Genomic DNA, 113496 nt, shown 5'->3' with positions numbered 1-113496 from the left:
CACCGTGGTTGAGAGCCTGAAAGACGTGGTGTTCGCCGCCATCGCCCTCCAGGGCGGCTACCTCTTTGGGTCAGGAGCGCGCTTTGGCCTTGCTGCCGCGCGTACCACCCGCGTATTCACCCGCCCGGTCAAAACTGTCCGCTGACGACGCCGGATTGACGCGGCGATGAACCTTTCGCGCGCGCGCGAAAGGTGAAGACCGAGCTGTTGTCCTGACAGAGCTCTGTTTGAAAACCCATCGCCCGCTTGTATGGTGACCTGACCGTTTCAGGATTCCCTTCGAGCGCGCCGTTTGTCCTTCGCTTATTTTGCCCTCATCGTTTCAATCGTCTCAGCTTCCGCTCTCGAAATTGCCGGCGCCAGGGTCGGTGCGCAGCTCGGGACGATGGCCGCAGCGCTGAGCTTGCTGGCGGCCGCTTCGGCCGCGCGGAAGGCCGACTACGACCACTATGTGCGCGCGGCCGCCTGGGGCCGGTGGATCCTGCTCGCCATTCCGCTGTGCATCGCCGCCCAACTCGTCCCTCTTCCGCTGAGCTGGGCGCATCCGATCTGGGCCAGCGCTCACGACGTCCTCGGTGGCCTGTCGCTCGGGCCGATCACGGCCGATACCGGCTTGACGGTGAACGCGCTGCTGCTGGCACTCGCGGCGATCTCGTTGCTCGGCGTCACCATCTTGGTGGTCCGCAACCGCGGCCGTGCCGAGCTGGTTCTTTTCGTGCTCAGCGGAGTGACCGCGGTCTCCGCCTTGACCTTGGACTTGCATCGGCTGTCGCCGGCCGTTGCGGCAGCCGCGCCCGCTGACTTCACCACGACTTTGGCCGGCTTCGGCCTCATGCTCAATTTAGCGGTCATGCAGCTCGCTGCTGAACGGGCCGAAACGCATCACTCGGTCCTTCGCTCGATCGCGATCGGCCTTTGCGGCCTTGTCGGGACCCTGGTCTGCGCGGCCGCGATCTTTGGGTTTTCCGGAACGAACAGCGCGATCGCAGCGGCCTTTGGCGTTGTGCTGATCCTGCTGATCCTCGTCATCCGGAGGCTCGACCTCTCGCCATTGGCCGCGGGCGCATTGTCGGCAGCAGCTCTGATCGGCGCGACCATCGTCCTGACCTTCCTCTTCGAGAAGAGTTCTGGGCCGGTCCTCATGCGGCTCGTCCCGAACTTGGGGACCGAGACCAAGGCCGCCCTCGAGCGGATGTTGGCCGACACACGCTGGTTCGGCGCGGGCGCAGGAAGCTTTTCGGCCGTCGCTAAGATCTATCAGAGCGAGGCTGGCACGACTTTGACCGCGCCCTCGGCGGCCATCGCCGTCTTTGCGGACACGGGATGGATCGGCTTGACCGCCATGATGGCGGTAAGCCTGATCGCTCTGGTGCGCCTGTTCTTCGGCGCGCTCCAGCGCGGACGCGACTCGTTCTTCCCAGCGGCGACCGCGGCCTGCGTTCTCTTTGCACTCGTCCAGAGCTTCGCCGGTCCGGGACTGCTGCGCCCGGCAGCAATCCTGTGTCTTTCGGTGATCGTGGGACTGGGGCTGTCGCAGAGCGTCAGCCAATCCTCATCACGATAGAGCGCCGGTCATCAGACGGCGCGATCGCCGAGTGACGCCCAGTAGTTCGGGTTCTTGGGTGATTGGATGCGGACCCAGCGATCGGGACTGCTGCGCCCGGCAGCAATCCTGTGTCTTTCGGTGATCGTGGGACTGGGGCTGTCGCAGAGCGTCAGCCAATCCTCATCACGATAGAGCGCCGGTCATCAGACGGCGCGATCGCCGAGTGACGCCCAGTAGTTCGGGTTCTTGGGTGATTGGATGCGGACCCAGCGATAGGGCTTCTTCGACCACGGCAGGATGTGACCGGAGAGATTGTCCAGCACGAGATCGCCGGAGAAGGTGCGCACCACGACCACGAGATGATGCTCGCCCCAGGTGGTCACGACCTCGCTGAGCAGCACCGAGCGCGCCGGAAAGCCCTTGGCGATCAAATCGTGGCGTTTTGTCACAGCGTAGTCGTTGCAGTCGCCGCTCGCCGGATGCAGCAGCCATTTCTCGCCGCGCAGCCCCTCCAGGTTGGCCTCGGGACGGATCGCGCCGTTGATCCGTTGGTTGATCTCTTGCATCTGCGCCAGCCGCTCCGGCGTGAGCTTCAGACGGCCGCCCCTGAACACGACCTGCTGCGGCCGCGGCCTGCACTCGTCCTTGTACTTCAGGCAAAAGAGCGTGAATGCCATCGGCGCCAGCGTCGGCTGGTCGAACTTGATGTACTGGATAGCACCGCGCAGCCCCAAGGGCGCGCCGACGAAGGCGGCTTCCGCTCTCTGCTGCAACCCCGCAGCAACGACGATTGCGGCCACGGCCGCCAGGAACTTTACAACTTTGCGCATGTCGCGCTCCCCTTCTTGTAGGAAAGGACGCTACGCGAGACCTCTTGAAATACGGCTCAAAGGCCACGCGATCCTTTAATCAAAATGCGGGCGCGTTGGTTGCAAACAATTAAGAATATCGATGTGTGACTGGTTCTGCTAAGAGCGGTCACGATGATCCGCTCGTGACGCTAGAAGCGATTCGACCGACCTGATGGGCCTTTCCTCACGCTTTCGAAAGAAGACCAAGCCTCGGCTTCCCGACGGCGTTCGCGTCTATGCGATCGGCGACGTGCATGGCCGCGCCGATTTGCTTCAATCGCTGTTAACCGTGATCGACGCCGATCTTGCCCGCTCGGCTCCCCAACGAGCCATTCAGGTCTTTCTCGGCGACTATGTCGACCGCGGCCCGGACTCGCGCGCCGTTCTTGATCTCTTGATCGCGCGCTCGAAATCACACGAGACGGTCTGCCTCAAGGGCAACCACGAAGTCTTCCTGCTCGAGGTCCTCAAGGACCCCACCCGCTTGCAGGAGTGGCGCCACTATGGCGGCCTCCTGACCCTGGTCTCCTATGGCATCAGGCCGACCATGAATCCGTCCGCAGAGCAGCAGGTCGAGCTGATCGATGAATTGAAGCGCGCGCTCCCGCCCGAGCATCTCGCCTTCCTCCAGCAATTGCCCTCCTCCTTCACCTGCGGCGATTTCTTTTTCGTCCACGCCGGCGTCAAGCCGGGCATCGCGCTCGATCGCCAAAAGGATGAGGATCTGCTCTGGATCCGCGAGGAATTTCTGGCCTCCGAGGAGCGCTTCGGCAAATATATCGTTCACGGTCACACGCCGGTCAGCGCGCCCGATATTCGACCAAACCGCATCAATATCGACACCGGCGCCTACGCGACCGGCAACTTGACGCTGTTGACGATCCAAGGCGATAGTCTGCTCGCAATTTAAGAGTTGAATGTCGGACCCGTCGTCGGCTCGCGCTCAAGGCCTCGTCAATTCCACCATGAATCGCATGATCCTGCTTCGCGTCATCGGCATCTTGACCGCAATCGTGCTGGCGCTTCACGCCGGCATGACGTTCTACGGCGATCTCATACGACCGAACTTTCGCGCCAGCGACTTGTTCTCGGGCGAGATTCCGCCCGACAAGGCCAAGCTGGCGGCCGCCGGCGGCCTTGCATCCTTTTCATGGGATGGCGAGATGCTTGCGAATTACGCGGCGGCGATGGCCGCTGACTTTCTTCATCGCCCCTCCACCGACGCGGGCAGCAGGGCCAGCGAGAACAAGGCAGCTCAAGGTGCCGTCGTGGCTGCCTTGAAACTATCACCGATCAGGCCCGCGCTATGGCTCACGCTCGGCACGCTACAGGCCCAGGCCGGCGAGGCGGTAACGCCTGCGGTGAAGATGTCTTACTTGACCGGGTCGGTGCCGATCGACGTTGCCTTCTCTCGCGTCCAAATCGTGACGTCGGGCGCGGCCGCGACCGATGAAGAGATCAAGCTCCTGGCGCAGTCCGACATCCGGTCGGCGCTGGCCAATCGCTCTCGTTACGAGCCACTGCTGATCGCGGCCTACGTGCAGGCGACTCCGCAAGGCAAGTCGCTGCTGCTGGAGACCACGAAAGTGGCCGACCCCAAATTCAACGAGATTATGCGGCGATACTGAACCCGGACGAGCTTCGTTGCCATCGCTCCTGGGGCTGCAGCGAATTCGTCAGCGCACCGATTTCGGGTTGACCGGCACAAAGTCGTGATCGCGGCGCGGTTGCTCGGATCGCCCCTGGTAGACGAACATGCCTTTCTTGGTCGCGACGATGTCGCCTCGTTGCAGACTGTCGTCGTTGAGGAGACGTTCGGTCGCGACAAGGTCCGGATCTTCCGGAATCGGCTTGTAGAGCTCTGGATGCTCGCGCCGCTCACGCGAGACCTCCTTGGCTCGGCGCCGCGCGTCCTCGATCCGCTGCCGCCATTCGTCGCGCGTAACTTCCGGCTCGCTTGGCGGAAGATAGTCGTTGATCGAGGGCTCCGGTTCGGTCTGAGCGAGACACAAGGACGGACAGGCAAGACCAAGGCCGAGCACGCCGGCAACAATGATGACCGCCTGAGGCAGCTTCCCAAACCGCTTTTCACAGTGGCCACGTCGACCCGTTCGCACGCTGATGACTCCAGGCAGAGCGACAAGGACGACCATTGGCCAATTTCCTCATCTCCAGCTTTTCAATCTATACCTTTGCCGATTGCAAGAAAGCCCATTCGCCGGGCACCCTTTCCATTTTAGCTCCCGGGGATTTCAGCACCTGGGGGCGTTCGGGGACCATCCCATCAAAAAATTGAAAAACAACCCCATGCACAGTAGCCGACACCAGTCGGATCAATTGGTTACGCCTTTTCCGAAATTCGGGTTGACTCGTCGGGCAAAACAGGGGCAGGATGGCATGGTCCGGAGAGAGGCCGACCGGATGATTGATGTACCCGAGATCCGCGGCATTTGATCGGCTTAAGGGCCAACGGCTCTGTTCTAAGACCTCGTTAGGTCATTGATGTTTAACTTTGGCATGCACTCGTGGAGTTGCCCGAGAATGCGTGCAAGACCGTTATTGCTGCTAAGTACTGCCGTCGCGGCTTCCTTCATGTCTGGCCTGACGGCGCACGCCAGTCCCGTCTGCATCAAGGAGCGGACGCCTTTTGCCTTTTCGGAAGATTCAGTGAGATGGACGATATCGATCGCGCCTGGGGCGGACTGCATCCAGGGCCTGCGTTTGTCGTATATGCAGATCTTCAACGTCTCAGTCGTGAGCGGACCATCATGGGGACAATTGGCAGTGGTCGGGTCCGGCTTCCGCTATTCGGCAGGAACCGAAACGCCTGGCACCGACAAGTTCACGCTGCTGATCTCGGGCAGCAATCGCCATCATCGCGGGACATCGACCCTGGAGGTCGAGGTAAATCCGCAATAGCTTGTCTCACGACGCCACCGAAAGATGGCCGGCGCGGCTAATAACGACTCGACCCACTGCCCCGGGTTCTGTTCCCGTGATAGGGGCGGGCGTGTCCGCCCCTCGTCAACGGGGGCTCGATTCGGCTCGGAATATTTGGCGTCGCCGTGGAGGGCGACGGCTGCGACGGATTGACGATGATCACGTTGCGATTGGGCGTCGACGGATCGCTGACGCCCTGGGCCGAGGCGCCGGCAGGCACGACAAGCGCGAATGTGATCAAGACTAATCGTTTCATGAGCGACATCTCCCGATCAAGAACGTCAGGGAGGCGAACACCGTTCCTTCACGGCTGCTTGCGTTGCCTTCACCGAGGCACGGCAATCAGCTTGCCATCCCGCCAGACGCCTTGGGCCGCCCTTCCGGCAGGAAGGCTCCCCGTCACATTTCGGACAGCGGTAGGCCGCGATGCGGCCTGGCTGGTCTGCGCCTTTTTCGTAGGCGTTGTGATGATGCTGGAGCTGGTGGTGTTGGCCTGATCCTTGACCCCTTGCGCCGAAGCGGGCTGAACCAGGAAGGCCAAAAACGTAATTGCTGTCAAAATGCCGCGCATCATCAAACACCGGAAAGAGGAGCTGGGCGAAATGTCACAGGTTTTTGCCCAAAAGCAAGCTCTTCGAGACGATCGCGGCGGACCTTTGAAGGATCCACCAGAGCGATCCACCGCGGCCAAGGGATCCGGGGTGAAAAAGCCTAGCGAAACAGCTGTATCCGGGGTAGTTGATCGGCCTTGATGACCGAGCCCGGCGACACTGCAGCCAACGCGGACGAGATCAAGGCTGGACTTGTCCGCCTGTTATCAGGGCGGATCCGCGAAATCTCCGACGACCCCCGGCAGATGCGGGACGTCGTTTACGAACTGGCCCGCATCAAGCTGCTGGAACAATTCAACCACGCCGATGCGCGGGAGGCGCGAGCGCTCCAGCAAGTGCTCGAACGCGCCATCCAGGAGGTCGAACGGTCCTTTGAGCGAAGCGAGCCGTCCTCACCGGCAAAGGCTGCCGGCACTGTCGTGGCGAATTCTCGGCCGGACAACGCCCCTGCTCCGCCGCCCATTCCGACGCCGCCGGCTCTGGCTTCACCAGCCCCTTCGACGGCCGCGGAAACGCCACGCGGACCAGCGGCACCGTCAAGATCGCTGGACCAGCTCAAACGGAGCGGCGCCTTCAAATCTCTCGTTCGATTGACCGCCATGCTCCTGCTCATTGCGGGCGCCGGGGCCGCGGCTGCCTATTGGCTACATCTGAGGACACAAGTGACCGCATTGCCACAGGTGGCGCTGCCGTCCGCGCGCTCACCGGAAACCTCGGGCCCTCAGCCGACCGCCATCCCGACTCCCTCGGTGGGTGAACCCGCTGAACGGACGCCGGATAGCGCAAAGGAGCCGGCGCAAGCTGCACAACCGTCGATGCCTTTGCCGACGACGTTCGGCGTCTACGCCTTGAGCGAGGGCCAGCTCCATGAGCTCAAGCCGGTGCCCGGAAAGATTCCGGACCGGCGCGTCGCGATCTCGGCAGCCATCAACACGCCGAGCGCAACCACATTGATGGGCGGCGACGTCAGATTCATCGTGTTCAGGCCCGACGGGGGTGTCGATGCAAGCGGGACCGAAGTTCGGGTGGTCGCGAAAGTCTCCCGGGCGATGGGCGTCGACGCCACCGGGAAAGCCGCCATGGTCAGCGCCGGCGATTCCTGGGTCATCCGCAGCATGTCGTACCCCTACAAGGTAGGTCCGGTCGAAGACCAGTCGAGAATGCTGTTGCTCCAACCAGAGCAAGACGGCTTTACGCTCGCCCCCGGCCGCTACGTCGTGGTGGTCAAGGGCATGGGCTACGACTTCACGGTCGCCGGAACGGTCACTGATCCCAATCAATGCGTCGAACGCATCAATGCGGCGAACGGCGCGTTCTACTCGCCCTGTCCGCCGCCCCGACGCTAAAGCGCGATGAGATTAGGATGTATCGTCATCGCGCTTTAGGTTGTTGTTTGAGCATGATCTTTTCGGAAAACCGCTGCGCACTTTTCCGGATCATGCTTTAGAGCATGATCGGTTCTGATTGTATCAGAACCGAAGCTCTAGATTCTTGTTTTGACGCGTTTTCTTCACGCGAACCGGTATCCACTTCGCTCGAAAACGCTCCGGCCGTAGCCACCCTGTCCTTATTTCGCCGGCTTGTTGTCCTTTGGCGCGTCCGCCGGCATGTCGTCGACCTTGCCATTGTTGGCAACGCATTTTTGGAAGTATTCGCGCTTATCCTTGGCCGTTCCCTTAGTGCTCCCGGCCGCGGGGTTGCCGATCTGTCTGGGCGGAAAGGCCTTAGCCATCGCCGCATCGCATGCGCGGGCCACTTCCGCCGTGATGGCCGAAGCCGTCGCCGGCGCGGCCAGCGTCAAAGCGCATGCCAATCCAACCAACGTCCTCAAATTCTTGACTGGCACCTCTTCGCTCCTTCAATCCATGAATGGCCGCCGAACCATATCAAAAAGGGTCGAAGCGCCCAACGGCAAAGCAGCGCCGAATTGTCACGCGGCCGACCTTGCTCGGCGCAGGGCTACTGCATTTGTGAGTGTTTCCCTGCGGCCATCCTTCGAGACGCCCGCTTTACGCGGGCTCCTCAGGATGAGGACGGAGTGCGCGGCAGCAGTTTCAACGGGCACCGACGCCGATTAGCCTCATCCTGAGGAGACCGCTGGGAGCGGTCGTCTCGAAGGACGAGGCGCGCGCTCAGGCCGCCGCCAAGATCATATCCGATTGCCCTGCTACTCGGCGGGACATTGCGCGTGACAAAGCCGTGAAATCCGCGCGTCGCGGCGCATCGCGATGCGGAGCATCGTCCAGTGCAATCCGGGTGAGGGGCCGCGGCAGACAATGAAACTGTAACCCCTCGCCCGGATCGCATCTTTGATGCAATCCGACCTCTCCCTACGGGAGAGGGTGCCCTCCTCGGCTCGCACCGATTCAACCAAAGCTCAACTCGCTTTAGCTGTCGAGCTGCGGCGGCTTGAAATCCGGAAAGCGCGTGAGCATTGCGGTCTTGACGAACTTCAAGTGCGCGATGGCGCTTGCCAATTCCTTGAGCCGTCGCTGGCCATTCGAGATGTCGGCCGCAAAGAGATCCTGATGATAATTGTCGAGCGGCTCACGCTCGAGATATTCATCGGTGCCGTTTCCGAAGGTGACGGATGCACGTGCGAGGGCATCGTCAACACGCCGGTTGAGGCCGGCCTGCTCCCTCTCCGCCTCCTGCAATGCTGTTTCGATCGCCGCCAGGACGGCACCGATCCGCGCGCGGTCGGTCTCTGCATCACGCTCGACGGAGCGGGCTTTAAAACCTTTGTCCTCACGGCGGGAGCCGAGAAGATTGTGTGCGCGCGCTCTCAGGAACAGCTGAAACATTTGGGCCATCCCACATTCGAGATTTAGGCGGCTACCATCGGTCAGACATAGTTAACAAAGCTTAAATCCTGCGCCCGCTCCGCCTGGCTTTGTGCGATCCACGCCCGCCAAGCCCCTTCGTGCTTGGAATAGAGCTCAAGCCAGCGAACTTCGTCCGCCGCAACGGCTCCGTCGTTCACGCAAATCTCGGACGCGAATTGCGCTGTCTCGTTCGATGAAAGATCCAGCGCTTCGAACTCCACCGTCTCTTCCAAAGAAAGGCCGATCAGGACGCGATGCCCTTGGGCGTCGACGAAATACCTGCGGGGCGCGTTGTGCCTTTGATCAATCATTCGAATGGCCCTCATTCATGATCCAAGGCCGCGGAAGATCTTTCAACCGCCGATCAAAGGTACGAACAAAAGCGATCAAAATAAGGACGCACGTCGCGCCCAGCAACGCAATCAAATACGCCATCTACGCCCACCCATGCGGGCCCCGAAAAAATCGAGGCGGCTAAACTCTCGCAATGAACCGATACGTTTTAGGTTGCCTTTCCGAAGCTCTCAAGGACCGCACCACGTTAACCTAACCGCACATGGTTATCCGACCTTGCCGCGAGGCAAGATCAACTTCCGCCTGAAACATCGCGCCCATGGTTCTGCATTACGATGGATGCTCGCTTTGTTTCACTCCCATCGATGCCGGCGTGTAGGGCGCATAGAGGCGATATCGTGCTGATCGCTTGCGCGAGCGCCACGCCCGCACACCATAGCCACAGCCAAAGCCAGCTGCAAAAATCGAAATCAAAACCAGAATCGCAAGCATTTGGAATGTTCCCAATTTTTCGGAACGCTCCTCCCGGTACATTTCAAACGTGATGTTGCGACGACTTCAAGGTCATCGGCGCTGAAACTTTTGTCAGACGATCATGAAGTTTGTGCAACGTGGTGCTCGAAGTTTGGTCGTCGCGCGAAACCCTGGCGGCAGGAGAGGATGACGAAATCTCTCATTGTTCGAGAGCGATATCCAGCCGACGATGTTAACCCCTGTTCACCTCGGCAAGCAGCCTGAAGCCACGAGCGCGCTGGTGGTCGAGCGCGTCTGTCCTCTGCGTGATGAAGTCGCTTCCGACACATTTTTCGCACGCGGCTGCTGGCGATTGCAGACAACACCGACGAAACCTCCGTGGTTATACGGAGCGGCATACACCAACTTCATCGCGGTAAGGTTGAGCGGTTAGCTTAATCCGCGGTGTTTGTTGCGAAGTCTCGCGTTTCGCTTATCCATCTTCGCACCGGGCTCCCCCAAGTCCGGCCCCACCCAAGCAAAGCCGTCGAGCGAACATGGGTCGCTTGGCGGCTTTGTCCCTTGTGTCGACGAGAGGATCATTTCGGTTATGGCGCGCAAGCCCTGGTCGTTCAAGGAAGACCGCCGGCTCATGGAGCTGGCCAAGTCTTCGGCTTCGCTGGAAGAGGCGGCGAAAGTTCTCGGGCGCTCGCCTGATGCGATCAAGCGCATGGCGTTGCGGCTTGGTCTTTCGTTGAAGTCGAAGACGAACAAGAAAGGCTAGCCTCGGGAAAGGCTAGCCTCGGAAAGAGAGAGTCGAGGACGGCAGCGCCATCATCGCGGCAACGCTCCTCTTCGACCCAGCCGCAGCTTTTCGCCTTGGCAGGACGGAACCAAAGCAACCATTGGGTGTTTGATTCCAGACTTTCAGCGAGGTCTGGCAGTGCTCCACTTTGCCATTTCCGCGATATTGGTTTGGCTGGCGATCAACGTCGCTTTCGTGGTGCTTCGGCTGCGAGCCACTCGCCATCCCGTCACGCCCCACAGCGATCGGCCCAGCCGACCCTATCCAGAGGTCATTTCCGTCCGCCATCGCGGCGGGCGGTGAGCGTCGATTGAGCCGCCTGCCTGCGGCGGTCCGTCCGGCCCGTTCACCGGCCAGTTGTACGTCTTCTGGGGCCCCCTCTAAGGCTGGCTCCGCAGCGGGGCATCTCCGTTCCTTCGTCCCGTTAAACGCTATCTTAGTCCCCGCAGGCTAGGATCAATTTTCCAGGCCTCCCTGAATTTCGCCCGGACCGGATGAGATTACAGCGACCCAACCTCCTGTTTGCGGCGCTCGTGCTTGCGAGCACGATGGCGTTCGCCCTGGCGGGCCATTTCGCGGCGGAGGCCGTCATTCGCCACCAGCAGGCGCATCAGCTGAGCGAGTTGACCGAGGTCGTTCTGCGCCGCTCCGAATTTGCGGTCGATTTTGCCGCGGCCAGCCTGGACGAGCTCGCAAAACGCAATCTCGCCAGCTGCGAGCCCGGGGCGCTGCAAGCCATCCGCCTCCACGTCTACCAGCGCTCGGCGATCAAGGACGTCCGCCTCGTCAAACCGGATGGCTCGGTGATCTGCTCGGCCTATTCCGAGACGCTCGAATTCGACAAGGGATGGGTGAATCGCCGCGACATGCTGCCCTCGCGCGACAAGGCACTTTCGCTGTTCCGCGTGGAGCAGTTCGGCGGCGACGCCTTGGGCGTGCTCAGGGACATCAACGACAGCTCCGCCCTCGTCGCCATTGTCGGAATCAATGCCAGCCTGTTCGACATCATGCCCGCCGAACTGCGGGCGCACAGCGAGGTGATCCTCGCCTTGAGCAGTGGCGAGAAGCTCGGCGAATTCCAAACCGACGCCGGCAAGTCCCTGCCGGAGCCGGTCAGTTTCGACAGGACTTCCGCGCGCTTCCCGCTTCATGCCACGATCGGGCTCGAGCACGCGGTGCTTTCGAGCTGGAACCACGAGGCTTATTGGCCCGTCCTCGCAGTAGCCCTTGGACTTGGCGCAATCTTTGGCATCCTGCTGGCACGCAGCCGCCGAATGGAGGGGCCCGTCGCCGATCTCGATCGGGCGCTGGCGGCCGGCGAATTCAAGCCGTACTACCAACCCATCTTCGATCTCGGGACAGGTCAGATCAAGGGCTGCGAGATTCTGGTTCGCTGGCTGCGCCGAGATGGCTCGGTCGTCCCGCCGATGAACTTCATTCCGCTCGCCGAATCCAGTGGACGCATCCAGGCGATGACCTGGCAGATCCTGGGATCGGCGCTCGCCGAGCTGAAGCCATTGCTGAGGGCAAACAAGAATTTCAAGATGTCCTTGAACGTCGTGCCCGGGCATCTCCTGAGTGCAGGCTTCGTTGAAACGCTGCGTCGCAAGGTTCTGACCGCAAGGGTCTCCGCGCGCCAGATCGTGGTCGAGATAACCGAGCGCGACGAGCTCGACGATCTCGCGCGCGCCGCGGCGGTTGTCGCCGAGCTGCGGGACCATGGCTTCCGCGTTGCCATTGACGACGTCGGCGTCGGCCATAGCGGACTGTCTCGACTGAAGGGCCTCGGCGCCGACATGATCAAGATCGACAAGTTCTTCGTGGACACGATCACCGTGGACGCGTCGACGACGACGATCGTGGAGATGCTGGTTGCGCTCGCGAGAGACCTCCATATGAGCGTGGTCGCGGAAGGCATCGAGACCGAGGAGCAACTCCGCGCACTGCTCGCGTCCGGCGTAGCGGAGGGCCAAGGTTATCTCGTTGCGCCGCCCCTGCCCTTCGCCAGGTTTAGTGAGCTCGTCGAGTCGCGCCGGGTGGCGCAGTCAGGCGCGGCGGTCTCGAACGATGCGGCTTTGGTGGCCTGACGGTCGAGGAAGAACTTCCATTTCCCTAACGGGGGGTGAGCCGCCAAACGGTGTCACCGTGCTTGTGCCAGCGGAGCCTTTGGCGGCGGCCAACGCCTTTAACGATATTTTCGTCTTTCGAACCAGGCGGGCGCCCAACCTTGTATGTTGGCGCCATGCGCAGGAGCCACCTCATCGCAGCCGCGAGCATCTGTCTAGCGCTGATCGTCTATGCCACCCTGGCGAAGCTGGCGGGAAGACCCGCGCTCATGGGACATCACGAGGCCTATTGGATCGTCGTGATCGAGCGCTTCAGTGCCTATGGTCTGCTCGGCTTCCTGCTTTCCTTTCTGTTGCCAGGACAGCTTGGTTTGGCTTGCTCGCTCGTCGTGGCGGTCGCTATGGGGCTGGAGCTGATGCAGGTGTTCATACCCGACCGGGATCCGGGCTTTCTCGACGTGCTCCAGAAGGCGGCAGGAGGCACCGTCGGCGTCATGCTCGCCCAGATGATCCTGGCGTTCTTGCCGAGACCGCCGTCCTAAGCAGCCAGCATCCCCTCAGCGAGATGACCGGTGGACGTACACCCCGGTCTCTACTTCACTTCATCATCTGGCCGCGCAACTCGCCGCCCGGGTTCGCGGCCGTATGGATGTTCGCGTACCATTTTCCGGTCAGCAGATCTGCCGCCTGCGCGTCGGTGAGCGTGGCACTGCCCTGGATCGGGCTTTGCACCGTCTTGAACGGGAGGACGATGCCGGCGTTCTTGCCAGCTTCGCCGGGGCCATGGAAATGCGCCCCCATTGCGGGTCCCGTCAGCCCGGCATAGGTGACGGTGTAAGTCAGAACTTTCGTTACAGTGTCGTAGGCGGCTTCTGCCTTGCCCGATCCGGACGAGCTGTTCGGGGGCACTTCATTGCTTCCCTTGAGCTCGGCTTGCAGCTTCACGGCTTCCGCGTTTGCCATTCCGCTCGTCGCAACGACGCTTCCAACCAGCGCGAGCGTCCCCAACAGTGCCACCGACGGCCGACGCACAGCTTTGCTCATGCACTCCTCCTGCAGACTTCGCTCCCCATCGCGATTTGAACACCGACGACAGCCGGAAATTCCGCCGCAGAGCTTATGCTGATTCGGGACAACGAGCGCGGGAATTAGCCTTCGGCATGGACCGGAACACGCGGAGGCTCAGGCCGCTCCACGCCTGTTGTGGAGCTGGGTGGGAGCCAGGAGTTCGGCCATTTGCCGGTGGGTGTTGTGCAGCGCCTCAATGGCGCAATCGAGATCGAAATCCGCCTCACGCACGGATGCAAAGAACTTGGCCGTCAGTGCCAGATCGAGTTTGACCCGCGTCGTCCCGTCGCGACTTTTGCGGCGATCGAGCGACAAATGGATGGCGCGGTCCCTGGCCTCCATTGCGCCGCAGCCGCAAAGCGCGCCGAGTTCGTCGTATGTCATCCAGATTTGAGGCATGTTCTTCCACCACGCTTGATCGGCCGCGAGGCTAGCTCCCGCTTCTAAAGGCAGAGTTGCTGCAGCGCGGCTGCGGCGTGATTTCGAGACAACAGCGTCAATGCAACGCTAATCACGGCGGCAGGGCAGGCCCGTGGAGCTGCGCGATTTCACTTGGACGGACCCGCCGTGAACGGATGCCGCGGCCGGTAACGGCTGTCGGGCCCCTTGGGCAGCTTATCTGCATTCAGCCTCACGACTGCGCTGCGGACGTCGGCAGCCGGCGCATCTTCCTGGCTGTAGATCAGCGTCGCCTCGAACTTCACCTCAGGCGCTTGCTTGGCCGTCCCCGAGCAGGTCGCCATCGCACCGCTGAAGACGCCGGAGAGATAGACTTCGACCTCGTCACGCCCGAACACGGTTGGCGGGCCCTCGGCATGCCGGCGCGTGGTCAGAACGGCCGTGAACCGCTGGTCGTCATCGAATTGATAGGAACCGCCATAGGTGAAGAAGCTGTCGCTGCCCGAAATCCGGCCCTGGGACAGATGCACAATGCCGGTGCCTTGCGCTTGCGCGGTTCTAAACCACGCCGCGTATTTGCCCTCTTTCAGCATGGAAACATCCGTCGTGAATTCCATGCGTATTTGCAACGAACCGTGGGGCGCGACAATGACCGACGTGGCGCGCATTCCACCACGGTTAATGCCTCGCAAAGTCAACCTGTCAAATTGCTGCCGACGCGCGAAGCCGGCAGCAACGTCAAAACAGTTCTATGCCGTCATCGGCGGTCTCGACCGCCTCGACCCGGCGCGTGGTGGCAAGCGACGCCAGCCCGAGCGCTTGCAGGAATTCGCGGTGGACGTCCCGCTCGCGCTCCATCGTGTAGCGCGCGAAGAGTTCGTCGAGCGCGGCCTCGTCCTGCGGACGCGGTTTCTGTGCGCCGGCACTGGCCGTCTCGAGGCGCGCAGCGACCGCGGGCAAAGCCGCGGAGCCTTCGCCGAGCGTGCTCATCAGGCCTTGCGCCGAATTCATCAGCCCCTCGAACTCCGCGCCTTCAACGATGAGCCGGCTCATCAGCTTGCTGAGCCGTTCATTGCCGGCCTCGACCTCGCGCAGCGCCTGAAGGATCTGCGGCTCGAGCTTGGCGAGCTGCGTGGGATCGCCCCGCACGCGCAGCTCCTTCAACTCCTTGGCCGAGCGCTCGATACCGTCGAGCACCGGCCGCAAGCGCCCTGCCCCCGCCGAGACCTGGTCGGCGGTCGCCTTGAGCTCGTTGGCGATGACGACGAAGGCGCTGCCGCGGCTGCCGAGATGGCTTGCCTTGAGACCGGCATTCATTCCGATCAGCGTGATGTCGACGGTCGCCTCGGCAAGCCCGGCGATCGCCTGACGAAACTTCGTCAGCGTGTCCTCGACGATCGCAAGCGCCTCATCCACCGAGCGGCCAGCGCCCTCGCAGGTGGCAATCAGGGTCGAGGCATGCGCCAGCGTCTGCTTGATGCGCGCCAGGAACGATGACGACCCGCCGTCCTCGCCGCCGAACAGCGTGCGGCCGTGGCCGACGACACTGCTCGCATCGTGCAGGATGGCGGACAGCGCGCGAACGATCTGACCGATGTCGCCGCCGAACTCGCGCTGGGCATCCCTGAGCTGGGCCGCCTGCAACTGGCAAATCGCGCGCGCACCGTCATTGCTCGCGACCGGTTCGGGAACGAGGCTCGGGGTCGATCCCGAGGCGAGGCCGAGGCCGTGCGCGACATGCTCGAGACGCTGGCGCGTGCTGTCGCCGGCCTGCAAGGAGATGATCGCGCTCCCCACCGCCTCGGCGATCTTCCTGGTGCTGGAACTCGCGAGATCGGCGAGATGGCTGCTGTTGCGGCGCTGATCGTGCAATCCGGAATAGGCCGCACCGAGCTCGACGCTCTCGGCCGCCAGTTGATTCCGGTAGCGGCTCTCGAACTCCTTCTGCCGGCTGAGTGCGGTGGCGACCGCCTCGGACAGGCGCTGCTGATCCCGCGCGCAGCCCTCGATCGAGCCCTGCACGGCCCTGCCGAGATCGTAGGCCTCCTGCGTGAAGGCGAGAAAGCCCTCGCGGTCACCATCGAGCGAGGCTGCCTCGATCCGCGCGCTGCGGGCAATGATGGTGATCATCTGGATGTGCTTGAACACCGGCTTGAGCAGCGAGGACGCCTCCGCCGTGCTCCTGCCGATCGTCTCCAGCAGGGCGGTCTCGGCCGGAAGCGCCTGCGCCAGCTCGCTGAGCTGTGCGGCGATCTCCTGCAACGCGGTCGCGGCGCCCTCGATCTCGGCACCGGAGAGTTCCGAGGACAGCGTCGCGAGACCCTGGTTCAGATCCTTGAAGATGAGGTGGCCGCGCCCGAGCTCGTGACCGACGCGCGCGAACACGTCCTCGATCCGCGACGAAACGTCCTCGATCGCGGCGATTGCCTCATTGAGCGTGTTGGCCGGAATGGCGGACATTGCGATCAACCTGCCGCCGCGGCGTGGCCGGCCTGGTACCAGTGCATGATCTCGCGCGGGATATGGTGCAGCGATACGACCTTCTCGACGCCGCCATGGGCGATGGCTTCCTTGGGCATGCCGAATACCACGCAGCTCTCTTCGTCCTGCGCCCGCGTCGAGGCGCCGAGCTTGCGCATCTCCAGCATTCCGCGCGCGCCGTCGTCGCCCATGCCGGTCATGATCACCGCGAGCGCGTTGGCGCCGGCATGCTGGGCCGCCGAGCGGAACAGCACGTCGACGGACGGACGATGCCGCGACACCGGCGGGCCGTCCTTGATCGCGATCTGGTAGCGCAGGCCGATGCGCTGGAGCAGCATGTGACGGGCACCCGGCGCGATATAGGCGCAACCCGGCAGCACCGGCTCGCCATCCTCGGCCTCCTTGACCCGGATCTGGCAGACGCCGTCGAGACGTTTGGCAAAGGCCGCGGTGAAACCCGGCGGCATGTGCTGGACGATCAGAAGCGGAGGACAGTGCGGCGGCAGCATCTCGAGGACGTCGTTGAGCGCTTCGGTGCCACCCGTCGAGGAGCCGATACACACGATGCGCTCCGTGGTCGGCCGGACTTTGCCTTGCACCGGCGGCGGGATGATCGCATCAGCCGTCAGCTTCTTCTCGATCTCCCGACGCTCCGCGCGCGGGCGCACCCGGGCGCGGGCGGCCGACTTCACGGCCTCGCGCAGCCGCGTGGAGCATTCGAGCAGCGCCTGCCGCGTGTCGATCTTCGGCTTCGGCACGATGTCGACCGCACCCGCCTCGAACGCCTCGAACATCACGTTCGAGCCCTCCTCGGTCAGCGAGGAGCAGATGATCACCGGAATTGGACGTTGCGCCATGATCTTGCGCAGGAACGTCATGCCGTCCATGCGCGGCATCTCGATGTCGAGGATGATGACGTCGGGAATTTCGTTCTGGAGACGGCGCGCCGCCGCGAACGGATCCGAAGCCGTTGCCATCACCTCGATGTCGGGATCGTCGTTGAGGATCGTCTGCAGGATTTGGCGCACCGACGCCGAATCGTCCACGATCAGCACGCGAACTTTTTCCTTCGGCATTCTTGGCGGCGCTCCGATCAAACCTGGAAGATGGTGGGCTGGACCTGCTTCAGACCCGGCACGGCGCTGTGGATCATCGATTCCGAGTGCCCGACCAGCAGATAACCACCGGGCCGCAAATGGCTGCACAGCTGCTCGATCACCTTGCGCTGGGTCTCGCGCTCGAAATAGATCAGGACGTTGCGGCAGAAGATGATATCGACGTCGCGGTCGACGGGATAGGACGCGTCCATGAGATTCATCCGCATGAAATGCGTCATGCGCCGCAATTCTGGCACCACCCGCACCTCGCCGCGCGACCTGTCCCGCGACGACAGGAAATATCGGTTCACGAAGTTTTCCGGCACAGGCGCAAGCACATCGCGCGTGTAGATGGCGGTCTTGGCAAGGCGCAGCACCGCAGTCGAGATGTCGGTCCCGAGGATGCGGTATTGAAACCGCGAACCGTTCCGCGTCATGTCGTCCAGCACCATCGCGGTCGTATAGGCTTCCATGCCGGTGGAGCTCGCCGAGCTCCAGATCTTCAGGTTCGCATTCTTGCGTCCATGCGATTTGAGCAGGGCGGGGATCGCGACATCCCGCAAGAAGGTGAAGTGCTGCGGCTCCCGGAAGAAGTCGGTCTTGTTGGTCGTCACCACATCGATGAGATGAGTGAGCTCGGTGTCGAAATGATCGGCCTCGAACAGGTTTTCGACGTACTCGTTCAGATCCGAATAGTTCAGCGCGCGCACGCGCTTGTGCAGCCGCCCTTCCAGCATCAGCCGCTTGCCCGGCGGCAGCTTGATGCCGACCTGGCCCTCGATCAATTGCGCGATGGTCCGGAAGTGGCGGTCCGACAGATGCACGGCCGTGTCCTGCAGGGCGAGCATCATGGCCGCCTGCCCCGGTCCGGGATGGCCGCCTGCACTGAATGTCGGGCCGTCCTGGCCATCTTGAATCCTACGCGTTCACGTCACCGCTGAAAGCGGACCGGTCCACCGTCATCGAGCGGGCCGGCCCGCAGGAGCCCTCGCGGGCCTAGCGTTGGAAATCGGCGTCCCGGTCGTCCCCGCCGTCGTTCATGTCGAAGGCGAAGCCGCCGCCATTGGCAGCCTTCAGGGCGCGCACCGGCTTGCCTTGCGGCTTCTTGGCCGGACGCTCGGCGGCCGCCATCGTCGCCGCCTTGGCCCGCAACTGATTGACCGCCCGGTCGATCGGCGCAGCCGCCGGGCTCTTTCCGCCGTGCTCGATGCGGAAATAGGCGATCGTCGACTGCAGCTGTTCGGCCTGCGAGGCGAGTTCCTCAGAGGTCGAGGACACCTGCTCGGAGGCGCTGGCGTTCTGCTGGCCAACCTTGTCGAGCTGCTGGATCGCCTGGTTGATCTGCGCCGAGCCGACGTCCTGCTCGCGGCAGGCCGCGGTGATCTCCTCGACGAGCTCGGCTGTTCTCTTGATGTCCGGAACGAGCTTGGAAAGCATGGCGCCGGCCTCCTGCGCCACCTTGACGGTGTCGGCCGAGAGCGTGCCGATCTCGGCGGCGGCGGCCTGGCTCCGCTCGGCGAGCTTGCGCACTTCGGACGCCACCACCGCAAAGCCCTTGCCGTGCTCGCCGGCGCGGGCGGCCTCGACCGCCGCGTTGAGCGCGAGCAGGTCGGTCTGGCGCGCGATCTCCTGCACGATCGTGATCTTCTCGGCGATGGTCTGCATCGCCTCGACGGCGCGGCCGACGGCGGCACCGCTGGCCTCCGCGTCCTTGGCGGACTGCGCCGCGATCTTCTCGGTCTGGTTGGCGTTGTCGGCGTTCTGCTTCACGTTGGAGGCCATTTCCTCCATCGAGGAGGAGGCTTCCTCCGCGGACGAGGCCTGCTCGGTCGCGCCCTGCGAGAGCTGCTCGGCGCTGGCCGACAGCTCCTGGCTGCCGGCCGAGACGTTCTGCGCCGCCGTGAGCGCCTCCGATACGATCTGCCGAAGCTTCTCCACCATGCGTTGGAGCGCGAGACCGAGCGTGTCCTTGTCCGACAGCGGCTTGGCTTCGACCATCAGATTGCCTTGCGAGATCTCATTGGCGACGGCCGCGGTCTGGTTGAGGTTGACCGTCATCGCGTTCAGGGATTTGACGAGATCGCCGATCTCGTCGTTGCTAGAAGCATCGATCTTCTGGCTGAGATCACCGATCGCCACGGCGTCCGCCAGCCCGACGGCCTTGGCGAGAGACCGGCTGATATTGATCGAAATCCAGACTGCGCTGACCGCGGCAACGATGAGCGAGACGACGACGAGGACGATGAGAATCAACTGGGCGCGACGGCTCTCTTCATTGGACTGCACAGCCTGTTCGGCCATCTGCCTCTTCGTGTTCGTGACATAGGCTCCCATCGCCTCCGACGCGTCCGCGACCACCTTGCGCCCGTCACCCATCGAGCGCTCCGTTGCCTTGGTCTTGTCCGTCTTTGCCAGCCTGATCGTCTCTTCCTGGTAGACGTTCATCCTGGCGTAGACACTCGCAAAGTTGTCGAGCAGCTTCTTGCCGCCTTCGCTGGCCAGCGCATAGACCTCGTCCTTGATCTTCGTTGCCTCCTCACGGAGCTTGGCCGCGTTCATCGCGAATTCATCGGCTTCGCTAGGCGTTCCCAGAATTGCGTTCTTTTCCGCCCTGAGTTGCTGCCAGATGATCTTTTCGACTTCGGCCGCTTTTTCCATCCGCTTGGCGCGAAGCACCATGGAGTCCGCGGTCGCGGCCATGTCGGCCAACTTCATGTAGCTCACAGCGCCTGCCACAATGAACAGAAGGATGACGACGCCGAAGGCGCTGGCAAGCTTAGCTTTGACGGTGAATCTCATGATCGATCTCATTGGTTCAAATTGGGATTTCTACTCGGCAACGCTTTACGCTTCGCAATTCATGCGGCGCGAGATGCATCGGCATCGCGCCCCTCCGGGATCTCGTCATGCGCCATCAGCCTGGCGAGATCGAAGATGATGACAAACTTCTCGCCCTTGCGCCCGATGCCGGCCGCATAATCGGACTGCCATTTGCCGCCCACCTCGGGCACTGGCTCGATCGCCTGCTCGTCGATATCGGTGACCTCGAAGACGCAGTCGGCAACGAAGCCGACGCCAACCAGGCGATCCTTCATCGGCACGTCGAGGATGATGATGCGGGTCGCCTCGGTCGCCGCCACACTCGGCAGGCCGAGCTTGGTCCGGAGATCCACGATCGGATAGCCGCTGCCGCGGACGTCGATCATGCCGAGCAGGAAATCCGGCGCATGCGGCAGCCGCGAGATCGGCCGCATGTCGAGAATTTCGCGGACGTTGCGGATGCTGATGCCGAACGTCTCCCCGGCGAGCCCGAGCGTCAGATATTGCGAGGTTGCGGCCATGATGCTGTCCAGGGGTCGATGGGTTGCGATAGATGTGGTCCGGCGCGCGGCCGGACCGCTTGGTCAGCGTTGAAACTCGGCGTCGCGATCGTCCTCGCCGTCATGCATATCGAAAGCGAAGCCGCCGCCGCTGGCGACTTTCAACGCACGTGCCGGCTGGCGCGCAGGCGCAGGCTTCTTCTTGCCGCGATCGGCGGCCGTCATCTGCGCGGCCTTGGCACGGAGCTGGGTGACGGCGTGGTCGATCGGCGCAGCCGCCGCGTTCTCCTTGCGCTTGTCGTTCTCGATCCGGAAGAACGAGATCGTCGACTGCAGCTGCTCGGCCTGCGAAGCCAGCTCTTCCGAGGTCGAGGACACCTGCTCGGACGCGCTGGCGTTCTGCTGGCCGACCTTGTCGAGCTGCTGGATCGCCTGGTTGATTTGGGAGGAGCCGACGTCCTGTTCGCGGCAGGCGGCCGTGATTTCCTGCACCAGCTCCGCCGTCTTCTTGATGTCAGGGACGAGATTGGAGAGCATGCTTCCCGCCTCCTGAGCGACTTTCACGGTCTCGCTCGAGAGCGTGCCGATCTCTGCAGCGGCGGCCTGGCTGCGCTCGGCGAGCTTGCGCACCTCGGAGGCGACCACCGCAAAGCCCTTGCCGTGCTCGCCGGCGCGGGCGGCCTCAACTGCGGCGTTGAGGGCGAGAAGGTCGGTCTGCCGCGCGATCTCCTGCACGATCGTGATCTTCTCCGCGATGGTCTGCATCGCCTCGACGGCGCGACCGACGGCGGCGCCGCTGGCTTCGGCATCCTTGGCCGACTGAGCCGCGATCTTCTCGGTCTGGCTGGCGTTGTCGGCGTTCTGCTTCACGTTGGAGGCCATCTCCTCCATCGAGGAGGAGGCTTCTTCGGCGGACGATGCCTGCTCGGTCGCACCCTGCGAGAGCTGCTCGGCGCTCGCCGAGAGCTCCTGGCTGCCGGCCGAGACATTATTCGCTGCGGTCAGAGCTTCCGACACGATCTGCCGGAGCCTTTCAACCATCGCGTTCAGAGATTTTACCAGATCACCAATCTCGTCATTGCTGGACATGTTGATGGTCTGGGTGAGGTCGCCATTGGAAACCGCGGCGGCGAGGCCTACCGCCCGGCCAAGGGCGCGGCTAATTCCAAGCGCAATCCACGTTGCCGCGCCAGCGGCGACTATGAGCGATATAATGATGATGCTGAGCAGGATCGTCTGGGCGCGAGCTCCGTCTTCGTGAGCCTGTTCGGATCGATCAGCCACCAGCTTATTCACATACGCAATGTACTCGTCGCCAGCCGCAAGTGCCTCGCCTCCAGCCTTACGCACCTCCGTGGAAGAATGCGCGGCCGCTTTCGCCCGATCAATCTTGGCTAACTTGAGGCCCTCATCCTGGGCGGCCATCATCTTGACCTGAGCTGCAGAAAGCTTATCAATCAGCTTTCTGCCGTTCTCCGTAGCGATGGCATAGAGCTCGTCTCTCTTCCTTGTAAATGTGCTCCGAAGATTGCCGATCTCGCCTACGATGCGGTCGGTCTCCGCGTCGGATGATGCCAGGATCGCATTCTTTTCGGCACGAATCTGCAGCAAGATCTCCTTTTGCAAATCCGCCGCTTTCTGGATGCGCCCGGCCGCAGAGACCAGCGCGTCGCTCGCTCCGATCAGTTCGCTGAGCTTCACGTAGGCGACGCCACCAGCGATCATGGAAAGCACAATGACGACGCCGAATGCGCAGGCGAGTTTTGCTTTGACTGTAAATCTCATAAAATAGAGCCCCTACGATTAGAGCCTCGACTGGAGACCCGATCAATTCAGAATGCGTTCCATGTTCGGAACGATGACGAACTCTTCACGCCACTTGGTGATGAAACGGATGTACTCCGGCTTCCAGTGCATTCCGACGCGCGGCGTCTGCTGCACGTCAAACCCCTAACGCGGCGGTCCGTACAACTACGGGTCACATTCCGTCACGGTTCGCGCAGTGCATGCAATCGTGCATAGCGTTCAAAAATCTCATGCGACATGCGCATATCGCGACAATTTGGCTCAACCGGTGCATTTGCCTCGCGTTAAAGTTGATCGGGTTATGCCTTGGGTTCGTGCCTCCGCCAGCGAAGAGAGCTCCGGCCGCCGGTGCTGACCCAAGCGCTTCTGGTTGATGACAGCCGCTCCGTCCTCAACTTCCTGAAACGTCATATCGAGGCTGAAGGTCTGGTCGAGGCCACCACCTTCCTCGATCCCGTCGAAGCGCTGGCCTGCGCGCAAGAACGCGTCTTCGATCTCGCACTGGTCGACTACGAGATGCCGCATATGGACGGCATCAGCTTCATCCGCGTTTTCCGCAGCCTGCCCGGCTGCGCCGACATCCCGATCGCGATGATCACCTCGCGACAGACCGACGACGTCAAGATGGAAGCGCTAAAGGCCGGTGCGACCGATTTCCTGCCCAAGCAGCCGCAGAGTGTCGAGATGACGGTGCGCCTGCGGAATTTGATTCAGCTTGGTGCAGCCGTGCGCAAGCTCAGCGATCGTGCCGCGCATCTGGCCAGCGACGTCGCGGCAGCAACACGAAAGCTCGGCGAACGCGAGGAGGAGATCATCCTGCGGCTCGCGCTCGCGGTCGAATACCGCGACAACGACACCGGCGAGCACACCCTGAGAGTCGCCCGCTATAGCCGCATCATCGCCGAACAGCTCGACCTGCCGGCCCGGCTCTGCCGCGACATTTATCTGGCCGCGCCCCTGCACGACGTCGGCAAAGTCGCCATTCCCGACAATATCCTGCTCAAGCCCGGCAAGCTCACCGAGGAGGAGATGGCGGTGATCAGGACGCATGCAACGATCGGCGAGCGGATCGTGGCGGACTCCAGCTGCGAGCTGATCCGGCTCGGAGCACAAATTGCCGCAGGCCATCACGAGCGCTGGGACGGCGCGGGCTATCCGAACGGCCTCAGGGCCGACGCGATTCCGGTCGCCGCGCGCGTGGTCGCGGTCGCCGATGTCTTCGACGCCCTGACGACCCGTCGGCCCTATAAGGAGCCGATGCCGCTCGAGGTGGCGCGCAATTACCTGGTCGAGAACAAAGGTCGGCAGTTCGATCCGGCCTGCGTCGAGGCCTTCCTGTCGCGCTGGGACGAGGTGGTCGAGATCGCTGCCGGTCGGCTTGATACCCGATCGCCGATTTGAACCTGTTCCTGATAAGGTGCACCAATATCAAAGAGTGATTCTGGTCACACTTGCCTGGGCGCGCCGCTGCTAAGCATCGGACCGGGACGGGGACCGGCAAAGCATCGGTCGAACTGAATGAGAATACGCATGAGAAGCCTGATCGGCGCCCTTGTCGGCGCGTTCTGTGTTGCGGGCCCCGCCTTGGCGGAGACCCCGGCCGCAATCGTCGAAGATGTGCAAGGCAAGATCGACGGCGTCGAGTTCATGGACTATGTGGCGCCGGGCAAAATCATCAAGCTCGGGCCCAAGACCAGCATTACGCTCAGCTATCTCAAATCCTGCTTGCGCGAAACGATCAGTGAAGGCGTCGTCCTGGTCGGCAACGAGCAGAGCACCGTGCAGCTCGGCGACGTGCAGCGCGCCAAGGTGCCCTGTGATACCAAGGCGGCGCAGCTCTCCGAACGCGAGGCGAACCAGAGCGCCGCGACCACGTTCCGGACCATGCGATCCGATGCCAAGGGCGCTCCGTCCAAGCTGCCGACGATCTATGGCGTCGCGCCGCTGGTCCAGGCCAAGAGCGGCAGCACGCTGGTGATCGAGCGCACCGACGGCAAGGAGCCCACGATCAGCGTGCCGCTCAAGAACGACGTCATGATCCGCGGCAAGTTCTATGACTTTGCCAAGGCCGGAAAGTCACTGACCCCGGGCGGCAGCTATCTCGCCATTCTCGGCGCCAAGCGTTACGCCTTCCAGGTCGACGCCAGCGCCACCGCGTCGCCCACCCCGGTGATCGGCCGCTTGCTGCGGCTCGAATAGACGGCGTCGACAACACGATGCGGCGGATCGGCAGGCGGGACATCGTTGCGGCGATCCTGATTGCGCTCCTCGCGGGCGCGATCGTCACGTCCCCGCCGCTCATGCTGCAAGGTCTCTCGCTCGACATCCTCACGGCGATGCGCGGCAAGCTGGTCGGCGAGCGCCGCGAACCTGCGACGTCGCCAGTCGTCGTGGTGGCGATCGATGGAGAGACCTACGACACACCACCCTTCAAGGGATCGCCGACCCAGACCTGGACGCGCGAAATCGGCCGGGTGCTCGGCAGCATCACCGAGGGCGGCGCCAAGGTCATCGGCTTCGACGTGATCTTTCCGAGCTCGATCGAGCAGTCGGAGATTCCTTTCGGCGACATGTCGGTCGGCAGCCGCATGAAGGGATTTGACCGGGATTACCTGATCGCCCTGCGGCAAATCTCCGACAACGGCAAACTGGTGCTCGGCGAAATCCTGAGCATCGATCATCCGGAAGTGCCCTATCGCGCACAGCAAGTGGCAGTGCGCAACACCATCCGCGCGCTCAATGTCTACACCGATCCCGACGACGTGATCCGCCGAATGCCGTTGAGCTTTGCCATCGAAGGCAGGTCGGTCCCCGCGATGGCGGTCGAGCTCGCTGCGCGTGCGCTTGGCGCAAAGCCTGAAATTGCGTCGTCCGGCGCGACCGAATTGTCCGGCTATGCGATCCCGAGCGCGATGCCGAATACAATGACGCTCAACTTTCGCGGGCTGGGTCGCGACGTTCCGACCTTCTCCTTCGCCGACCTGCGCGCCTGCGTCGAGAAGGGCGATCGCGATTTCTTTCGCCGCGCCTTCGACGGCAAGGTCGTGCTGCTTGGCACGGTCCTGAATTTCGAGGACCGTAAGCTCACCTCGATGCGCCTGTCTGGCGGATATGACGGTACGCCGGCCGCGCGATGCGCCCTGCCCGCGCCGGAGCGTGGCGCGCAACGCCCGCGCAGCGATGTCGCCGGCGTGTTCGTGCACGCCACCGTCGTTCGCAACCTGATCGAACGCGATGCCGTGACCGAACTCGGCTTTCCCGCGCGAAGCATTCTCACGATCGCGTTCGCCCTCGTCATCGCTTGCGCCGCCGGCATGCTTGCGCCGAGCGGCGCGCTGATTGCATGGCTCGGCCTCACCGCCGTTTACGCCGCCGTGGCCGTCGGTGCGTTCGTTCACGCATTGGCACTGCCGCTGACCGAGCCTGCGCTCGCAAGCCTTGCGGCGCTCGCGATGATGATCGGCTACCGTTTCGTGCTGGCCGATCGCGACGAGCGCTTCCTGCGCAAGAGCTTTGCCCTCTATCTCGCCCCTGAAGTGATCAACACCATGGTTGCGTCCGGCAAGATGCCGGCGCTCGGCGGCGAGATGCGCAATGTCACCATGTTCTTCTCCGACCTCAGCGGCTTCTCCTCGATCGCGGAGAGGATGACACCTGGCGAGCTTGTGACCTTGATGAACGAGTATCTGTCCGCCATGACCGACATCATCGAGGGCCATGGCGGCTATGTCGACAAATATATCGGCGATTCCATCGTCGCCATGTTCGGCGCTCCGGCCGACGATCCCGCACATGCGCGCAATGCCGTCCATGCCGCGCTGGAGTGCCACCAGAAGCTGGCGGAGCTCAATGCCGACAATCCCGCCTTCGCCGGCCACGGCCTGTCGCACCGTATCGGCCTCAACAGCGGCGAAGCCGTGGTCGGCAATATCGGCTCGCGCCGCCGCTTCAATTACACCGTGATGAGCGACACCGTGAACGTCGCCTCGCGGCTCGAGGGCGCCAACAAATATTACGGCACCGCGATCATGGCCTCCGAAACCACGATGGCGCAGACCGGCGGCACCTTCGCCTGGCGCGAGCTCGATGCGATCAGGGTGATGGGACGCGGCGAAGCGATCAGGGTGTTCGAGCCGCTGGCGGAGAGGGGCGCGGAGAGCGCGGAGCAGACGAAGGTGGCCGCGGCGTATGCAGAAGGGCTGGCCTGCTGGCGGGCAAAGGATTTCGCCAAGGCGGCTGATGCGTTCGACGGCGTAGCGAAGATCGATCCGCCGTCATCCATGTTCGCGGAGCGCGCCAGAACTCTTATCGCAAATACCCCGCCGCCGGATTGGACTCCGGTCAATACGCTGGAAGGGAAGTAGCAGTTGTTCACCCTCCCCTGGAGGGTCCCTGGAGGGGGAGGGTGAGAAGAGGGCGTCTAAAACGGCAGCCCCACATAATTCTCCGCGAGCAGGCGCTGCGCGGTCTCCGACGAGAGCAGATAGTCCAGCTCAGTCTGCTGAAGCCGATCCTCGTATTCGAGCCGGTCGGGGAAGCGGTGCAGCAGCATCGTCATCCACCAGGAGAAGCATTGCGCCTTCCAGATTCGCGCCAGCGCCTTGGCGGAATAGCCCTCGAGGCCGGAATCGTCGCCGTGCTGATAGTGCGCGAGCATGGCGTGGTAGAGATAGTAGATGTCCGACGCAGCACTGTTCAGCCCGCGCGCGCCGGTCGGCGGCACGATGTGAGCGGCGTCGCCGGCGAGGAACAGGCGGCCATAGCTCATCGGCTCGGCGACGAAACTGCGCAAGGGCGCGATGCTCTTCTCGATCGACGGACCGGTGATCAGGCGGCCGGCGACCTCTTCCGGCAGGCGGCGCTTCAGCTCGGCCCAGAACGCATCGTCGCTCCAGTCTTCCACCTTGTCGGTCAAGGGCACCTGGACGTAGTAGCGGCTCAGCACCTGCGAGCGCAGCGAACAGAGCGCGAAGCCCCGCTCGTGTTTCACATAGATCAGCTCCGGCGACACCGGTTTCGTGCGCGACAGCACTCCTAACCAGCCGAACGGATAGACCTTCTCGTATTCGCGCAGCATGTCTTTCGGGATCGACTTGCGGCTGACGCCGTGAAAGCCGTCGGCGCCGACGATGTAGTCGCAATCGATACGAACGGTCTCGCCGTTCGAACGATAGGTCACGTAGGGACGGTCCGACGTCAGGTCATGTGGCGTCACGTCCTCGGCATTGTGCACGACCTTGCCGCCGAGCCGGTCGCGCGCTTCGTAGAGGTCGCGCGTCAGCTCGGTCTGGCCGTAGACCAGCACCGAATTGCCGCCGGAATGCTTGTGCAGGTCGATCTGGGACAGCATGCCGTCATGGGCGATCTCGAATCCCCGATGGATCTCGCCCTCGCGGTCCATCCGCTCGCCGCATTGAGCCTCGCGCATCAGTTTTGCAAAACCGTGCTCGAGCACGCCGGCGCGGATTCGGGCCAGCACGTGGTCGCGGCTGTATTTCTCCAGCACGACGGTCTCGATGCCCTTCAGATGCAGCAGCTGGGACAACAGCAGCCCGGACGGCCCGCCGCCGATGATACAGACCTGAACTTTCATTTTTGCGTCCTCCCGTCGGCGCTATTTTGCAGATTCAGAGCCGTAAACCGATGGAGGGTTTCGTCTTTATCTTGTACTATTCGAACATGAGAAGCACAGCCCCTGCCCCGGCGATCCGGGTCTACAATCTCTTTGGCGAATCCGGTGACCTACCCGACGTCGTGCATTGCGAGACCATCGCGTCCCGCTCGGTGCTGCACGACTGGACACTGGCCGTGCACCGCCACGCCCGGTTGCACCAGGTGCTCCTGATCGAGCGCGGTGGCGGCGAGGCAACGCTGGACGGCCGCGTGGTACCCTTGAGGCCGATGCAGATCGTCAACGTTCCGGTCGGACACGTCCACGGCTTCCGCTTCGAGCCCGATACCCAAGGATGGGTGCTGACCATCGCCGCGGAGATCCTGGACGAGGCGCTGCTTGCGGCCGAAGGTCTGCGCGGAGCCCTGTCGCAATCGGGCGTGGTGCGCGGCACGCCGCAGATCCGCGCCACCATGAAGCAGATCTTCGCCGAACACGCCGCCCGCGATTTCGGCCGCGCGCATGTGCTGCGCGCATTGTCGTCGGCCATGATCGGGCTCGTGGCGCGGGCGCTGACGAGCGAGAGCGGCGGTAACGGTTCTGCGGAAAGCGGATTGTTCCGCCGCTTCGAGGCGCTGCTGGAGCGGCATCATCTGGAGCGCTGGAGCGTCGCCGACTATGCCAATGCGCTGTCGGTGACGCCGACGCATCTCAACCGGATCACGCGGGCGGCGACCGGCGACACCGCCTCGCATCTGATCCTCAACCGGCTGATCCGCGAGGCGAGGCGCAACCTCGTCTACACCAACCTGCCGGTCTCGACGATTGCGTACGCGCTCGGCTTCGAGGATCCCGCCTATTTCAGCCGGGTTTATGCCGCTGCCACTGGGCTGTCGCCGCGCGCCTTCCGCGCGCAGCTCCATGGCAGCGAAAGCTGAGGCCCCGGATGCCAAACTTCCAAGCGTCGCATTCTACTCGCGCGCGCTTTCCTGCCTGCCATGGATCGGCTCTTCCTCGGGATGCCTCTTGTCGTAATGGAGGAAGAGATCGAGCAGCGCCAGAAGCACAATGACGATACCGAAGCCGATGCTGAGGTGCATCGCGCGTGTGTGCGGGAAGCCAAGCAACCAGGGCGACACGATGAGCCAAATGCCCATCAGAACGTTGAGCCACTCCTCCCAATCCCGATAGGCGATGATGGCAGCCAGCGACAGGATGCCGATGATCGCGCTCGTTACCCAGAGGTCGATCTTGCCTTGGCTGATCGTCAGCTTGAACAGCCACGGGGATATGAAGAGTACAGCGGCGAGAAACAGATTGTAGACGTCAGGGACAGTTTCGCGCTCTTGCAACCTGCTCATGACACACCTCTCAACGAGGATATGTTGGAGGAAGCATTCGCCAGCGCTTTGGTTCCCGATCAACGCGCTTTGCATGATAGACTTTGGTCGCAGGCCGTGGTTTGAGCCGACCTCCTCAATCCGGCGTCTTCGCAGCCACTTACCTTCGTATATAGGCCCTTTACCTCAGTACAATTGAGTGGGGCATGCGCGCGCTTTAGCGTGGCTGCATTCGGCGCCCTGGCGCTGGTGGCATGGAACCTCCCTGACCTTGGCGCAAGACGGCCACCCCTGTCTGGTCGTCTGCGCCGCCTTTTTCAGCAAGCCATCGGCGCCTTCAGTGTTTTTCCGGCTTTTTTGCGGAACTGGAGATTTGTGCACAATGTCTTCTCTCGAGAAGATCGCACTCTTTATCGATGGCTCCAATCTCTATGCCACCTCCAAGGCGCTCGGCTTCGACATCGATTTCAGGCGGTTGCTCGGCGAATTTCAAAGCCGAGGCGCATTGTTGCGCGCCTTTTACTACACGACCGTCATCGAGGATCAGGAATTTTCGTCAATCCGCCCGTTGATCGATTGGCTCGACTATAACGGATACACCGTCGTCACCAAGCTCACCAAGGAGTACGTCGACGCCACCACCGGCCGCCGCAAGGTGAAGGGCAGCATGGATGTCGACCTCGCCGTAACAGCGATGGAGCTCGCCGAGCACGTCGATCAGATCGTGTTGTTCTCGGGCGACGGGGATTTTCGTTCGCTGGTGGAAGCCCTGCAGCGCCGCGGTGTCCGCGTGACGGTCGTCTCCACGCTCTCCACTCAGCCGCCCATGATCGCGGACGACCTGCGCCGACAGACGGACGTATTCATTGATTTGGCGGAGCTGAAGCCAAAAGTGGGGCGCGATCCCGCCGACCGGCCGCGCGAGCTGCGGCAGCCACCGCAATTCCTCACGCGCGGATCGATCAATCGGGGCGACCGGGTGGAATGATCCCGGGACGGCCGCCGCCCGTCACACGTCGAAGAACACCGTCTCCTCCGGCCCCTGCAAATTGATCGTGAAGGAATACACGACCTTGCCGGCGCGTTCGCTGCGCGTGGCAACCAGCGTCTTGCGGCGCACCGGCGGCTCGACCAGGTTGAGCACGGGGTCGGCGCCATTGGCGGCCTCTTCATCCGAGAAATAGAGCCGCGTGTTCAAGCCGATGTTGATGCCGCGCGCGACGATCCAAACATTGACATGCGGCGCGCATTTGCGGCCGGTCTTGTCGATGATGGCACCGGGCTTGATGGTTTCGAAGGTGACGAGGCCGCTGTCGAAGTCGGAGCCGGCGCGGCCCCAACCGCGAAACTCCTGCTCCAGCGCACCCGCCGAACGGTCGGCTGGATGGTTGTAGCGGCCGGCGGCATTGGCCTGCCAGATCTCCAGCAGCACGTCGCGCAGCGGCGTGCCGGTACCATCGAGGACCCTGCCTTCCAGCGTGATGCGTTCGCCCTTGGTGTTCGGCGTCACCAGGACATTCGAAAAGTTCTTCTCGAAGATGTCGAAGCCGGCCATTGCCGGGATCAGACCGATATGAACGTAGGGACCGGCGGTTTGCGAGGCCGTTTCCTTGAGGTAGTTGAGCGGCTGTGGCATTGCTCAGTTTCCTTCGGAGCGATTTTCGAAATAGGTGGAGCGCTGGCCGCGCAGCACGATGTCGAAGCGGTAGGCGAGCGAGTCGAAGGGCGTGGAGGCGTTGAGATCGAGCGGCGCGATGAGGCGGTCGAGCGCGTCCTTGTCCGGGATCGTCGTCAGGATCGGGCAGACCGGGATCAAGGGATCACCCTCGAAATACATCTGCGTGATCAGCCGCTGCGCAAAGCCGGAGCCGAACACCGAGAAGTGGATGTGGGCGGGGCGCCAACTATTGACGTAGTTGCGCCAGGGATAGGGGCCCGGCTTCACGGTGCGGAAGTAGTAGTAGCCGGTGTCGTCGGTCAGCGCGCGGCCGCAGCCGCCGAAATTGGGATCGATCGGCGCCAGATAGGTGTCCTTCTTGTGCCGGTAGCGGCCTCCGGCATTGGCCTGCCAGAACTCGACCAGCGTGTTCGGCACGCCGTGGCCGGTCTCGTCCAGCACACGGCCGTGGACGATGATGCGTTCGCCGACGGGATCGCCGTCCTTGGCGTAGTTGCGGATCAAATCATTGTCGAGCGGGCCGAGATCGTTGTGGCCGAACACCGGCCCCGTGATCTCCGAGACCGAGTTCTCCAGCGACAGCAGCGCCTGGCGCGGCGAACGCAGCACCGAGGATTTGTAGCCGGGCGCATGCGCCGGCGGATGGATCGAACGGTCGCGCTGGAAGAAGCCGCCGTCGCGGGGCGTGAACGGCTCGGGGCGGTTGAGGCGGGGATCCTGCAAGGCTGCGAATGGAGCCTGGGCATTCATCGGCGTTGTCTCTCCCTTGGCGCCCCGGGGTCCGGGGGCGCGGCTTATCGGGAGATCATGAGCCGGTCTATTCCACAGATAAATAGATCGATTATAATATATTGCATGAAAGAAATCGATCATTTGGCCCTCGATGGCCACGCCCTCGAGCTGTTCCTGGCCGTGCTGGAGGAAGGCTCGGTGACGGCGGCCGCTACGCGGCTCGGCCTGACGCAATCCGCCGTCAGCCACGCCCTGAACAAGCTGCGGCGGATCGCGGGCGATCCGCTGTTCGCCAAATCCGGCCGCGGCATCGTCGCCACGGCGCACGCCCAGGCCCTCGCGGCGAAGGCGCGCGCGCTGATCGACGAGATGCGCAGCTTCGCCGGCGGCGTCGCTTTCGCGCCGGCGCAGGCCCAGCTATCGCTAACGATCGCCGCCAATGACTTCCAGCGCGACCTGCTGCTGCCACGGTTCTTCGATCATGTCGCCGCGCAAGTGAAGAGCTTGAACCTGCGCGTGATCCCCTCGCAGTCGCCCTCGCCTGCGATGCTGCGCGAAAACCGCTGCGATCTGCTGATCACGCCGTTGCCGCCCGCCGGCGTCGACATCGTGCAGAAGCGGCTACTGAGAGATCATTACGTCTGCTATTACGACGCCAAAGCGCGTGCCGCGCCAAGCGGCCGCAGCGCCTATCTTGCCGCGCGCCACATCACGGTCGTCTACACCGACAACGAGCGGCTCGACTTCGACCGTCGCCTGGCAGCCAATGGCTTCCACCGCGATATCGCCATCTCCGTCCCGAGCTTTTCGGGCGTGCCATCGTTCCTGCGCGGCTCGCAGATGCTCGCGAGCATGCCGAGCCTGCTGGCGCCTGGCGTCATGCTGGGCTTCGCCCACGTGCGAATTCCGCTGGCCTCGCGCACGCAGACACTGGCCGAGCTGCCGATGTTCATGGTCTGGCACCAGCGCTACCAGAAGGATCCGGCCCATCGCTGGATCAGGAATCAACTCGAGACTGTCGCGTCGACGGCCGCCGCCTGACCGACGGGCCGCAGCCTGCGAAAACCTGATTCCCGCCAAACCCACTGGTTGCGCAAGGGGAGCCACGCTAAAATCCCCTCATGACCGTGACCGACATTGCGAGCCGAACCTACAATCACAGCTGGCGGCTGGATCCCATCATCCGCAGCCTGCTTGATACTGATTTCTACAAGCTGTTGATGTTACAGTTGATTCGGGACGATTACCCGGATCAGCAGGTGACTTTCTCGGTCATCAACCGCTCGCGCCATGTGCGCCTCGCCGAGATCATCGACGAGGGCGAGCTGCGCGCCCAGCTCGACCATGCCCGCACCATCCGTTTCTCCAAGAAGGAGCTGATCTGGCTTGCCGGTAACACCTTCTACGGCAAGACCCACATGTTCTCGGCGGACTTCATCCGCTGGCTAGCCGAATTCCGCCTGCCCGAATACGAGCTGCGCAAGGTCGAAGGCCAGTACGAGCTGCATTTCCACGGCCCCTGGACCCACACCACCATGTGGGAGATTCCGGCACTTGCGATCCTCAACGAGCTGCGCTCGCGCGCAGCAATGAAGGACCGCGGCCGCTTCGAGCTCGACGTGCTCTACGCCCGCGCCAAGGCCAAGCTGTGGACCAAGGTGGAGCGGCTGCGCAAGCTGGAGAATTTGCGGCTGTCCGACTTCGGCACCCGCCGCCGCCACGGCTTCCTCTGGCAGCGCTGGTGCGTGGAGGCGGTGAAGGAAGGCCTCGGCTCGTCCTTCATCGGTACCTCCAACGTTCTGCTCGCGATGGACAACGATCTCGAAGCCATCGGCACCAACGCGCATGAGCTGCCGATGGTCGCGGCCGCGCTTGCCAGGGACGACGAGGAATTGCGCTGGGCGCCGTATCGCATCCTCGACCAGTGGCGCCAGACTTATGGCGGCAATCTCCTGATCGCACTGCCCGACGCCTTCGGCACGAAAGCCTTTCTGCGCGATGCGCCGGAATGGGTCGCCGACTGGACCGGCTTCCGCCCCGACAGCGCACCGCCGATCCAGGCCGGCGAGGAGATCGTCGCCTGGTGGAAGAAGAAGGGCCGCAATCCCAAGGACAAGCTGCTCGTCTTCTCCGACGCGATGGACGTCGGCTCGATCGAGGAGACCTATCACCACTTCGCCGGCCGTGTGCGGCTCTCGTTCGGCTGGGGCACCAATCTCACCAACGACTTCGTCGGCTGCGCGCCGGACGGCTCGTTCAATCTCGATCCCATCTCGCTGGTCTGCAAGGTGTCGTCGGTCGACGGCCAGCCGGCCGTCAAGCTCTCCGACAATCCGGAGAAAGCGACCGGCCTGCCCTCGGAGATCGAGCGTTACCTGCGCGTGTTCGGCGACGCCGGCCGCGTGCGCAAGCCGGTGCTGGTCTAAAGCGCGATAAGATCAGGATGAATCGTCATCGCGCTTTAGGTTATTGTTTGAGCATGATCTTTTCGCAAAACCGCTGCACACTTTTCCGGATCAATGCTCTAGCAGCGGACTGGACTCCTCTCGATCGGGTAAACGGCGCACGATGAATGCGAAGCATTGGTTCGCCGATGCCGCACCAGTTCCGATTGACCGGTATTTGACGCGATCTGCGCGCATCCACTTCACAGCGCCTTCACCGTGCGGCGCAGTCGCTCGCGTTTTCAGGTCGAGTTAAGCAACATTCTGCTCTACTTCGCGTTGTAGGCCGACGCTCCGCTGGGATCGTTGATCGGTTTGGGGAACGCAGGGTGTTTCGCAGAACAGCGACGTCGACGAAGGGACACAGTTTCCTTCACGTCATCAAGCTCGTCTCGCCTTTCGTGATGGTCGTCCTGCTCCAGGCGGCGATCGCGGGATTCAGCCTCGAGGTGATGTCATCGGTCCGCGCCTATGTTGCAGGGGAAGCGTTGTGGTCGCGCTCGCAGAAGAACGCCGTCTATTTCCTTCATCGCTACCTGCATTCGGGCGACGTCAGCCAGTTCGCGCAATACCGGGCCGCGCTCGCCGTTCCCATTGGCGACGAGTTCGCGCGCCGGGCGCTCGAGCGCGATCCGGTCGACGTCGAGGTCGCCCGCATCGGCTTCCTGCAAGGCGGCAACCATCCCGATGACGTTCCGGGACTGATCTGGCTGTTTCGCTACTTCAATCGCGTCAGTTTCCTCCAGGAAGCGATCCGCGAATGGGCTGCCACCGATCCGATGCTGCTGGAGCTCAGCGTGTTCGGCGAGGTGATCCGGTCCGAACTGGAGAACGGCCCCATTCAAGACGACGACCGCCTGCAATTCCTGTCGTCGCGCCTCTCGGATCTCAACACTCAATTCACGGTGCACGCCAAGCGGTTCTCCACTGTCCTCGGTGAAGGCTCCCGTGCCATCAAGCTGACGCTGACTTGCATCAACATCGTCACCGCCGCGACTCTGATCCTGCTCCTGATCTGGCATACGCGGCGATTGGTGTTGCAGCGACAGGCATTCGAGGATGCCTTGCACGCCGAGAAGGAGCGCCTGGCCTGGCAGGCGTCGCACGACTGGCTGACCGGCCTGTCCAACCGCCGCGCCTTCGAGGCGCGTCTGCAGAACGATTTGGAGAATACCGCGGCGGGTCCGCTGGGACTGATCCTGATCGACCTCGACCAGTTCAAGAGTGTCAACGATAGCTGCGGCCACCTCGCCGGCGACCGCCTGCTGTGCCAGGTGGCGCGCCTCCTGCAACAGGACCGGCATGCGCATGATCAGGTGGCCCGGCTCGGCGGTGACGAATTCGGCCTGATCCTGCCGCGGTGCCCGCCCTCGAAAGCCGTCGATATCGCCGAACGGCTGCGCCGATCGTTCGAACTGTTCAATTTCGCCTGGGACGACCGTTGCTTTGCGGTGACCGCCAGCATCGGCGTTGCCTGCATCGCCGACCGCAACACCACGCTCGAGGACGCGATGCGGCGTGCGGATGCAGCCTGCTATCGCGCCAAGGAAAAGGGACGTAACCGGGTTCAGGTCGACGGCGGGAGACCGGATGTCGTCGTCGTGACAGCCCGGCCACGCGAAGCTGCACGCGCTTGACGCTGCCCGCCCCCATCAACGCCGAGGCAAAATGCCGAGGCCGGCGAGATGGGCGTCAACAAATTGTTCGATCTGCTGGCGCAGCATCTGCGGTGGCACGGCCACCATGCGCTCCTCGAGGCCGAGCGAGATGATTCCATGAACCGCGGAAAACAGCGTGCGCGACAACAGCGCGATCTTCACGTCATCTGCATCCGGCAATAGCCGCACCAGGGGTGAATGCATCAGCGCGAAGGCATCCATGACCATCTGAAGGATGTCGTCGGGATAGGGACGATCGTCCTCCATCCGATGCTCGAACAGCGAGCGTAACAGGTTGGCGTGCTCGGCAAAGAAGTCGAGATAGGTCGCGGCGAGCCCATAGAGCTGGCGAACGGGATCCTCGGTGGGAACTCCGCGCAGCCGCGCCGTGAGCGCCTGAACCGTCTCCCGGTTGACGGTCAGGATCACCCCATCGAAGTCGCCGAACTCGTTATAGACGCTGCCAACCGAGCAGCCGGCAGCCTCCGCGACATCCCGAACCTTCAATGATATCAGCCCCTTAGCTGAAATGATGCCACGGGCGATCTCCACGATCTGAAGCCGTCGCCGATTTTTTTTCTGCCCGCGCAGCGATTCTTCTTGAACATTGTTCATTTTCAAGCTACTCATGTGAACATTGTTCAAATTAACCCGGAGACCTGCAAAATGCAAACCCTCGCTGTTGATATCGCCGCCACTTTCCTCGATGACGCCGCAGCTCTCGTGACCGGCTTTGGCCGGGCCCTGCTGCGGTTCGCCATGGCCCCGATCGATCGCATTGCAAATGCCTGCGACATCGCCGGCGTGCTCACCCAGCGGCGCGCGACCTTCCGGATGTGGCGGAAGAGCCGTGCCCGTGCGCGTCACGAGGGCCGCCGGTTCAGCCTGCTCGGCCGCCTCTCGCCCTTTCGCCACCTCGCCCATCTCACCTGAGACGGGCGCAGCCGGCACGTTCCGATCGGTTCGAATGCAATATCCGGTTGCAACAAAGGACTCACCATGTCCCGACATTCGCAACCGACACCGCGGCGCTAGACAATGCGGTTCAGCTTTTCCTCACCGCTGGGCCGATATCCCGACAAGGCGTCTCCGGCCGAACCTGGCCGCGATCAGATATTTGCGAACCTAACAAGACCACTTGGAGACCAACAGGATCGGAGGGATCGAGGGCACAAAGCAGGCCGGTAACCGTCGTCACCCTGCAATCGTTCGTCCCACACCCTTCCGGTCGTGATGCTTCACAGACAACGTAACGAACCTCAGGCTGCCTTTTTCAAAACAGGACTAGTCATGATCAGGGAATTGATGTCGTCACGCCGCTTCGCGCCACTTTTCTGGGCGCAATTCTTCTCGGCGCTCAATGACAACGTGCTCAAGAACGCACTCGTCATCATCCTGCTTTACAGTGCCGCGACCGGCCACGGCGATGCCCTGGTGACGGTGGCAGGCGCCGTCTTCATCTTCCCTTATTTCATCCTGTCCGGGCTCGGCGGCCAGCTTGCCGACAAATACGTCAAGTCCGTCGTCGCAAGGCGGCTCAAATTCGCCGAGATCTTCGCCGCTTGTTTTGCTGCCGCCGGCTTCTTCCTGCATTCGGTGCCGCTGCTGTTCGCAGCGCTCGCGCTGTTCGGCATCATCGCCGCCCTGTTCGGCCCGGTGAAATATTCCATGCTGCCGGACCAGCTCGAGCTCGGCGAGCTCGCGACCGGCAACGCGCTGGTCGAAGGCGCGACCTTCATGGCTATCCTGCTCGGCACCGTCGCCGGCGGCCAGTTCGTGGCCGGCTCCGCGCATATGGGCTGGGTCGCATCGGCCGTGGTCGTGCTGGCCCTGTTGTCCTGGGCCTTCGCCTCCCGCATTCCCGCGACCACGCCGTCTGCGCCCGAACTGCCCGTCACCGCCAATCCCTGGACCTCGACGCTCAGCCTCCTCAAAACGTTGCATGCCGACCACCGGCTGTGGGATGGCACCGTGATCGTCTCCTGGTTCTGGCTGGTCGGCGCCATTGTGCTGTCGCTGCTGCCGGCGCTGGTGAAGGACGTCGTGGGTGGCACCGAGGGCGTGGTGACGCTGTGTCTTGCGATCTTCGCGATCGGCATCGCCATCGGCTCGCTGTTCGCCGCCAGCCTGAGCCACGTTCGCCCGAACCTCGCACTGGTGCCGATCGGCGCCATCATCATGGGATGTTCGGGCCTCGATCTCGCCTGGGCCATCGCCGTGACCACCAAGGGTCAGGACATCACCGCGGCCGGTTTCGCGACCTCGTTCGCGGGCCTGCGCATGATGATCGACTTCGTCGCCTTTGCATTCGGCGGTGGCTTGTTTGTCGTTCCCTCATTTGCGGCTGTTCAAGCCTGGTCGGCTCCATCCGAGCGCGCCCGCATCATCGCCGCCGGCAATGTACTGCAGGCCGCCTTCATGGTGGTCGGCTCGCTGTTCGTCGCGCTGTTGCAGGCGGGCGGATTGCATGTCGGCTGGATCTTCTTCGGCCTCGGCGTCGCGAGCTTCGGCGCGGTGTGGTTCGTGCTGACCAAGTGGGGCAAGGAAGGCGTGCGCGACTTCGGCGGACTGCTGTTCCGTGCACTGTTCCGCACCGAGGTGCGCGGGCTCGAGAACCTGCCTCCATCAGGCACCCGCATGTTGATCGCGCCCAACCATGTCAGCCTGATCGACGGCCCGCTGCTGCATGCCGTGCTGCCGATCGACGCCAGCTTCGCGGTTGATACCGGCATCTCCAAGGCCTGGTGGGCCAAGCCGTTCCTGCGCGTGGTCAAGCACTACACCATGGATCCGACCAAGCCGCTGGCTGCGCGCGACCTGATCAAGCTCGTCGCTGCCGGCGAGCCGGTGGTCATTTTTCCGGAAGGACGCATCACCGTCTCCGGCTCGCTGATGAAGGTTTATGACGGCACCGCGATGATCGCGGACAAGGCCGACGCCGTGGTCGTGCCGGTCCGCATCGAAGGCGCGCAGCGCTCCCATCTCAGCTATCTCAACAGCAGCCAGATCAAGCGCTCCTGGTTCCCGCGGGTGACGGTCACCATCCTGCCGCCCGTCAAGCTTCCGGTCGATCCGGCTCTGAAGGGCAAGGCGCGCCGCAACGCCGCCGGCAGCGCGCTCCAGGACGTGATGATCGACGCCCTCGTCAAGAATGCCATGCTCGATCACACGCTGTTCGAAGCGCTCGGGCATGCCTATCGCGATCGCGACACCGGCAAGGTCATCATCGAAGACGCGCTCGGCACCAAGCTGACTTACCGCAAGCTGATCCTCGGCGCGCAGGTCCTGAGCCGCAAGCTCGAAGCCGGCACCACGGCCGGCGAGAATGTCGGCGTGCTGCTGCCGAACTCGGCGGGCGTCGCCGTCGTCTTCATGGCGCTGCAAAACATCGGCCGGGTGCCGGCGATGCTCAATTTCTCCGCCGGTCCGGTCAACGTCCTCGCCGCCATGAAGGCCGCGCAGGTCAAGACCGTTCTGACCTCGAAGGCGTTCATCGAAAAAGGCAAGCTTGACAAGCTGATGGCCGCGATCTCCACGGAGGCTCGAATCGTCTATCTCGAGGACGTTCGCGCCTCGATCAGTGCCGCCGACAAGATCAAGGGCCTGCTCGCCGGCACCGCGCCGCGCGTCACCCGCCAGGCGAATGATCCGGCCGTCGTGCTGTTCACGTCGGGCTCGGAAGGCACGCCCAAGGGCGTGGTGCTGTCCCATCGCAACATCCTCGCCAACGCGGCGCAGGCGCTGGCGCGGGTCGATGCCAATGCCAATGACAAGGTGTTCAACGTGCTGCCGGTGTTCCACTCCTTCGGCCTGACCGGCGGAATGATGATGCCGCTGCTGGCGGGCATTCCGATCTACATGTACCCCTCGCCGCTGCATTACCGGATCGTGCCTGAGCTGATCTATCAGACCGGCGCCACGATTCTGTTCGGCACCGACACGTTCCTCACCGGCTATGCGCGCTCGGCACATGCCTACGACTTCCGCACCCTGCGCCTCGTCATCGCCGGTGCCGAAGCGGTCAAGGATCGGACGCGTCAGGTGTTCATGGAGCGCTACGGCATCCGCATCCTCGAAGGCTATGGCGTCACCGAGACGGCGCCGGTGCTGGCGATGAACACGCCGATGGCCAATCGTCCCGGCACCGTCGGCCGCCTGTCGCCGCTGATGGAAGGCAGGCTCGATCCGGTGCCCGGCATCGAGGACGGCGGTCGCCTCTCGGTGCGCGGACCGAACGTGATGCTCGGATATTTGCGGGCCGAAAATCCCGGCGTGCTTGAGCCGCTCGCCGAGGGCTGGCACGACACCGGCGACATCGTGTCGATCGACGCGGCCGGCTTCATCACCATCAAGGGCCGCGCCAAGCGCTTTGCCAAGATCGCGGGCGAAATGGTCTCGCTGTCGGCGGTCGAGAGCATCGCGACGACGCTGTGGCCGCAGGCCGCATCGGTCGCCGTGTCGATCCCCGACCAGCGCAAGGGCGAGCGCATCGTACTGCTGACAACGGAGAAGAACGCCGAGCGCAGCGCGATGCAGGGCCAGGCCAAGGCGATCGGCGCGTCCGAGCTGACCGTTCCAGCGGCGATCATGGTGGTCGACAAGGTGCCGCTGCTCGGCACCGGCAAGACCGACTACGTCACGGCAACGACGATGGCCCGCGAGCAAGCGTCGGCACCGGAGCGCGAGGTGGCTTAACGAGAGATGCACGGGGCGCCCCAAACAGGCGAGGCGCGCTGCCCGGGAGTGGTTTTGCTTCATGGCATCGCGCGGACCTCTGCTTCCCTGAGGAAGCTGGAACGGGCGCTCCAGGCAAGCAGGTTCGCGACGCTCAACATCGACTATGCCAGCCGCAAGAAGCCAATCGCAGCGCTTGCGGACGATATCCACCCGGCAATCGCGCGCTTCACTGAACGAAGCGCGCCGCTGCACTTCGTCGCGCATTCAATGGGCGGTCTCGTCGCGCGAGCCTACATCGCAAGATACCGGCCGCCCCGCCTTGGCGGCATCGTGATGCTGGGCACGCCGAATGGCGGCAGCGAGGTCGCCGATCTCTTGAGCGGATCTCGGCTCTACCGCGCATTCTATGGGCCCGCCGGGCTGGAGCTCACCACGCCGGCGACCCAGCCGGGCGTGCTGCCGCCCGTGGACTATCCCGTCGGCGTCATCGCGGGAAACCGCTTCATTGATCCCGTCGCCGGCCTCTTCGTCCTGCCGAAGCCGAATGACGGGCGGGTGTCGGTGCAAAGCGCAATGCTCGCCGGCATGGCGGACCACATCGTCGTGAAGGCGTCCCATACCGGGCTTCCGCGCCACGCCGTTGCAATCGAACAGACGATCGCCTTCCTGCGCGACAGCCGCTTTCAGCCGGGGTAACGGTCACGCCGCCATCCGCCGCTCCTGCGCATAACGCACCAGCGCCGCAAAGCGATAGATGCCGTGCACGAACTTGCCATAGGGCATAGTGATGAACAGCGCGAACACCGCGCCGAGATGCAGCGCCAGCAGTGGCCCCATCGCAGAGGTCTCGCGCAGGAGCAGAAGTGCCATGCCTGTGATGCCGGTCAGAAACAGCATGGCGATGAAGCCGACATCCATGCCGTAGCGACTCTCGTCGAGCAACGCCGGATCGCGTCGCATCCTGGCCCAGAACAGGCCGATCGGCCCGATGATCAGGCCGATGCCGCCGAGCGTGCCCAGCACGACCGGCAGGTCCCACCACGGATATGGCGCCTCGCGCCCGAGCAGATAGTGATACAGCGTGGCGACCGAGGTCGCGGCAAAGCACAGCAGGAAGCCGTAGAAGGTCAGGTGGTGATAGAGCTTGCGCCGATCGGTTGGCTTGTCGTCTTCGTTGTAGCAGCCGACGCCGCCGCCATGGAGATAGCGCAGCTCGCCGGCATCGCGGATCGCCTGAAAGATCGAGCCGCCGTCGGCGCGGCCGCCAATCGGTGGACCGATGTCACGCCAGAAGGCGCGCACGCTCAGGACGAGAGCAAAGATCGCATAAAGGAAGGCGGCGCTGAACAGCGCGGCCATCGCATTGTGCGGCATCAGCCTGTAGAACGCGCCGGAGCCGGTGTGCACGCCGAACAGTACGCTGCGGTCGTTCAAGGCGGCGAAGCCGAGGATGAAGACGGCCATGCTGAGCGCGGCGATGATGCTGATGACGAGGCCGTTCCGGGCAAATGTGCCGGATAGCGCCCGCGGCCAGGCATAGGCCGCGTAGGACTCGGCGCGCGCAATTGCCAGCGTCTTCGGAACGTTGACGTTGAATTCATGCGGCGGCGAGAACTGGCAGTCGACATAGCAGGCGCCACAGGCATGGCAGAGATTGGCGAGATAGTTGAGATCACCGTCGGAGAAGGCGCGGCGCATCTCCATGGCCGGAAACACCGCGCACAGGCCCTCGCAGTAGCGGCAGGAATTGCAGACTGTCATCAGACGGTCGGCTTCGTCCAAAATTCTGGTTCCGTGCATGGCTTTACTTCGTCAGGCCCTTTGCTTCGAGCCATTTCTGGATCAGGCCTGCGACCTCGAGGTTGTTCTTGTCCATCATCACCATATGCGAATTGCCCTTGATGCCCGCCTGCGGGAGATCGACGACGTCGACGCTGCCGCCGGCCGCCTTGATGGCGTCTGCAAAGGCGATGCCGTTGGCACGGATCTTGGGCCAGCGCGAATCGCGCTCGATATAGTCGCCATAGATGATGAGGGTTGGAATGTTCTTCAGCACATCCGCCTTGGCGAGATCGCCGATGCCGGCCGGCTCGATCGCAATCAACGCTTTGACCTTGTCGGGCCGGGCTTGCGCGACCTTGAAGCCGAAGCTGCCGGCCTGGCTGTGGAATAGGATCACCGAGGGACCGACGCGATCGATCTCGGCGATATAGGCGGCGATGGCCGCATCGTCAGTCGTGGTCCAGCGCGGGACGTTCTGCTTGACGAAATTGTCGTAGCCCTCGACCGGAAACTGGTTGCCCGGCAACAGCTTTCGCTTGGCGGGATCGGGGTCGTAGGAGTTCGGACCATCGCCGATGCGGAAACGCTCGAACGGATTGGCCGTGGTGAGGAAGACCGGCTCGCCCTTGAAGATGTCGGGGTATTGCGCCCAGCCTGCGCGCCCGCGCTCCACCGCGTCGGAATTATAGACCGCCCACCCCTTGCGCAGAAAATAATTCAGCCAGCCTTCGCGTCCGTCAGGCGTGGTCTCGTAGGTGACGCCGGTCAGCCCGCCGCCGTGCCACATCAGCAGCGGATAGGCCCCCTTCTCGTTTGCCGGCAGGAAGTATTGCACATACATCTGTTCGACCTGATAGGTGCCGTTCGGATCGACCTTGGCCGGCACGCCGCCGGGCGTGAACACGACCTCCTTCACCGGCTTGCCGGAGATTTCGACGAGACGCCCACCGACATGGAACGAACCCATGTCGCGCAGGGTGATAGGCTCCGCTGCGCGGGCGTGGCCCAGGATCAGCAGAGCCGTGATCGAAGCGATGGCAATGCGTGACATGGTGTCTCCTTAAGTCTTTTCTTCATTCTAGTTCTTGGCCTGGCGTGCCGCTTCCCGTCCAGCGATCCGCCCGAACACGCTGCCGATGGTCATGCCCATGCCGGCGGCATAACCCTTGCCGAGCACGTTGCCGGCCATGATCTCGCCGGCCGCGAACATGTTGCCCGATGGCTTGCCGTCGGCCATCAGCATGCGCGCCTCCTTGTTCACGCGCGTGCCGAGATAGGTAAAGGTAATGCCGGGCCGCACCGGATAGGCGAGATAAGGCGGCGTCTCGATCCGCCGCGCCCAATGGGTCTTCTGCGGCGTGATGCCCTCGGTGCGGCAATCGTCCAGGATGGTGTGATCGAAGGTGCCGGGCCGCACCGCGGCATTGAACTCGGTGATGGTCTTCTCCAGCGCCGCCGGATCGAGCTCCAGCTTGCCGGCGAGCTCCGCCACGGTCTGCCCGGCGATCGGCGGAAACAGCGTCGGCATGAAACTCGTGACCACGGTCGAGTCGAAGATGATGTAGGCGATCTGGTCGGGCTGCGCCGCGACCAGCCGGCCCCAGATCGCGTAGCGCTTCGGCCAGATGTCCTCGCCCTCGTCATAGAAGCGCTGCGCATGCTTGTTGACGACGATCCCGAACACGACGGAGTCGTGGCGAGTGATGATGCCGCCGTCGAATTTTGGCGCGCGGGCGTCGATCGCAACCGCATGGCACTGGGTGGGATCGCCGACCTCCTGCACGCCTTTGTCGAGCAGCATCTTCAGGATCGAGCCGCGGTTGTAGGGCGTGCCCCGGATCAGGAAATTGTCGGCGGCCTCGCCCCAATATTGCTTCAGCCATTCGATGTTGGCCTCGAACCCGCCGGCCGCCGCGACCAGCGAGGTGGCGCGGATCTCGGTCTTGCCGTTGATCGGCCGCTTGAGGCGCGCGGCGAGGAACATGCCGTCCTCGATCACGAGGTCGATGACTTCGGCATCGTATTCGACCTCGACGCCCAGCTGCTCGGCCGTGAGATACAGCGCATTCAGCATCGCCCGGCCGCCGCCGAGAAAGAACGAGTTGGTGCGGCCGAGGCTCAGCGTGCCGCCGAGCGACGGCTGCCAGCGCACGCCCTGCTCCACGATCCAGTTCAAAATGTCCTTGGACTCCCGGATCATGTGACGGGCGAGCACCTCGTCGGTCTGCCCGCCGGTAACGCGCAGCAGATCCTCCCAGAACTCCTCCTCGGTGTAGGGGCCGGTCAGGATTTCGGTGGCCGCATCATGCGCGCAGCGCATGTTGCGGGTGTGGCGCGTGTTACCGCCGCGATAGAACTTTGGCGCACCCTCAAGCACCAGCACCGACGCTCCACCGCGCCGCGCGGCGATCGCTGCGCACAGAGCGGCGTTGCCGCCGCCGATCACCAGCACATCGTACTTGCTGCCCATACCGTCTGCCCGCTGGCACGCGAGATTAGAGACATTCTGTCCGTCAGCGACCATGCCCAACCAGGGCGCTGTTGCGTACCTTTGTATACAAAGATATACATAGACGACGCAAGCGGCGTCTTCGCATGGGCCGGATGCGCATTGGGGAACAATGGCCAGACGTCCGGCAAAGACAGGCGGAACGATCGCGCGCGGCGGCGGTGTCGCGCTCGGCGAAGCCGTGTTCCGCTCGCTCTGCGAGGCGCTTCAGGCCGGCAGCTACCGCGCCGGCGACCGCCTGCGCGAGGAAGAGGTTGCGCAGCGGTTGAAGGTCAGCCGCACCCCGGTTCGCGAAGCCCTCGGCCGGCTCGCGGCACGCGGCTTCGTCGAGCCGGCCGGCGGCCGCGGGCTGATCGTGCGCAGCCTCAACATATCAGAGGTGCTCGAGCTCTACGCCATGCGTGAGATCATGGAAGGCGCGGCTGCGCGCCTCGCCGCCGCACACGCCTCCGCCACGGAGATCGACGCACTCCGCGATATCGAGCAAGCCTTTGTCGAGGTGCCGGAGAGCGACGCGGCGGAGATGGCGAGGCTCAATCGCGCCTTCCACGAAGCCATCTGCCGCGCCGCGCGCAACCGCTATCTCGACAACGCTTCGCGGGAATTGCAGGACTGGATCGCCCTGCTCGGCCCGACCACCTTTACGGTGACCGGCCGTCCTTCAACCAGCCACGGCGAACATCGGGCCATCATCGAGGCCATCGCCGCGCGCGACGGCGACAGGGCCGAGCAGCTTGCGCGTGCACACATCCGTGAAGCGCTACGCTGCCGGCTCAAGCTGCTGCAGAAGCAGTAGCGCGGATCACGCCTCGAAGACGCGCGTCAGCAGCCAGTAGCCGCCGAGCAGGCTGATTGCCGCGGAGACAGCATAGACCAGCCTCGCAGCTCGCACTGGCTTCGTCCGGTCGGCTGCAAACAGCCGATCGACCAGGCCAAGCAGCGGCAGCACGATCGAAACGATCGCGACCTGCCCGATCTCGACGCCAATGTTGAAGGCGGCGAGCGCCGGCACCACCGCGTTCGGCGGCAGCCCGATCTCCTGAAGCGCACCGGCGAAACCAAAGCCGTGGATCAGCCCGAACAGAAAGGTCACGCGCCAGCGCTTGTCGATGTCGCGCGAAAAGAAATTCTCCACGGCAACGAAGACGATCGAGGCGGCGATCGCCGGCTCCACGATCCGGTTCGGAATGACAAGGACGTCGAGCGCGGCCAAGGACAGCGTGAGCGAATGGGCAATGGTGAAGGCGGTGACGATTTTGATGATGGGAATAAGCCGACGCGCCCACAGCACGACGGCAATCAGGAAGGCGACGTGATCGTAGCCGAGAAAGATGTGCTCGATGCCGGTGAGGAGATAGCGCTGCATCGTCGACCACAGCGGCGGCGCGGGGGTGGACAGCGTGACCGTGGTATTGCCAGAATCGAGCAGCGCCTGCGCCTCGGTCCCATTCTGCGCGACCAGCACCACCTGACGCGCGGTGGGATCCCTCTCGGTCAGGACGGTGGAGCGATAGACGATGTCACCGGCCACGGCGGCACAGTCGAAACTGTTGCGATAGATGATGCCGTCGCCGTCCGCCAGGATCGCGGCAGTCCCGGCCGAGCACGCCGTGCCGCCGGCGCCGGTTACCGCGAGATGTGATCGCACATAGGTCAGGATCGATGCCGCGGCCGTTTCGACCGCGGCCGGATCGACCGCATCTTGCTTCGGGTCATAGACCTTCGTACCGACAAGCCGGTCGACGTCGCTACCCTTGAGTGCCACCTCGATGGTCACGGCGCGAGCGGCGGTCAGTGCCACACGTGCGGTCGACAGATTGACCTGGTGTGCCCACGCCGGCATGCCGATGCCGAGCAGAATCATGCCGAGCAGCGCCAGGCGCGCTCGCATCATGATCCCGCTCCGACCGCGCGCAGCAGCTCCGTCAACCGGCGCATCTCGAACTCGGCCACCGTGACCACGGCGCCGTCGGGCGCGAGCCGCGCGTAACGATCGAGACTGTCGGCGGAGGCGCCGAATTCGAGCCTTGCGAGCGGCGCCGCCGCGTCGCGCGCGAAGACCAGAACGATCAGGCTCGGCAGATTGAGGCCGTACCGCGCCAATTGCGACGGATCGGCAGCGCCAATCCGCGTCTCGACCGCAGCGGCATCGAACGCACGCAGCGCTCCATCGATGATGCGGGCCTGCTCGGGATCGGCGACATGGACGACATTACCGGCGGCATGATTGTGCTGACCGAGATGGCGGAACCAATTGCCACCGGCATCGCGCTCGAAACGGGTGAGCTTGCCGGCGAAGACGATCTCGAGCGCCCAGACCTGCGCCATCGATACCGGCAGCAACAGGCTCTTGCCGCGGCTCGCCGCATCGGCGCCGGCCGGACCGCGCAGGCGGCGTATCATGTCGAAGGTGACGCGCCACTCCTCGCCGACATGGCGCGGCATCAGGTATACGGCGGGGCGGCCGCTGACCCGGACATAGTGCGACGTATTCGCCGGATTCAGCACGCCCACATTCACCGACGTCGCCGTACCGTCGACGGCCTCGATGACCGCGACGGTTGCGGGTGGGTCCAGACCGAAGCCCGCGAAGCTTGCCGGGCTGAGCTCGCCGGCGGGGATTTCGCGCGCCGGCTCGCTTACCGCGGCGAGCCGCAGCGCCGTCTCGAGATGCGTCCTGAGCTCAGCCGGCATGGTGCCATCCAGCCCCTCGATCGCCCATGCGCCTTCCCTGCGAAGCAGGACGACGCTGTCACCATCCGAACGGATCTCCACTCTCCGAACGTCGGCCGGCGTGAGAGTCAGGAGGCCCTTGGGTGCGAATGCGACCTTGCTGCGCAGCGCCGGCCATTCTCCGCTGAGGACCAGCAGCCCGAGGAGCGCCACCAGCACCGCAGCCAGGAGCGGCATCAGCCATCGGGCCGTCCCGCCTCCGGCCGCCCCGGCCCTCACCGCCGCCTCCACCACATCGCAACACCGAACAAGGCCGTGCTCAGCGGCAACAGCACTTCCAGCACAATGAAGGTGTCGCGCATCTGGCCGCTGGTCAACACGATCTCCGGCAGCTTGAAGGTCTGCGGCGCGACACTTGGCGAGTGATCATCCTCGGCGAGCCAGCGTAGCGTGGCGAGCGACAGCTCGCCGTTGGAGACATAGGGGAAATATTCGTTGCTCGCGAACTTGCTGGTCCCGGCCACGACCATGCGGAAGCGCTTGTCTGGCGCGCCGCCCGGCCAGGTCCCCTCGAGAGCAATCGCGAGCGGCTGGGCACTGCGGGTCCCTGTTGCCGCCCCATCGCTCGCAGCGGCAACAGTCCTGGGCGAACGCAGGTAGCTGTCCTGACTGCTGGCCGCGAGGACGATCGTGCTTACGCCGCTTGGCGGCTGCGCCACCCCGAGCGGCCGGACTTGCGGAAACACGGTCAACGCCAGGCGCCGGGTGATCGGATGCGGCGGATAATAGGGGACCGCGACCTTGTCCGCGTCGGTGCGGAAATGATTGAGGGGATCGATCACGATCGCCGCCTCGGTCGACAAGCCGACAGGCCTCAGCAGCAGGCGCTCGAAATCGCCGTTGACCTCCGACAGCGGATCAATCAGCAGCAGAAGCCGGCCCCCTCCTCCGACATAGTCGCCAAGCAGCGCCGCCTCGTCAGCGGAAAAGGCGGTGCGTGGGCCGACATCGGCGACGACCGAGCAGTCCGACGGGATCTTGGAGGCAGTCGCCGTGACGAGCTCGCGCATCTCGAAGCCGATCTGGTTCAACGCGAGTTGAAGCCTATCGAGCGCTTCGGGCGCCGCCTCCAGCACGTCGCCGGCGCCGGGCGTCTCGTGCCCCTTCAGCGTCTCGACATGGCTGAAATGGAAATGCGATGGCAGCGGCCGAAACGTCTCGCCGTGACCGGTGACGAAGCACACAGTCTCTACGCGCTTGCGCAGCACCCGTAACGCGGCATAGCCGATGCGGGCGGGATCAATGACGTTCTCGACCAGGACCTTGCGATCCTCGGCCTGGAGCACCGCGGTATTGTAGGCGCGAACGCCGAGATCGCGGGCAAGGCCTGGCTCCTTGTCGAGATCGATGGCGCGGAACGCGAACAGCGGATGATTGCGCGCGGCGGTCTGAACCAATTCCTTGACATTGACTGCATTTGCATCGCCCGCATTGTAGAAATAGGTCAGGGACAGCGGGACGCGCAATTGCGCGATCACATCGGTGAGCTGCTGCGGCGGCGTGTTGCGCCCTTCGCGGCTGACGTCGAAGTGCAAATCATGGCGATAGAGCGCAACGTTGGCGCCGATCACGACGGCGATGGCGGCAAGGACGATCGACGTGTTCGCGAGCCAGGCCGAACCGCCGCTGCGCAACGGCAGCCTGATCGCGACGATGAAGAGTGCGAGCAAGGTGAGACCGCAGGCCATGAACAGCAAGATGTTCGTGGACGTCTCGCCGAGTCCGGCAAAGCCGAGTGCGCCACAGATGATCGCTCCGGCCGCCAGGACGAGCAGCGCGACGTTCGATCTGGCTGGGCCGGTCATTCGGTTGCCTCTCACCGCCGCGCCAGCGCGCGGACCGTCAACAGCAGCGTCAGCAGCGTGACGCTGAGGAAGAAGCCCACGTCGGACAGGTAGACCGAGCCGACGGCAAAGGGACGGAAATGGACCGAGAGCGACAGGTTCACCACCAGCGTGTCGAACGGGCTCGGCAGCAGCCAGCCGAAATTGTCGATGATCCAGAGCAGGAGGAACACACTGAGCGAGATCAGCGCTGCGATCACCTGGTTTGCCGTCAACGCCGAGGCCAACAGCCCCGCGCCGATCAGCGCCGAGCCGAACAGCAAGAGGCCGAAATAGCCGCTGTAGATCGGGCCGAAATCCGGATCGCCGAACCAGGCGAGCGCGGCCGCGTAGGCCCCCGACAGCACAAGCATGACCACGATCAGGCTCATCGCGGCGAGAAATTTCGCAAGCACGATGGCGACCTCGGAGACAGGGGCGGTCAGCAGCACCTCCAGCGTCTTGAGCTTCCGCTCCTCCGCGAACAGGCGCATGGTGATCAGCGGCGCGGTCAGCATGAACAGCACGAACATCTGGAAAAAGACGTGCACCATGCTCGGCTGATGGCTGAGGAACAGCGTCAGCGTGAAGCTATAGCCCATGATCAGCAGGAACACGGTCATCAGCACGTAGGCGATCGGCGAAGAGAACAGCGCCGTCGCTTCCTTGCCCAGCAGCACGGCGAAGCTTCTCATGCGGCCGCCTCCGGCTGGCGGGTGAGGTCGAGAAACACCCGCTCGAGGTCGGGCCGCAGCTCGGTCAGCTCACGCACCGCAATTTGCGCACCGACCAGCGCGGACAGGAGGTCGGCGGCAAGTGCAGGACGCCGATCCGCCACAACGAGAAAGCGCCCACCTCCATCGGCAGCGGCGACGATGTCGCGCACGCCGGCGACCGCAGCAGCCGCAGCGCGAATGGATTCGAGCGACGCATCCGCCGACAAGCGAAGCCGGAGATCGGGCGCGGCATCCTTCAATGCATCGGATGCCAGCAGCACGCCATCGAGCAGGATCATCACCCGCGAAGCAATCTTCTCGATCTCGGGCAGGATGTGCGAGGCCATGAGCACGGTGTGCCGTCCGGCCAGCGACTGGATCAGGTCGCGTACGGCGATCACCTGATGAGGATCGAGCCCGCTGGTCGGCTCGTCCAGCACCAGAACGTCTGGATCGCCCAAGAGTGCTTGCGCGATCGAGACACGCTGGCGGAAGCCGCGCGATAATTTGCCGGCCGTCAGCTTCATGACGCGCACAAGGTCGAGCCGCTCGGCCGCCTCGTCGACCGCGGCCCTCGCCTTCGCCCCGTGCAGGCCTTTGAGCCCCGCCATAAAATGCAGGAATTCGCCGACCCGCATGTGGTCGTAGAGCGGCGCATCTTCCGGCACGTAGCTGATGGCGCGGCGCACACCGATGGAATCCTCAACCACGTCGTGGCCGGCGACCGCAATGCGCCCGCTCGTCGGAACCAGATAGCCCGTAAGTATACGGAAGATCGTGCTCTTGCCGGATCCATTCGGCCCGAGCAGTCCGACGATCTCGCCCGGCGCGATGGAAAACGAGACGTCGGCGACAGCGCGCCGCGGCCCGTACCATTTTGTTACGCGCTCGGCGACAACGACCGGAGAGACAGCCGGAAGCATGGAGAGTTTAGACACCCCTCTGGCGGGCACTCCCTCGGAGTACCGAACGGAATCCCGGGCACAGGGACCCGGGATAACGACTTGCACGAGATGACCCGATGTCGCGACCGATCACTCGTAGAATTCGGGCGAGTGCTTGTGCGCCTTGAACACGTCGGGATCGTGGGCGTAGATGATGTCGGCGCCCTCTGTGTCGCGCACCCGCTTCACCCAGGCATAGGCATCGAGCATGCCGACCGGATCATAGACGCTGCCGATGCTCGGCAGGATGTTCTTATCCAGATTCTCCTGGAGATAGATGGCGTCGCTGGTCAGCACCACTGTTCCGGTCTTCGGCAGCCGCACCACCAGGATCTGGCTTCCGGGCGTGTGCGAGACGGTGCGATGGATGAAGACGCTGTTGTCGCCGAACAGATCGAGATCGCCGTCGAGCTCGATTGTCTTGTACTTGGCCGGCATGCCGCCGCCGACGCTGTTGCGCAGCATGGCGAAGTCGTCCGAGATGAAGAAGGTTGCATAGCCCGGCGCCGGCCAGAACGCGTTCCTGATCTCGTCACGCTGGAACACGAAGGTCGAGTCCAGGAATTTTCCAATGTTGCCGGCGTGATCGACGTGGAAATGGCCGAGCACGACATATTTGATATCGGACGGCTTGACGTTGATCTTGGCAAGCTGGGCGTCGATGGCGATGTCGGGCGAACGGCCGGGGTCAAGCGCCTTCACGAACGGGCCCCAATAGTCGGGATCCTTGATGATGCGGTCGTTGTTGCCGCAGTCGAACAGCACGTCGCCCTTTGGATGCCGGATCAGAAAGAAGCCGACCGGGATCTGGACCTTGCCACTACTGCCATTCTGAATGATCGACTTGTCGAGATTGAGCGCCCCCGACGAGAAGACGTAGAGCTTCATCTCCTTCGGCGGCTCCGCGGACATCACGGCACCGGACATAAAAAAAAGTCCTGCGGCCAGCGAGCCAAGGACCTTCGACGCAATCACCCGCATGTCGTCCTCCCTGTTTTCGACGCACTTTTTTTCCGCGGATGTCGTACCCTACCATAGTCTAATGATGCTGTGCAGGCTCAATGCACGCGAGCCCGCAACAAATTCAACCTGCAAGACGCCGCGTTTGTGCACCGCAACTGATGGCGCGTGCGACCGCCTGCGTGGTCAGGCGATCACGTCGGCCACGACTGCCTTGAGGACCTCGCGCGCATCGTCCGGCTTGAGCCGCACCTGTAACCCGCGCTGGCCCCCGTTGAGATACATCTGTTCCTGCGTCATGGCCCGCCGGTCGATCACAGTGCGCACCGGCTTGCGCTGCCCGAACGGGCTGATGCCGCCGACCTTGTAGCCGGTGACGCGCTCGGCCTCGAGCGGCTTCATCATCTGCGCCGACTTGCCGCTCACGACTGCGGCGAGCTTCTTCATGGAGACTTCCTGGTCGGACGGGACGACCACGCAGACCGGCTTGCCGTCCACCAAGGCCATCAGCGTCTTCAACACGCGCGCCGGGTCTTCACCCAGCGCGGCGGCAGCCTGAAGGCCGATGCTCGCAGCGTCGGGATCGTAGTCATAAGTGTGAACGGTGAAGGCAACTCCGGCGGCTTCAAGCGCGCGCGTGGCGGGGGTGACTTTGGACATGAGTCACGTTTACCACCGTCATTGCGAGGAGCGAAGCGACGAAGCAATCCAGAATCCCGCCGGAGAGACGGTCTGGATTGCTTCGCTGCGCTTGCAATGACGATGCGGGCACTCTTGCACGCCACAGCCTCGGTGTCATCGCCCGGCTTGACCGGGCGATCCAGTATCCCAGAGGCCGGCATTGGAGAACTCGCTCTTACCACATCCGCCGCGGCGTACTGGATGCCCCGGTCAAGCCGGGGCATGACAGCGGTTTTTGTGGCAAGCCTCGTGCGCGATGACGACAGCGGAGCGGCGCTACGCCGCCAAACTCCACAGGGAGGAGGTCGCCCCTACTCCGCCGCGTCGCGCATCTCCACGCGCTCCGCCCTAGCCGCGCAGAACTTGAACTCCGGGATCTTGCCGAAGGGATCGAGCGCCGGGTTGGTCAACAGGTTCGCCGCCGCCTCTGCGTAGCAGAACGGCATGAACACCATGTTCTCTGGCACGTCGCGGTCGGAGCGCACCTTGACCTCGACGGCGCCGCGGCGGGTCTCCAGGCGAATGAAGTCGCCTGGCGCGAGCCTCTTCTTGCGCATGTCCTTCGGCGACATGAACGCGACCGCCTCGGGCTCGATCTGGTCGAGCACTTGCGCGCGGCGCGTCATCGAGCCGGTGTGCCAGTGCTCGAGCACGCGGCCGGTCGACAGCACCATCGGATATTCGTCGTCCGGCAATTCGTCCGGCGGGACGACCTTGGCCGGCACGATCTTGCCGCGGCCGCTCGCGGTCGGGAAGCCAGTGGTGAAGATAATCTCGTTGCCGGGCTTATCGGGAGCGTCGGCCGGATAGGTGACCGCGCCTTCGCGCACCAGCCGTTCCCAGCTGATGTTTTTCAGCGACGGCATCAGCTCCGCCATCTCGGTGTAGACGTCGCCGGGGCCGGAATAATTCCACGGCAGGCCCATGCGCTTGCCGATCTCCTGGATGATCCAGAGATCCTGCCGCGCATCGCCGGGCGGCTTGATCACCTGGCGCGCGAGCTGCACGCGGCGATCGGTGTTGGTGAAGGAGCCTTCCTTCTCGGCAAAGGCCGAGGCCGGCAGGATCACGTCGGCGTGGAACGCGGTCTCGGTGACGAAGAGATCCTGCACTACGAGATGATCGAGCATGGCCAGCGCATGGCGTGCATGCTGGAGATCAGGATCGGACATCGCGGGGTTCTCGCCCTCGATGTACATGCCCTTGATCTCGCCGGCATGGATCGCGTTCATGATCTCGACCACGGTCAATCCGCGGACCGGGTCGAGATCCTGCTGCCACAGCTTCTCGAAAGCGCCGCGCATGTCATCGCGGCCGACCGGCTGATAGTCCGGCAGGAACATCGGGATCAGGCCGGCATCGGAGGCGCCCTGCACGTTGTTCTGGCCGCGCAGCGGATGCAGGCCCGTGCCGGGACGGCCGACCTGGCCGGTGATCAGCGCCAGCGCAATCAGGCAGCGCGCATTGTCGGTGCCGTGGACGTGCTGGCTGATGCCCATGCCCCAGAAGATGATGGAGGATTTAGCGCGCGCATAGGTGCGCGCGACCTCGCGCAGGGTCTGCGCCGGGATGCCACAGATCGGCTCCATCTTCTCCGGCGTGAAATCCTTGATCTTCTCCTTGAGCTCCTCGAAGCCTTCGGTGTAGCCGGCAATGTACTGGTCGTCGGTCAGCCCCTCGGTGATGATCGTGTTGATCATCGCGTTCAGCATGGCGACGTCGGAGCCCGGCTTGAACTGCAGATGCTTGGTCGCGTGGCGCGACAGCGACTGCCGGCGCGGGTCCATCACGAACAGCTTGGCGCCGTTCTGCTTGACCGCGTTCTTGATGTAGGTCGCCGCGACCGGGTGGTTCACGGTCGGATTGGCGCCGATCACCCAGATGACCTCGGCATCCATCGCTGCAGCAAACGGCGCCGACACCGCGCCCGAGCTCAGGCCTTCGAAAAGTGCGGCCACCGACGAGGCGTGGCACAGCCGGGTGCAGTGGTCGACATTGTTCGAGCCAAAACCGGTACGCACCAGCTTCTGGAACAGATAGGCCTCTTCGTTCGAACCCTTGGCCGAGCCGAAGCCGGCCAGCGCCTTCACGCCCTTCTCGTCGCGGATCTTGACGAGGCCCTTGGCGGCGATGTCGAGTGCCTCTTCCCAGCTCGCCTCGCGGAAATGCGTGAACGGATTGGCCGGATCGACCTGGTCGTTGGCGTCCTTCCTCGCATTCGGCAGCCGCACCAGCGGTTTTGTCAGGCGATGCGGATGGTGGATGTAGTCGAAGCCGAAGCGGCCCTTCACGCAGAGGCGATTGTGGTTGGCGGGGCCGTCGCGCCCCTCCGCATAGATCACCTTCTCGTCCTTGACCTCGTAGGTCACCTGGCAGCCGACACCGCAGAACGGACAGAGCGAGTCGACCTTCCTGTCGGCATAGGTGACACGGGTCTGCTTCTCGTCGAGCATCACGGCCGGCATCAACGCGCCGGTCGGACAGGCCTGCACGCATTCGCCGCAGGCAACGCAGGTCGACTCGCCCATGGGATCGTCGAAGTCGAACACGATCTTGGCGCCGGCATTGCGGTAGGCCATGCCGATGACGTCGTTGACCTGGACCTCGCGGCAGGCGCGCACGCACAGGCCGCACTGGATGCAGGCATCGAGATTGACCCGCATCGCCGGATGGCTGGCATCTGTCGCCCAGCGCTCGGCGGCGGGGAAGCGGCTCTCGGTGACGCCCGTCGTCTCGGCCCAATGCCAGAACTTCGAATCCGGATCGTGCGAGGTCTCGCGCGCCGGCTGGTCGGCGACGAGCAGCTCCATCACCATTTTTTGGGCGGCAACGGCGCGCGCGCTCTCGGTCTTCACCTTCATGCCGACCGACGGCGTGCGCTTGCAGGACGCCGCCAGCACGCGCTCGCCCTCGATCTCGACCATGCAGGCACGGCAGTTGCCGTCGGGGCGATAATCGGGCGCGGGCGAATAGCAGAGGTGCGGAATCTCGCGGCCCTGGCGCTGGGCCACCTGCCAGATCGTCTCGCCGGGTTTGGCCTCGACCTGCTTGCCGTCGAGCTCGAACGTAATCTTGGTCATTCGGCCGCGTCCTTGAACTCGTCAGGGAAATATTTGATCACGGTGGTCAGCGGATTCGATGCCGCCTGTCCGAGCCCGCAGATCGAGGCATCGCGCATCGCTTGGCTCAATTCTTCCAGCAAGGCCCGGTTCCAGACCGGCTTCTGCATCAGCAGCGCTGCTTTCTGGGTTCCGACGCGGCACGGTGTGCACTGACCGCAGCTCTCGTCCTCGAAGAACTTCATCAGGTTCAGCGCCGCCGCGCGCACGCTGTCCTTTTGCGACAGGATCACGATCGCGGCCGAACCGATGAAGCAGCCATATTTCTCCAGTGTGCCGAAATCGAGCGGGATGTCATCCATCGATGCCGGCAGGATGCCGCCGGACGCGCCGCCCGGCAGGTAGGCATAGAACTGATGGCCGTCGACCATGCCGCCGCAATATTCGTCGATCAACTCGCGCACGGTGATGCCCGCGGGCGCGAGCTTCATGCCGGGATTCTTGACGCGGCCCGAGACCGAGAAGCTGCGCAGGCCATGACGCTCATGGCGGCCATTGCCCTTCCACCAGTCGGCGCCCTTCTCGACGATGTCGCGCACCCACCACAGCGTCTCGATGTTGTTGATCAGCGTCGGCAGCCCGAACAGGCCGACCTGGAACGGGTAAGGCGGCTTGTGCCGGGGCAGGCCGCGCTTGCCCTCGATGCTCTCCAGCAGCGAGGATTCCTCGCCGCAGATATAGGCACCGGCGCCGCGGCGCATATGCAGCGTCGGACCGCCCGGCGGGAGCTTGGCGATCTCGCGTTCGAGGATCTCGCGTGAGGCCGGATATTCGTCGCGCAGATAGATGTAGACGTCGGAGGCCTGCACCACATGCGCGCCGATCAGCATGCCCTCGATGAAGCGATGCGGATCGCTTTCGAGATAGAAACGGTCCTTGAACGTGCCGGGCTCGCCCTCGTCGCCGTTGATCGCCATCAGCCGCGGCCCGGGCTCGCCGAGCACCGCGCGCCATTTGCGTCCCGTCGGGAAGCCTGCGCCGCCGAGACCGCGGAGCGAAGCGTCATCGAGCGCCTTCAGCAGCTCGTCCGTCGGTAATTCGCCGGAGCGGAGGCGATTGAGCAGCTTATAGCCGCCGCCGGCGACGTAGGCCTCGTAATCGATATATTTCGGCAGATGCGCGTGGGTGTCGCCAGCCTTCGCAGCCGCCATCACATTGGCGACGGTCGCATGGTCGACGAAGTTGTGGCCGACCTCGGCGGCAGGCGCGGTATCGCAGCGGCCGACGCAGGGCGCGCGCACGACGCGGATGCCGGGACCTGACGCGCTCTGCAGATCCTCGAGCAGCTTCTCGCCGCCGAGCATCGCGCAGGTCAGCGAATCGCAGACGCGGATCGTCAGCGGCGGAATGTCGGGCTGACCTTCCTTCACCACGTCGAAATGCGCGTAGAAGGTCGCGGTCTCGAACACCTCGGCGAAGGCGAGCTTCATCTCGTCGGCGAGCGCGGCGAGATGCGCGGCCGAAATCTGGTGGTATTTGTCCTGGATCAGGTGCAGATATTCGATCAGCAAATCGCGCCGCCGCGGCCTGTCGCCGAGCAGTTGCTCGATCTCGTGCGCGGCCGTAGGGTCGACCTGGCGCCCCTTGGGCGTCGCCTTGGCTCGCTTCCGTCCCTCGCCCGGATGTTCGAACGAGCGGACCTGTTGCACGTCGTGGCTCATCGCTGCGTCTCGTAGCCCTTCTTTAGAACAAGTCCAACTCTAATCATTGGCATACCAGATGCCAAGAGAATTCGTGCGTTGCAATAAGTATTTAGGGGGCATGCGGCCAAAAAGCCGCATGCCCCGCTCGGATCGATCTGGCGCCGCCCTCATGCACCTTGGAGTGGAGATTCCCGCTGCGAGAGGACCCTGCACGATCAGAAGATCTTCACCGCGCTCTCGAGCGTCTTCAACACGCCCCATGCGATCGGAATAGCCACGAAGGCCCAGAACAGCGCGGCCGAGACATCGAGCCCACCCTTCCCGATACCGAAGGAGCCGTGCTGGACCGCCGCTTCGCTCTTGGCGCTCGCTGCCTGCAACTTGGCGACCTCTTCCGCGCTCATGTTCCACTTCGGATTGACCGGCTTGATCAAATAGTTGCAGATCAGGCCCGCGATCAGCATCGCACAGAGGATGTACATTGTGGTGTCATAAAGTTTGTCCCGCGGCACGCCGGCCGCAAGCTGGAACTCGCGGATATAGTTCACCACCACCGGGCCGATGATGCCCGCGGTCGACCAAGCCGTCAGCAGCCGGCCGTGAATGGCGCCGACGAACTGAGTGCCGAACATGTCGGCGAGATAGGCCGGCACGGTCGCGAAGCCGCCGCCATACATCGACAGGATGATGCAGAAGGCGAGCACGAAGAACAGCTTCGAGCCCATCGCCGCAAAGGTCGGCGCCAGCGCGTAGAGAACGATGCCGAGGATGAAGAACGTGTAGTAGGTGTTCTTGCGACCCATGAGGTCCGACATCGACGCCCAGAAGAACCGGCCGCCGATGTTGAACAACGACAACAGACCGGCGAAGCCGGCGGCGATCGCTGCGATCGCAGCTTTCTGTTCAACCGAAAGCTGGCCGAAGGTCAACTCGGGATGCCCAATCAGCTTGCCGGCGAAGATCTCCTGGAGCATCGGCGAGGCCATGCCGATCACGCCGATACCCGCCGAGACGTTCAAGCAGAGCACCCACCAGATCAGCCAGAATTGCGGCGTCTTGTGCGCGTTGTCGAGGTGCACATGGTGCTCGGTGATCATCGACTTCTTCTCACTCGGCGGGGTCCAGCCTTCGGGTTGCCAGCCGGTCGGAATCACGCGATAGGCGAAGGCGCCGATCATCATGAAGACGAAGTAGATCATCCCCATCAAGAGAAAGGTCTGCCAGACGCCGACGTCGGCAGCCGACTTGAACCCAGGAAAGAAACCGGGTGCGCCCAATTCAAAATGGAAGGAACCGAGATCGAAGCTGAGGAATTTGCCGCCGTTCACCAGAATGTTTGCTAGCGGCGCGCCAATCATGGCACCGCCGCCGAATCCCATGATGGCCATGCCGGTCGCCATGCCGCGACGATCCGGAAACCATTTGATCAAGGTCGACACCGGAGAGATGTAGCCAAGGCCAAGCCCGATGCCGCCGATCACGCCGGCGCCCAGCCACATGATCCAGAGCTGGTGGACGTAGACGCCGAAAGCACCGATCAGAAGACCACCGCCCCAACAGCAGGCGGCGACAACGCCCGCCTTGCGCGGACCGGCGCGCTCGAGCCAGCCGCCCCAAATCGCGGCGGAGACGCCGAGCAAGACAAAGAACAGCGTGTACATCCACCCCAGGCTTGCGACCTTCCAGTCGCAGGTGGTGGTGAAGAGCTCTTGCCACAGCGACATATCCGGACAGGCTTTCGGTGCGGTCAACCCGATCGCGCGCGAGAGCGGCAGCCAGAACACCGAGAAGCCATAGGCCATGCCGATGCACAAATGGATGCACAGCGCTGCCGGCGGCACCAGCCAGCGATTGAAGCCGGCGGTCGCGATCGTGCGTTCACGATCGAGGAAGCCGGAAGCACCAATTGGTGCAAGAACGGTATCGGCAGTCGTCATAAGCATTACCTCCAAAGCGTGGCCTTGCCGGCACATCGGTTTGAGACCGGTCCTGCGCGAGCTTGGCAGCCGCGCATGACAGGTCGGACTTCATGCCGAAGCGGAATCGTCTGGTGCGCATCGCGTCATATGCGCCGAGCAAGCAGCTGATCGCGGGTGATGTCCCTTCGCCTCGCAAGCAGCGTTGCTGTGACGGCTATCGCGCCCTCATCCCCCTCAACACCCTGTCCTGAGATGAGCAACGTACGTGCCAGAAGTCGCATCGTGACAATTCAACGACTTCCCGCAGCGCAATGTGCTGCGCCGGACAGAATGTCCCGAGATCCTCGGACAAAATGTCCAATCAGGTCGCTTCCGGCAGCCACACCGTGAATGTACTCCCGGAACCGACGCGGCTTTCGGCCGTGATCTGTCCGCCCTGGCGCTTGATCAGCGTCTGGCTGATGGAGAGGCCAAGCCCCGTGCCTTGCCGCCGTTTCGTGGTGTAGAAGGGGTCGAATATCTTTTCGATCACCTCAGTGCTCATGCCGATGCCGGTGTCGGCGACCTCGATGGCGACGCCTTGATGGCCATCGCGCTCCGCATCGAAGGAGCGGAGCGTCAGGGTTCCGCCTTCCGGCATGGCATGGATCGCGTTGACGATGAGATTGACCAGGACCTGCTGCAGCTCGTTGCGGTTCATCAGCACGAGCCGGTTAGCGCGGTCGTCCCTGACCACGGCGATCTCGGTCTTGTTCAGAAGATGCTGCACCAGCGGCAGACAGTCGGAGATGACGCTCGCCGGCGCATGGCGCTCGACATAGCCGGCATATTCCTCCGGCCTTGCAAACTGCAACAGCTTGGTCACGATCTGGCTAATGCGGTGAATCTGCTCGTCGAGCAGGCGAAACTCGACCTTCGCCTTGTCGGCATCGGCCCCGAACACGCTGCGGATAACGTCGAGATTGCCCTGCATCACTGCGATCGGATTGTTGATCTCGTGCGCAACGCCGGCGGTGATCTCGCCGATCGCAGCCAGCTTCTCCGACATGATGAGCTGCTTGGTGGTTGCCTCGAGCTTGAGATTGGCGTGCTCGAGGTCCCGGGTGCGCTCCCGCACGCGGACGTTCAGTTCCTCATTCCATTCCCGGAGCTGTCGGTCGCGTTCCTGGATCTGATCGAGCAGGCTATCGAGATGAACCGCGACGCGGCCGATCTCGTCACCCAACACCGGCATCTTGGTGCGGGCGGAGAGGTTCCCGCGCTCCACCTCAGTGATCGTCGCCGTGACGCGCTCCAGCGGCATGAAGATGGAGCTCGCCCAGCGCAGGAAGATTGGTACGGTCGCTGCGGTGATCGCGATGAACGCTACGATGATGATCATCAATGTCTGGTATTTGGCTTCACTGAACGGCTTCTCCAGAAAGCCGACATAGAGCATGCCGACCCGCTTGCCGTAACTGTCGACCAGCGGCTCGTAGGCGGAGATGTACCAGTCATTGACCACGAAAGCGCTGTCGAGCCAGGTTCGCCCCTCGCCCAGCACGGCCGAGCGCACCGCCGCCGACACGCGCGTGCCGAGCGCGCGCCGTCCCTCGAACAGACGGACGTTGGTCGATATCCGCACGTCGTCCAGGAACAGCGTCGCAGTGCCCTGGCTGCCCTCCGGCAGGCTCGCCGCGCGATAGACGAGATCGTTGATCGTGTCGATGAATTCGAGATTCTGGTTGAGCAGCGTGCCGCCGACCACCGCAGCGGCGCCACCGTCAGGTAGCATCGCCCGGCTCGCCGCATGCACGACCATGCCGCGCGTCTCGGTGCTGCGGTCGGTCGGCACCGCGTTCGGGGTCGGCACGAGGTCTAATCGCGCGCGTTCGGCCAGGGCCGGCGAAATTGCGGCGAGCTCGTCATTGCCGAAAATGTCGACGCCCGTCGCAGGGACCTGTCCCGACAGCGCCGACCTGATGATCGGCCAGTCACTTCTCGGTCGATGCTGCAGCGGCGGCGATGAGGCCAGGACGTCGCCGCGATCGTTGGTCAGATACAGGAAATCGAGACCGATTTCCTTGCGGGTCTCGTCGAGCAGATCCTGCAGGGAGCCGCGCGCATCCGGCGCCAGCACCTCATGGAAGCGGGCCGACAGGCTGAGCGCCCGGAGCTGGACGCCGGTCTTTTCCAGGATGCGGGCGAGATATTGGTGGGCGATGGTGAGATCGCCGTTGACCTTGGAGATCAGGGTCGCGTCGAACTTCGCGTTCCAGCGATAGATCGCAACGCCGAGCAGGAGCGGCAGGATGACCAGCATCGGCAGCAGCGCGATGGCGAGCAGCCGGAAGCGGACGGAGCGTCCCCGCACGGGCTCGCCGCTGCGGCCGGCAGCATCAGACATCCCACAACGCGCATTTGCGGTCGATGGTCTTGCGCGAGATACCGAGGCGACGCGCCGCCTCCTCGCGATTGCCATTGACCTCCTTCAGCACGCCAAGAATGTGACGGCGCTCGAGCTCCGCGAGACTGTCGGCAGGCGCCGACTGACCGTTGTTGCGGGGACCGGCGAAATCGTCGGGGAAGGCGCCGAGGATCAGCGTGCGCTCGATCAAATTGCGCAGCTCGCGCACATTGCCCGGCCAGTCATAGCTTGCGAGCGCCGCCCGCACCGAGGCGTCGATCGGCACCGGCGGCATGCCGAGCTGAGCCGACAGCTTGCTCATGAAGATGGCGGCAAGCTCCTGCACGTCATCGCCGCGATCCTTCAGGAGCGGCAGGCGGATCTGCATCACGTTGAGCCGGTAGAACAGATCGGCTCGGAAACGGCCCTTCTCGACCTCCTTCTGAAGCTCGGCATTGGTTGCGAAGATGAAGCGAAGGTCGACCGGAACTTCACGCTCGGAGCCAACCGGACGGACGCGGCGGTCTTCGAGCACGCGGAGCAGCTTGCTCTGCATCGGCAGCGGCAGCTCCCCGATCTCGTCGAGGAACAGCGTGCCGCCATGCGCATACAGGAATAAGCCCTCGCGCCCCGAATCGGCGCCGGTGAAGGCGCCCTTGATGTGTCCGAACAGCTCGGCCTCGATCATCTCGGGCGGGATCGCCGCGCAATTCACGGGCACGAAGGGCTTGTCGGCGCGGTCGGACAGCGAGTGGATCGAGCGCGCTGCCACTTCCTTGCCGGTGCCGGATTCGCCGGTGAGGAGAACCGAGGTCGGCAGGCGCGCGACCCGCGCGATGGTCTCGCGTACGCGCAGCGTCGCTGCCGATTGTCCAATCAGATTGTCGCGCAGAAAGGTGCGGTCGGACGAGGCACGCAGAGCATAGCGCAGGACATAATTCTCACGCTGGAGGCGGACACGGTCGAGGCATCGTGCCACCGCGTTGAGGATCTGGTTGGAGCGGAACGGCTTGAGCACGAAATCGGCCGCACCGGCGCGCAAGGCCTGAATCGCGGTGTCGAGGTCGGCATAGGCGGTGATCAGGATGGCGTCGGCGAAAAAGCCGACGGCGCGCTGCTCGGCGAGCCAATCGACGCCATTCTTGCCTGGCATGATGTTATCGAGAATGACGACGTCGTAGCGGTTGGAATCGAGCTTGCGCGAGGCCTGGTCGGTATCGGCTGCCTCGTCCACCAACTTGCAGCGCGGCGCAAGCGTGCGCACCAGGAAATTGCGCATGCCCGGCTCGTCGTCGACGATCAGGATGGAGGCCTGCGCCAGCGCGCCGAACTCCGGCCCTGCAGCCGTCTTGCCGAGCTTGACGGCAGGCTCGCGGCCCACCGCGGGACTCGCGGCTGCGCTTGCCCTCGGCGTTGAGAAAGTCATGCCCGATGTCTTAGGTTTGAGATCATCCACCGCAATATTCGGCGCCTTTCGCACTGCAGCGAAGCTTCGGCCGTCCCCCGCAGGCGCAGCATAGTCAAACGTCGCCGCCGTGAACATTCGCCTTTCTACGGGGCGTCGCTCTTTTCGACCAGGAATACGATGCGCGCCTCGTTGCGCTCGGTGATCTCGACCTTGTCGCCGGTCTCGCGAATCAGATTCGGAATGTCAATCACCGACAAGGGATCGGTGCAGTGCACTTCGAGTTGATCGCCAGGCTGCAACGGCTTTAGCGCCTTGCGCGTCTTCAGAGCAGGTAACGGGCATTTCAGCCCGGTGAGATCGAGCGTCGTTCGGGTCATGGGCGCAACATGGCGGGATGAGGCGATGGCGTCAACGCAGCCGCATCAGAGCAGATCGGCGTAGGGTAGGAAACCTACGCTGTGCCCCGGCTCGACATTCGTGATGTCCTCGCCGAGTTCGACCAAGCCGTCGGTCTCGATCAGCGACGACAACAGCCCAGCGCCTTCCCGCGGGAACTTGATGACCTCGAGCATGCCATCCTCTCCGCGCCGCAAGGAGACGCGAACATATTCGCGCCGGCCCGCCTTCTTCTTGTAGGTGAACGCGGCGCGCACAGGGATCGGCGTCAGCGGCTCCGGCAGGCTGCCGGCGAGCGCCAGCACCGTCGGCCGCACCACATGGACGAAGGTGACGAAGCTCGCAACGGGATTGCCGGGCAATCCGATCAGTGGCGTGCCGTCGATGATGCCCATTGCGACCGGCCGGCCGGGCTTGATCGCCATCCGCCACAGCACCAGCGAGCCGATGCTCTCGACCGCCGCCTTGACGTGATCCTCTTCGCCGGTCGAAACGCCACCGGTGGTAAGGATAAGGTCGTGGCTACCTGCGACCTGCTTCAGGCCGTTCGCAAGCGACGTCCGTTCGTCGCGCAAGATGCCGAGATCGCTGACCTCGCAGCCGAGCCGGCGCAGCATCGCCATCAGCATGAAGCGGTTGGAATCGAACAGTTGCGAGGCCGCGCGCGGCTCGCCGGGCGAGGCCAGCTCGTCACCGGTCGAGAACACCGCGACGCGGATGCGCCTGACGACGTCGAGGCTGGTCAGGCCGAAGGCGGCGGCGAGGGCAACGTGCTGCGGCCGCAAGCGCTGGCCGGCGCGCAGCGCGACGTACCCTTCGGGAATGTCCTCGCCCGCAGGGCGGACATTGGCACCCGGCTTCAGCCCGGGCGGCAGCACCACTTTGCCGGACTTATCGATGCGGACATCTTCCTGCATGAAGACCGTCTCGGCATCCGGCGGCATCGGCGCGCCCGTGAAGATGCGCGCGGTGTGGCCGGGCTTGATCGGCGCCTGCGCAAGGCCGCCGGCCTGGATGCGGCCGTCGAGCGGCAACGCCTGCTCCGTGCCTTGCGGAAGATCCGCGCTGCGGACGGCGTAACCATCGACGGCGGAGTTGGTGAAGGGCGGCAGCGGCAAAGGTGCCGCGATATCGTGCGCCAGCACGCGCCCATCCGCTTCGACGAGCGCCACGGTTTCGAGATCGGCGATCGCATTGACGCGCGTGGTGATCAGGCCAACGGCCTCGTCCACCGACATCATCGGGCCGCCGAAGGCAAAGCAATCGTCCGATAGTTGCGCCATGGTGCCTCGTCAGCGCATCGCGGCGCTTTTCGCCACCGCTTCCTCAACCGGCATCGCCGCGCGCAGCAACAATGCCGCCGCGGCCGGAATATCGTCGAGATGGACAGTCGGCAGCCGGGTGTCAACCGCGACGTCGGCGACAATACCGGCAATGCCGGGATCGTCTGGAAACAGCAGTGGCTTGCCATTGGCGCCGCGAAACACCTCGATCTTGCGATGTGGCTCGCGCTTGAAGCCCTCGACCACGACCAGATCGACCGCGGACAGCTTGCCCAAGAGTTCCGGCAGCCGCGGCTCCGCCGCGCCGCGCAATTCGTGCATCAAGGCCCAGCGGTTGGACGAAGCAACCAACACCTCGGCCGCGCCGGCCTCGCGATGGCGCCAGGAATCCTTGCCGGGCACGTCGACGTCGAACTGGTGATGCGCGTGCTTGATCACGGAAACGCGCAGGCCCTGCGCGTTGAAATGCGGGATCAGCCGCGTCAACAGCGTGGTCTTGCCCGCCCCACTCCAGCCTGCAAGGCCGATGACTTTCATAACCTTTCGATCTCCGCCAACGGCTCGCCAGCCGATGGAACTTCCGGCCTCTCCCCGCCATGCTTATATCGGCTTGACCCGAATGTCATGCTAACGTCGCAACCATGATGAAGATCGACAAGACCCCGGTGCCCCTGATCGTCCCTGACACGGACGACCCGCGCCTGACCCAAAGCGTGACCGGGACCGACCAGACCGGCGCCAGGGTCGAGATCAAGGTGCCGATGGAGCGGCCGCTGACGCTCTACCTGAATTCGCAGGAGATCGTCACCATGATGACGATCGGCGACTATCCGGAATATCTGGCGCTCGGCTACCTGCTGAACCAGAACATGCTGAAATATAATGATGCGGTCACCGAGGTCGAATACGACGACGACCTCCAGGTGGTCGTGGTGCGCACCTCACACCACACCAATTTCGAGGCCAAGCTGAAGAAGCGCACCCAGACCTCGGGCTGCGCACAGGGCACCGCCTTCGGCGACCTGTTAGAGGCGGTCGAGAGCGTCGCACTCCCCAAGGCGGAGCTGTGCACCTCCTGGCTCTACCAGATGACCCAGACCATCAACACCATGCCCTCGCTGTACCTCGAGGCCGGCGCGATCCATGGCTGCGTGCTGTGCAAGGAGGGCACCCCGCTCTGCTACACCGAGGATGTCGGCCGCCACAACGCGGTCGACAAGATCGCAGGCTGGATGTACCGCCACGGCGTCGAGCCTGGCGACAAGATCCTCTACACCACGGGACGCCTCACCTCGGAGATGGTGATCAAGACTGTGCGCATGGGCATTCCGATCCTGGTGTCGCGCTCCGGCTTCACCGCCTGGGGCGTCGATCTCGCAAGGCAGGTCGGGCTGACGCTGATCGGCCGCACCCGCGGCAAGCGCTTCATCGCACTCGCGGGCGAGGACCGCATCGTCTACGACCAGAACCTCGCTTACGTCGAGGAGGAATCGGCGAAGCACAAGCGCAAGGGTGAAGGTGGTGACGACTAGTTTTCCGGCCACGAGCATTCCGCCGACTCTTGGCGTGCTGCTCGCCGGCGGTCTCGCCCGCCGCATGGGCGGCGGCGACAAGCCAATGCGCAGCATCGGCGGCCGCACCATCCTGGAGCGCGTGATCGCGCGTCTTTCACCTCAGTGTAGCGGGCTCATCCTCAATGCCAACGGCGATCCCGCGCGCTTCGCCGCGTTCGGTTTGCAGGTGGTCGCCGACGACGTGCCCGGCTTTCCCGGTCCGCTCGCCGGCATTCTCGCGGCGCTCGACTGGACCGCGGCAAACCGGCCGGAGATCGAGTGGGTGCTCAGCGCCGCCGGCGACTGCCCGTTCCTGCCACGCGATCTGGTCGCGCGACTGCATGAGGCGCGGGCGCGCGAAAACGCGCAGCTCGCGGTCGCCGCATCGGGCGATCAGTCGCATCCGGTGATCGGCCTTTGGCGCGTGGACCTGCGTGAGGAGCTCCGCCACGCACTCGTCGTCGAAGATCTCCGCAAGATCGACCGCTGGACCGCGCGCTATCCGCTGGCGACGGTGACATGGCCGACCGAGCCGCTCGACCCGTTCTTCAATGCCAATACCGTCAAGGACATCGCCGAGGCCGAGCGGTTGGCGGCGCTGGATGACGCCTCGTAAGGCGGTGTGCTCCGGTTAGGTTGGATCATTGAGAAGCGCCGCTTCGTCAATCTACGCGGGCCGGAACCCCGCCCGCTCCAGCGCAGCGCGTGCCTCATTCGAGCCGAGTGCGTCGAGAAAGGCTTGCACTGCCGGCCGCGCTTTGCGCGCCGTCACCAGCGCGAAGTCATAATGCTCCTCCGCAAGCGGAATGAAACCGAGGCCGACGGCATGGGCGACCGGCGCAATGGTCATGCCCCAGTCGGCGCGGTGCTGCGCCACCGCCGCGGCCACCGCGTTGTGCGAGCGCGGCTGGTTCCAATAACCTTCCGGACGCGCCCCGCCGAGCAGCCGATCGATCAGGATGCGCGTGCCGGCGCCCTGGTTGCGGTTGACCATGATGCAGGCGGGGTCAGCGAGCGCAGCCGCGACGGCGGCCTTTGCACTGAGGCCTTCGAAACGCTTGTCGCCCTTGCGGAAGACGATGCCCTGCATCCGCCGCCAGCCCGGAACGAGCTCAAGCCCGTCGACGAGATAGGGCGTGTTGTAGGTCTCGCTTTTGTCGTCGAACAGATGGATCGGCGCGAGATCGCACTCGCCGCGCTTCGCCGCGGCGAGCCCGCCGAGGCTGCCGACCGCGATCGAGCGCACGGTGAGGCCGGCATGTGCGAGCTGTGCCGTGACGAGATCGAGGCCGGTGCAATGGCTGCCGACGATGACGAGATCGGGCACGCGCACATGCGGCGTGAACAGCGTCACCTCGGCTTCGGTCCCGGCCGGCATCTGATCGGCGAGCGCGTCAATGCGCAGAAAGCCGTCAGCCTGCGCGAATGACGTGATCGCGCCAGACCCCTTGCCGGAGGGATAGGCGATCAGGCCGCCCCGACCTTCAACCAGCGAGACCATGACGAATTCGGTGCGGCCGAGCTCGGAGGCGATGCGCACCGGCACGGTCGCGTTGACCTTGGCCTCGGAGCGCGGCGGCAGCCCGGCCATCCTGCGCAGCACCGGCACGATCAAGTCATGGAAGGTGAACATCGCCGAGGTCGGAAAGCCCGGCAGGATCACCACCGGCTTGCCGTCGCAGACTGCAAGGCACAGCGGCTTGCCGGGCTTCAGCGCAACGCCATGCGCGATGATGCCGGGTTGGCCGAGCCGGCCGATGATACGATGGGATAGGTCGCCCGCGCCTTTCGACGTGCCGCCCGACAGCACCAGCATGTCGGCATCCGCCAGCGCGCGGCGCATGGCGGCTTCGAGCTTGGCTTCATCGTCGGGAATGGCGCCAAGAAAGATCGCCTTGCCGCCATTCTCGTCGATCGCAGCAGCGACGATCGCACCGTTGGTGTCGTAGATCTCGGCGGGCGCGAGCAGCTCTCCGGGCTGCACCAGTTCGTCGCCGGTGGAGACGACGGCCACAATCGGCTTGCGCGCGACATTCACCTCGGCGATGCCGCAAGCGGCCAGCATGCCGATCTCGCGCGAGCCGATGATCGTCCCCGCACGCAGCAGCGCTTCGCCGCGCGCGATGTCGGATCCGGCATAGGAGACGAATTGCCCAGGAGACGTGGCGCGACGAACCTCGATCGCATCCGACCCGGCCGGCTGCGTGTGCTCGACCATGACGACAGCGTCGGCCCCGCGCGGCAGCGGACCGCCGGTGGCGATCGCCGTTGCGGATCCAGGCGCCACTTGCAGCGTCGGGGCTGTGCCGCAGTGGATGGTTTCAGCGTTCAGCGCGAGACGAACGGGTGCACCTTCCCCCGCCGCCACGACATCGGCTGAACGAACCGCAAAGCCGTCGACATTGGAGCGGTCGAACGGCGGAACGTCGATCGGTGCCGTGACGTCTTCGGCGAGCGCCGCACCGAGTGCATCGGCGAGTTTGCACACTGCACTCGGAATCGGACGCGGGAACAGCGCCGCCTCGAAACGTGCCAGCGCTTCCTCCCGCGACAGGATCTTGAGGAACTGCTCCTGTTCGAGCGGGCTGCGCTCTTGCGATCGCGGAATCATCGTCATGCCGGAACCCATATCATTCCCGCATCAGATAAGCACCGACCGGCGTGCCCGCCGCAAATCCCTCGTGGCTGGCGGGGACGAGCAGCCATGCATCGGCACGGGCGATGGCCTGGAGCGACCATTCGCCCACGGCAAGCGGCATCCACGCATGATGTTCCTCGGCCAAGAGGACGATTTCGGCGATGCCGACGCCGGATGCGATCTTGCGTGCGAGCGGCAAGCTCACCTGTCGGCGTGGCCGGCGCGCCGACAGGTGGCCGATGAGCGGCAGCACGAGCGCGAGCCAGGCCGCGAGCGCATGATCGGGCGAGCCGGGCAAGGCGACAACGGGAATCCGCCCGAGCCGGCCGACGGCGGCGGTGCGTCCAGGCTGCAGCGCAAGGCCATGGGCAAGCACCTCGCCCCGCCGGGCCAGCGCCGTGACGGCTGCATCCCGGCGGCCGACGCCACTGCCGCCCATGGTCAGCAGCAGATCGCTGGATGACGCATCGAGCGCCTCGGCAATCGATGCTTCGTCGCGCGCGCTGGCGTCAAACGTCCTCACATCCAGTCCCGCTGCGCGCGCGATCTCGGCGATCATCCGCGCCGTCGTCGTTGCACCCGGCACATTGACGACGCGCAGCCGCGGCCGCCGCACGAAAAGCTTTGCCAAGCCCGCAACGCGCGCGATCAGCAGATCAGCCGGACCGATGGGATATCCCTCGGCGCCGGCGGGCGTGCGCACGGCGACGTCGCTTCCGGCGCGCCGGACGCCCTGCCCCGGCACGGCCTCTGCCAGCACCTGGGCCAGCGGACCTGATACCTCGACCGCGCCGGCATCGAGCACGCAGTCGCATCCCTCTGGCATTACGTCACCGGCATCGACCCACGCAGGAGCCATCGCCAGCGGCAGCGGCGCGTACGCGGACGCACCGACGAGATCATTGGCCGAGAGCGCCCAGCCGTCTGCGGCGGCAATGTCGCGCGGGGGATAGGCGGCAAGCAGCGGAGTGCCCACCGCAATGCAACCGATCGCTTCCGCCAGCGGCAACTCCACCGGCGCAACAGCATCGACGCCTCGCAGCAACGCGGCGAGCGCAGTGTCGAGCGGCGTGAGCGAGGACGGCAGGCGTTGGGTCATGCGCCATGATGGACCATGCATCGCCCGGTTTGGCAACCGCCAGCGCCGCGGACGTCAGCCGCCCGATCTGTCCGAATTGGGGAAGAACAGCTGCTGCCCGTCGACCTTGTAGCCGGCGATCACCGTCTGCCCCTCCGGCGAGGTCAGCCAATCGATGAAGATCTGCGCGAGGTCCTTCTTCACGTTCGGAAACTTCTCGGGGTTCACCAGCATCACGCCGTACTGATTGAGCAGCCGCCTGTCGCCTTCGACGACGATGTCGAGATCGCCGCGATCCCTGAACGAGATCCAGCTGCCGCGGTCCGACAGCACATAGGCGTTCGCCGCGCGCGCGGCGTCGAGGGCTCTCGTCATGCCCGCCCCGGCCTCGCGATACCAGGCGCCCTTGGCGCTCGCGATGTCGATGCCGGCGACGATCCAGAGCGCGAGCTCCGCGGCATGGGTGCCCGAGCGGTCACCGCGCGTCACGAATGGCGCCCCCTTGGCCTCGATCGCCTTCAGCGCGGTCGCGATGTCCTTGCCCTTCACCGCGGCGGGATCGCTCTTCGGCCCGATCAGCACATAGTCGTTGTACATCACGTCGAGGCGCTTCACGCCGAAACCATCGACGACGAATTTCTCTTCCTGCGGTCGCGCATGCATCAGCACGACGTCGACCTCGCCCCTTCGCGCCCCGTCGAGCACTTCATCGGCGCGCCGCGCGATCACCGTCACGTCGATGCCGGTCTTCGCGCGGAAGATCGGCAGCAGATAATCGAGCAGGCCGGACTCCTGGGTCGCTGTCGTCGTGGCGAGGACGATGCCACGCTCCTCCGCGGCTGACGCCGCAACGCCCGCGGCAAGGCCGCAAAGAAGCGCGAATGCAACGGCGAGGCGGCGGACGGCCATGATAAGGGTTCCCATTAGCTGTGACGGGATCATGATGATGATCGATTGCGCCGCACTCGTGACGCCATCTGCTCCTCGCGCTGCCCACTCGGGAAATTTCGGCAAAGCGCGAGCGCTTTCGGATCGTTCACCAAAGCAGAAATCGCGCGCGCGGATGTGTTGCAAAGCAGCGAGATGATCGGGCATGGTTCCCGCCGATACGAATTGAAATGCAGAATTCCACCTGCGTCGAACATCAAAAAGAAGCAAGAATTTGCATAGGAATGCAGGATGGAATTCCTGACGACCAGCGAAGCCGCCGACTATCTTCGGCTCGGCGAACGCAAGCTTTACGAACTCGTCACCACCGGTGCGATCCCCTGCACCAAGGTGACCGGGAAGTGGCTCTTCCCGCGGCACGAGCTCGATCTCTGGGTGCTGTCGGGACTGGCGCGCCCGGCCGGCATGCTGATCGCGGAGCCGCCGCCGGTCGTGGGCGGCGGCCAGGACGAGCTCTTGGCTTGGAGCCTGCGCGAATCCGGCTCTGGGCTGGGATCGATGAGCGAGGGCAGCGCGCGCGGACTCGAGCGCTTGCAGCGCAACGAGGTGATGGCTGCGGCGGTGCACTTCCATGCCTTGGACGCCTCCGACAATCTCGCCAGCGATGCCAGTGTCGAGGCGCTGCGGGCAGCTCCCGATCTGCACGACGCGGTGCTGGTCGCGTTCGTGCGCCGCGAGCAGGGTCTCGTGCTGCCGCACGGCAATCCCAAGCAGCTGCACGGCCTGTCCGACGTGCTCGCACGCGGCGCCAGGATGGCGATGCGACCACAGGGCACGGGCGCGCAGATGCTGCTCGACGGGCTGCTCAAGCGCGCGGGCGCCTCGACGCGGGATTTGCGCCGCATTGAGACGCCAGCTCTGACCGGCCCGGACCTCGTCGAGATCGTCCGCGCCGGCCAGGCCGATTGCGGGATCGCAACGCGCGCGGCGGCGCGCTCGGCCGCCCTCGATTTCGTGCCGCTGGTCTGGGAAAACTTTGACCTCGCGATGCGGCAGCGCAGCTATTTCCGCCCTGCCATGCAGTCCGTGCTCCGGCTGCTCGGCGAAAGGCGGCTGCACCAGCGCGCCGAGGAGCTGACCGGCTACGACCCCTCGCCGGCGGGACAGATCCGCTTCGCGGCCTGACATTGACGCCCGCCCCCAAATAGTTGCAAAAGAAACCAATTCAGCCGGGCATACCCGGGCAACACCGGCCAACGAGCCGGATCAGGGGAGGAGAGGCATGAATCCAAACAGATTTGGACTGCCGGTCGCGGCCGCCTTGGCGGCGCTGCTGCCGGGTGTGGCGTCGGCGCAGGTGTCGGACAACGTCGTCAAGATCGGCGTGCTCACCGACATGAACGGCCCGGCCTCGGCGCCGACCGGCCAGGGCTCGGTGACGGCGGCGCAGATGGCGATCGACGATTTCGGCGGCACCGTGCTCGGCAAGCCGATCAGCGTCGTGATCGGCGACCACCAGCTCAAGGCCGATGTCGGCGGCGCGATCGCGCGGCGGTGGTACGACGTCGACCAGGTCGATCTGATCGTCGACGTGCCGGTCTCCGCGGTCGGGCTCGCGGTGCAGAACATCGCCAACGAGAAGAAGCGGCTGTTCATCACGCACTCCACCGGCACCGCGGATTTCCACGGCAAATTCTGCTCTCCTTACGCGATCCAATGGGTGTTCGACACCCGCGCGCTCGCGGTCGGCACGGCGGATGCGGTGGTCAAGCGCGGCGGCGACAGCTGGTTCTTCATCACCGACGACTACGCCTTCGGCCATTCGCTGGAGCGCGACGCCTCCGCCGTCGTCACCGCCAATGGCGGCAAGGTGCTGGGCTCGGTGCGGCCGCCGCTGGCAACGCCGGATCTCTCCTCCTTCGTGCTGCAGGCGCAGGCCTCCAAGGCCAAGATCATCGGCATTGCAGCCGGCCCCCCCAACAACATGAACGAGATCAAGACCGGCTCGGAGTTCGGCGTGTTCAAGGGCGGCCAGCAGATGGCGGCGCTGCTGGCGCTGATCACCGACATCCACGGCCTCGGCCTGCAGGCAGCCCAAGGCCTGCTCCTGACCACGTCGTTCTATTGGGACATGGACGACAAGACCCGCGAATGGTCGAAGCGCTATTTCGCCAAGATGAACAAGATGCCGTCGATGTGGCAGGCCGGCGTCTATTCCAGCGTGATGCACTATCTCAACGCCATCAAGGAGACCGGCACCGACGATCCGCTTAAAGTGGCCGCCAAGATGCGCGAGAAGCCGATCGAGGATTTCTTCGCCCGCAACGGCAGACTGCGCGAGGACAATCTGATGGTGCACGACCTCTGGCTGGTTCAGGTGAAGACGCCGGAGGAGAGCAAATATCCGTGGGACTATTACAAGATCCTCACGACGATCTCCGGCGACAAGGCGTTCGGGCCGCCGGACCCGGCATGTGCGCTGGTGAAGAAGTGACGGTGGAGCCGTGCTGACGGTGCACCCTCTCCCCTTGTGGGAGAGGGTGGCTGCGCGAAGCGCGGCCGGGTGAGGGGTTTCTCTCCGCTAGAACCAGCTCTCATTGGATGCGCGGAGAGACTCGCTATTTCACCACGCCGATCTCGCGAAAATACTTCATCACGCCCGGATGGATCAGCTCCACCTTTGGCGCTGCCGCGACCGTGTTCGCGGCCGTCGTCTCGCAGGCCTGCGCGAGCTTCTTGCAGAACATCACTTCTGCGCCGTGCAGCGTCTTTGCCAGGCGATAGGCGACGTCAGCCGGCAAATCCTCGCGCGTCAGGACAAAACTCCACGATCCCAGCGAAGCGATCGGCTCCGTCTGCTTCGGATAGCTATTGGCCGGCACGGTGAGCGGCTTCAGGAACGCATGCTTGGCGCGGATGCGCGTGATCTCTTCTGCGCTGGGCGCGATGAAGCGTGCGCCTGACGCACTCGATGCGACTGCGGCAAAGCCGGGCCAGCCGATGCCGGCGCCCCACAGCGCGGCGACGCGACCATCCTCGACCATCGCGGGGCCATCGCCGGCGCGATCGAGATAGACCGCCTTGAAATCCTCGTCCTGCTTGAGGCCGAGTCCATCGAGCACGTAGCGCGCCAGGATCGGCAGGCCCGAGCCTTTGGCGCCGAACGCGACGGGCTGACCGACCAGATCGCGAATGGTTTTGTAGGGGCTGTCCGCCCGCACCACGAACATGCCGGGGTTGGAATAGATCGCGGTGAGAATCTTCAGCCGCACAGGCGCACGGCCGACACCGGCAAAGGCTTCATAGGCCGGCTCGCCTGCGACCAACGCGAGATCGAGCTCGCCTTTCTCCAGTAGCGGGATGTTCTCGTTGCTGCCCTTGGTGTTGCGCGGGATGATGCTGGTTTGCGGATCGGCCGCGTTCATCACCTCCGCGAAGGCGTTGCCGTAGAGCGGAAAGCCGCCGCCGGGCGTCGCAGTGCCGAGGCTGAGTGTCGTGGTCGGAATGGCGTTGCCTCCGGTTTGAGCAGCGGCGGAGCTGGCGAGCAGCGCCGCGGCGAGCAGAATAGTCGCGAATCTCATGGTCATTTCCGCCGAGCCTGCGTCAACACCGACTTGCGACGATGTAGGCAGCAGCCCGATTTTGTGAAAGCATGCCCCCAACGACAATAGAACAATGGGAGGCGTCATGTTGCGAATTTTGCGTCACGGTGTTTTTGGGCTCGCAGTCTTTTTAGGTCTTTTCAACGCCACACTTCCCGCCTCCGCCGCCTATCCCGACCGCCCCGTGCACTGGCTGATCGGCTTTTCCGCCGGCGGCCCGGTCGACATCGTGGCAAGGATCATGGCGCAGTGGCTGTCGGACCGTCTCGGCCAGCAATTCATCGTCGAGAACCGCACCGGCTCCGGCGGCAACATCGCGGCCGCCGCCGCGATCAACTCGCCGCCGGACGGCTACACGCTGCTGTTCGTCGCGCCCAACAACGCGATCTCGACCTCGCTCTACAAGAAGCTGCCGTTCGACTTCCTGCGCGATACCGTGCCGGTCGCGAGCATCATGCAGCTCACCAACATGCTGGTCGTCTCCAACGCGTTCCCGGCCAAGACGGTTCAGGAGTTCATCGACTACTGCAAGGCCAATCCCGGAAAAGTCTCCTTTGCCTCCTCCGGCAACGGCACCTCGGTGCACATGTCGGCCGAGCTGTTCAAGGTGATGACCAAATGCGACATGGTGCACGTGCCCTATCGCGGCTCGGCCATCGCCTTCCCCGACATCATCTCCAACAAGGTGCAGCTGATCTTCGACAACCTGCCCTCCGCCATGGAGCAGGCGAAGGGCGGCAATGTCCGCGCGATTGGGGTGACCTCGCCGCAGCGCTGGCCCAGCGTGCCCGACGTGCCCGCGATCGCCGAGACCGTGCCGGGCTTCGAGTCCGTCGGCTTCTACGGCATCTCCGCGCCGAAGGGCACGCCGCCCGAGGTGATCGAGGTCCTCAACAAGGCCGTCGGCGAAGCCCTGAAGGACCCGAAGCTGGTCGCCCGCCTCGCGGAGACCGGCGGCATCGCCAAGCCGATGACCCCGGCCGAGTTCGGCAAGCTGGTGGCGGACGAGACCGAGAAGTGGCGCAAGGTGGTCGAGTTCGCCGGGGTTTCGGTGGACTAGGCGGCGCCCCGCCGCGGGGGTGCGTCGCGTGCCGGCAAGACGTTTGAGGGGACCGACAGGCCCTCTCAACAAAAAGTGCGAAAACAACCCCATGCACAGTAGAAGACGTGAGCAATCACAGCGGGTTAAGGAAACGCAAGAGCAGGAACCGGCCGGATGACCGCATGGCCATTGACTCGTCGGGCAAAACACTGGCAAAATGCGATTATTCCGAATCCAGCAATCATCCGACGAGCAGTGCTTGCCGCGCAGCCCCGGCTTTCCGTTGACCAGAGCCGGCATTGCACCCCCGCCTCAGGCCCTGTAAACGAACCGCGCACCGTTGCCGGCCGCGCGAAGCGGCCGCCTCGCGGCGGGGCCTGTAGCTCAATGGTTAGAGCCGGCCGCTCATAACGGTCTGGTTGCAGGTTCGAGTCCTGCCGGGCCCACCAGCCTTCGCTCGCTTCGCGAGCTACGGCTCGGCAAGCCAGCTCAGGCGGCTATGGCGCGAAGTGTGCGAAGGCTGCCACGCCGGAGCCCGAAGGGCGAAGGCGGGCGCTGCCATGAAAGACTTCGGAACAGCCCATAACGCGCGGCAGGCTGAGATCGTTTGCAACTAGGGGTTTCGATGGCCAAGCCTACGAAAAGGAAAGCGCCGCGCTCAGCGGCCAAGCTGAGCACGCTCGACGACCTTCTCAAGGAAGACGGCAAGCTCGAAGAATTTCAAGCCGTAGCCATCAACGTCTTCAGTCCCACGCGGCTCGTAGGCTCTTTGGACGATACGTACGCGACGACTTGTGCATAACTGACCTGTTCCGCTTCCGGCGCGGATCATCGCGGGCATAGCCCGCTTGGCTAGCATCGTCGTCCCCTGTCAAATATACTACTTTTTTGCCCAGCACAGTAACGGCCGCATTTGCATTGCATTGTCGAATACGGTGACATGCACTCAAATGACCCTCGTCAATTTCACGGATTCGGAGGCTCACGATTTAAGTGCGTCACCGTAATGCGAGGGGGCGGGGGAAGTTCCGGCGTCGGTCCCTCGGATTTTTCTGCATTTGTCGGTGGCCTCATTAAGGTGCTGCACATTGAGTCCAACTAAGGGGACAGCCTAATGTCGGAGATCGACCCGCATACGCTGGAAGGCCATCTCTCGAAGCTGGTAGAGGACTGCGAATCCTTGACGATTGTGTTCGGCGTGCAGAATGCATGCACCATGTACCCGCCCTACATCGTGGGGAGCGATTTCATCGCTGGGAGCGATCATACGGACCACGCAAAAGCTAGGCCTCTCATGGCGCCGTTCAACAGCATCCAACAGATCATCTGTCACCCGACGAAGAGCTAGATGATCAAGCCCCGCACATGGCAGGGGGTTTTACGTCACTACACGTATTGCCCCGCAGCAGCTCGACGCGCCGTGATGGGCGCCCCGGATTTGAGGATTTGGAAACGCCGCCTGCGGCATGGCGAGAGGAGCGCGATTTGACGGCGCGGAAGCTATTACGCTGACAGTGGATTCAATTGACCCGCCTCGACACGCATCATCGCGGGCATGGCCCGCTTGGCTCGCATCGTCGCCCCCTTTGTCAACCGCACCACTTCGCCTAGCGCGGGACCAGCCGCACTCGTTGCCAATTGAGTGCAGTGTCATCGTAATCTCAGAAACAACCTGGACGAAACGCTGCAGACGCGGTCGAAAGCAAACGAGAACACAGCAAACTCAACGAAGGCGACCGTTATCCCGTCGCTCATAACGGTCTGGTTGCAGGTTCGAGTCCTGCCGGGCCCACCAGCCTTCGCTCGCTTCGCGAGCTTCGGCTAGGCAAGCCAGAGCCAGACATCAGAAGCGAAGCGGGTGAAGACTGCCACGCCGAAGCCCAAAGGGCGAAGGCGGGTTCGTGCTTGCAACTGCAGGGACCTGTTCGATAAATTTGGGACCATGACCTCCTTTGCTCAGGCCCTCGATAAACAGGCTCGTACGCTACGGTGGCTGCCCCTTGTTGCCGCCATTGCCGCGGTCACGACTGCGGCTCCACTCGCGTGGGATGGTAAGAACTTTAGTACGTTTCTGCTTCTCATCTCACTCTACCTGCCAGCGGTAGCATTAGTCTGCATCGGACTCTGCATCTGGGCAATACTCGAGAGGAAATCGCCCCGAGCGCGTTCGATAGTCGTCTCGCTCGTGGTGATGCTCACGTTGATCGTCGGAACATTCTGGGCACTGCCGGCAGCGAAGGATGAACTTCGGTTTCTAGCTTGGTCTTTCACGCACAACGACGCACTGGAAGGGTTCGCAGACAGGGACTCGGTTATGCTGGATTGGGAAAGCTGGGGGTTAGCAGGCATGGAAAACGACGCTTACCTCGTCTCGAACCCGAGTGACAACCTCACGCAAAACGGCGGAGCTTCGGAGTGGCTCCGCCACGTCGGATCAAGTTGCGAAATCGTTGCTTCGAAACGGATGCGTCGTGGAATCTATATCGTCACGACTTACAACTGTCCGCTGCGATAAGGAACGTACGGCCGTAGAGCGGAGAGCATCGGTCGGTCATGGGGATGCTTCTGTTCTTGAGTCAAGCTTGCGCTTCCTCGTCCGCCACAGCATTTATCGTGCAAGTGGTTCAGTCCCCAGGCTCCAACGAGAGATAGGGCCCTTGTCGAACACAGCGACTTTGTCCGAGTTTAAATCCAGCCTTTCGGAGAGCCTATCTTCGTCGTACGATGGCTCCCCCCCGAAAAGTCGGGTGAACGCGAGACGGCGCGAATTCCTCCGGGCGCAACGGCGGCCTGTTCGTCTCCCACTGGTGCTGAGGCGAGGGATGGACCGCAAGTCGGCCAGATGTTCCTCCAGCGCACGCGTCGTCTCTTTAAATTAAAAGTCAGTCATGGTGAACGACCCAATTGCCTAGTCCAGGCGCGGACGATGTCCGATCGACGATCATTAGTGTCCGACATGGATTCATACCGCAGCGTCAGCTACGTCGGCGGTCTGGTCGTGATTGGAGTGATCTATTTCGCCTCGGCAAAGGGTGGCCTTGCCCTCGCCTCCATTCATCCCAGCGCAACGCCGATTTGGCCGCCGACAGGCGTCGCGCTGGCGGCGGTGCTGTTGCGGGGATATCGAACTTGGCCCGCAATTTTTGCGGCGGCGCTGATCGCCAATGCGACGACGGCAGGCTCCGTTGCCACTGCAACTGCGATTGCAACCGGTAACTCTCTTGAAGCGATCGCCGGCGCGTATCTCATTAATCAGTGGTCAGGCGGGTGTGAAACGTTCTCAACGCCAAATTCCGTCGCAAAGTTTACCCTGATCTGCGTCGTGATCGCGACGCCGATCAGCGCCAGCATCGGACTGACCAGCCTGGCACTCTTCGGGTACATCGAGCCGGAGAATTTCGCGGACGCGTGGATCACCTGGTGGCTGGGCGACGTGACCGGCGCACTGGTCATTGCCCCGGTGATCGTGCTGTGGGCATCAAACCACCATCATGCCTTCAACCGGCACGATTTTGCGGAGACGGCAGCGGTCCTCGCAACAGCGGCGGCTGTTGGCCTCATTGCCTTCAGCCCCCTGATCGAACAGACGCCCGGCCGAGATCCACTCGGCTTTCTGGCGATCCTGCCCATGTTATGGGCGGCGCTGCGTCGCGGTCCACGCGATACCGCAACGGTTGCCCTCGTGCTCGCGGGCATCACGATTTGGGGAACGCACACGGGCGGCGGCCCCTTCGCGACGCCAGATCCCAATGCGTCGTTCCTGCTCGTGTTGATGTTCTTGAACAGCATTACCGTTCCAAGCTTGCTGCTGAGCGCGGATGTCGAGGTCCGCAAGAGCGCTGAAGGAAGCCTGCGCCGCGCGCACGTCGAACTCGAGCAGAAGGTCGCAGAGCGTACGCAGGAACTGGAGCTCGCCAACGCAGCGAAATCGCGCTTTCTCGCCATGGCAAGCCATGATTTGCGGCAACCCTTACATGCGTTGGGGTTGTTCGTCGCCCAGCTGCGCACGCCGCTCAACCCGGATGAAAGGACAAAGACGATCGAACGGATCGACGCAACCCGCAAGGAAATGGATGAAATGTTCAATTCGCTCCTGGACATGTCCAGGCTGGATGCCGGGATACTTACGCCCAAAATGACCGAGTTCCCGATCGGGCGCCTGTTGCAAAAAATCGAGACGGCGTTTGACCAGGCGACGCAAAAAAAGGGTCTGCGGCTACGCGTCAGGCCAAGTGATGCCTGGGTGCGAAGCGACGCGATGCTGCTCGAACGCATCATGCTGAATCTTGTATCAAATGCGGTGCGCTATACGTTGCAGGGCGGTATCCTGGTCGGATGTCGTCGTCGCGGTGAAATGTTGCGTATCGAAGTATGCGATACCGGTCCTGGCATTCCCGACGATCAAAAGCACAATATCTTTGGCGAGTTTTTTCAAGTTCCCACCTCAGAACAGAACCGGTCCGGCGGACTGGGGCTCGGCCTCGCCATCGTCGACAAGCTTCGCGTGCTTCTCAACCATCAAATCGACCTGGCTTCGACTGTGGGCCGAGGTTCGCGATTTGCGATTCTGGTTCCGAAAGTCGATCAATGCGTCAGGTCCGCGGCGCCCGCCGACTTACCCCACCCCGGCGCCTTCGCGGTCGACGGCAAGGCAATTCTCGTTATTGCCGATACTCCGATCGTGCAGGAGGGAACGGGCGAATTGCTCAGCAAATGGGGATACTCGGTTCTTGCCGCCGGATCCGACGAAGCTGCACTAGTCCGACTTGCCGAGCGCGAACAGTGCCCAGATCTCATAATCTCGGACTATCATCTCGCAAGCGGGAAGACCGGAATCCGGGCAATTGAACAAATCAATGCGGCGTTTGGCGCGTCAATTCCCGCCATTCTCATCAGCGGCGATACTGGAGCTGAACCTCTGCGGGACGCTAGGGACAGAGGTTACATTTTGCTGCACAAGCCCGTCGACCCGATGCGGCTCCGCGCTGTCATGCATGAGCTCCTTAGGAATCATGATGGTGGAGGCACCGGGGCAGTTTCATGATTCAGATTTCGGCGGCCATTCCCAGCCCATTTTTCCGACCTTTATGACGGCCTCAGTGCGTGTCGCTACGCCGAGCGCCTTGAGAACGACCGTGATGTGATTCTTCACTGTCGGCACTGCCATATTGAGCGTCCTGGCAATGACCTTGTTGCTTTTTCCCTTCATCAGCAGCGCAAGTACGTCGATCTGACGATCGGTCAATCCGCGCCCCTTGAGCGAGTCGCGAGCCAATGGTTTATCTGCAAGCCGCGGACCCGCCGTTTCCTCCAGAATCTCCGAGGGAATGTAAACTCCGCCGGAGAACACCAACTCAATAGCGTTGAGCATCACGTCACGTTCCGTGGTTTTCGGGATGAAACCCAGCGCGCCAAGTTTGAAAGCGCGCCTGACCGTGTCCTGATCATCGGTGGACGAGAGAATGATGATAGCAATCGTCGCATAGCGATGGCGCAGTTCGCAAAGGACAGAGAAGCCGTCGCGGTCAGGCAAATTGATATCGAGCAAAATGAGGCTGATATCGGGATTCTCCTCGACGATGTGCATGGCCTCTCGACTGCTCGACGCTTCGAATATCACGGCCTCTCGCTTCAATTGCTTCAGGACGCCGTGCAACGCCTCGCGGATCAATGTGTGATCGTCAACGACAAGAACCTTCATAAAAATGCTCTCCGTTCTCTGAGCGCCCGGAGATCAATGAAAAATCATACACCCACCTTCGAAACCGTCCACCTTCTATCTCTGGTCCAGTGGTTCCGCCGTCAGGCACTCAGAGTAGGAGCCGAGCGCTGCTGTGTGCAATGGTTGCAATCGGCACTCAAATAGATACCGCGGCCCGGACGGTACCTTGGTCATAGGACCTAGGCACCTCTCTGTACCGACCTGCGGCCGATTTACACACTGCGCCACTTGAACGATGATGTCGACAGTCCGCCTCTCCACCAGCGTTTTACTCGGCGCGGCCATATGATCATTGTCGCAATTGCTGTCGTGGCCTGGTCGATGTGAAGCAACCCTGAACTGCGGCGCTGTCACGACCCGCAGCGCCGTGTTTTTTCAAATTCGATCCGTCTCGATCGTTCCTCTTTAAGCGTGCGCGCACGCTGGACGAGGCAAGCCAATGCATGACCGAACCGCCACCTTGAAGCCATCCGCGGATGCGGCGCCGGAGCTGAAAGCCAACGGCGGCCGCGACCTGCGCATTGACGCCTGCCGCGGCATCGCGCTCTGGTGCATCTTTCTTGATCATGTCCCCAATAACATTGGAAGTTGGCTGACGCTGCGAAACTACGGCTTCAGCGATGCCGCGGAAGTGTTCATGTTCGTATCGGGCGTCACCTGCGCACTGGCCTACGGAAAGGTATGGAGGTGCGAGGGATGGACCAGCGTGATCCGCCGGACGCTGCGGCGAAGCCGGGACATTTATGTCGCATTTCTGCTGCTCACGCTCGCCTGCGCCCTCCTGGTCCACATCGCTGGCGTGGAACGCCTTGCTGACGAGAGCAATACGCGCATTCTGCTGGACCAGCCGGGCGCGACGCTCGCGCATGCGGCGATTCTGCAGTACCGCCCGGTCAATACCGACGTGTTGCCGATCTTCGTGCTTCTCCACCTCCTGTTCGCGCCGTTGCTGTGGTTGCTGCTCCGACTGCCGAACGTGACACTTGGCGCCTCGCTGGCGCTTTATACGCTGGTGCATATGTTCGGCTGGTCCTTGCCGGCGTGGCCGAGCGGCCACTGGGCTTTCAATCCACTGGCCTGGCAGCTGCTGGTGGTGCTTGGCGCGTGGATGATAATCGAGGGCGAAAGAGTGCGCCCCTGGCTAACGTCACGCATCGCGCTTGCGCCTGCCGTTCTCTATCTGGTCTTCAGCCTCGTCATCGCATTGAGCTGGAGAATCAAGCCGCTGGAAGTGTTGATCCCGCAGGGGCTGACGAAGTTGGCTTATCCGATGGATAAATCGAATCTCGATCCGTTACGTCTATTGCATTTCCTGGCTCTTGCAGTTGTAGCGGTATGGTTCGTGCCGCCCAATCGCCAAGCATTGACGACTGCGGTGATGCGCGGCGCCATCCTCTGTGGCAGGCACTCGTTGCCAATCTTCTGCCTCGGCGTTCTGCTTACGCTCGTCAGCCTCCTGGCGCTGCTCGACATATCTGCAGGGCTTGTGATGCAGATCACGCTCAGCGTTGGTGGCGTCCTAACGATGATCGTGGCGGCGACGCTGCTGAACTTGATCAAGATCAAACCCAGGCCGCAGCCGATCATTGCACTGCCGATGGGTGTGCGCGCCCCGCAGGACGCCTGGGGCACCGTTGGCTGGCGCACCCTGGAGGCGTTTCGCCGAGGACTGCGCGAGTTCGGGTGGGCCGGCGGCCAGAAGCGCCTCATCGATGGCCGGTTCGCGGAGCGGCAATCCCACCAGGGGCCTCGCCTCGCAGGCGAATTGGCGCGGCTCAAGGCGGATGCCATCGCGGCCTCGTCATGCCCACCAAGTCAGTCCCCTTCCGTATCCGTCTGACCTGACTTCTATCACTCGAGCGGAATGTCTGTGGCCTCCGCGACGGGCTCGGCGAAAAGGCCAGCATGATCGTCGCGGAGTCGAGGCGGACGCCCGGATCAGATCTTGGGGATCTTCGCACGCTCAACCACGCCCGACCACTTCGCGATTTCGGACTGGATCAGCTTCTGCATCTCGTCGGGAGAGCTGCCACGGACTTCGCCTCCGACAGCCGTTTCCAGCCGCTGCTTGATCTCGGGATTCTTGAGGATGTCGAGTGTCGCTGAGTTGAGTGCGGCGACGACGGCAGGCGGGGTTCCCTTGGGAGCGAGAAGGCCCGCCCAGGTCCGCACGTCATATCCCTTGACGCCGGCTTCTTCGACCGTTGGAACATCCGGCAACAGCGCGGTCCGCGTCGGCGAAGTGACTGCCAAGCCCCGAATGGCCCCACTCTGGATTTGCGGAGCAAGCAGGACGGGCGTGCCGACGATCACGGGCACTTCTCCGCCCAGAAGCGCGGTGACCGATTGGGAATCCCCGCGATAGGGTACATGTACCATGTCGATGCCGGCCATCGCGTCGAGCAGCTCTCCCGCAAGATGATGCGTGCTGCCGAAACCGACCGAGCCGAAGCTGAGCGCGCCGGGCTTCTGCTTTGCCGCCGCGATCAATTCGCCGAGCGATTTGGCCGGGTAGTCGTTACGCACCGCAATGACCAGCGCGTAGTAGACCAGCGTCGAGATCATGTCGAAACTCTCGGCCGGCTGGTAGCTCAGACTCTTGTAGGTCGCGGCCGATATGGCGTGGGCGCCCGTGACGAGTCCGATCGTGTAGCCGTCGGGCTCGGCCTTGGCGATCGCGTCCGCCGCAATGTTGCCGCCGGCGCCGGGCTTGGCCTCGACGACGATCGGCTGCCCGAGCTTCTTGGACAGCCCGTCGGCGATGATGCGTGACAGCGTATCGGCCGCACCGCCGGCGGCAAAGCCGTGAATCAAGCGTATCGGGCGCGACGGATAGTTGTCCGCCGACTGGGCCGGGCCGGCCGCCACAAAGCTGCCAAGCAGAAATCCGGTCGCAGCAAGTCGCTTCATCCATCGCATGGATGCATCCTCCCTTTGACTGTTGATTATGCTCTAGCGGGCGAACTCGACGCATTCCGGTGATGGCGGCAGACCCCAGACGTCGCGCGGCAGTCCGACCCAGACTTTCGGGTGCTGCGGACGATCGCGATGCCAGGGACGCGGATCGAAATAGCCGAGCTCCTCATCGATCATGCGGTCGAGATCGTGGAACAGCTCGACCAGATGACCATCGGGATTGCGGTGATAGACGGCTGTGTTGTGGCCGGGACCGTGACGGACCGGTCCCCAAAGGATGGGGAGCTTGTGGCGGGCGAGATGATCGCAGGCCTGCTGCATGTGGGAAGGGCCGCGCAGTTCGAATGCAAGATGATGCAGGCTGCGCACGGGAGCACGGGCGAAGTTCAGCGTGTGATGTTCGTAGCCGCTGCGCATGAAGACGAAGCGGTCCTCGACCCAGTCGGAGACTCGGAAACCCATGACGTTCGCATAGAACTCCGAGGCCGCAAGCGGATCGGGCGTGCGAAGCGCGACATGGCCGAGCTTGGTGACGGCGAGCGCACCGATCCGCTCCTGCGCCGGCGTCGGCGTCCAGCCCTGGATCAATTCGAACTGCGTTCCCTCGGGATCGATGAACGACAGCAGCCTGGAGACGCCGGGCAGAGGATCACTCCGCAGTTCGGGACGCAAATCCGCGCGTTTCAGGGCGGCGCTCAGCGACTCGATCTCGACATTCGGAGAAATCTCGAAAGCGATGCTCTTCAGCGCCGCCTCGCCGGGCTCGATCACGAGCGAAAGCTGCTCGGAATCGCTGGCGAGAAAAATGCGATGTCCATCGCGACCGACCAGGCCGAGGCCAATCACTTCGCGGTAATAGTCGAGCAGTCGCTCGCAATCCGGCGAGGCGAAAGTGGCGTGTCTCAGCCGTGTGAATCGAGCAATGGGCGCTTGGATCGTCATTGTGTTGGTTCACTCTCTCATGGCGTCATGATGATCTTGCCGAGCGCGGAGCCCTGCTCGAGCAGTGTGTGAGCTTGCCTGACCTGGTCGAGCTTCAGTGTCGCCGAGATCGCCGGCTTGATCGCGTTGCGGCTCAGGGCCTCGATCACATTGCGCATCAGGGCACGACGCCCTTCGCGATCATGGTCATAGATGTGGAAGGAGAAGCAACGCACGGCCGGGCAGATGTCGAGATGATTGCGCATCGCCGCCATTAGATTCTCTTCCGGCAACCCGGCGAAGGCGTTGTATGACAGTAGCGTGCCCCATTTGCCGAGCGCGCCAAGATAGGAGGTGAACTCGGGTCCGCAGACGTGGTCGAGAACGAGGCCGACGCCGTCGCCATTGCTCAGCTCGCGGGCCCGTGCCACGACATCTTCGCTACGGTAGAAGATGACGTGGTCGGCACCGTTGCTTCGCGCAAAGGCGGCCTTCTCCTCGGTGGAGACCGTGCCGATCACGGTCATCTGTGCCAGCTTGGCCAGCTGCACCAGCGCAGTACCGACGCCGCCGGCCGCGCCGATCACCAGCACACTTTTTGGCGCGCGCGGATGCCGGCACTCGTGCAGCAGCGCGTAGGCGACCTGGTAGTTCGACAGGCACACCGCTGCTTGCAGATCGACATTGTCGGGAAGTGCATGAACGGCGTCTGCCGGTGCGACGACGTATTCGGCGTAACAGCCACCGCGCTGCGACAGGTCACGCGCGCTCAGCAGGACCTTCTGGCCGACCTGCAAGCCTTCAACGCCGGACCCGAGCGCGGCAATACGACCAGCAACATCATTGCCGGGATTGGCCGGCAGCGGCGGCATCCATTTGTAGACACCGCGGCGGATCAGCACGTCGGGTTGCCCGACCCCGAACGCCTCGGCACGGATTTGAACCTGTCCGGCACCGGGCGCTGGCACCGGCGCCTCGACCAGTTCGAGTGCATCCGGCCCGCCCGGCTGTCGTACCAGAACCGCTCTCATGAGTGCATTCCCCCTCCTCGGATCTTGATTTTCGAAAATACTAGCGGTTACGAAAATTATTGCAAGATGGTCCTTGGCGCGGCATCTTGGGCCATCCATTCATGGGCAGGACCATGCCTGACAGCGCCATTCGCCCCCGCAAGGAATTCGGCAAGACGATCGCTGCCGATATCACCCATCGGCTGCGCGAGGAGATCGTGACCTGCGGTCTGGCGCCGGGCGCGCCGCTGCGCTTCGACGTGTTGCGCGAGCGCTTCGGCGCGAGCTTCACCACTTTGCGCGAGGCGCTGACCGCCCTTGCCGCCGAGGGCCTGGTCGACGCGCAGGAGCAGCGTGGCTTTCGCGCGGCGCCGGTCAGCCGCCAGGATCTGGTGGAGGTCACCGACGCCCGGGTGCTGATCGAGGTGGAATTGATCCGCCGCGCGATCGAACGAGGCGACGACGACTGGGAAATTGCCGTCATCTCGACACTGCACAGGCTGAAGCGCATCGAGCAGCGCGATCCCGAGCATCCGCTGCGCGATCCCGAATGGAAGATCGCGCACCGGCAATTCCATCAGGCGCTGGTCTCCGCCTGCGGCTCTGCGACCCTGCTGGCGATCCGCGCCGAGCTGTTCGATCGCGCCGAGCGTTACCGGCATCTGTCGGCCAATTTCCGGCCGCGCCCGCGCGACAAGGCCGGCGAGCACCAGGCGATCATGCAGGCGGCCATATCGCGCAATGCCGATCTCGCCGTGCAACTGATCGAGACCCATATCCGCACCACCGCGGACAATGTCGCGAAATACGCCGGGCACCTGCTCGACGCCGAATAGATGGCGCGGCTTTTTCAGGCGCGGTGGGCTTGCGTCTCGCATAATTTTCGAAAATACTAGAGATCATCGAAAAATGCCAACTCGCGGGTCGTAATCATGAAGCTGCTGTCGTTCTTGGATGGAAATCGGGAAAGCTGGGGCGCCGTTGTCGAAAACGGGGTCGTGGATCTGGGCCGCGCCCTGCCTCAGTATCCGACGCTGGCGGACTTCATCGGCAGCGGCGACTACGCGCGACGCGATGCCATCGTCGCCCAGCACAAGCCGACGATGGCGCTGAGCGCCATCAAATATCTGCCCGTCATTCCGCGCCCGGAGAAGATCGTCTGCGCCGTGCGCAACTATCTCGACCACCACAATGAAGCGGTCGCCTTCGGCATGAAGCGCGAGATCACGGAATTCCCGCCGATCTTCCTGCGGGTCTGGCGCTCCCAGGTCGGCCACAACGCACCTGTGATCCGGCCGAAGGTCTCCGACAATTTCGACTGGGAGGGCGAGCTCGCCGTCGTCATCGGCAAGGGCGGCCGTCACATCAGCCAGGCCGACGCCTGGAATCATGTCGCCGGCTACTCGATCTACAACGATGTCAGCGTGCGCGACTGGCAGCGTCATGCGCAGCAGATCGCCTCGGGCAAGAACTTCGTCGGCACGGGTCCGTTCGGACCGTGGCTGGTCACGCCGGACGAGATCGGCGATCCCACCAAGCTGAAGCTCGAGACGCGCGTCAACGGCGCGACGGTGCAGTCCTCGGACACTTCGATGCTGATCTTCTCGATCCCGCGGCTGATCGAATATTGCTCGACCATTTTCGACCTCGTCCCCGGCGACGTGATCGCCACCGGCACGCCGGCCGGCGTCGGCTTCACCCGCAAGCCGCCGATCTTCCTCAAGCCCGGCGACGTGGTCGAGGTCGAGATCGAGAACATCGGCGTGCTCAGTAATCCGGTCGTGGACGAGGCATAGGTTCGCATGCCGTCCTATGACATTCGCAAGACCGCGCTCAGTGTCGAGACGGTCTGGCACGAGCGCGGTCCGCGGCTGGAAAAGCCGCTCCTGGTCGGGACGGCCGTTGCGGTCGTCGCCAATCCCTTCGCGGGCCGCTACGAGCCGAACCTGATGCCGTTTCAAGCGTCGTTGCGTGAGCTCGGACGCGAACTCGCGAGCGCGCTGATCGCGCAACTTGGCGGCGCGCCGCACATCGAAGCCTATGGCAAGGGCATCATCATCGGCGAGGACGGCGAGCTCGAGCACGGCGCCGTCTGGCACGAAGCCGGCGGCCAGGGCATGCGCGAAGTGCTCGGGCAACCCAAGGCGATCGTTCCGGCGGCAAAGACGATCGGCGGTCCCGGCACGCGCCTGATGGTCCCGCTTGGGCACATCCATGCGTGTTATGTGCGCAGTCATTTCGGGACGGCAGAGATGACGCTCTGGGATGCACCGAGACGTGACGAGATTGCTTTCGGCCTGGTGATGGCGACCGGCGGCAGGCCGCATGCGCGGATCGGCGGGCTCGCCGCATCGGATATCTCGGTGCACGATGGGCAGCGCTGAGGATTGACGGCATCGCTGCTCAGCGCTCGCGGCGAAACCTGTACCTAGGCGTGGACCGGTTTACCAACTCAAGCCTTTCTGGATTGTTTGGATTGTGGATGAGCGTTGCCTCGGGATCGCGAACGGCCCGCAGGATGAGCCTTGCTCTTATCAGCAGGCATCAGATGCCCGAGCGGCAATTGGGAAGTTTGCTTCAACCGATTGAGAACGATGGACGAGCGCACGTGCGCAACGCTGTCGTGCGGTAGGAATACGTCATTCAGCAGGCGTGACAGTGCCCTCAGGTCGGTGATCGTGGCCTTGATAAGGTAGTCGGCTTCGCCCGTGAGCGCATACGCCTCCTGCACTTCCTCCAGGCTCTCGATGAGCTTGAGGAAGCGTCTCGAATTGTCCGGCGAGTGCGTTGCGAGCGTCACCTGTACGAAGACGACGATGCCGAGCCCGAGCGATTCGCGATCGAGATGAGCATGGTAGCTTGCGATCGTGCCGGCATTTTCGAGCGCCGCGCGACGGCGCGAACATTGAGATGCCGACAAGCCGACAACATCGGCCAGTTCAAAATTCGACAAGCGTCCATCTGACTGGAGCGCTTGCAGCAATTTCACGTCAAATTGGTCCATGCGCGATCCTTGCACGATAATTGGGATGTGCGCATGTTTCACGCATAATCTGATTTTGTCGAGCATATTATGCGAAGATCGTGCAACGGAGCCGCGGTATTTTGATCTAAATCAAATACCATTCCAGGAGCGCGATATGGGCCCCTTCCCTCACGATGCCCCACCCGCCACGATTTCGACGGCCAATCCGGCCGGCACCGACGGATTCGAGTTTGTCGAGTTCGCCCATCCGGAGCCGCAGAAGCTCGCAAAGCTCTTCGAGCAAATGGGCTACACCGAGGTTGCCCGGCACAAGACCAAGGACATCTCCGTTTGGCGCCAGGGAAAGATCAATTGCGTCCTGAACCGCGAGCCGAACTCCCATGCCGCCCGCTTTGTCGCCGAACATGGACCTTGCGCGCCGGCGATGGCCTGGCGCGTCGTCGATGCCAAACACGCCCTAAAGCGCGTCCTCGAACTCGGCGGAACGGAATACACCGGCAGCGACAAGTCACTCGACGTGCCCGCCGTTGTCGGGATCGGCGGATCCCTGCTGTACCTGGTCGAGACCTATGGCGCCAAGGGCTCCCCTTATTCAGCCGAATATGACTGGACCGGCGAAGTCGATCCAACCCCGAAAGGCGTCGGGTTCTATTATCTCGATCACCTCACGCACAACGTCATGCGCGGCAACATGGACACCTGGTACAAGTTCTACAGCCAGACGTTCAATTTCCGCGAGATCCGCTACTTCGACATTTCCGGCAAGCTGACTGGCCTGACCTCGCGCGCTCTGACGTCCCCCTGCGGCAAGATTCGGATCCCGATCAACGAAAGCGCCGACGACAAGAGCCAGATCGAGGAATATCTGCGCCAGTACAAGGGCGAAGGCATTCAGCACATCGCCGTCGGCACCGACGACATCTATGCGGCGACCGACGCCATCGCCGGTCGCGGGCTCGAATTCATGCCGGGGCCGCCCTCGATCTACTACGACAAGTCGTTTGACCGCGTGAAGGGCCACACCGAGCCGCTCGATCGCATGCGCAAGCACGGAATCCTTATCGACGGCGAAGGTGTCGTCAATGGCGGTCTGACCCGCATCCTGCTTCAGATCTTCTCCAAGACCGTGATCGGCCCGATCTTCTTCGAGTTCATCCAGAGGAAGGGAGATGACGGTTTTGGCGAGGGCAACTTCAAGGCCCTGTTTGAGAGTATCGAGGCCGATCAGATTCAGCGCGGCGTGCTCAAGGCATCCTGATGGAGGCAGCCATACCTGACGCATGGAAGAACTATCGCGGCGCGCCGGCCGAAGGAACCATCCTGTGCGACGCCCATGACGTTGGCGAAGGGAGCCTCAAGTCCATCAAGTTCGGTCCCGCAGATTTTCCGATCCTGATCGTCAGGTCGGCGGGCACTCTCGCAGCCTATGTCAATGCATGTCCGCATCAGTACCTGCCCCTCGATCATCGCGGCGAGAACGTGCTGAGCGCGGACGGCACGGTTCTTCGGTGCACCAACCACAGTGCCGGATTTCGCGTTCAGGATGGCACCGGCGTCGAGGGACTGGGCCTGGATTGCGCCCTCGATGCCATTCCGATCGTCGTGGATGACGACGGTCGGATTCGCGTGCATGCCGCATCAGCGGCTTGAGCAATCCAAAGTCCACTGCCCGACCTTGGCAGTCGACAAGGATCATGCCTCATCTGCGATCGTGTTGCGGAGGATACCGATGCCCTCTGCTTCCACCTCGACGACGTCGCCGGGCTTCAGCCAGATCGGTGGCTCGAAGCGCGCGCCGGCACCCGTCGGCGTACCGGTCACGATGATATCGCCAGGAACCAGCGTCGTGAACGTCGAGATATAGTTGATGATCTTGCGGAAGGAGAAGATCATGCGGCTCGTGCGGTCCTGCTGGCGGACCTCGCCGTTGACCCGGGTTTCCAGCTTGACGTCGGCAAGCTGGCTCTCATCGGTATAGGGGATGAGCCAGGGTCCCATCGAACCGGTGCGATCGAAGTTTTTCCCCTGCGTCACGTTGAATTTGGCGTGCCGCACCCAATCGCGGATCGTGCCTTCGTTGCACAGCGATATTGCGGCGATATGGTCGAGCGCTGCGCTCTGTGGAATCCGGCGACCGCCCTTGCCGATCACGATGACGATTTCGCCTTCATAGTCGAGCTGCGGGCTCTCCGGGGGACGCAGCAGAGCCTGTTCATGGCCCGTGAACGAGCGCGGAAAACGGATGAAGAGCGAGGGATTTGAGGGGGCCGCCTGCCCGTCCTTGTATTCCTCGTTTCGGTCCGGGAAGTTCACGCCGACGCAGATGATTTTTTCCGGTGCCGGAATCGGAATCTCGTAGCGGATATCAGTGACCGGAAAATCCGCCGGCAACCCGGCGCTCTCCTCGGCCAGGGACACCAGCGCGCCGGCTTCGATCACCTCACGCAACGTACGCCAACGCTTGCCATGGCGGCCGGACAGGTCGACGACGCCCTGATCGCCCAGGAGACCATAGCCGGGTGTGCCGTTGCGGGTGAAGCTGACGAACCTCGGACGAGACATGTGGTGCCTTTCCCTCGTTTCAGGCGATATGCGAATGCCCGGTCACGGGGCGATGATCGGCTGGGCGGCCAGATCGGCGTCGCGCGGTTCAGCTCCGGCAAAGAGGCTGCCATGCTCGAACCAGGATTTCGGCGCGGGCGCTCCCCAAAGCGTCTGACGTTGCGGATCCTTCAGGTCCCACTTGATCGGCTCGAGATCGGGATCGACCGTCTGGTAATCCGAGCAGTAGATCTCGATCCGATGACCGTCCGGATCAAGGACATAGAGGAAGAAGGCATTCGAGATGCCATGCCGGCCGGGACCGCGTTCGATGTTGGACACCCATCCGGTGGTGGCCATGAGGTCGAGAAGATCGATGATGTTGAGCGGGGTCGGCACCCAGAATGCGGTGTGGTGCAGGCGCGGGCCGTGGCCATTGGTGAAGGCCAGATCGTGAACGCCGCCCTTGCGGTGAGTCCAGGCAGCCCACAGCCGCCCAGTCTCCTCATCCGCCGTGTACTCCGTCACGCGAAAGCCGATCTCGTTGTAGAAGGCAACGGATTCATCGACGTTCGGCGAGAAGCAATTGAAGTGATCGATGCGGAGCGGCTTCACGCCCTTGTAGAGCGCGTATTTCTGATGAATCGGCGGCAGCCGGTCCATCTTGGAATAGAACTCGAGGGGAATGCCGTGGGGATCGCGGGTGCGGAACGTGCGGGATTGATAGGGACGCTCGACCCACTCAACCGGCAGATCCCTGCTGCTGAAGAAGCTGGCGGCCTTGTCGAGATCTTCCTCGCTGAACACCTTGAAGCCGAGGTCACGGGCTTCGATCTTTTCGGACTTCCGCAGCACGATGCAGTGATGGCCGCGCTCTTCCATCGCGCGAAGATAGATCTCATCGGAGCTCTCGTCCGTCACCTGCAAACCAAGCGTGTCGACATAGAAGGCCCGTGACCTCGCAAGATCGCTCACGCCGAGTTCGACATGACTGAGACGCACGATGTTGAATGGTGGATAAAGGTTGGGCTTGGGCAATGCCATGATTTCCTCCGTTGGTCTGCTGCGGACCGCTTAGCCGCCCAATTTTTGGATATTGTGCGCGGTGGTGGCAAACGCGACGTTCTTTGTCTCCATATAGAAATCGAACGACCAATCTCCTCCGTCGCGTCCGATGCCCGAGCTCTTCACACCGCCAAAAGGCGTCGGCAGGTGACGAACATTCTCCGAATTGACCCAGATCATGCCGGCTTGCAGCCGGTCGGTGAAACGGAAGGCACGGGTGACGTCGGCAGTCCAGAGGTAGCCTGTGAGGCCATACTGGACGTCGTTGGCGAGCGCGAGGGCATCGGCCTCGTCCCTGAACGGGATCGCCGTCAGCACCGGCCCGAAGATCTCTTCCTGCGCGATGCGCATTTGGTTGTTGGCGCCGGTAAAGAGCGTCGGCGCAACGTAGCAACCGCCGCCGGGACCGTCGATCTTGCGGCCGCCGGTCGCAATCTTGGCGCCCTCCGTTCTACCAATCTCGACGTATTCGAGCACCTTCTTCTCGTGAACCGGATGGATCAACGGACCGATGACGGTCTCGGGATCGAGCGGATGCCCCACTTTGATCCGGCTGGCCTTCTCTGCAACCATCGCCGTGAATTTATCATAGATGCTCGCCTCGACGAGAAGACGCGAGGACGAGGTGCAGCGTTCGCCGTTGAGAGAGTAGATCATGAACACCGCCGCATCCGCGGCGCGCTCGAGGTCGGCATCCGCGAATACGATCACCGGATTCTTACCGCCCAGTTCGAAATGAACACGCTTCAGCGTATCGGCGCCCTGTTTCATGATCATCGATCCGGTGCGGCTTTCGCCAACGAAGCCGATCGCCTTGATGAGCGGGTGCTCGGTCAGCGCCTTGCCGGCGTCCTCGCCAAGACCGTTGACGAGATTCCAGACGCCCTTGGGCAGCCCGGCCTCCTCCGCAATCTCGATCAGCAGACGTGCAGTCAACGGCGAGAATTCGGCGGGCTTGTGAACGATGGTGCAGCCCGCCGCGAGCGCCGGCGCGATCTTCCACGTCGACAGCATGAAGGGCGTATTCCAGGGCGTGATGATGCCCACCGGGCCGATCGGCACGCGGGTGGTCATGTTCACCTGACCGGCGGTGCGAAGTGACTTGCCGTCGCGCGCCTCGGGCGCGCGGTCGGCGAAGAAGCGGAAATTCTCGGCTCCCCGCAGCGCGGCCTTGGCCATGAACTTCAGCGACTGTCCCGTATCCATGCACTCGACGAACGCAATCTCTTCAGCGCGGGCGACGATAGCGTCAGCGACCTTGTGCAACAGCTCCTTTCGCGCATCGCCGGATGTTTCGGCCCATTGCGGAAAGGCCGCCTGCGCCGCCCTCGCGGTGCGATCGATGTCCGCGGCCTTGCCATGCGATACCTTGGCGAGCGGCTTCAGGTCGACCGGAGAGATCGTTTCAAAAGTCGCATTGTCTGCAGCCGGGACGTCTTCACCGCCGATACGGTTGAGCACGCCCGTCTCTCTGAAGCGGGCGAGGTGGCGCTCGGCCTTGGCGATATTTTCCTGCAGCTTGGACATGACGGTTCACTCCCTTTTGCAGCGCCGCACGCGGGCAGCGACCCTCCACCTGTTTTCGCGATTCCAGAGACGAATGGCATCGCCCTTCCGACGCATCAATCCTGGGCACCGGTGGATATACTTAACATGTTAAGTATTTCGTCGACTGTCAAGCGTTTTCGCACCCACTTCAGGGCGAAATGCCCCGCCGGCTTGGGTACGAGACGCGAGCCCCTGCCGGGCATATTCTCCTCGGCCAAGGCACGGGTCGTATCCATGGTTCCATAGATCGCGTTGAAGAAGTCGACGGCACCGGCTTCCTTCAGGGATCAGCGCGTGCGCGTGCTCCAATGGCCGCCGTTGCAACCGGAGGCGCGGCGTCGGAACTAAAATACCAGCAACAGGCCCGAAACCAGCAAGATGCTGAGAATAATCCGCCGGAACAGCGCGTCATTGACGCAGCGAAAGACATAAATACCGAGCGCCGTTCCTGCGAGGAGCGCCGGGATGCTGACTGCGAAGTCAACCAGGACCTTTGTCGACAGATCTTTTCGGATCAGCATAAGAACAAGGGCGAATATCTGCATGGCGGCGATGAAGGGTTGAACCATTCCGCGCTGCTCGGTTTTTGGCACCCCGTGGATGTCACACCATATGGTCGGTATTGCACCCGGCATTGCCGTCAACCCGCCGATAAAGCCTCCGCCGAAGCCGATTAATGCATTGCGTCCCGCATTCATCTGCAAGCGATGAGAAAGCACCGGCCGGAATAACGTGTAGGCCGCATAGCAAGCGACCGCGAGACCAAAGCTTTCCCTGAAGATTCGTGCGTCAGCGGCTTGCAGCAACCACACGGCGATCGGAACGCCAAGCAATCCGCCAACGACGAGTACCGAGCTCTGTTTCCAGCGGATGCTCTTTCTCAAGGCCCAAAGACCCGTGGCCTGCACGGTGATGCTGCAGGCCATCATCAGCGGGACCGCCTCCAGTGGCGGGAGAACGTGAAGGAGAATAGCGCCGGCCACCGCCGAAAAAGCAAAGCCCGCGAGGCCCGAGACGAACGCGCCGCAAAACACTGCGATACTGAGCAGGCAAAACGACGCAAGGTCGCCCATGAGCTAATCTTTCATCCTGGAGTGGCGACCTTGCGATTAGTCCTCCGACGACAGTCCGGGCGGCTCGGGCGCTGCTCCGGCATCGCTCTGGCGAGTCGACGTCAACATCGTGGCTGCAAGGACGTGCAAAATGACAAAGCAGATGGCGATCGTTGCAAGCAGCGCATTCTCGCTCGGTGCCGAAATCAGAAGCTTGCGTTCGAACGACTCTTCACTGGCCGACATTGTCACCTCCGCCAATATCTGACCGAGAGGCAAACTGGTGCCACGTATTGTCGATCAGACGATGATAGTGTCGAAGGGTGCGTTCTGCCTGCAGCCGTCGCGAATGGTGGAGCGTCCGAAGGAGACGCCCAAACCGGTCTTCTTTTCGAGAAGAACTCGTAGAGGCGACAAACGAATTCGCTAAAAATGGCGCATCGCTTCTGGTTGAAGCTCTGCTGTTGAATAGTGGTACGGAGGGTGCGCTGATCGACTGACACATCTTGTGAAGCAACGCTCCATAGAACACGCGAGTGAGACGCGGCGCCCTTTTTTCCAAGCGCATGACACGAACACCTTGTGTGAGTGGCTGGATACGGCTGGAAGTATCGAACGGGACGCCGCGCCGCGCTTTAAGGCGAGCTTAATTTGTTCTTATCGTTTCCTTGATTTTGCAGGGTGTGCTTGATTTCGACCCCGTGTACCGGTTGAATATCCGCCTCGCGCGCACCTCCGAAGGCATTGTTTTGCTGTATCTATTTGACGAATTTGTTCTCGACACCGACCAGCGGGAATTGCGCCGCGACGGACGTGCGATTCCGTTGCAGCCTCAGGTTTTCGACCTCCTCGAATATCTGATCCGCCACCGTGCCCGGGTGGTGACCAAGGACGATCTGATCAGTGCAATTTGGGGCGGGCGCATCGTCTCGGACTCAGCGCTTACCACCCGCATCAACGCCGCTCGTACGGGAATAGGCGATTCCGGCGAGGCGCAACGGCTGATCAAGACTTTACCGCGCAAAGGCGTCCGCTTTGTCGGCACGGTGCGCGAAGCACCGAGGGAGGCCGAGAGCGCAGTCGCACCTCTGAAGCTCGAAACCTCCGCCCTGGTGGTCGGCCGGACTGCCCCCCTCGGGATGATCGACCAGATGGCCCGGCACGTATTGTCCGGCAAACGGCAGATGGCTTTTGTCACGGGCGAAGCCGGAATTGGCAAGACGGCGTTCATCGCCAAAGCCATCGAGCGGCTGACGGAACAGGGCTTCGATCTGCTTTATGGGCGCTGTACCGAACGGTTCGGAACAGATGAGGTGTTTCTGCCGCTCATCGATGCCCTGGTGAACAGGTATCGAACGAACGGTCCCGAGCTGATTTCGGCTGTTCGCACCCACGCGCCCACCTGGCTGCTGCAATTGCCAGGCGCGATCGACGCATCGGAACGCGCGGCTTTTCAGAATGAAGTGTTCGGCGCGACGCGTGAGCGGATGCTGCGCGAGTTTTGCGATCTCCTCGAAGCGCTGAGCGCCGGCCGCCCCTGGGTGATTGTTCTCGAAGACTTGCATTGGAGCGACTTCGCGACACTCGACGTGCTGTCTCGTTTCGCGCGCGGGAACGGTGAGGCACACGTGCTGGTCCTCTGCTCTTATCGGCCGGCCGACAGCGTCATCGGCGGGCATCCGATCCGTCGCCTGCACCAGGATCTCCAGATTCATGGGTGCTGCAGCGAATTGCTCCTCGATCGATTGTCGCCCCAGGAGGTCGGACACTATCTCGCATTGCGCTTCCATGACGCCGAATTGGCCTCGACCCTATCAAAGCCGGTATTCGAGCGAACGTTGGGGCACCCGCTGTTCGTTGCGTCACTGCTCAAGCATCTGATCGACCAGGAATGGATCGTCGAGGTGGACGGCAGATGGCGCCTGTCTTCGCAAGACGCGTTTGCTCGAGACGGCATTCCAGACAGCCTCTTGAAGATGATCGGCCATGAACTCGAACGCCTTACTGACAACGAACGGCGCCTGCTCGATGTCGCCAGCGTTGCCGGCGAAGAATTTTCTGCAGCTCTCGTTGCAGCCGGCCTCTCCGATGATGCCATCGATGTTGAACGGGACATCGAAGCGTTGATGCGGAAGGATCATATCCTTGTTCGTTCAGGTGTTGCCGAATGGCCCGATGGAACTTATTCGGGTACTTACGCCTTCCGTCACATTCTCTATCAGAACATCATTTATCAGAATCTACCGCCCGGACATCGCGCGCAGACACACAAGCGCTTGGGCAAAAGGCTGGAGGAGGCCTATGCGGGCCGCACCGGCGAAATAGCGCCAGAGCTTGCCCTTCATTTCGAGCAGGGTCGCGACTTCCCGAGCGCGTTGCGCTATCTCGGAGAAGCGGCACAGAGCTCGATGAAGCGCCTCGGCCATGCCGAGGCCGCGAGCTATCTCACCCGCGCGCTTGGCATACTCGACCGCTTCGATGCTGCCGACAAACTCTCAACCCGCATCGCGCTTCTGCGGCAACGAAGCTTGGCTCTCCGTTCGGGAGGCGACCTCGTCGGCTCGATCCGTGATCTCCAGGATGTGATTGCGTGCGCCGAACAGGTGGGTGAAATCAAGCAGCAGCTCAACGGTCTCATGGCCGTGAGCTCTTTATGGCTGCGGGTCGATCGCCACGCCTGTCTCGAGGCAGCCGATGATGTATTGTCACGGAGCCAGGCGCTTGCGGACGACACATTCAAGGCTCTGGCCCAGGGCAGCAGCGCGAGCATCAACCTGTTCCTCAACGGCTGGCGGGATCAGGACGCCACGCTCTGCGACAGGGCGATCGAATTGAGCGCCAGCGCGACCAATTATGGCATCCTCATCCGGCGTCATGGAATATCGGGGATCGTTGACTGCTGGAGATCGCGGTACCAGCAGTGCCGCCGCGCCGGCACGGAAGGAAAGCGGCTGGCGCGCATGGTTGGCGACGTTTACACGTTCGTCCTGTTCAATGTCCTTGAGTCGATCGCGCTCATTCATCTCGGCGAGTGGCGCGAATTACAGCGCGAAATCACGGCCGGCCTCGAACTGGCTGTCAGGAACGCGAACGATCCCAGCAGCGCATTGTGCCGGCTGACGCTTGCGTGGTTGCATGTCGAAGCGATGGATTTCGAGGGAGCCCGGGAGCTCTGTGAAAGCGTCGACGATAGTCTGCTGGTGGGCGATCAGTCCACATATTTCCACAAGCGGGCCGTGCTTGCGAAGGCGTTTGTCGGTCTGAATGATCCGTTGGGAGCTCGCAAGCAATTCGATGATATTGAGCGCCGCAGGCGTGAAGAAGGCATCGACATCGAATTTACCGCCGCAACGCAGGTGTATCATTGTCTCGGCGAATATTGTCTGCTGATCGGCGACTTTACCCAGGCTCGGAGATGGGCACGCCAGCTGCACGACTATGTCGCATCGGCGCCCGATCTCAATCACCTGGCCAAGGCCCACGAGCTGCTCGCGCGCATCGCATTTGGCCTCGGCGATTCGGGGAACGCTCTACCGCACCTCTCCCGCGCGCTGGAGATCGTTGACGACGCCGATTTCCCGATTGCTTCGTGGCGGGTGTACGGCACGGCCGCCGAGATCTTCGCGAGGTACGGAGATGTCGACAGGGCGGCGACTTATCGCTTGCGATTTGTCGAGACCGTCCGAAGGCTCGCACGAAATTTCGAACCCGAGGATCGGCTGCACAAGAGCTTGCTCGCTGGGTTAGCAACGCGAACAGCGCAACTGGAAGCGATGACGTCGCTGCCTCTGCGGCCCGCTTAGCCGACGGGGCTTGCCGAACCCGTTTGAGAACTCACCCCTCCACCCGCCACAGCCTCCACCGCTCCGGCACGCCCTTCAGCTGATGCACGCCGTGATCCCTGAACCGGATCTCGGGCTGCGAAACCAGCTCCTTGACCGCACTCGACACCAAAACCTCCCCCGCCCGCGCCTTCGCGGCGACGCGGGTGCCGATGTGGAAGGCGAGACCGACCATTTCGCCGCCGCTGATCGTGTATTCGCCGGCGTGCAAGCCCACCCTGATCTCGAGCCCGAGCGTGCGCACGGCCTTCTGGATCGCGGTCGCGCAATTGATGCCGGCGGCGGGCTTCTTGAACGTCGCCAAAACGCCGTCGCCGGTGGTCACGACTTCCTTGCCGCGCGAGCTCTTCAGCTCCTTGCGGACGGCAGCGTAATAATGGCCCATCACCTTGGTCCAGCGCGCATCGCCGAGCTTGGCAGCCTTCGCGGTGGAGCCGACGATATCGACGATCAGGATGGTGGCGAGCGCCTGCTTGAGTTCGGTGCTACGCATCGTGGATCGGCGCCGGAGCGCGATGGGTCCGGTCAGCGGCTCGTAGCGATGGTTGCGCCGCCGCGCGATCGCCGCCGTTGCGTAATCAATGGCACGTTGCGCCGTGCCACAACGAACGGTCTTCTGCTGCGGCGATCGCGACCAGTAGACTTTGCGCCCGTCGCCGGCGCCCTGCACCTCGACGGCGCCCCACTTCAGGAAGACTGCCGAGCCGACGCGCCTGACACACCACGCCTTCGACGTGTATCCGGAAACGTTGGACTGATGGACTCCGATGCGAAGGAATTTTGGCATGAACGAGCGGCCAAAGACCGTTTGGGCGGACCTTCGGCAAAACGTAGCCCTACAATCCAACGTTGGCAACAAGACTCCCGCCACTCCGCCCTCAGGGATCTAAGCCCGCATCCTAGGCTCCTCTGCCGCCGCCCTGCCTGCCGATCGTGCAGCGCCATGCGGCCAGACGTTCGGCCGGATGCTGCGTCATCCATTCGGCGAGCTGCGGCGCGCCCATCAGGCAGGACTGCATCGTCACGTCGGCGAAGTCCGAAGTCGTGACGATCTGTTCATGACAGTCCGTCGGAGAGGAGAGACGACAGAGCACGGCAATGATCCTGATCATGCCAGCTCCTTCGACCAGTCGTATTCGGCTCTGGCGGCCGAGCGCGCCAACGCCCTCGCCGCATCGACGCTCGAAGCCTTTTCGGCGCGCCGCTGATAGTCCTCAGCCAGCATCTTCAACCGCGCCGCAACCACCTCGTCCGTCATGCTCCGCGCCGCGCGCAGCAGGCTCTGCGCGGTTTCGATATATTGCTTGCCTCGTCGTGACATCTGAAGCGTCATAGCGCCCTCGCGCGGTTCCGATGAAGCGGGCGGCATTCGTGGTCTGGGCCGCCAACGAAACCAGCCTACGGGTCTTGCGCGGGAATCTCTTTCAACAAGGCGCTCTCGATTGCCCATCCGCACGACGAGCGGCCCCGCGCATGAGGGCGGCCAAACGTCCCGTTTGCGCAACCGATGCGCCAGGCCAGAACGCGCGAGATCGCGGGGGCCGAATTTTCGTTCGATCTCGGAAACGCAACGACCAGGCAGGCGCAATCGCGATCACGGCCGTTGCGGGCGCGACCATTCAGGCCAGCCCGCCCCCGAAACGACATGGAGATCTATGACGACGACGTCGCCGGTCTTCCGCGCGCCGTTACCCCTGATACGCAAACAGTTCGATGGGGTCGCTGAAGCCGCGCACCTCGTGTTGGCCGACGTGCTCCAGCTCGAACTCCCGCTCCACCAGCTCGGCGAAGGCGCGCGACAGCAGCACCGTTCGTCCCAGCTGCTTGGTCAGAGCCTCCAGGCGGGAAGCCATGTTGACGGCGGGGCCGATGACGGTGAAGTCGAGCCGGCTGGTCGAGCCGATATTGCCGTACATGACGTCGCCGACATGGACGCCGATGCCGTAATTCAGCGGCGCGCGGCCGGTCCCGTTGTTGCGCTCGTTCAGCGCGGCCATGGCCTTGCGGGCTTCGGTCACGGCATGCAGCAGGTTGGCGCAGGCATCGGGCTGACTGAGCGGGAAGATGGCGAGCAGGCCATCGCCGATGAATTTGAGGATCTCGCCGCCATGTCGCGCGATCGGTTCGGACATCGCATCGAAATAGTCGTTGAGCAGATCGATGACGTCATCGCGCGGCCAGTTGTCGGAGATTTTTGTGAAATCCCTGAGATCGCAGATCATGATCGCGGCGCGGACCGTCGTGCCGGTGCCGCGCCTGGTGGCACCGGCCAGGATCAGTTCGCCGGCATGGGAGCCGACATAGGTCTCGAGCAGCGTGCGCGCCAGCCGGTTCTTGACGCGGATCTCGCTGACCAGCGCTAGCACCGGCAGCAGCTTCTTCAGGCCCGCGATGTGCGCATCGTCGAACCCGCCGGGACGATCGGTGGCGAAGGTGACGAGATGGCGCTTCCCGAGTGTGTGGTAGAGCGGCCAGGCCACATAGTCGGTCAGGCCTCGTGCCCGCATCTCGTCATAGAGGGCGTGCTTGCGGCCGAGCGAGGAATCCTGCTCGAGCCGCTCGCGCACCTCGGCGGCGCCGTCATGGATTTCGTTGGCGGCGCTGCCGATATATTCCGACCGCTCGCGCACGTCATAGTCGACCAATGCAATCTCCGCCTCCCGCATCCCGTCGGACCACATCATCCGGGCCCCCAGCCATTGCGGGTGATGGATCAGGATGTGAAGCGTCGACCGCTTGAGCGGGATGCCCGCCTGCTGGAGGCGGATGCACATCTGGGCGAAGATATTGTCGACGAAGCGCTCATCGCGCGTGCCGTTGGTCAGCCAGTCGACGACGCGGTCGGCTTGCGTGGGGGCGTTGTTGTCTGTCGGCGCGTTCATATCCTGCCCCTTTGAGCGGCGGTCTGCATCGAGCACATATCGTGCTCCGACGGGGCGGCGTCAACCTGGCCAGTTGCCCGGTTTGTGCGCAGCGGCTTGGCAGGGCAGTCGCCGTCTAGGCGAGGATCCGGATCGATCCCAGCACCGCCAGACCCGATGTGAGCGCAAGGCGCGATGGCTCGGTGAGTTCGATCTTCAGCGTGCCGCCGCCAGGAATGGCAAAATGCTCGTCGCCAAGACGGATGCTGCAATCGCCCCGAACCGCGTAAACCAGATGCGTGCCGGCAAACAACGATCGATTGCCGGGCTCCCTGAGCGCTTCGAGCTCGATCTCCGCCGCACCCCGCCGCGCCATCAGGTTCACGACCTCGACCGGACCCGCCTCGAGCTCGGTGACGATCGCGAGCTCGCCGGCAAAACGCACGATGGTGAACGGCTCGCGCTCGTCGAATTCCTGCGTGGGCGACTTCAGCACCAGCCCGCGCCCGCCTACGACCATCTGGAGCCGGTCGATGCCGAGCATATGGGAGAACGGACCGGGCGCCACGATCGGTGTGCTGGCAAAGCGCCAGAGCAGGGTGTCCCAGTCCTTCACGGGCGCGCCAGCGCGATGGGCATCCGCGATATCGGTGAAAATGCCGCCGCCATTCTTCCAGGGCGAGCGGGTGTAGTGTTCGGGCTTGAGCAGCGTGGTTTTCATGTCCGCATCATGCCCGTGATGGGTCGACTTTGCCAACTGGTTTGGCAAATGACGCGCGCCGATTCCGCGCGCCTGCCACCAGACCTTCGCGTCGCAGTCCGCCGGTCGGCTCGTTGAGCAATGCTTTTGCTACTTCGTCGTCAACGCTGCGACCGGACGCCAGGAGGCATCGGGTGCAGCGGCGGACAATTTCCGGCAGCGCTCGCGCATCAGCTCGGCTGGACCATCGCGGCCGCGCTCAGACAGCACGGCTTCGAAATCGGCGAGCGCGGCAGTAAACCGGCGTGCGCGGTAATGGGCAAGGCCCCGCGCGTAGTGACCGACCCAGGCGGGGGGTTCGTTGCCGACGCCATCCTCCCCGACGAGCCCGATCAGCTCGTAGACAGAAAATCCCTCCTCGCGTCCGTACACGGCAATGCTGTCGATCTCGCGCGTGATAATGGCGCCGCGGGCCAGACGTTCGGTTGCCTCGCCGATCAGGATTTGCGTGCCGTAGGATTTGTTGGCACCCTCGAGACGGCTGGCAACGTTCACGGCGTCGCCAATCACGGTGTAGTTCAGGCGCAGCTCCGAACCGATATTGCCGACCAGCATACGGCCGGAATTGATGCCGATCCGGATCTGGAGCGGCTGGCCGAGATCGTCGGCGAGGCCAGAGGCGTCGATTGCTCTCCGGCAGCCGAGTGCCGCGCGGCAGCATCGCAGCGCGTGATCGGACTGCGGCTGCGGCGCGCCCCAGAATGCCATCACGGCATCGCCGATGAACTTGTCGATGGTGCCGCCATTGGCGACGATGACCTCGGAGGCGAGGTCGAGGTAGCGCGACAACAGCGGAACCACGCGATCACCGAGCCGCTCCGACAATCCGGTGAAACCGGCGATATCGATGAACATCACGCTGAGCACCTGAATGCTGCCGCCGGGTTTGGCCTCGACGCCTTGACGCAGGAGCGAACGGACGAGATCGGCCGGAATGAACTTGCGGAACGCGGAGAGGCCGGCTGCCATTTCGGCGATCGCGCCCGAGAGGCTCGCGATTTCCTTGAGACGCGACGGATGGCGGCGGACCTGCTCAAGCGCGAAAGCCTCGACGTGGCGGAGCTCGCCCACGACACGCGACAGCGGCGCGGCAATGACGGAGCGAGCCAACATTGCCGATGCCAGCGCCGCGAGCACGGCGCCGATTGCGAGGCCGAGGATCAGGCGCCGCAGCGTCGCCTCGACCGGCCCGAGAAACTCGGCCTCCGGGATCACCGTGGCGAGCGACCAGCCGTGAAAAGGCAGCGGCGCGAGCGCGACTTCATAGGCCGCGCCAGCGGACGTCAGCCGGCTGCGCGAGGCCCGCTTGCGGCCCTCGTCGCCTGCCGCCGCGAGCGCCAGCCGCGCCAATGGGAGCAGCTTGGTATCGCCCTTGGCGGGATGCAGCTCGTCGGCTTCCTTATCCGGTGCGGCGACCAGCTCACCGCTATCATCGATGATGAAGGCCGTTCCCGTCCGCCCGACCTCGAGCTGCGACAGGAAGCGCGCGAGCCGCGTATATTCGATCATGATCGCGAGCACGCCCTGCCGCTCCTGATAGACGTCGATCGGTCCTGCGAAGGCAATCGACGGCCGCTCGCCGGTGGGATGGTCCATCACCCTGAACCATTGCGGCTCCTCGGCGGCGAGCCCGGCCTTGAACCAGGCGCGGTCGGCGACGCGAAACTCGGTCGGCTCGAAACGACGATTGGCGAACTCGATATCGCCGGGCACCACGTCATACTCGTCGACGCGCCGCTGGCCCGCATGGTCGGTCAGCGATATCTCCATCATCTCCAGACGGCGATCGCCGAGCTTATGCGCGGCGAAGAAGGAGCCGTCCGGCCAGCCGAAGGCGACCCAGGAGATCGTCGCCTGCGACTGCAACTGCGAGAGGAACACGAATTCCCGCTTGTCGGCCTCGCGGGTGTCGAGCACGTTCTGGAGGAACAGGGTGCGGATTGCCGTGTGCGCGGCGCGCGCCTCGTCGACGATAGCCGAGACCTCCTTGCGGACCGCCGCGACGATCTGCTCGTTGATAGTCGAGGCAAGCTGCCGACTGGTCGCCTCCGCCGTTCGCCACCACAACAGGCTCGAAAGCGCCGCGGTCAGCAGGATCGCGGCCAGGACCAGGGCCGAGACGGCCAGGCGAATGCTGACCGTCAGCCTGGCGATCGCGCGAAGCTGCCGTCCGGGATCGACGTTCATGGTTGTTTCCGCCTTCGGCCGGGCAAGGCTCCTATCATTGCTCTACGCAGGCTTCCGCCGTTCATTACCTCTGGCAGGCCCAATCGATCGCAGCCAATGCTCTCCCGCTAATGTCTCGATAGCGCCAAGGCATTGGATTTGAACGGCCGCATGCCCGCTAATCCTGACCCAAGCGCACCTGTGGTGCGCCAGATCCAAACGGTCTCACGGATTCGTGAGCAGCTTCGCGGTAACGCGAGCTGCGCGCGGAGCGAAGCAGACCATGCGCCTTCGCCTGCCCGGGCGATGCTATCTCGAACAGGAGAAACTCCGATGTCTGCCAAGCATGTCGTCACGTCGATCGTTCTCGCCGGCGCGGTATCAACCGCCCTCGCCACCCTTGCCGCCGCCGGCCCGCTGACCAAGGCGGAGGGCGATGCGGCCATCGCCGCCAAGAAGGAAAAATGCTTCGGCGTCGCGCTGAAGGGCCAGAACGATTGCGCGGCGGGGCCGGGCACGACTTGCCAGGGCACCTCGACCGTCGACTTCCAGGGCAACGCCTGGAAGTTCGTGCAGGGCGGCACCTGCTCCAGCATCGAGCTGCCGAACGGCAAGAAGGGTTCGCTCAAGCCGGTCTAACGCGCTGCGTCGCACCCACGACAACATGGAAAAGCGGAGGAGACCATGACGACGGCAATCGTGCCCGACGTGTCTGCGGTGCCACTCCGCTACTCCGCTCCCATCGGCGGCGTTGCCGGGACAAGCTTCAAGCCGGAGCACCTCCAGGCCATCCTGAGCGCGGACCGGCAACGCGGCTTCTTCGAGGTGCACGCCGAGAACTACATGGGCGCGGGCGGCCCGCCCCATCGCGCGCTGGAGGCGATCCGCCGCGACCATCCGCTGTCGCTGCACGGCGTGTGCATGTCGATCGGTGCACCCCAGCCGCTCGACAAGGCGCATCTGGCCCGCTTTCGAGGCTTGGTAGCTCGCTACCAGCCGGCGCTGGTCTCCGAGCATCTTGCCTGGTCGACGCATGAGACCAGCTTCTTCAACGATCTTCTGCCACTGCCTTACACCGAAGCGACGCTGGCTTGCGTCTGCGACCACATCGACCAGGTGCAGGACGCGATCCGCCGTCCGCTGCTATTGGAAAACCCGTCGACCTATGTCGCCTTTCGCGAATCGTCGATGAGCGAGACCGATTTCATCCGCGCCATTGCCGAACGCACCGGCTGCGGGCTGCTGCTCGACATCAACAACGTCTTCGTATCCGCGACCAATCACGGATTTTCCGCGCTTGAGTATCTCGCGGAGTTTCCGCTGTCGCGCGTCGGAGAGATCCACCTCGCCGGCCATGCTGAGCAGGCCGACGACGAAGGCGACCTGCTGCTGATCGACAGCCATGACGGCCCGGTCGCGGATGCCGTGTGGAAGCTCTACGAGATCGTCATCCGGCGCCGCGGCGGCGTGCCGACGCTGATCGAATGGGACAGCATGATTCCGGACTGGCCGGTCCTGCAGGCGGAAGCCACCGCAGCACAAGCGATTCTGGATCGTTACGGCCCGGCCGCGCTGGTGGGAGACCGTCATGCCGCCTGAGCAGGATTTATCTTTTGCCGCCGCCTTTGCGCTGGGCCTGCTGGACCCCGCGCGGTCGGCGCCTGCGATCGTGGCGGGTCCCAACGGCAAGGCCGCCGGCAAGCGTTACGCCGTCTACCGCAACAATGTCACGGTGAGCCTGATCGACGCGCTCGCTGCGATCTATCCGGCGGTGCAGCGCATCACCGGTCCTGATTTCTTCCGTGCCATGGCGCGCTTCCACATCCGCAGCAGCCCGCCAACTTCGCCGCTGCTGTTCGAATATGGCCGCGAGTTTGCCGACTTCATCGCACGATATGCGTACGCGCAGACAATGCCCTGGCTTGCTGATGTCGCCCGCATCGAGCGGGCTTGGCTCGATGCCTACCATGCGCGAGACGCCGCACCGCTGTCGCCCGCCGGGCTCGCAGCCGTCGCCTCGGAGCGACTTGCCGATCTCGTCTTCATCCCGCACCCCGCGCTGCGAATCGTGCGCTCGTCATTTTCGGCGGTGACGGTCTTTGCCGCCAACCGCGAGGACGCACCGGCTGGGCGCATCGACGCGTCCACGCCGGAAGACGCGCTGATCACCCGGCCCGAACTCGACGTCATGGTGCGACGCCTTCCGCCCGGCGGCGCCGTGTTTGCCGAACGTCTGGCGTCGGGCGAGTCACTCGGCGGAGCCGCCGCGTCGGCGCTGTATGCATGCCCCGATTTCAATCTCGCTTCCAACATCACCGGCCTGATCGAGGCTGGCGCATTCACTTCGCTTGCTCTCGGAGACGCACGATGATCACCGACCAACGCATGACCGCAGGAAGCGGCCTGCCATCACTCGGGCTGCTGCTCGACAAGGCCAACGATTTGATACGGACGATTGCTGCGCCCTCGCTCGTTCAGCTCGTGCTGCGCGCGGCGCTCGCCGTTCCATTCTGGCGCTCGGGCATTCTCAAGTGGGACGGCTTTCTCAGACTCAACGACACCGCGGTGACGCTGTTCAGCGACGAGTTCATGCTGCATCTGCCCGGCGGGCCCTATCACTTTCCTGCGCCGACGGTGCTGGCCTTTCTGTCGGGATGTGGCGAGATCATGTTTCCGATCCTGCTGGTGCTGGGTCTCGGCACACGATTTGCCGCGCTCGGATTATTGTTCATGACCGTCATCGTCGAGCTCACCGTGCCCGACGGCTGGCCGCTTCACCTCACCTGGGCGGCCATGGCACTCGCCCTGATGGCTTACGGACCCGGGCACATCTCGCTCGACCATCTAATCTGTCGCGCGCGATCGCACGCGCGATAGGACGCTGCCGGGCTTACATCCCACTCAGGCCGCTGTCGACCGCGAGCGTCTGCGCGGTGACGTAGACGCTTTCGTCCGACAGGAAGAACAGCACGGCAAGGCGATGCCGGAGCCGGTCTGGTTCACATCTTTGCTGGCGCGGTGACGTCGCGATCCGTGCTAGCTTGGATCCCGTGTCCAGACCTTCAGCGAGGCAAGCATGTCCGACACCGACAAGGTTTTCGCCGGCTCGGTCCCAAAACTCTACGACGAATATCTCGTCCCGATGATCTTCGCCGAGTATGCCGACGACATCGCAGGTCGCGTCGCCGCACTTTCGCCCTCGGTCCTTCTCGAGACCGCCGCAGGCACCGGCGCCGTCACGCGCGCGGTGACGGCAGCGCTGCCGCCCGGCATCCGCTACGTTGCAACCGATCTCAACGAGCCGATGCTGGCGATCGCAGCGCAGCGCCAGGGTGAGGATCCCCGCGTTTCATGGCGCCGGGCGGATGCAACCGCTCTTCCCTTCGACGACGCCGAGTTCGACGTGGTCTGCTGCCAGTTCGGCGCCATGTTCTTTCCGGACCGCGTCAAGGGCTACTCAGAAGCAAGGCGCGTCTTGAAGCCAAACGGCACGTTCCTCTTCAATGTCTGGGACCGCATCGAGGAGAACGTGTTCGCCCACGATGCAACGATGGCGCTCGGCAAGTTGTTTCGCGATGATCCACCTCGTTTCATGGCGCGGACACCGCACGGCTATTTCGACCAGACGATCATCCGAGCGGATCTCGAACGCGCAGGTTTTGGCAACGTCTCGATCGAAACGCGGGCCACCATCAGCCGCGCGCCAACGGCGGACCACGTGGCGATCGCATACTGTCAGGGAACGCCGCTACGTGGCGAGATCGAAGCCCGGGATGCGAGCAAGCTTCAGGCTGCGACCGACGCCGTCGCTGAGGCGATCCGAATCCGCCACGGGTCAGGGCCGGTCGAAGCCAAGATCCAGGCGCTGGTGATCACGGCGCGCCGCGTCCGTCACGTACGGCCCCGGCGCGTGGTGGCGCGCCCGCTTACCACCAATTCCGCTGCATCGGCTGCGTCGATTGATAGTACTGGTACTGGCCACGCTGCCGGCGCGGATTGACCGGTTGCACATACGGATCGCGCTGCTGGAAGAAGAAGAAGCCGTTGCCGCCATTGTCCCAGCCGTCATCGCTCGCGATCATGGCCGGCGCGGTCGGCTTGCGCGTAATGAAGCCGCCCTGCGGCTGGTTGCTCAGCACCGCGACGAATTCGGTGCGGTAGTTGGTCTCGCTGCTCAGCGGCTCGTCCGAGATGATGATCGACGAGCGCGGCAACGCAGTCGGCGCGATGCGGTCGAGCACCTCCTGCGGGATGGTGATCCGGTCGAGCGCGTTCCTCGCCCCATCGCCGTTTTCAATCGTGACCACGCTCCAGCGCAGACCCGTATCGGTCTTCGCCATCGCCGTGAAGATGTGCGTGCCGAGCGGCAGGTCGGGATTGCGGATCGTGACGGGGACCTCGATGCTGGTGTCGAACACCTCGCCGCCGCCGTCGGGCGCCGGCTTGTGGGTGTTTCGCCGCACATACAGCTTCTGTGTCGCGCGGCTGATGTAGACCGAGACCGGCTCGAGCGCGAGCTTTGCGTCGGTCGCCGCCTTCACGGCGTCCGCCTTCCTAGTCGCCGCCGCCTTGGCGGCCTCCTTGGTGGCGGCGGCGGCATCGCGCTTCGGCTGCGCGGCGGCCTTGGCGGCATCGAGCTGCGTCGCTGCATCCGCAGCCTTGGTGGCGGCCTTCTGCTTCAACTCCTCGGCCTTGGCGCGAGCCTGATCGGTCTTTGCGTTCGCGAGCGACTTGTCGGCGAAGGCGAGCTCGGCGTCAGCGCGGGCCTTCTGCTGTTCCAGCTTGCGTAGCGCCGCCGGGAGCGAAGCAGCTTCTTTTGCGGCTGCCGATGCGGCCTTCTTGGCCTCGTCGGCGGCTCTCGTGGCCTCGTCGGCCTCGACGGAGAGCTTGTCGGCACGGCTCGGCGCCGCCGCCATGGCCTCCCGCTTCGGCATGAATAGCGACGGGTGAGAGAACTCGGTCGGGACCGCATCGTCCGGCGAGATGATCACGCGCATCCCGATATACGTCTTTTCGAACAAATTCTCGGCAAAGCCGAACGGCATCCGCACGCAGCCATGCGAGGCGGCATAGCCGGGCAGCGGCCCGCCATGCAGCGCGATGCCATTCCAGGTGATGCGCTGCATGTTCGGCATCCAGGCATCGTCATACATGGTCGAATGATGGTCCTTGTCCTTCTCGATAACGGCGAAGACGCCGGCCGGCGTCTCGCGTCCCGTGGTGCCGGTCGACACCGGCGCGCGCAGGATCCAGCCGTCGGCGTCGTAGAAGGTGACCTGCTGGCTCTTGATCGACACGATCGCCATGATCGGCTCGCCGGCCACACGCGGCGCCACCGCCTCGGCCGCCTGGCGGGGCTGCTTGGCCGCGGTCGCCGGGGCCACCGCTGCAAACATGGCCACTGCCGCAAGCGCAATGATCCCGGCAGGCCCCCGACGCCGCATCGCCCTGGTGGATTGCGCCGTCGTCGATCGGTTTTTCATGCCATCCTCGGTCGAACTGCCAGTCTGCCGGTGTCGCTCAAATGTCAAATTGCGATCTTTGACTTAAGAATTCGCAGCCGCCTTACGTTCCCTCTGTGGCGAGATTCGGCACGTTCCGGCGACAATCTCTCATATATGACGGTTCGCACAGGTGGAAGGCGGCCTCCGGCCGAAGCTGGCCCGAAGCTGGCCTCGATCGCTGCGGCAGAATGTCCGGATCGGCCGCCGGGGGCCGGCGTCTGGCGGCGACCACGCCCACTGCACAGCTAGACGCCGAGCGCCTTCCGGTTGAACGTTCGCAGGAGGCGCCGTGACAACGTTCGCACGTTCGCGACGTTCATCAGCCACGCCGCGGCGGCGTAAACGAGGCCACCGGCGAGGCTCACGACGATGAGCGACCCGACACCGGTGCCGCCCGTTTGCGATCGCGCCATCAGGATCGCGGCCGCCATCGCCGCAGCGGAAGCGGCAACAGCGGCGAGGCGGTTGAGGTCGAATGGGACCGGGTGAGCGCGATGCATCAGGACGACGGCAACGAGGAAGCCGATCGCCTCGGTCGCGAAGGTCGCCAGCGCCGCACCGTAGAGCCCGTAGCCGGCGACCAGCGCGAACATCAGGACGACGCTGACGGCTAGCGTGAGGACGGACTGCGCCGCCAGCATGAAGGGCCGTTCGGCGAGCTGGAAGCTGATCTGGACATAGAACTGATTGGCAATGCCGAAGAAGCGCGCGAGCACCAGGGTCGGCAGCAGCGCGGACACGCCGGCGCGGAAGTCGACGCCGACCAGTGTGCCGGCGACCTGGTCCGCTGCGAGCGCAAGCCAGACAGCGACCGGCGCAACGACGACGAGCAGCAGCTCGAGGCTCTCGGTCAGCCGCTCCCGCGTCACCGCATCGTTCTTCTCGGACAACGACCGAAACACCAGCGGCACGGTGGCCGCCGCGACGCTGGAAGCGATCATGACCATGAACTGGCGCGGCAGGTCCGCGGCGACGCCAAAAATGCCGGCGGCGTCCTTGCCTAGCAAATAAGCGACGATGAGGCGGTCGCAGGCAGAGTAGACCGCAACGGAAAGCCCGGCCAGCGTCAATGGAAGGCCGTAGCGTGCGAGCTGCATGAACTGACTGCGCTGGAAGCGTGCGATCTTGGTGCGGTCACCGACCAGATTCAGGATGATGCCGGTGAGCGAGCCCAGGCCGAATGCCGCGAGCAGCCCCAATCCACCCCAGCCGAGCCAGATGCCGGCGAGGCCAAAGCCGACGCTCGACACGCTGCGCACGATCGAGATCGCCGCGAAGCGGTAGGGGCGCAGCTTGGCGCGCTCGAACTCCTGGCCGACATCGACTGCATTGGCCATGATCGCGACGAACATGCTGGCGAGCAGCAGCTCGACGCTGACGTCGCTGCGGAATAGGAACACCAGTGGAGTGGTGGCGCACAGAACCGCGGCGGTCAGCGCAAAGGCGACCATGGCCGTACCGCGAAAATCCACCTCCGCCGACATCGCCTGATAGCGCGATACCGACAGCTTGATCCAGGCGAAGAAGATCGCGCCCAAGATTCCAGCAAGGCTGATGCCGACGACATAGACGCCGTACTCCGCCGGCGTCAGCAACCGCGTGTAGGCCGTGACCGCGAAGAACCCCACCGCCGCCGGCAGGATGTAGGCGACGAGATAAATGGAGAAATGGCGATTCAGCATGCGGACTGGGACCGGTTGCGGTCGTGAGGATTAACGAAGCGTTAAAACACTTGGACTTTGCTGGAACAATCGGACTGCGGCGCTGGCATCGGCAAGATAGCCGCATAAGCCTGCAAATCGGACCGCGAATGAAACGTTCGTGCGGTTATCGCGCGTTAGCGTTAAATTTGCCCTGTCCTTGAAGGGGCCGGCGGGATCACAGAAAAGAAGCAATGATAGCGAAACGTCGCCCGACTCCTCCGATGCGCTGATGTGACTGACATGGACGTTGCCGAACGAACACGGGCGAAGCCGACCTCTCGGCCGCATCGCGGCGCTGACGCGCCGCTGGTTCCGGCGACCCCAGGCATGACTGGCGGCGACAGGATGGTCCTCAACCTCTTCTTCGAAGAGCGGGACGACCGCTGGTTTCCGGGCGACCGCCACCTCCGGCCGCTGCTGCGGCGCTTGCTGCTGGGCAAGTCCTACGTCAGCGGCCAGCGGCGCGTGCTGCTCAATCTGTGCGCGGGCCTCGATCGGCTCGGCATCCGCTATCGCGTCAACGACTATCGCTACATCCAGAAGCACCCGGAGGAACTGGCCTGCATCATCGGCCGGCCGTTCGTGCTCGACTGGTTCAAGTGGAAGAACCCGCTTCTGCTCGGCGTCGCCATGTACGACCACCCGATCGATGCGCCGGAGAGTCTGAAGGACCTCGACGTAAAGCGCGTGCTGGTGCCATGCGCCTGGTACGCCGATATGTTCCGTCCGCACTGGCCCCATGTCGGCGCTTGGCCCGTCGGCATCGAGACCGAGTTGTGGACACCGGCGCCAACCGAGCAGAAGAGCGTCGACGTCCTGCTCTATGACAAGGTCCGCTGGGATTACGGACGGTACGATGTGGAGCTGATCGAGCCGATCCGCAGGTATCTCGAAGCGAGCGGCCGCTCCGTCGAGGTGATCCGCTACGGCTACTATAAGGAAGACGACTACAAAGCGGCGTTGGCGCGTTGCCGCAGCATGGTCTTCCTCTGCGAACACGAGAGCCAGGGCATCGCCTGCCAGCAAGCGCTGTCGAGCGGCGTCCCTGTCTTTGCCTGGGATCGCGGCGGGCCGTGGCAGGATCCAAAATATTT

The 113496-nt window shown here is 63.4% G+C and carries 101 protein-coding genes, 1 tRNA gene and 2 pseudogenes (2 of these 104 only partly in view); 43 read left to right on the top strand and 61 right to left on the bottom strand.

From position 1 onward, the window contains the following. Both BLV07_RS11255 and BLV07_RS11250 read left to right on the top strand, forming a co-directional pair. Nucleotides 1-145, top strand: the 3' portion of a protein-coding gene (locus tag BLV07_RS11255) for a hypothetical protein (RefSeq protein ID WP_091884470.1). The gene continues 131 nt to the left of window position 1, outside the view; only the last 145 of its 276 coding nucleotides appear in the window; its start codon lies beyond the left edge, outside the window; its stop codon occupies nt 143-145. 147 nt (nt 146-292) lie between these two features. After that, nucleotides 293-1564 (top strand): hypothetical protein, encoded by a 1272-nt coding sequence (locus BLV07_RS11250; RefSeq protein WP_091884466.1) that lies wholly within the window; start codon nt 293-295, stop codon nt 1562-1564. A 185-nt stretch (nt 1565-1749) separates the two neighbouring features. Here BLV07_RS11250 and BLV07_RS11245 read toward each other — a convergent pair whose 3' ends face one another. Then, nucleotides 1750-2376 (bottom strand): transglutaminase-like cysteine peptidase, encoded by a 627-nt coding sequence (locus BLV07_RS11245; RefSeq protein ID WP_091884461.1) that lies wholly within the window; start codon nt 2374-2376, stop codon nt 1750-1752. 193 nt (nt 2377-2569) lie between these two features. On the opposite strand from BLV07_RS11245, the gene BLV07_RS11240 reads away from it, so the two are divergent. Next, on the top strand, nt 2570-3307 hold the full coding sequence (locus BLV07_RS11240) for a metallophosphoesterase family protein (RefSeq protein WP_091884456.1): 738 nt from the start codon (nt 2570-2572) through the stop codon (nt 3305-3307). A 7-nt stretch (nt 3308-3314) separates the two neighbouring features. Next, on the top strand, nt 3315-4025 hold the full coding sequence (locus BLV07_RS11235; RefSeq protein WP_244551058.1) for a hypothetical protein: 711 nt from the start codon (nt 3315-3317) through the stop codon (nt 4023-4025). A 48-nt stretch (nt 4026-4073) separates the two neighbouring features. Here the strand turns inward: BLV07_RS11235 and BLV07_RS11230 are convergent, their stop codons facing one another. Beyond that, nucleotides 4074-4550, bottom strand: coding sequence for a hypothetical protein (locus BLV07_RS11230; protein WP_244551057.1), 477 nt, complete (start codon nt 4548-4550; stop codon nt 4074-4076). A 514-nt stretch (nt 4551-5064) separates the two neighbouring features. Between BLV07_RS11230 and BLV07_RS11225 the strand changes: the two genes are divergently transcribed. Together BLV07_RS11225 and BLV07_RS11215 are read left to right on the top strand one after the other, a co-directional pair. After that, on the top strand, nt 5065-5316 hold the full coding sequence (locus BLV07_RS11225; protein ID WP_244551056.1) for a hypothetical protein: 252 nt from the start codon (nt 5065-5067) through the stop codon (nt 5314-5316). Between the two features lie 772 nt (nt 5317-6088). Then, nucleotides 6089-7294 carry a hypothetical protein gene (locus BLV07_RS11215; protein ID WP_091884447.1) on the top strand — a complete coding sequence of 402 codons (1206 nt, stop codon included), beginning with the start codon at nt 6089-6091 and terminating at the stop codon, nt 7292-7294. Nucleotides 7295-7515: 221 nt separating this feature from the next. On the opposite strand, the gene BLV07_RS11210 is transcribed toward BLV07_RS11215, so the two are convergent. The 4 genes from BLV07_RS11210 to BLV07_RS47465 all read right to left on the bottom strand — a co-directional run bounded on the left by BLV07_RS11210 (nt 7516) and on the right by BLV07_RS47465 (nt 9559). Then, entirely contained in the window at nt 7516-7794 is a 279-nt protein-coding gene (locus tag BLV07_RS11210) for a hypothetical protein (RefSeq protein WP_244551055.1), read from the bottom strand. Between the two features lie 541 nt (nt 7795-8335). Next, on the bottom strand, nt 8336-8752 hold the full coding sequence (locus BLV07_RS11205; protein ID WP_091884443.1) for a hypothetical protein: 417 nt from the start codon (nt 8750-8752) through the stop codon (nt 8336-8338). A 41-nt stretch (nt 8753-8793) separates the two neighbouring features. After that, on the bottom strand, nt 8794-9084 hold the full coding sequence (locus BLV07_RS11200) for a hypothetical protein (RefSeq protein ID WP_091884711.1): 291 nt from the start codon (nt 9082-9084) through the stop codon (nt 8794-8796). Nucleotides 9085-9397: 313 nt separating this feature from the next. Continuing rightward, the gene (locus BLV07_RS47465; protein WP_176945474.1) at nt 9398-9559 is read right to left on the bottom strand and encodes a hypothetical protein; all 162 of its coding nucleotides are present in this window, start codon (nt 9557-9559) and stop codon (nt 9398-9400) included. A gap of 571 nt (nt 9560-10130) precedes the next feature. Here BLV07_RS47465 and BLV07_RS47460 point away from each other — a divergent pair. From BLV07_RS47460 to BLV07_RS11190, 3 genes are all read left to right on the top strand, one after another. Next, a complete protein-coding gene (locus BLV07_RS47460) occupies nt 10131-10304 on the top strand; it encodes a hypothetical protein (RefSeq protein ID WP_176945473.1) in 174 nt (57 codons plus the stop codon). Between the two features lie 515 nt (nt 10305-10819). After that, entirely contained in the window at nt 10820-12412 is a 1593-nt protein-coding gene (locus BLV07_RS11195) for an EAL domain-containing protein (protein WP_091884439.1), read from the top strand. A 155-nt stretch (nt 12413-12567) separates the two neighbouring features. Beyond that, nucleotides 12568-12933 (top strand): VanZ family protein, encoded by a 366-nt coding sequence (locus BLV07_RS11190; protein WP_091884706.1) that lies wholly within the window; start codon nt 12568-12570, stop codon nt 12931-12933. A gap of 55 nt (nt 12934-12988) precedes the next feature. Here BLV07_RS11190 and BLV07_RS11185 read toward each other — a convergent pair whose 3' ends face one another. The 10 genes and pseudogenes from BLV07_RS11185 to BLV07_RS11140 form a co-directional block, all read right to left on the bottom strand. Further along, nucleotides 12989-13435 carry a CHRD domain-containing protein gene (locus BLV07_RS11185; protein WP_091884436.1) on the bottom strand — a complete coding sequence of 149 codons (447 nt, stop codon included), beginning with the start codon at nt 13433-13435 and terminating at the stop codon, nt 12989-12991. Nucleotides 13436-13573: 138 nt separating this feature from the next. Next, a complete protein-coding gene (locus BLV07_RS11180; RefSeq protein ID WP_091884431.1) occupies nt 13574-13858 on the bottom strand; it encodes a hypothetical protein in 285 nt (94 codons plus the stop codon). 149 nt (nt 13859-14007) lie between these two features. Further along, on the bottom strand, nt 14008-14451 hold the full coding sequence (locus BLV07_RS11175) for a hypothetical protein (RefSeq protein ID WP_091884703.1): 444 nt from the start codon (nt 14449-14451) through the stop codon (nt 14008-14010). Nucleotides 14452-14596: 145 nt separating this feature from the next. Then, on the bottom strand, nt 14597-16318 hold the full coding sequence (locus BLV07_RS11170) for a chemotaxis protein (RefSeq protein WP_091884427.1): 1722 nt from the start codon (nt 16316-16318) through the stop codon (nt 14597-14599). A 5-nt stretch (nt 16319-16323) separates the two neighbouring features. Next, a complete protein-coding gene (locus BLV07_RS11165) occupies nt 16324-17415 on the bottom strand; it encodes a protein-glutamate methylesterase/protein-glutamine glutaminase (RefSeq protein ID WP_091884422.1) in 1092 nt (363 codons plus the stop codon). Between the two features lie 17 nt (nt 17416-17432). Then, on the bottom strand, nt 17433-18287 hold the full coding sequence (locus BLV07_RS11160; protein WP_091884417.1) for a CheR family methyltransferase: 855 nt from the start codon (nt 18285-18287) through the stop codon (nt 17433-17435). A gap of 145 nt (nt 18288-18432) precedes the next feature. Further along, nucleotides 18433-20235, bottom strand: coding sequence for a methyl-accepting chemotaxis protein (locus BLV07_RS11155; protein ID WP_091884698.1), 1803 nt, complete (start codon nt 20233-20235; stop codon nt 18433-18435). Between the two features lie 59 nt (nt 20236-20294). After that, entirely contained in the window at nt 20295-20777 is a 483-nt protein-coding gene (locus BLV07_RS11150) for a chemotaxis protein CheW (protein WP_091884413.1), read from the bottom strand. Nucleotides 20778-20840: 63 nt separating this feature from the next. After that, nucleotides 20841-22541 carry a methyl-accepting chemotaxis protein gene (locus BLV07_RS11145; protein WP_091884408.1) on the bottom strand — a complete coding sequence of 567 codons (1701 nt, stop codon included), beginning with the start codon at nt 22539-22541 and terminating at the stop codon, nt 20841-20843. A gap of 42 nt (nt 22542-22583) precedes the next feature. After that, a pseudogene (locus BLV07_RS11140) lies at nt 22584-22700 on the bottom strand (chemotaxis protein CheW); the annotation flags it as partial. A 210-nt stretch (nt 22701-22910) separates the two neighbouring features. On the opposite strand from BLV07_RS11140, the gene BLV07_RS11135 reads away from it, so the two are divergent. The 3 genes from BLV07_RS11135 to BLV07_RS11125 all read left to right on the top strand — a co-directional run bounded on the left by BLV07_RS11135 (nt 22911) and on the right by BLV07_RS11125 (nt 26926). Continuing rightward, nucleotides 22911-23963, top strand: a complete 1053-nt coding sequence (locus BLV07_RS11135; RefSeq protein ID WP_091884404.1) for an HD domain-containing phosphohydrolase — start codon at nt 22911-22913, stop codon at nt 23961-23963. A 129-nt stretch (nt 23964-24092) separates the two neighbouring features. Continuing rightward, complete coding sequence (locus BLV07_RS11130) at nt 24093-24761, top strand: hypothetical protein (protein WP_176945472.1); 669 nt, start codon at nt 24093-24095, stop codon at nt 24759-24761. A gap of 17 nt (nt 24762-24778) precedes the next feature. After that, nucleotides 24779-26926: an adenylate/guanylate cyclase domain-containing protein gene (locus BLV07_RS11125; protein WP_091884395.1), complete on the top strand. Its 2148-nt coding sequence runs from the start codon at nt 24779-24781 to the stop codon at nt 26924-26926. A 56-nt stretch (nt 26927-26982) separates the two neighbouring features. On the opposite strand, the gene pobA is transcribed toward BLV07_RS11125, so the two are convergent. After that, a complete protein-coding gene (gene pobA / locus BLV07_RS11120) occupies nt 26983-28155 on the bottom strand; it encodes a 4-hydroxybenzoate 3-monooxygenase (protein ID WP_091884389.1) in 1173 nt (390 codons plus the stop codon). Nucleotides 28156-28205: 50 nt separating this feature from the next. Between pobA and BLV07_RS11115 the strand changes: the two genes are divergently transcribed. Next, a complete protein-coding gene (locus tag BLV07_RS11115; RefSeq protein ID WP_091884384.1) occupies nt 28206-29111 on the top strand; it encodes a helix-turn-helix domain-containing protein in 906 nt (301 codons plus the stop codon). Between the two features lie 33 nt (nt 29112-29144). Here the strand turns inward: BLV07_RS11115 and BLV07_RS11110 are convergent, their stop codons facing one another. Next, complete coding sequence (locus BLV07_RS11110; protein WP_091884380.1) at nt 29145-29534, bottom strand: SPW repeat protein; 390 nt, start codon at nt 29532-29534, stop codon at nt 29145-29147. Nucleotides 29535-29895: 361 nt separating this feature from the next. On the opposite strand from BLV07_RS11110, the gene BLV07_RS11105 reads away from it, so the two are divergent. Then, nucleotides 29896-30501, top strand: a complete 606-nt coding sequence (locus tag BLV07_RS11105) for a LabA-like NYN domain-containing protein (RefSeq protein ID WP_091884376.1) — start codon at nt 29896-29898, stop codon at nt 30499-30501. 21 nt (nt 30502-30522) lie between these two features. Here the strand turns inward: BLV07_RS11105 and pcaG are convergent, their stop codons facing one another. After that, nucleotides 30523-31149 carry a protocatechuate 3,4-dioxygenase subunit alpha gene (gene pcaG / locus BLV07_RS11100; protein WP_091884369.1) on the bottom strand — a complete coding sequence of 209 codons (627 nt, stop codon included), beginning with the start codon at nt 31147-31149 and terminating at the stop codon, nt 30523-30525. Nucleotides 31150-31152: 3 nt separating this feature from the next. Beyond that, the gene (pcaH, locus tag BLV07_RS11095) at nt 31153-31941 is read right to left on the bottom strand and encodes a protocatechuate 3,4-dioxygenase subunit beta (protein WP_091884363.1); all 789 of its coding nucleotides are present in this window, start codon (nt 31939-31941) and stop codon (nt 31153-31155) included. Nucleotides 31942-32046: 105 nt separating this feature from the next. Between pcaH and BLV07_RS11090 the strand changes: the two genes are divergently transcribed. The 3 genes from BLV07_RS11090 (at nt 32047) to BLV07_RS11080 (ending at nt 36004) form a co-directional block, all read left to right on the top strand. Continuing rightward, nucleotides 32047-32964 (top strand): LysR family transcriptional regulator, encoded by a 918-nt coding sequence (locus BLV07_RS11090; RefSeq protein ID WP_176945478.1) that lies wholly within the window; start codon nt 32047-32049, stop codon nt 32962-32964. A gap of 80 nt (nt 32965-33044) precedes the next feature. Continuing rightward, on the top strand, nt 33045-34349 hold the full coding sequence (gene pncB / locus BLV07_RS11085; protein WP_091884355.1) for a nicotinate phosphoribosyltransferase: 1305 nt from the start codon (nt 33045-33047) through the stop codon (nt 34347-34349). A 347-nt stretch (nt 34350-34696) separates the two neighbouring features. After that, complete coding sequence (locus BLV07_RS11080; RefSeq protein WP_091884350.1) at nt 34697-36004, top strand: GGDEF domain-containing protein; 1308 nt, start codon at nt 34697-34699, stop codon at nt 36002-36004. 15 nt (nt 36005-36019) lie between these two features. Here the strand turns inward: BLV07_RS11080 and BLV07_RS11075 are convergent, their stop codons facing one another. Then, nucleotides 36020-36640, bottom strand: coding sequence for a TetR/AcrR family transcriptional regulator (locus tag BLV07_RS11075; protein WP_176945477.1), 621 nt, complete (start codon nt 36638-36640; stop codon nt 36020-36022). Between the two features lie 675 nt (nt 36641-37315). On the opposite strand from BLV07_RS11075, the gene BLV07_RS11070 reads away from it, so the two are divergent. Both BLV07_RS11070 and BLV07_RS11065 read left to right on the top strand, forming a co-directional pair. Further along, on the top strand, nt 37316-40720 hold the full coding sequence (locus tag BLV07_RS11070; RefSeq protein WP_091884342.1) for an acyl-[ACP]--phospholipid O-acyltransferase: 3405 nt from the start codon (nt 37316-37318) through the stop codon (nt 40718-40720). Between the two features lie 6 nt (nt 40721-40726). Next, nucleotides 40727-41398: an esterase/lipase family protein gene (locus BLV07_RS11065; protein ID WP_091884337.1), complete on the top strand. Its 672-nt coding sequence runs from the start codon at nt 40727-40729 to the stop codon at nt 41396-41398. Nucleotides 41399-41401: 3 nt separating this feature from the next. Here BLV07_RS11065 and tcuB read toward each other — a convergent pair whose 3' ends face one another. From tcuB to tcuA, 3 genes are read right to left on the bottom strand one after another with little or no spacing between them, the layout of a single operon-like run. Continuing rightward, a complete protein-coding gene (gene tcuB / locus BLV07_RS11060) occupies nt 41402-42502 on the bottom strand; it encodes a tricarballylate utilization 4Fe-4S protein TcuB (protein ID WP_091884333.1) in 1101 nt (366 codons plus the stop codon). A 4-nt stretch (nt 42503-42506) separates the two neighbouring features. Continuing rightward, nucleotides 42507-43535 (bottom strand): alpha/beta hydrolase, encoded by a 1029-nt coding sequence (locus BLV07_RS11055; protein ID WP_091884328.1) that lies wholly within the window; start codon nt 43533-43535, stop codon nt 42507-42509. Nucleotides 43536-43562: 27 nt separating this feature from the next. Next, complete coding sequence (gene tcuA, locus BLV07_RS11050; RefSeq protein WP_091884323.1) at nt 43563-44954, bottom strand: FAD-dependent tricarballylate dehydrogenase TcuA; 1392 nt, start codon at nt 44952-44954, stop codon at nt 43563-43565. 151 nt (nt 44955-45105) lie between these two features. Here tcuA and BLV07_RS11045 point away from each other — a divergent pair, with 151 nt between their 5' ends. Then, nucleotides 45106-45789, top strand: coding sequence for a GntR family transcriptional regulator (locus BLV07_RS11045; protein WP_091884318.1), 684 nt, complete (start codon nt 45106-45108; stop codon nt 45787-45789). Between the two features lie 6 nt (nt 45790-45795). Here the strand turns inward: BLV07_RS11045 and BLV07_RS11040 are convergent, their stop codons facing one another. The 15 genes from BLV07_RS11040 to mobB form a co-directional block, all read right to left on the bottom strand. Beyond that, the gene (locus BLV07_RS11040; protein ID WP_091884314.1) at nt 45796-46887 is read right to left on the bottom strand and encodes a HupE/UreJ family protein; all 1092 of its coding nucleotides are present in this window, start codon (nt 46885-46887) and stop codon (nt 45796-45798) included. After that, nucleotides 46884-47903: a DUF4340 domain-containing protein gene (locus BLV07_RS11035; protein ID WP_091884310.1), complete on the bottom strand. Its 1020-nt coding sequence runs from the start codon at nt 47901-47903 to the stop codon at nt 46884-46886. The genes BLV07_RS11040 and BLV07_RS11035 overlap by 4 nt, the downstream gene beginning before the upstream one ends. A gap of 38 nt (nt 47904-47941) precedes the next feature. Next, the gene (locus tag BLV07_RS11030) at nt 47942-49531 is read right to left on the bottom strand and encodes a Gldg family protein (protein ID WP_091884305.1); all 1590 of its coding nucleotides are present in this window, start codon (nt 49529-49531) and stop codon (nt 47942-47944) included. Between the two features lie 11 nt (nt 49532-49542). After that, the gene (locus BLV07_RS11025; protein ID WP_091884300.1) at nt 49543-50244 is read right to left on the bottom strand and encodes an ABC transporter permease; all 702 of its coding nucleotides are present in this window, start codon (nt 50242-50244) and stop codon (nt 49543-49545) included. Continuing rightward, the gene (locus BLV07_RS11020) at nt 50241-51188 is read right to left on the bottom strand and encodes an ABC transporter ATP-binding protein (protein WP_091884295.1); all 948 of its coding nucleotides are present in this window, start codon (nt 51186-51188) and stop codon (nt 50241-50243) included. The genes BLV07_RS11025 and BLV07_RS11020 overlap by 4 nt, the downstream gene beginning before the upstream one ends. A gap of 111 nt (nt 51189-51299) precedes the next feature. Beyond that, complete coding sequence (locus tag BLV07_RS11015) at nt 51300-52190, bottom strand: N-acyl homoserine lactonase family protein (protein WP_091884290.1); 891 nt, start codon at nt 52188-52190, stop codon at nt 51300-51302. A 165-nt stretch (nt 52191-52355) separates the two neighbouring features. Beyond that, nucleotides 52356-52829 carry a Cys-tRNA(Pro) deacylase gene (ybaK, locus tag BLV07_RS11010; RefSeq protein ID WP_091884286.1) on the bottom strand — a complete coding sequence of 158 codons (474 nt, stop codon included), beginning with the start codon at nt 52827-52829 and terminating at the stop codon, nt 52356-52358. Between the two features lie 332 nt (nt 52830-53161). After that, nucleotides 53162-55930 carry a formate dehydrogenase subunit alpha gene (gene fdhF / locus BLV07_RS11005; RefSeq protein WP_091884281.1) on the bottom strand — a complete coding sequence of 923 codons (2769 nt, stop codon included), beginning with the start codon at nt 55928-55930 and terminating at the stop codon, nt 53162-53164. Beyond that, nucleotides 55927-57630, bottom strand: a complete 1704-nt coding sequence (locus tag BLV07_RS11000) for an NADH-ubiquinone oxidoreductase-F iron-sulfur binding region domain-containing protein (protein WP_091884277.1) — start codon at nt 57628-57630, stop codon at nt 55927-55929. Before BLV07_RS11000 ends, fdhF begins: the two co-directional genes overlap by 4 nt. A 197-nt stretch (nt 57631-57827) precedes the next feature. After that, nucleotides 57828-59549 carry an OFA family MFS transporter gene (locus BLV07_RS10995; RefSeq protein WP_091884273.1) on the bottom strand — a complete coding sequence of 574 codons (1722 nt, stop codon included), beginning with the start codon at nt 59547-59549 and terminating at the stop codon, nt 57828-57830. A gap of 343 nt (nt 59550-59892) precedes the next feature. Then, nucleotides 59893-61917 (bottom strand): sensor histidine kinase, encoded by a 2025-nt coding sequence (locus BLV07_RS10990; RefSeq protein ID WP_091884268.1) that lies wholly within the window; start codon nt 61915-61917, stop codon nt 59893-59895. Then, nucleotides 61910-63343: a sigma-54-dependent transcriptional regulator gene (locus tag BLV07_RS10985; RefSeq protein ID WP_091884263.1), complete on the bottom strand. Its 1434-nt coding sequence runs from the start codon at nt 63341-63343 to the stop codon at nt 61910-61912. The genes BLV07_RS10990 and BLV07_RS10985 overlap by 8 nt, the downstream gene beginning before the upstream one ends. A 125-nt stretch (nt 63344-63468) precedes the next feature. After that, complete coding sequence (locus BLV07_RS10980; RefSeq protein ID WP_028142272.1) at nt 63469-63702, bottom strand: sulfurtransferase TusA family protein; 234 nt, start codon at nt 63700-63702, stop codon at nt 63469-63471. Between the two features lie 45 nt (nt 63703-63747). Next, complete coding sequence (locus tag BLV07_RS10975; protein WP_091884259.1) at nt 63748-65004, bottom strand: molybdopterin molybdotransferase MoeA; 1257 nt, start codon at nt 65002-65004, stop codon at nt 63748-63750. A 9-nt stretch (nt 65005-65013) separates the two neighbouring features. Further along, nucleotides 65014-65541 (bottom strand): molybdopterin-guanine dinucleotide biosynthesis protein B, encoded by a 528-nt coding sequence (gene mobB, locus BLV07_RS10970; protein ID WP_091884256.1) that lies wholly within the window; start codon nt 65539-65541, stop codon nt 65014-65016. A 104-nt stretch (nt 65542-65645) separates the two neighbouring features. Between mobB and BLV07_RS10965 the strand changes: the two genes are divergently transcribed. After that, the gene (locus BLV07_RS10965; protein ID WP_091884251.1) at nt 65646-66536 is read left to right on the top strand and encodes a formate dehydrogenase accessory sulfurtransferase FdhD; all 891 of its coding nucleotides are present in this window, start codon (nt 65646-65648) and stop codon (nt 66534-66536) included. Beyond that, nucleotides 66523-67173: a molybdenum cofactor guanylyltransferase MobA gene (gene mobA / locus BLV07_RS10960; RefSeq protein ID WP_091884693.1), complete on the top strand. Its 651-nt coding sequence runs from the start codon at nt 66523-66525 to the stop codon at nt 67171-67173. The genes BLV07_RS10965 and mobA overlap by 14 nt, the downstream gene beginning before the upstream one ends. 51 nt (nt 67174-67224) lie before the next feature. On the opposite strand, the gene BLV07_RS10955 is transcribed toward mobA, so the two are convergent. The 3 genes from BLV07_RS10955 to BLV07_RS10945 are packed head-to-tail and all read right to left on the bottom strand — an operon-like array spanning nt 67225 to nt 71182. Then, nucleotides 67225-69174 (bottom strand): molybdopterin biosynthesis protein, encoded by a 1950-nt coding sequence (locus BLV07_RS10955; protein ID WP_244551054.1) that lies wholly within the window; start codon nt 69172-69174, stop codon nt 67225-67227. 13 nt (nt 69175-69187) lie between these two features. After that, nucleotides 69188-70294: a molybdopterin-binding protein gene (locus tag BLV07_RS10950; RefSeq protein WP_091884242.1), complete on the bottom strand. Its 1107-nt coding sequence runs from the start codon at nt 70292-70294 to the stop codon at nt 69188-69190. Between the two features lie 54 nt (nt 70295-70348). After that, complete coding sequence (locus tag BLV07_RS10945) at nt 70349-71182, bottom strand: ABC transporter substrate-binding protein (RefSeq protein ID WP_091884239.1); 834 nt, start codon at nt 71180-71182, stop codon at nt 70349-70351. Between the two features lie 270 nt (nt 71183-71452). On the opposite strand from BLV07_RS10945, the gene BLV07_RS10940 reads away from it, so the two are divergent. Further along, nucleotides 71453-72346 (top strand): substrate-binding domain-containing protein, encoded by an 894-nt coding sequence (locus BLV07_RS10940; RefSeq protein WP_091884234.1) that lies wholly within the window; start codon nt 71453-71455, stop codon nt 72344-72346. Between the two features lie 97 nt (nt 72347-72443). Further along, the gene (locus BLV07_RS10935) at nt 72444-73655 is read left to right on the top strand and encodes an ABC transporter substrate-binding protein (protein ID WP_091884229.1); all 1212 of its coding nucleotides are present in this window, start codon (nt 72444-72446) and stop codon (nt 73653-73655) included. 124 nt (nt 73656-73779) lie between these two features. Here the strand turns inward: BLV07_RS10935 and BLV07_RS10930 are convergent, their stop codons facing one another. Then, nucleotides 73780-74742: a TAXI family TRAP transporter solute-binding subunit gene (locus BLV07_RS10930; RefSeq protein ID WP_091884688.1), complete on the bottom strand. Its 963-nt coding sequence runs from the start codon at nt 74740-74742 to the stop codon at nt 73780-73782. A 106-nt stretch (nt 74743-74848) separates the two neighbouring features. Between BLV07_RS10930 and BLV07_RS10925 the strand changes: the two genes are divergently transcribed. The 6 genes from BLV07_RS10925 (at nt 74849) to BLV07_RS10905 (ending at nt 80849) form a co-directional block, all read left to right on the top strand. Next, nucleotides 74849-75823, top strand: a complete 975-nt coding sequence (locus BLV07_RS10925; RefSeq protein ID WP_091884683.1) for a Bug family tripartite tricarboxylate transporter substrate binding protein — start codon at nt 74849-74851, stop codon at nt 75821-75823. A gap of 355 nt (nt 75824-76178) precedes the next feature. Next, nucleotides 76179-76254 (top strand) — tRNA-Ile (locus BLV07_RS10920). Between the two features lie 176 nt (nt 76255-76430). Then, on the top strand, nt 76431-76607 hold the full coding sequence (locus BLV07_RS47455; RefSeq protein WP_176945471.1) for a hypothetical protein: 177 nt from the start codon (nt 76431-76433) through the stop codon (nt 76605-76607). A 312-nt stretch (nt 76608-76919) separates the two neighbouring features. Then, a complete protein-coding gene (locus tag BLV07_RS10915; RefSeq protein ID WP_091884224.1) occupies nt 76920-77153 on the top strand; it encodes a hypothetical protein in 234 nt (77 codons plus the stop codon). Between the two features lie 594 nt (nt 77154-77747). Continuing rightward, on the top strand, nt 77748-78320 hold the full coding sequence (locus BLV07_RS10910; protein WP_091884219.1) for a hypothetical protein: 573 nt from the start codon (nt 77748-77750) through the stop codon (nt 78318-78320). A gap of 411 nt (nt 78321-78731) precedes the next feature. Continuing rightward, on the top strand, nt 78732-80849 hold the full coding sequence (locus BLV07_RS10905) for an MASE1 domain-containing protein (protein WP_244551053.1): 2118 nt from the start codon (nt 78732-78734) through the stop codon (nt 80847-80849). Here the strand turns inward: BLV07_RS10905 and BLV07_RS10900 are convergent. Further along, on the bottom strand, nt 80844-81506 hold the full coding sequence (locus BLV07_RS10900) for a response regulator (protein WP_091884211.1): 663 nt from the start codon (nt 81504-81506) through the stop codon (nt 80844-80846). The two genes, BLV07_RS10905 and BLV07_RS10900, sit on opposite strands and share 6 nt — an antisense overlap. A gap of 460 nt (nt 81507-81966) precedes the next feature. On the opposite strand from BLV07_RS10900, the gene BLV07_RS10895 reads away from it, so the two are divergent. Beyond that, on the top strand, nt 81967-83367 hold the full coding sequence (locus BLV07_RS10895; protein ID WP_091884206.1) for an OpgC domain-containing protein: 1401 nt from the start codon (nt 81967-81969) through the stop codon (nt 83365-83367). Between the two features lie 98 nt (nt 83368-83465). On the opposite strand, the gene BLV07_RS10890 is transcribed toward BLV07_RS10895, so the two are convergent. From BLV07_RS10890 to BLV07_RS10880, 3 genes are read right to left on the bottom strand one after another with little or no spacing between them, the layout of a single operon-like run. Then, nucleotides 83466-84446 carry a Bug family tripartite tricarboxylate transporter substrate binding protein gene (locus BLV07_RS10890; protein ID WP_091884202.1) on the bottom strand — a complete coding sequence of 327 codons (981 nt, stop codon included), beginning with the start codon at nt 84444-84446 and terminating at the stop codon, nt 83466-83468. A 33-nt stretch (nt 84447-84479) separates the two neighbouring features. Beyond that, nucleotides 84480-85385 carry a VOC family protein gene (locus BLV07_RS10885; RefSeq protein WP_091884198.1) on the bottom strand — a complete coding sequence of 302 codons (906 nt, stop codon included), beginning with the start codon at nt 85383-85385 and terminating at the stop codon, nt 84480-84482. A 17-nt stretch (nt 85386-85402) separates the two neighbouring features. Beyond that, nucleotides 85403-86395 carry a zinc-dependent alcohol dehydrogenase family protein gene (locus BLV07_RS10880; RefSeq protein ID WP_091884194.1) on the bottom strand — a complete coding sequence of 331 codons (993 nt, stop codon included), beginning with the start codon at nt 86393-86395 and terminating at the stop codon, nt 85403-85405. 113 nt (nt 86396-86508) lie between these two features. Between BLV07_RS10880 and BLV07_RS10875 the strand changes: the two genes are divergently transcribed. From BLV07_RS10875 to BLV07_RS10865, 3 genes are all read left to right on the top strand, one after another. Next, nucleotides 86509-87210: an FCD domain-containing protein gene (locus BLV07_RS10875; RefSeq protein ID WP_091884678.1), complete on the top strand. Its 702-nt coding sequence runs from the start codon at nt 86509-86511 to the stop codon at nt 87208-87210. A gap of 96 nt (nt 87211-87306) precedes the next feature. Continuing rightward, complete coding sequence (locus BLV07_RS10870) at nt 87307-88170, top strand: fumarylacetoacetate hydrolase family protein (protein ID WP_091884190.1); 864 nt, start codon at nt 87307-87309, stop codon at nt 88168-88170. A gap of 6 nt (nt 88171-88176) precedes the next feature. Beyond that, nucleotides 88177-88758 (top strand): amino acid synthesis family protein, encoded by a 582-nt coding sequence (locus tag BLV07_RS10865; RefSeq protein ID WP_091884184.1) that lies wholly within the window; start codon nt 88177-88179, stop codon nt 88756-88758. Between the two features lie 161 nt (nt 88759-88919). Here the strand turns inward: BLV07_RS10865 and BLV07_RS10860 are convergent. Continuing rightward, nucleotides 88920-89378 (bottom strand): annotated as a pseudogene (locus BLV07_RS10860) (Lrp/AsnC family transcriptional regulator); the annotation flags it as partial. A 136-nt stretch (nt 89379-89514) separates the two neighbouring features. Here BLV07_RS10860 and hppD point away from each other — a divergent pair. Next, the gene (gene hppD / locus BLV07_RS10855) at nt 89515-90618 is read left to right on the top strand and encodes a 4-hydroxyphenylpyruvate dioxygenase (protein WP_091884174.1); all 1104 of its coding nucleotides are present in this window, start codon (nt 89515-89517) and stop codon (nt 90616-90618) included. After that, nucleotides 90618-91010 carry a Rieske (2Fe-2S) protein gene (locus tag BLV07_RS10850; RefSeq protein WP_210187793.1) on the top strand — a complete coding sequence of 131 codons (393 nt, stop codon included), beginning with the start codon at nt 90618-90620 and terminating at the stop codon, nt 91008-91010. Before hppD ends, BLV07_RS10850 begins: the two co-directional genes overlap by 1 nt. 42 nt (nt 91011-91052) lie before the next feature. Here the strand turns inward: BLV07_RS10850 and BLV07_RS10845 are convergent, their stop codons facing one another. The 5 genes from BLV07_RS10845 to BLV07_RS10825 form a co-directional block, all read right to left on the bottom strand. Further along, nucleotides 91053-91922, bottom strand: a complete 870-nt coding sequence (locus tag BLV07_RS10845; RefSeq protein WP_091884169.1) for a fumarylacetoacetate hydrolase family protein — start codon at nt 91920-91922, stop codon at nt 91053-91055. A gap of 42 nt (nt 91923-91964) precedes the next feature. After that, entirely contained in the window at nt 91965-92945 is a 981-nt protein-coding gene (hpaD, locus tag BLV07_RS10840; protein ID WP_091884164.1) for a 3,4-dihydroxyphenylacetate 2,3-dioxygenase, read from the bottom strand. A gap of 30 nt (nt 92946-92975) precedes the next feature. Beyond that, nucleotides 92976-94493, bottom strand: a complete 1518-nt coding sequence (gene hpaE / locus BLV07_RS10835) for a 5-carboxymethyl-2-hydroxymuconate semialdehyde dehydrogenase (protein WP_091884160.1) — start codon at nt 94491-94493, stop codon at nt 92976-92978. A 365-nt stretch (nt 94494-94858) separates the two neighbouring features. Next, nucleotides 94859-95587: a sulfite exporter TauE/SafE family protein gene (locus BLV07_RS10830; protein WP_091884155.1), complete on the bottom strand. Its 729-nt coding sequence runs from the start codon at nt 95585-95587 to the stop codon at nt 94859-94861. Between the two features lie 36 nt (nt 95588-95623). Further along, nucleotides 95624-95812 (bottom strand): hypothetical protein, encoded by a 189-nt coding sequence (locus BLV07_RS10825; protein ID WP_091884150.1) that lies wholly within the window; start codon nt 95810-95812, stop codon nt 95624-95626. A gap of 437 nt (nt 95813-96249) precedes the next feature. On the opposite strand from BLV07_RS10825, the gene BLV07_RS10820 reads away from it, so the two are divergent. Then, on the top strand, nt 96250-99369 hold the full coding sequence (locus BLV07_RS10820; protein ID WP_143035379.1) for an ATP-binding protein: 3120 nt from the start codon (nt 96250-96252) through the stop codon (nt 99367-99369). Between the two features lie 31 nt (nt 99370-99400). On the opposite strand, the gene BLV07_RS10815 is transcribed toward BLV07_RS10820, so the two are convergent. From BLV07_RS10815 to BLV07_RS10790, 6 genes are all read right to left on the bottom strand, one after another. Beyond that, a complete protein-coding gene (locus tag BLV07_RS10815; RefSeq protein WP_091884142.1) occupies nt 99401-100195 on the bottom strand; it encodes an adenylate/guanylate cyclase domain-containing protein in 795 nt (264 codons plus the stop codon). A 112-nt stretch (nt 100196-100307) separates the two neighbouring features. Next, nucleotides 100308-100520, bottom strand: coding sequence for a hypothetical protein (locus tag BLV07_RS10810; protein WP_091884138.1), 213 nt, complete (start codon nt 100518-100520; stop codon nt 100308-100310). After that, nucleotides 100517-100741 carry a hypothetical protein gene (locus tag BLV07_RS10805; protein ID WP_091884134.1) on the bottom strand — a complete coding sequence of 75 codons (225 nt, stop codon included), beginning with the start codon at nt 100739-100741 and terminating at the stop codon, nt 100517-100519. Before BLV07_RS10805 ends, BLV07_RS10810 begins: the two co-directional genes overlap by 4 nt. 355 nt (nt 100742-101096) lie before the next feature. Continuing rightward, a complete protein-coding gene (locus BLV07_RS10800) occupies nt 101097-102290 on the bottom strand; it encodes an adenylate/guanylate cyclase domain-containing protein (protein WP_091884130.1) in 1194 nt (397 codons plus the stop codon). Between the two features lie 115 nt (nt 102291-102405). Then, nucleotides 102406-102990 carry a HutD/Ves family protein gene (locus tag BLV07_RS10795; RefSeq protein WP_091884127.1) on the bottom strand — a complete coding sequence of 195 codons (585 nt, stop codon included), beginning with the start codon at nt 102988-102990 and terminating at the stop codon, nt 102406-102408. A 129-nt stretch (nt 102991-103119) separates the two neighbouring features. Then, complete coding sequence (locus BLV07_RS10790; RefSeq protein ID WP_091884123.1) at nt 103120-105216, bottom strand: adenylate/guanylate cyclase domain-containing protein; 2097 nt, start codon at nt 105214-105216, stop codon at nt 103120-103122. Between the two features lie 312 nt (nt 105217-105528). On the opposite strand from BLV07_RS10790, the gene BLV07_RS10785 reads away from it, so the two are divergent. From BLV07_RS10785 to BLV07_RS10765, 5 genes are all read left to right on the top strand, one after another. Further along, nucleotides 105529-105834: a BufA1 family periplasmic bufferin-type metallophore gene (locus BLV07_RS10785; protein ID WP_091884118.1), complete on the top strand. Its 306-nt coding sequence runs from the start codon at nt 105529-105531 to the stop codon at nt 105832-105834. A gap of 45 nt (nt 105835-105879) precedes the next feature. Further along, entirely contained in the window at nt 105880-106794 is a 915-nt protein-coding gene (gene bufB / locus BLV07_RS10780; protein ID WP_091884113.1) for an MNIO family bufferin maturase, read from the top strand. After that, nucleotides 106784-107566 carry an HvfC/BufC N-terminal domain-containing protein gene (locus tag BLV07_RS10775; protein WP_091884110.1) on the top strand — a complete coding sequence of 261 codons (783 nt, stop codon included), beginning with the start codon at nt 106784-106786 and terminating at the stop codon, nt 107564-107566. The genes bufB and BLV07_RS10775 overlap by 11 nt, the downstream gene beginning before the upstream one ends. Continuing rightward, complete coding sequence (locus tag BLV07_RS10770) at nt 107563-108072, top strand: DoxX family protein (protein ID WP_091884106.1); 510 nt, start codon at nt 107563-107565, stop codon at nt 108070-108072. The genes BLV07_RS10775 and BLV07_RS10770 overlap by 4 nt, the downstream gene beginning before the upstream one ends. 199 nt (nt 108073-108271) lie before the next feature. Further along, nucleotides 108272-109195: a class I SAM-dependent methyltransferase gene (locus tag BLV07_RS10765; RefSeq protein WP_091884102.1), complete on the top strand. Its 924-nt coding sequence runs from the start codon at nt 108272-108274 to the stop codon at nt 109193-109195. On the opposite strand, the gene BLV07_RS10760 is transcribed toward BLV07_RS10765, so the two are convergent. Together BLV07_RS10760 and BLV07_RS10755 are read right to left on the bottom strand one after the other, a co-directional pair. Next, nucleotides 109122-110678 carry a L,D-transpeptidase gene (locus BLV07_RS10760; RefSeq protein ID WP_091884097.1) on the bottom strand — a complete coding sequence of 519 codons (1557 nt, stop codon included), beginning with the start codon at nt 110676-110678 and terminating at the stop codon, nt 109122-109124. The genes BLV07_RS10765 and BLV07_RS10760 overlap by 74 nt on opposite strands. Before the next feature lie 266 nt (nt 110679-110944). After that, complete coding sequence (locus BLV07_RS10755; protein WP_091884092.1) at nt 110945-112381, bottom strand: oligosaccharide flippase family protein; 1437 nt, start codon at nt 112379-112381, stop codon at nt 110945-110947. Between the two features lie 261 nt (nt 112382-112642). Here BLV07_RS10755 and BLV07_RS10750 point away from each other — a divergent pair, with 261 nt between their 5' ends. Next, a protein-coding gene (locus BLV07_RS10750) for a glycosyltransferase (protein ID WP_091884088.1) crosses the window boundary here: on the top strand, nt 112643-113496 show its 5' portion. 235 nt of this gene lie beyond the right edge of the window; 854 of the gene's 1089 nt are visible here — the first part of the coding sequence; it begins with the start codon at nt 112643-112645; its stop codon lies beyond the right edge, outside the window.

The sequence above is a fragment of the Bradyrhizobium sp. Rc2d genome (assembly GCF_900099855.1).
Classification (GTDB): Bacteria; Pseudomonadota; Alphaproteobacteria; order Rhizobiales; family Xanthobacteraceae; genus Bradyrhizobium.
Note: the sequence above shows the minus strand (reverse complement) of the source record. Positions and strands in the feature narration are given on the sequence as shown.

What these genes read in the sequence shown, in the direction of transcription:
- BLV07_RS11245 (WP_091884461.1), bottom strand. Translation starts at nt 2,376, where the DNA reads ATGCGCAAAGTTGTAAAGTTCCTGGCGGCCGTGGCCGCAATCGTCGTT.
- BLV07_RS11240 (WP_091884456.1), top strand. Translation starts at nt 2,570, where the DNA reads ATGGGCCTTTCCTCACGCTTTCGAAAGAAGACCAAGCCTCGGCTTCCC.
- BLV07_RS11235 (WP_244551058.1), top strand. Translation starts at nt 3,315, where the DNA reads ATGTCGGACCCGTCGTCGGCTCGCGCTCAAGGCCTCGTCAATTCCACC.
- BLV07_RS11230 (WP_244551057.1), bottom strand. Translation starts at nt 4,550, where the DNA reads ATGGTCGTCCTTGTCGCTCTGCCTGGAGTCATCAGCGTGCGAACGGGT.
- BLV07_RS11215 (WP_091884447.1), top strand. Translation starts at nt 6,089, where the DNA reads ATGACCGAGCCCGGCGACACTGCAGCCAACGCGGACGAGATCAAGGCT.
- BLV07_RS11205 (WP_091884443.1), bottom strand. Translation starts at nt 8,752, where the DNA reads ATGTTTCAGCTGTTCCTGAGAGCGCGCGCACACAATCTTCTCGGCTCC.
- BLV07_RS11200 (WP_091884711.1), bottom strand. Translation starts at nt 9,084, where the DNA reads ATGATTGATCAAAGGCACAACGCGCCCCGCAGGTATTTCGTCGACGCC.
- BLV07_RS47465 (WP_176945474.1), bottom strand. Translation starts at nt 9,559, where the DNA reads ATGCTTGCGATTCTGGTTTTGATTTCGATTTTTGCAGCTGGCTTTGGC.
- BLV07_RS47460 (WP_176945473.1), top strand. Translation starts at nt 10,131, where the DNA reads ATGGCGCGCAAGCCCTGGTCGTTCAAGGAAGACCGCCGGCTCATGGAG.
- BLV07_RS11195 (WP_091884439.1), top strand. Translation starts at nt 10,820, where the DNA reads ATGAGATTACAGCGACCCAACCTCCTGTTTGCGGCGCTCGTGCTTGCG.
- BLV07_RS11190 (WP_091884706.1), top strand. Translation starts at nt 12,568, where the DNA reads ATGCGCAGGAGCCACCTCATCGCAGCCGCGAGCATCTGTCTAGCGCTG.
- BLV07_RS11185 (WP_091884436.1), bottom strand. Translation starts at nt 13,435, where the DNA reads ATGAGCAAAGCTGTGCGTCGGCCGTCGGTGGCACTGTTGGGGACGCTC.
- BLV07_RS11180 (WP_091884431.1), bottom strand. Translation starts at nt 13,858, where the DNA reads ATGCCTCAAATCTGGATGACATACGACGAACTCGGCGCGCTTTGCGGC.
- BLV07_RS11175 (WP_091884703.1), bottom strand. Translation starts at nt 14,451, where the DNA reads ATGCTGAAAGAGGGCAAATACGCGGCGTGGTTTAGAACCGCGCAAGCG.
- BLV07_RS11170 (WP_091884427.1), bottom strand. Translation starts at nt 16,318, where the DNA reads ATGTCCGCCATTCCGGCCAACACGCTCAATGAGGCAATCGCCGCGATC.
- BLV07_RS11165 (WP_091884422.1), bottom strand. Translation starts at nt 17,415, where the DNA reads ATGCCGAAGGAAAAAGTTCGCGTGCTGATCGTGGACGATTCGGCGTCG.
- BLV07_RS11160 (WP_091884417.1), bottom strand. Translation starts at nt 18,287, where the DNA reads ATGATGCTCGCCCTGCAGGACACGGCCGTGCATCTGTCGGACCGCCAC.
- BLV07_RS11155 (WP_091884698.1), bottom strand. Translation starts at nt 20,235, where the DNA reads ATGAGATTCACCGTCAAAGCTAAGCTTGCCAGCGCCTTCGGCGTCGTC.
- BLV07_RS11150 (WP_091884413.1), bottom strand. Translation starts at nt 20,777, where the DNA reads ATGGCCGCAACCTCGCAATATCTGACGCTCGGGCTCGCCGGGGAGACG.
- BLV07_RS11145 (WP_091884408.1), bottom strand. Translation starts at nt 22,541, where the DNA reads ATGAGATTTACAGTCAAAGCAAAACTCGCCTGCGCATTCGGCGTCGTC.
- BLV07_RS11130 (WP_176945472.1), top strand. Translation starts at nt 24,093, where the DNA reads ATGAGAAGCCTGATCGGCGCCCTTGTCGGCGCGTTCTGTGTTGCGGGC.
- BLV07_RS11125 (WP_091884395.1), top strand. Translation starts at nt 24,779, where the DNA reads ATGCGGCGGATCGGCAGGCGGGACATCGTTGCGGCGATCCTGATTGCG.
- pobA (WP_091884389.1), bottom strand. Translation starts at nt 28,155, where the DNA reads ATGAAAGTTCAGGTCTGTATCATCGGCGGCGGGCCGTCCGGGCTGCTG.
- BLV07_RS11115 (WP_091884384.1), top strand. Translation starts at nt 28,206, where the DNA reads ATGGAGGGTTTCGTCTTTATCTTGTACTATTCGAACATGAGAAGCACA.
- BLV07_RS11110 (WP_091884380.1), bottom strand. Translation starts at nt 29,534, where the DNA reads ATGAGCAGGTTGCAAGAGCGCGAAACTGTCCCTGACGTCTACAATCTG.
- BLV07_RS11105 (WP_091884376.1), top strand. Translation starts at nt 29,896, where the DNA reads ATGTCTTCTCTCGAGAAGATCGCACTCTTTATCGATGGCTCCAATCTC.
- pcaG (WP_091884369.1), bottom strand. Translation starts at nt 31,149, where the DNA reads ATGCCACAGCCGCTCAACTACCTCAAGGAAACGGCCTCGCAAACCGCC.
- pcaH (WP_091884363.1), bottom strand. Translation starts at nt 31,941, where the DNA reads ATGAATGCCCAGGCTCCATTCGCAGCCTTGCAGGATCCCCGCCTCAAC.
- BLV07_RS11090 (WP_176945478.1), top strand. Translation starts at nt 32,047, where the DNA reads ATGAAAGAAATCGATCATTTGGCCCTCGATGGCCACGCCCTCGAGCTG.
- pncB (WP_091884355.1), top strand. Translation starts at nt 33,045, where the DNA reads ATGACCGTGACCGACATTGCGAGCCGAACCTACAATCACAGCTGGCGG.
- BLV07_RS11075 (WP_176945477.1), bottom strand. Translation starts at nt 36,640, where the DNA reads ATGAACAATGTTCAAGAAGAATCGCTGCGCGGGCAGAAAAAAAATCGG.
- BLV07_RS11070 (WP_091884342.1), top strand. Translation starts at nt 37,316, where the DNA reads ATGATCAGGGAATTGATGTCGTCACGCCGCTTCGCGCCACTTTTCTGG.
- BLV07_RS11065 (WP_091884337.1), top strand. Translation starts at nt 40,727, where the DNA reads ATGCACGGGGCGCCCCAAACAGGCGAGGCGCGCTGCCCGGGAGTGGTT.
- tcuB (WP_091884333.1), bottom strand. Translation starts at nt 42,502, where the DNA reads ATGCACGGAACCAGAATTTTGGACGAAGCCGACCGTCTGATGACAGTC.
- BLV07_RS11055 (WP_091884328.1), bottom strand. Translation starts at nt 43,535, where the DNA reads ATGTCACGCATTGCCATCGCTTCGATCACGGCTCTGCTGATCCTGGGC.
- tcuA (WP_091884323.1), bottom strand. Translation starts at nt 44,954, where the DNA reads ATGGGCAGCAAGTACGATGTGCTGGTGATCGGCGGCGGCAACGCCGCT.
- BLV07_RS11045 (WP_091884318.1), top strand. Translation starts at nt 45,106, where the DNA reads ATGGCCAGACGTCCGGCAAAGACAGGCGGAACGATCGCGCGCGGCGGC.
- BLV07_RS11040 (WP_091884314.1), bottom strand. Translation starts at nt 46,887, where the DNA reads ATGATGCGAGCGCGCCTGGCGCTGCTCGGCATGATTCTGCTCGGCATC.
- BLV07_RS11035 (WP_091884310.1), bottom strand. Translation starts at nt 47,903, where the DNA reads ATGCCGCTCCTGGCTGCGGTGCTGGTGGCGCTCCTCGGGCTGCTGGTC.
- BLV07_RS11030 (WP_091884305.1), bottom strand. Translation starts at nt 49,531, where the DNA reads ATGACCGGCCCAGCCAGATCGAACGTCGCGCTGCTCGTCCTGGCGGCC.
- BLV07_RS11025 (WP_091884300.1), bottom strand. Translation starts at nt 50,244, where the DNA reads ATGAGAAGCTTCGCCGTGCTGCTGGGCAAGGAAGCGACGGCGCTGTTC.
- BLV07_RS11020 (WP_091884295.1), bottom strand. Translation starts at nt 51,188, where the DNA reads ATGCTTCCGGCTGTCTCTCCGGTCGTTGTCGCCGAGCGCGTAACAAAA.
- BLV07_RS11015 (WP_091884290.1), bottom strand. Translation starts at nt 52,190, where the DNA reads ATGCGGGTGATTGCGTCGAAGGTCCTTGGCTCGCTGGCCGCAGGACTT.
- ybaK (WP_091884286.1), bottom strand. Translation starts at nt 52,829, where the DNA reads ATGTCCAAAGTCACCCCCGCCACGCGCGCGCTTGAAGCCGCCGGAGTT.
- fdhF (WP_091884281.1), bottom strand. Translation starts at nt 55,930, where the DNA reads ATGACCAAGATTACGTTCGAGCTCGACGGCAAGCAGGTCGAGGCCAAA.
- BLV07_RS11000 (WP_091884277.1), bottom strand. Translation starts at nt 57,630, where the DNA reads ATGAGCCACGACGTGCAACAGGTCCGCTCGTTCGAACATCCGGGCGAG.
- BLV07_RS10995 (WP_091884273.1), bottom strand. Translation starts at nt 59,549, where the DNA reads ATGACGACTGCCGATACCGTTCTTGCACCAATTGGTGCTTCCGGCTTC.
- BLV07_RS10990 (WP_091884268.1), bottom strand. Translation starts at nt 61,917, where the DNA reads ATGTCTGATGCTGCCGGCCGCAGCGGCGAGCCCGTGCGGGGACGCTCC.
- BLV07_RS10985 (WP_091884263.1), bottom strand. Translation starts at nt 63,343, where the DNA reads ATGACTTTCTCAACGCCGAGGGCAAGCGCAGCCGCGAGTCCCGCGGTG.
- BLV07_RS10980 (WP_028142272.1), bottom strand. Translation starts at nt 63,702, where the DNA reads ATGACCCGAACGACGCTCGATCTCACCGGGCTGAAATGCCCGTTACCT.
- BLV07_RS10975 (WP_091884259.1), bottom strand. Translation starts at nt 65,004, where the DNA reads ATGGCGCAACTATCGGACGATTGCTTTGCCTTCGGCGGCCCGATGATG.
- mobB (WP_091884256.1), bottom strand. Translation starts at nt 65,541, where the DNA reads ATGAAAGTCATCGGCCTTGCAGGCTGGAGTGGGGCGGGCAAGACCACG.
- BLV07_RS10965 (WP_091884251.1), top strand. Translation starts at nt 65,646, where the DNA reads ATGATGAAGATCGACAAGACCCCGGTGCCCCTGATCGTCCCTGACACG.
- BLV07_RS10955 (WP_244551054.1), bottom strand. Translation starts at nt 69,174, where the DNA reads ATGACGATGATTCCGCGATCGCAAGAGCGCAGCCCGCTCGAACAGGAG.
- BLV07_RS10950 (WP_091884242.1), bottom strand. Translation starts at nt 70,294, where the DNA reads ATGACCCAACGCCTGCCGTCCTCGCTCACGCCGCTCGACACTGCGCTC.
- BLV07_RS10945 (WP_091884239.1), bottom strand. Translation starts at nt 71,182, where the DNA reads ATGGCCGTCCGCCGCCTCGCCGTTGCATTCGCGCTTCTTTGCGGCCTT.
- BLV07_RS10940 (WP_091884234.1), top strand. Translation starts at nt 71,453, where the DNA reads ATGGAATTCCTGACGACCAGCGAAGCCGCCGACTATCTTCGGCTCGGC.
- BLV07_RS10935 (WP_091884229.1), top strand. Translation starts at nt 72,444, where the DNA reads ATGAATCCAAACAGATTTGGACTGCCGGTCGCGGCCGCCTTGGCGGCG.
- BLV07_RS10930 (WP_091884688.1), bottom strand. Translation starts at nt 74,742, where the DNA reads ATGAGATTCGCGACTATTCTGCTCGCCGCGGCGCTGCTCGCCAGCTCC.
- BLV07_RS10925 (WP_091884683.1), top strand. Translation starts at nt 74,849, where the DNA reads ATGTTGCGAATTTTGCGTCACGGTGTTTTTGGGCTCGCAGTCTTTTTA.
- BLV07_RS47455 (WP_176945471.1), top strand. Translation starts at nt 76,431, where the DNA reads ATGGCCAAGCCTACGAAAAGGAAAGCGCCGCGCTCAGCGGCCAAGCTG.
- BLV07_RS10915 (WP_091884224.1), top strand. Translation starts at nt 76,920, where the DNA reads ATGTCGGAGATCGACCCGCATACGCTGGAAGGCCATCTCTCGAAGCTG.
- BLV07_RS10910 (WP_091884219.1), top strand. Translation starts at nt 77,748, where the DNA reads ATGACCTCCTTTGCTCAGGCCCTCGATAAACAGGCTCGTACGCTACGG.
- BLV07_RS10905 (WP_244551053.1), top strand. Translation starts at nt 78,732, where the DNA reads ATGTCCGATCGACGATCATTAGTGTCCGACATGGATTCATACCGCAGC.
- BLV07_RS10900 (WP_091884211.1), bottom strand. Translation starts at nt 81,506, where the DNA reads ATGAAGGTTCTTGTCGTTGACGATCACACATTGATCCGCGAGGCGTTG.
- BLV07_RS10895 (WP_091884206.1), top strand. Translation starts at nt 81,967, where the DNA reads ATGCATGACCGAACCGCCACCTTGAAGCCATCCGCGGATGCGGCGCCG.
- BLV07_RS10890 (WP_091884202.1), bottom strand. Translation starts at nt 84,446, where the DNA reads ATGCGATGGATGAAGCGACTTGCTGCGACCGGATTTCTGCTTGGCAGC.
- BLV07_RS10885 (WP_091884198.1), bottom strand. Translation starts at nt 85,385, where the DNA reads ATGACGATCCAAGCGCCCATTGCTCGATTCACACGGCTGAGACACGCC.
- BLV07_RS10880 (WP_091884194.1), bottom strand. Translation starts at nt 86,395, where the DNA reads ATGAGAGCGGTTCTGGTACGACAGCCGGGCGGGCCGGATGCACTCGAA.
- BLV07_RS10875 (WP_091884678.1), top strand. Translation starts at nt 86,509, where the DNA reads ATGCCTGACAGCGCCATTCGCCCCCGCAAGGAATTCGGCAAGACGATC.
- BLV07_RS10870 (WP_091884190.1), top strand. Translation starts at nt 87,307, where the DNA reads ATGAAGCTGCTGTCGTTCTTGGATGGAAATCGGGAAAGCTGGGGCGCC.
- BLV07_RS10865 (WP_091884184.1), top strand. Translation starts at nt 88,177, where the DNA reads ATGCCGTCCTATGACATTCGCAAGACCGCGCTCAGTGTCGAGACGGTC.
- hppD (WP_091884174.1), top strand. Translation starts at nt 89,515, where the DNA reads ATGGGCCCCTTCCCTCACGATGCCCCACCCGCCACGATTTCGACGGCC.
- BLV07_RS10850 (WP_210187793.1), top strand. Translation starts at nt 90,618, where the DNA reads ATGGAGGCAGCCATACCTGACGCATGGAAGAACTATCGCGGCGCGCCG.
- BLV07_RS10845 (WP_091884169.1), bottom strand. Translation starts at nt 91,922, where the DNA reads ATGTCTCGTCCGAGGTTCGTCAGCTTCACCCGCAACGGCACACCCGGC.
- hpaD (WP_091884164.1), bottom strand. Translation starts at nt 92,945, where the DNA reads ATGGCATTGCCCAAGCCCAACCTTTATCCACCATTCAACATCGTGCGT.
- hpaE (WP_091884160.1), bottom strand. Translation starts at nt 94,493, where the DNA reads ATGTCCAAGCTGCAGGAAAATATCGCCAAGGCCGAGCGCCACCTCGCC.
- BLV07_RS10830 (WP_091884155.1), bottom strand. Translation starts at nt 95,587, where the DNA reads ATGGGCGACCTTGCGTCGTTTTGCCTGCTCAGTATCGCAGTGTTTTGC.
- BLV07_RS10825 (WP_091884150.1), bottom strand. Translation starts at nt 95,812, where the DNA reads ATGTCGGCCAGTGAAGAGTCGTTCGAACGCAAGCTTCTGATTTCGGCA.
- BLV07_RS10815 (WP_091884142.1), bottom strand. Translation starts at nt 100,195, where the DNA reads ATGCCAAAATTCCTTCGCATCGGAGTCCATCAGTCCAACGTTTCCGGA.
- BLV07_RS10810 (WP_091884138.1), bottom strand. Translation starts at nt 100,520, where the DNA reads ATGATCAGGATCATTGCCGTGCTCTGTCGTCTCTCCTCTCCGACGGAC.
- BLV07_RS10805 (WP_091884134.1), bottom strand. Translation starts at nt 100,741, where the DNA reads ATGACGCTTCAGATGTCACGACGAGGCAAGCAATATATCGAAACCGCG.
- BLV07_RS10800 (WP_091884130.1), bottom strand. Translation starts at nt 102,290, where the DNA reads ATGAACGCGCCGACAGACAACAACGCCCCCACGCAAGCCGACCGCGTC.
- BLV07_RS10795 (WP_091884127.1), bottom strand. Translation starts at nt 102,990, where the DNA reads ATGAAAACCACGCTGCTCAAGCCCGAACACTACACCCGCTCGCCCTGG.
- BLV07_RS10790 (WP_091884123.1), bottom strand. Translation starts at nt 105,216, where the DNA reads ATGAACGTCGATCCCGGACGGCAGCTTCGCGCGATCGCCAGGCTGACG.
- BLV07_RS10785 (WP_091884118.1), top strand. Translation starts at nt 105,529, where the DNA reads ATGTCTGCCAAGCATGTCGTCACGTCGATCGTTCTCGCCGGCGCGGTA.
- bufB (WP_091884113.1), top strand. Translation starts at nt 105,880, where the DNA reads ATGACGACGGCAATCGTGCCCGACGTGTCTGCGGTGCCACTCCGCTAC.
- BLV07_RS10775 (WP_091884110.1), top strand. Translation starts at nt 106,784, where the DNA reads ATGCCGCCTGAGCAGGATTTATCTTTTGCCGCCGCCTTTGCGCTGGGC.
- BLV07_RS10770 (WP_091884106.1), top strand. Translation starts at nt 107,563, where the DNA reads ATGATCACCGACCAACGCATGACCGCAGGAAGCGGCCTGCCATCACTC.
- BLV07_RS10765 (WP_091884102.1), top strand. Translation starts at nt 108,272, where the DNA reads ATGTCCGACACCGACAAGGTTTTCGCCGGCTCGGTCCCAAAACTCTAC.
- BLV07_RS10760 (WP_091884097.1), bottom strand. Translation starts at nt 110,678, where the DNA reads ATGAAAAACCGATCGACGACGGCGCAATCCACCAGGGCGATGCGGCGT.
- BLV07_RS10755 (WP_091884092.1), bottom strand. Translation starts at nt 112,381, where the DNA reads ATGCTGAATCGCCATTTCTCCATTTATCTCGTCGCCTACATCCTGCCG.